This is a genomic window from Streptomyces sp. NPDC049627 (assembly GCF_044465645.1).
Lineage (GTDB): Bacteria > Actinomycetota > Actinomycetes > Streptomycetales > Streptomycetaceae > Streptomyces.
This window is the reverse complement of record NZ_JBITLW010000023.1, coordinates 1-107,366: the sequence shown is the minus strand read 5'-3', so window position 1 is coordinate 107,366 and position 107,366 is coordinate 1. Positions and strand designations below refer to the sequence as shown.

General features: G+C 71.5%; 135 protein-coding genes (1 of these 135 running past the window's edge). 42 read left to right on the top strand and 93 right to left on the bottom strand.

Going from position 1 to position 107,366, the window contains the following annotated elements; all coding sequences use genetic code 11:
* The 47 genes from ACIBU0_RS42785 to ACIBU0_RS42555 all read right to left on the bottom strand — a co-directional run.
* Window positions 1-1,163 carry the start of a hypothetical protein gene (locus ACIBU0_RS42785; RefSeq protein ID WP_398829911.1) on the bottom strand. 2,773 nt of this gene lie to the left of the window's left edge, so the window shows 1,163 of its 3,936 coding nt (coding positions 1-1,163); the start codon lies at window positions 1,161-1,163; its stop codon lies beyond the left edge, outside the window.
* 45 nt (window positions 1,164-1,208) lie between these two features.
* A complete protein-coding gene (locus tag ACIBU0_RS42780) occupies window positions 1,209-2,429 on the bottom strand; it encodes a hypothetical protein (RefSeq protein WP_398829908.1) in 1,221 nt (406 codons plus the stop codon).
* Between the two features lie 3 nt (window positions 2,430-2,432).
* Window positions 2,433-3,410 carry a hypothetical protein gene (locus ACIBU0_RS42775; protein ID WP_398829906.1) on the bottom strand — a complete coding sequence of 326 codons (978 nt, stop codon included), beginning with the start codon at window positions 3,408-3,410 and terminating at the stop codon, window positions 2,433-2,435.
* Between the two features lie 81 nt (window positions 3,411-3,491).
* The gene (locus tag ACIBU0_RS42770) at window positions 3,492-4,430 is read right to left on the bottom strand and encodes a hypothetical protein (RefSeq protein ID WP_398829904.1); all 939 of its coding nucleotides are present in this window, start codon (window positions 4,428-4,430) and stop codon (window positions 3,492-3,494) included.
* Entirely contained in the window at window positions 4,417-8,469 is a 4,053-nt protein-coding gene (locus ACIBU0_RS42765) for a hypothetical protein (RefSeq protein WP_398829901.1), read from the bottom strand. Before ACIBU0_RS42765 ends, ACIBU0_RS42770 begins: the two co-directional genes overlap by 14 nt.
* Before the next feature lie 297 nt (window positions 8,470-8,766).
* Window positions 8,767-9,297, bottom strand: coding sequence for a hypothetical protein (locus tag ACIBU0_RS42760; protein WP_398829898.1), 531 nt, complete (start codon window positions 9,295-9,297; stop codon window positions 8,767-8,769).
* A gap of 137 nt (window positions 9,298-9,434) precedes the next feature.
* Complete coding sequence (locus ACIBU0_RS42755; protein ID WP_398829896.1) at window positions 9,435-10,268, bottom strand: IPT/TIG domain-containing protein; 834 nt, start codon at window positions 10,266-10,268, stop codon at window positions 9,435-9,437.
* Between the two features lie 73 nt (window positions 10,269-10,341).
* A complete protein-coding gene (locus ACIBU0_RS42750; RefSeq protein WP_398829894.1) occupies window positions 10,342-10,767 on the bottom strand; it encodes a hypothetical protein in 426 nt (141 codons plus the stop codon).
* The gene (locus ACIBU0_RS42745; RefSeq protein ID WP_398829892.1) at window positions 10,767-11,036 is read right to left on the bottom strand and encodes a hypothetical protein; all 270 of its coding nucleotides are present in this window, start codon (window positions 11,034-11,036) and stop codon (window positions 10,767-10,769) included. The genes ACIBU0_RS42750 and ACIBU0_RS42745 overlap by 1 nt, the downstream gene beginning before the upstream one ends.
* 40 nt (window positions 11,037-11,076) lie before the next feature.
* On the bottom strand, window positions 11,077-11,613 hold the full coding sequence (locus ACIBU0_RS42740) for a hypothetical protein (RefSeq protein ID WP_398829889.1): 537 nt from the start codon (window positions 11,611-11,613) through the stop codon (window positions 11,077-11,079).
* Window positions 11,613-11,945, bottom strand: coding sequence for a hypothetical protein (locus ACIBU0_RS42735; RefSeq protein ID WP_398829887.1), 333 nt, complete (start codon window positions 11,943-11,945; stop codon window positions 11,613-11,615). Before ACIBU0_RS42735 ends, ACIBU0_RS42740 begins: the two co-directional genes overlap by 1 nt.
* A gap of 18 nt (window positions 11,946-11,963) precedes the next feature.
* On the bottom strand, window positions 11,964-12,818 hold the full coding sequence (locus tag ACIBU0_RS42730) for a hypothetical protein (RefSeq protein WP_398829885.1): 855 nt from the start codon (window positions 12,816-12,818) through the stop codon (window positions 11,964-11,966).
* A 10-nt stretch (window positions 12,819-12,828) separates the two neighbouring features.
* Window positions 12,829-13,398, bottom strand: a complete 570-nt coding sequence (locus tag ACIBU0_RS42725; protein ID WP_398829882.1) for a hypothetical protein — start codon at window positions 13,396-13,398, stop codon at window positions 12,829-12,831.
* A 146-nt stretch (window positions 13,399-13,544) separates the two neighbouring features.
* On the bottom strand, window positions 13,545-14,006 hold the full coding sequence (locus ACIBU0_RS42720) for an IPT/TIG domain-containing protein (protein WP_398829880.1): 462 nt from the start codon (window positions 14,004-14,006) through the stop codon (window positions 13,545-13,547).
* 193 nt (window positions 14,007-14,199) lie between these two features.
* Window positions 14,200-14,946, bottom strand: a complete 747-nt coding sequence (locus ACIBU0_RS42715) for a hypothetical protein (RefSeq protein ID WP_398829877.1) — start codon at window positions 14,944-14,946, stop codon at window positions 14,200-14,202.
* Between the two features lie 39 nt (window positions 14,947-14,985).
* Complete coding sequence (locus tag ACIBU0_RS42710; protein ID WP_398829875.1) at window positions 14,986-16,230, bottom strand: hypothetical protein; 1,245 nt, start codon at window positions 16,228-16,230, stop codon at window positions 14,986-14,988.
* Window positions 16,227-16,502 carry a hypothetical protein gene (locus ACIBU0_RS42705; protein WP_398829872.1) on the bottom strand — a complete coding sequence of 92 codons (276 nt, stop codon included), beginning with the start codon at window positions 16,500-16,502 and terminating at the stop codon, window positions 16,227-16,229. Before ACIBU0_RS42705 ends, ACIBU0_RS42710 begins: the two co-directional genes overlap by 4 nt.
* An 83-nt stretch (window positions 16,503-16,585) precedes the next feature.
* A complete protein-coding gene (locus tag ACIBU0_RS42700) occupies window positions 16,586-17,887 on the bottom strand; it encodes a phage major capsid protein (protein ID WP_398829870.1) in 1,302 nt (433 codons plus the stop codon).
* A 223-nt stretch (window positions 17,888-18,110) separates the two neighbouring features.
* Window positions 18,111-20,051, bottom strand: coding sequence for an NUDIX domain-containing protein (locus tag ACIBU0_RS42695; RefSeq protein WP_398829868.1), 1,941 nt, complete (start codon window positions 20,049-20,051; stop codon window positions 18,111-18,113).
* A 59-nt stretch (window positions 20,052-20,110) separates the two neighbouring features.
* A complete protein-coding gene (locus tag ACIBU0_RS42690; RefSeq protein WP_398829866.1) occupies window positions 20,111-20,329 on the bottom strand; it encodes a hypothetical protein in 219 nt (72 codons plus the stop codon).
* A 12-nt stretch (window positions 20,330-20,341) separates the two neighbouring features.
* A complete protein-coding gene (locus ACIBU0_RS42685) occupies window positions 20,342-21,004 on the bottom strand; it encodes a hypothetical protein (protein WP_398829864.1) in 663 nt (220 codons plus the stop codon).
* 98 nt (window positions 21,005-21,102) lie between these two features.
* The gene (locus ACIBU0_RS42680) at window positions 21,103-21,372 is read right to left on the bottom strand and encodes a hypothetical protein (RefSeq protein WP_398829861.1); all 270 of its coding nucleotides are present in this window, start codon (window positions 21,370-21,372) and stop codon (window positions 21,103-21,105) included.
* An 11-nt stretch (window positions 21,373-21,383) separates the two neighbouring features.
* On the bottom strand, window positions 21,384-33,791 hold the full coding sequence (locus tag ACIBU0_RS42675) for a hypothetical protein (RefSeq protein ID WP_398829859.1): 12,408 nt from the start codon (window positions 33,789-33,791) through the stop codon (window positions 21,384-21,386).
* Window positions 33,792-33,863: 72 nt separating this feature from the next.
* Complete coding sequence (locus ACIBU0_RS42670) at window positions 33,864-34,076, bottom strand: hypothetical protein (RefSeq protein ID WP_398829857.1); 213 nt, start codon at window positions 34,074-34,076, stop codon at window positions 33,864-33,866.
* Window positions 34,077-34,082: 6 nt separating this feature from the next.
* A complete protein-coding gene (locus ACIBU0_RS42665; RefSeq protein ID WP_398829855.1) occupies window positions 34,083-34,436 on the bottom strand; it encodes a thermonuclease family protein in 354 nt (117 codons plus the stop codon).
* Window position 34,437: 1 nt separating this feature from the next.
* The gene (locus ACIBU0_RS42660; RefSeq protein WP_398829852.1) at window positions 34,438-36,906 is read right to left on the bottom strand and encodes a phage portal protein; all 2,469 of its coding nucleotides are present in this window, start codon (window positions 36,904-36,906) and stop codon (window positions 34,438-34,440) included.
* Window positions 36,906-37,298: a hypothetical protein gene (locus ACIBU0_RS42655; protein WP_398829849.1), complete on the bottom strand. Its 393-nt coding sequence runs from the start codon at window positions 37,296-37,298 to the stop codon at window positions 36,906-36,908. The genes ACIBU0_RS42660 and ACIBU0_RS42655 overlap by 1 nt, the downstream gene beginning before the upstream one ends.
* Before the next feature lie 41 nt (window positions 37,299-37,339).
* Entirely contained in the window at window positions 37,340-37,876 is a 537-nt protein-coding gene (locus tag ACIBU0_RS42650; RefSeq protein WP_398829847.1) for a hypothetical protein, read from the bottom strand.
* Window positions 37,877-37,966: 90 nt separating this feature from the next.
* Window positions 37,967-38,383, bottom strand: a complete 417-nt coding sequence (locus ACIBU0_RS42645; RefSeq protein WP_398829953.1) for an NUDIX domain-containing protein — start codon at window positions 38,381-38,383, stop codon at window positions 37,967-37,969.
* Between the two features lie 85 nt (window positions 38,384-38,468).
* On the bottom strand, window positions 38,469-39,080 hold the full coding sequence (locus tag ACIBU0_RS42640; protein ID WP_398829846.1) for an AAA family ATPase: 612 nt from the start codon (window positions 39,078-39,080) through the stop codon (window positions 38,469-38,471).
* Entirely contained in the window at window positions 39,002-39,862 is an 861-nt protein-coding gene (locus tag ACIBU0_RS42635; RefSeq protein ID WP_398829844.1) for a hypothetical protein, read from the bottom strand. The genes ACIBU0_RS42640 and ACIBU0_RS42635 overlap by 79 nt, the downstream gene beginning before the upstream one ends.
* A 63-nt stretch (window positions 39,863-39,925) precedes the next feature.
* Window positions 39,926-40,723, bottom strand: coding sequence for a hypothetical protein (locus tag ACIBU0_RS42630; protein ID WP_398829842.1), 798 nt, complete (start codon window positions 40,721-40,723; stop codon window positions 39,926-39,928).
* A 2-nt stretch (window positions 40,724-40,725) separates the two neighbouring features.
* Window positions 40,726-41,721 carry a radical SAM/SPASM domain-containing protein gene (locus tag ACIBU0_RS42625; protein ID WP_398829840.1) on the bottom strand — a complete coding sequence of 332 codons (996 nt, stop codon included), beginning with the start codon at window positions 41,719-41,721 and terminating at the stop codon, window positions 40,726-40,728.
* 238 nt (window positions 41,722-41,959) lie between these two features.
* Window positions 41,960-42,568, bottom strand: a complete 609-nt coding sequence (locus ACIBU0_RS42620; protein ID WP_398829838.1) for a hypothetical protein — start codon at window positions 42,566-42,568, stop codon at window positions 41,960-41,962.
* Window positions 42,553-43,050, bottom strand: coding sequence for a hypothetical protein (locus ACIBU0_RS42615; RefSeq protein WP_398829836.1), 498 nt, complete (start codon window positions 43,048-43,050; stop codon window positions 42,553-42,555). Before ACIBU0_RS42615 ends, ACIBU0_RS42620 begins: the two co-directional genes overlap by 16 nt.
* Window positions 43,047-43,196: a hypothetical protein gene (locus tag ACIBU0_RS42610; protein ID WP_398829834.1), complete on the bottom strand. Its 150-nt coding sequence runs from the start codon at window positions 43,194-43,196 to the stop codon at window positions 43,047-43,049. The genes ACIBU0_RS42615 and ACIBU0_RS42610 overlap by 4 nt, the downstream gene beginning before the upstream one ends.
* 107 nt (window positions 43,197-43,303) lie before the next feature.
* On the bottom strand, window positions 43,304-43,843 hold the full coding sequence (locus tag ACIBU0_RS42605) for a hypothetical protein (RefSeq protein WP_398829831.1): 540 nt from the start codon (window positions 43,841-43,843) through the stop codon (window positions 43,304-43,306).
* Window positions 43,840-44,784, bottom strand: coding sequence for an ATP-binding protein (locus ACIBU0_RS42600; RefSeq protein ID WP_398829829.1), 945 nt, complete (start codon window positions 44,782-44,784; stop codon window positions 43,840-43,842). The genes ACIBU0_RS42605 and ACIBU0_RS42600 overlap by 4 nt, the downstream gene beginning before the upstream one ends.
* Window positions 44,785-44,887: 103 nt before the next feature.
* The gene (locus tag ACIBU0_RS42595) at window positions 44,888-46,078 is read right to left on the bottom strand and encodes a helix-turn-helix domain-containing protein (RefSeq protein ID WP_398829826.1); all 1,191 of its coding nucleotides are present in this window, start codon (window positions 46,076-46,078) and stop codon (window positions 44,888-44,890) included.
* A gap of 107 nt (window positions 46,079-46,185) precedes the next feature.
* Window positions 46,186-47,343 carry a tyrosine-type recombinase/integrase gene (locus ACIBU0_RS42590; RefSeq protein ID WP_398829824.1) on the bottom strand — a complete coding sequence of 386 codons (1,158 nt, stop codon included), beginning with the start codon at window positions 47,341-47,343 and terminating at the stop codon, window positions 46,186-46,188.
* Window positions 47,340-47,753, bottom strand: coding sequence for a hypothetical protein (locus ACIBU0_RS42585; protein ID WP_398829821.1), 414 nt, complete (start codon window positions 47,751-47,753; stop codon window positions 47,340-47,342). Before ACIBU0_RS42585 ends, ACIBU0_RS42590 begins: the two co-directional genes overlap by 4 nt.
* On the bottom strand, window positions 47,702-48,232 hold the full coding sequence (locus tag ACIBU0_RS42580) for a hypothetical protein (protein ID WP_398829819.1): 531 nt from the start codon (window positions 48,230-48,232) through the stop codon (window positions 47,702-47,704). Before ACIBU0_RS42580 ends, ACIBU0_RS42585 begins: the two co-directional genes overlap by 52 nt.
* Window positions 48,229-48,573 carry a hypothetical protein gene (locus tag ACIBU0_RS42575; RefSeq protein ID WP_398829817.1) on the bottom strand — a complete coding sequence of 115 codons (345 nt, stop codon included), beginning with the start codon at window positions 48,571-48,573 and terminating at the stop codon, window positions 48,229-48,231. Before ACIBU0_RS42575 ends, ACIBU0_RS42580 begins: the two co-directional genes overlap by 4 nt.
* Complete coding sequence (locus tag ACIBU0_RS42570) at window positions 48,570-48,827, bottom strand: hypothetical protein (protein ID WP_398829815.1); 258 nt, start codon at window positions 48,825-48,827, stop codon at window positions 48,570-48,572. The genes ACIBU0_RS42575 and ACIBU0_RS42570 overlap by 4 nt, the downstream gene beginning before the upstream one ends.
* Window positions 48,824-49,009 carry a hypothetical protein gene (locus tag ACIBU0_RS42565; protein WP_398829813.1) on the bottom strand — a complete coding sequence of 62 codons (186 nt, stop codon included), beginning with the start codon at window positions 49,007-49,009 and terminating at the stop codon, window positions 48,824-48,826. The genes ACIBU0_RS42570 and ACIBU0_RS42565 overlap by 4 nt, the downstream gene beginning before the upstream one ends.
* On the bottom strand, window positions 49,006-49,548 hold the full coding sequence (locus ACIBU0_RS42560; protein ID WP_398829811.1) for a hypothetical protein: 543 nt from the start codon (window positions 49,546-49,548) through the stop codon (window positions 49,006-49,008). Before ACIBU0_RS42560 ends, ACIBU0_RS42565 begins: the two co-directional genes overlap by 4 nt.
* Window positions 49,545-49,883 (bottom strand): hypothetical protein, encoded by a 339-nt coding sequence (locus tag ACIBU0_RS42555; RefSeq protein WP_398829809.1) that lies wholly within the window; start codon window positions 49,881-49,883, stop codon window positions 49,545-49,547. Before ACIBU0_RS42555 ends, ACIBU0_RS42560 begins: the two co-directional genes overlap by 4 nt.
* Before the next feature lie 146 nt (window positions 49,884-50,029).
* On the opposite strand from ACIBU0_RS42555, the gene ACIBU0_RS42550 reads away from it, so the two are divergent.
* The 19 genes from ACIBU0_RS42550 (at window position 50,030) to ACIBU0_RS42460 (ending at window position 60,236) form a co-directional block, all read left to right on the top strand.
* A complete protein-coding gene (locus ACIBU0_RS42550) occupies window positions 50,030-50,218 on the top strand; it encodes a hypothetical protein (protein ID WP_398829806.1) in 189 nt (62 codons plus the stop codon).
* Between the two features lie 2 nt (window positions 50,219-50,220).
* The gene (locus ACIBU0_RS42545) at window positions 50,221-50,496 is read left to right on the top strand and encodes a hypothetical protein (RefSeq protein ID WP_398829804.1); all 276 of its coding nucleotides are present in this window, start codon (window positions 50,221-50,223) and stop codon (window positions 50,494-50,496) included.
* A 76-nt stretch (window positions 50,497-50,572) separates the two neighbouring features.
* The gene (locus ACIBU0_RS42540) at window positions 50,573-51,160 is read left to right on the top strand and encodes a hypothetical protein (RefSeq protein WP_398829801.1); all 588 of its coding nucleotides are present in this window, start codon (window positions 50,573-50,575) and stop codon (window positions 51,158-51,160) included.
* An 86-nt stretch (window positions 51,161-51,246) separates the two neighbouring features.
* Window positions 51,247-52,167, top strand: coding sequence for a hypothetical protein (locus tag ACIBU0_RS42535; protein WP_398829799.1), 921 nt, complete (start codon window positions 51,247-51,249; stop codon window positions 52,165-52,167).
* A gap of 4 nt (window positions 52,168-52,171) precedes the next feature.
* On the top strand, window positions 52,172-52,786 hold the full coding sequence (locus tag ACIBU0_RS42530) for a hypothetical protein (protein ID WP_398829796.1): 615 nt from the start codon (window positions 52,172-52,174) through the stop codon (window positions 52,784-52,786).
* Between the two features lie 58 nt (window positions 52,787-52,844).
* A complete protein-coding gene (locus ACIBU0_RS42525; protein WP_398829794.1) occupies window positions 52,845-53,480 on the top strand; it encodes a hypothetical protein in 636 nt (211 codons plus the stop codon).
* Complete coding sequence (locus ACIBU0_RS42520) at window positions 53,480-53,755, top strand: hypothetical protein (RefSeq protein WP_398829791.1); 276 nt, start codon at window positions 53,480-53,482, stop codon at window positions 53,753-53,755. Before ACIBU0_RS42525 ends, ACIBU0_RS42520 begins: the two co-directional genes overlap by 1 nt.
* Complete coding sequence (locus ACIBU0_RS42515) at window positions 53,752-53,994, top strand: hypothetical protein (protein WP_398829788.1); 243 nt, start codon at window positions 53,752-53,754, stop codon at window positions 53,992-53,994. The genes ACIBU0_RS42520 and ACIBU0_RS42515 overlap by 4 nt, the downstream gene beginning before the upstream one ends.
* Entirely contained in the window at window positions 53,991-54,248 is a 258-nt protein-coding gene (locus ACIBU0_RS42510) for a hypothetical protein (RefSeq protein ID WP_398829785.1), read from the top strand. The genes ACIBU0_RS42515 and ACIBU0_RS42510 overlap by 4 nt, the downstream gene beginning before the upstream one ends.
* Window positions 54,245-54,907 (top strand): hypothetical protein, encoded by a 663-nt coding sequence (locus ACIBU0_RS42505; protein ID WP_398829783.1) that lies wholly within the window; start codon window positions 54,245-54,247, stop codon window positions 54,905-54,907. Before ACIBU0_RS42510 ends, ACIBU0_RS42505 begins: the two co-directional genes overlap by 4 nt.
* Entirely contained in the window at window positions 54,904-55,179 is a 276-nt protein-coding gene (locus ACIBU0_RS42500) for a hypothetical protein (RefSeq protein WP_398829781.1), read from the top strand. Before ACIBU0_RS42505 ends, ACIBU0_RS42500 begins: the two co-directional genes overlap by 4 nt.
* Window positions 55,176-55,637, top strand: coding sequence for a hypothetical protein (locus ACIBU0_RS42495; protein WP_398829779.1), 462 nt, complete (start codon window positions 55,176-55,178; stop codon window positions 55,635-55,637). Before ACIBU0_RS42500 ends, ACIBU0_RS42495 begins: the two co-directional genes overlap by 4 nt.
* Complete coding sequence (locus tag ACIBU0_RS42490; protein WP_398829777.1) at window positions 55,634-55,804, top strand: hypothetical protein; 171 nt, start codon at window positions 55,634-55,636, stop codon at window positions 55,802-55,804. The genes ACIBU0_RS42495 and ACIBU0_RS42490 overlap by 4 nt, the downstream gene beginning before the upstream one ends.
* Complete coding sequence (locus tag ACIBU0_RS42485) at window positions 55,801-56,469, top strand: hypothetical protein (RefSeq protein ID WP_398829775.1); 669 nt, start codon at window positions 55,801-55,803, stop codon at window positions 56,467-56,469. The genes ACIBU0_RS42490 and ACIBU0_RS42485 overlap by 4 nt, the downstream gene beginning before the upstream one ends.
* Window positions 56,466-56,753: a hypothetical protein gene (locus ACIBU0_RS42480; protein WP_398829772.1), complete on the top strand. Its 288-nt coding sequence runs from the start codon at window positions 56,466-56,468 to the stop codon at window positions 56,751-56,753. The genes ACIBU0_RS42485 and ACIBU0_RS42480 overlap by 4 nt, the downstream gene beginning before the upstream one ends.
* An 82-nt stretch (window positions 56,754-56,835) precedes the next feature.
* Entirely contained in the window at window positions 56,836-57,081 is a 246-nt protein-coding gene (locus ACIBU0_RS42475; protein ID WP_398829770.1) for a hypothetical protein, read from the top strand.
* A gap of 163 nt (window positions 57,082-57,244) precedes the next feature.
* The gene (locus ACIBU0_RS42470) at window positions 57,245-59,272 is read left to right on the top strand and encodes an FtsK/SpoIIIE domain-containing protein (RefSeq protein ID WP_398829767.1); all 2,028 of its coding nucleotides are present in this window, start codon (window positions 57,245-57,247) and stop codon (window positions 59,270-59,272) included.
* Complete coding sequence (locus ACIBU0_RS42465; RefSeq protein WP_398829765.1) at window positions 59,262-59,699, top strand: hypothetical protein; 438 nt, start codon at window positions 59,262-59,264, stop codon at window positions 59,697-59,699. The genes ACIBU0_RS42470 and ACIBU0_RS42465 overlap by 11 nt, the downstream gene beginning before the upstream one ends.
* Before the next feature lie 81 nt (window positions 59,700-59,780).
* Window positions 59,781-60,236: a hypothetical protein gene (locus ACIBU0_RS42460; RefSeq protein WP_398829763.1), complete on the top strand. Its 456-nt coding sequence runs from the start codon at window positions 59,781-59,783 to the stop codon at window positions 60,234-60,236.
* A gap of 53 nt (window positions 60,237-60,289) precedes the next feature.
* On the opposite strand, the gene ACIBU0_RS42455 is transcribed toward ACIBU0_RS42460, so the two are convergent.
* Window positions 60,290-60,532 carry a hypothetical protein gene (locus ACIBU0_RS42455; RefSeq protein WP_398829761.1) on the bottom strand — a complete coding sequence of 81 codons (243 nt, stop codon included), beginning with the start codon at window positions 60,530-60,532 and terminating at the stop codon, window positions 60,290-60,292.
* Entirely contained in the window at window positions 60,532-61,125 is a 594-nt protein-coding gene (locus tag ACIBU0_RS42450; RefSeq protein WP_398829758.1) for a hypothetical protein, read from the bottom strand. Before ACIBU0_RS42450 ends, ACIBU0_RS42455 begins: the two co-directional genes overlap by 1 nt.
* Before the next feature lie 232 nt (window positions 61,126-61,357).
* Between ACIBU0_RS42450 and ACIBU0_RS42445 the strand changes: the two genes are divergently transcribed.
* The 3 genes from ACIBU0_RS42445 to ACIBU0_RS42435 all read left to right on the top strand — a co-directional run bounded on the left by ACIBU0_RS42445 (window position 61,358) and on the right by ACIBU0_RS42435 (window position 63,446).
* The gene (locus ACIBU0_RS42445; protein WP_398829756.1) at window positions 61,358-61,561 is read left to right on the top strand and encodes a hypothetical protein; all 204 of its coding nucleotides are present in this window, start codon (window positions 61,358-61,360) and stop codon (window positions 61,559-61,561) included.
* 87 nt (window positions 61,562-61,648) lie between these two features.
* Window positions 61,649-62,068 carry a hypothetical protein gene (locus ACIBU0_RS42440; RefSeq protein WP_398829754.1) on the top strand — a complete coding sequence of 140 codons (420 nt, stop codon included), beginning with the start codon at window positions 61,649-61,651 and terminating at the stop codon, window positions 62,066-62,068.
* 211 nt (window positions 62,069-62,279) lie between these two features.
* Window positions 62,280-63,446 carry a hypothetical protein gene (locus ACIBU0_RS42435; protein WP_398829752.1) on the top strand — a complete coding sequence of 389 codons (1,167 nt, stop codon included), beginning with the start codon at window positions 62,280-62,282 and terminating at the stop codon, window positions 63,444-63,446.
* Between the two features lie 102 nt (window positions 63,447-63,548).
* On the opposite strand, the gene ACIBU0_RS42430 is transcribed toward ACIBU0_RS42435, so the two are convergent.
* The 17 genes from ACIBU0_RS42430 to ACIBU0_RS42350 all read right to left on the bottom strand — a co-directional run bounded on the left by ACIBU0_RS42430 (window position 63,549) and on the right by ACIBU0_RS42350 (window position 74,820).
* Window positions 63,549-63,767 carry a hypothetical protein gene (locus ACIBU0_RS42430; RefSeq protein ID WP_398829750.1) on the bottom strand — a complete coding sequence of 73 codons (219 nt, stop codon included), beginning with the start codon at window positions 63,765-63,767 and terminating at the stop codon, window positions 63,549-63,551.
* A gap of 41 nt (window positions 63,768-63,808) precedes the next feature.
* Window positions 63,809-64,825 carry a hypothetical protein gene (locus ACIBU0_RS42425; RefSeq protein WP_398829748.1) on the bottom strand — a complete coding sequence of 339 codons (1,017 nt, stop codon included), beginning with the start codon at window positions 64,823-64,825 and terminating at the stop codon, window positions 63,809-63,811.
* Between the two features lie 47 nt (window positions 64,826-64,872).
* Window positions 64,873-66,666 carry a hypothetical protein gene (locus ACIBU0_RS42420; protein ID WP_398829746.1) on the bottom strand — a complete coding sequence of 598 codons (1,794 nt, stop codon included), beginning with the start codon at window positions 66,664-66,666 and terminating at the stop codon, window positions 64,873-64,875.
* Between the two features lie 295 nt (window positions 66,667-66,961).
* Entirely contained in the window at window positions 66,962-67,603 is a 642-nt protein-coding gene (locus tag ACIBU0_RS42415) for a hypothetical protein (protein WP_398829743.1), read from the bottom strand.
* Window positions 67,604-67,938: 335 nt separating this feature from the next.
* On the bottom strand, window positions 67,939-68,559 hold the full coding sequence (locus ACIBU0_RS42410) for a hypothetical protein (protein WP_398829741.1): 621 nt from the start codon (window positions 68,557-68,559) through the stop codon (window positions 67,939-67,941).
* Window positions 68,560-68,669: 110 nt separating this feature from the next.
* Entirely contained in the window at window positions 68,670-68,927 is a 258-nt protein-coding gene (locus ACIBU0_RS42405; protein ID WP_398829739.1) for a hypothetical protein, read from the bottom strand.
* Complete coding sequence (locus ACIBU0_RS42400) at window positions 68,924-69,508, bottom strand: hypothetical protein (RefSeq protein ID WP_398829737.1); 585 nt, start codon at window positions 69,506-69,508, stop codon at window positions 68,924-68,926. Before ACIBU0_RS42400 ends, ACIBU0_RS42405 begins: the two co-directional genes overlap by 4 nt.
* Window positions 69,505-69,681: a hypothetical protein gene (locus ACIBU0_RS42395; RefSeq protein WP_398829734.1), complete on the bottom strand. Its 177-nt coding sequence runs from the start codon at window positions 69,679-69,681 to the stop codon at window positions 69,505-69,507. Before ACIBU0_RS42395 ends, ACIBU0_RS42400 begins: the two co-directional genes overlap by 4 nt.
* Window positions 69,678-70,109 (bottom strand): hypothetical protein, encoded by a 432-nt coding sequence (locus ACIBU0_RS42390; RefSeq protein ID WP_398829732.1) that lies wholly within the window; start codon window positions 70,107-70,109, stop codon window positions 69,678-69,680. Before ACIBU0_RS42390 ends, ACIBU0_RS42395 begins: the two co-directional genes overlap by 4 nt.
* Window positions 70,106-70,459 (bottom strand): HNH endonuclease, encoded by a 354-nt coding sequence (locus ACIBU0_RS42385; RefSeq protein WP_398829730.1) that lies wholly within the window; start codon window positions 70,457-70,459, stop codon window positions 70,106-70,108. The genes ACIBU0_RS42390 and ACIBU0_RS42385 overlap by 4 nt, the downstream gene beginning before the upstream one ends.
* A 133-nt stretch (window positions 70,460-70,592) precedes the next feature.
* Complete coding sequence (locus ACIBU0_RS42380; RefSeq protein ID WP_398829728.1) at window positions 70,593-71,186, bottom strand: hypothetical protein; 594 nt, start codon at window positions 71,184-71,186, stop codon at window positions 70,593-70,595.
* Window positions 71,187-71,324: 138 nt separating this feature from the next.
* Window positions 71,325-71,699, bottom strand: a complete 375-nt coding sequence (locus ACIBU0_RS42375) for a hypothetical protein (RefSeq protein ID WP_398829725.1) — start codon at window positions 71,697-71,699, stop codon at window positions 71,325-71,327.
* 83 nt (window positions 71,700-71,782) lie between these two features.
* Entirely contained in the window at window positions 71,783-72,313 is a 531-nt protein-coding gene (locus tag ACIBU0_RS42370) for a hypothetical protein (RefSeq protein ID WP_398829723.1), read from the bottom strand.
* Between the two features lie 76 nt (window positions 72,314-72,389).
* Window positions 72,390-72,863 (bottom strand): hypothetical protein, encoded by a 474-nt coding sequence (locus ACIBU0_RS42365; RefSeq protein WP_398829721.1) that lies wholly within the window; start codon window positions 72,861-72,863, stop codon window positions 72,390-72,392.
* A 118-nt stretch (window positions 72,864-72,981) separates the two neighbouring features.
* Window positions 72,982-73,815, bottom strand: a complete 834-nt coding sequence (locus tag ACIBU0_RS42360) for a hypothetical protein (RefSeq protein WP_398829718.1) — start codon at window positions 73,813-73,815, stop codon at window positions 72,982-72,984.
* 199 nt (window positions 73,816-74,014) lie between these two features.
* Complete coding sequence (locus ACIBU0_RS42355; protein ID WP_398829716.1) at window positions 74,015-74,374, bottom strand: hypothetical protein; 360 nt, start codon at window positions 74,372-74,374, stop codon at window positions 74,015-74,017.
* A 77-nt stretch (window positions 74,375-74,451) separates the two neighbouring features.
* Window positions 74,452-74,820: a hypothetical protein gene (locus ACIBU0_RS42350; RefSeq protein ID WP_398829713.1), complete on the bottom strand. Its 369-nt coding sequence runs from the start codon at window positions 74,818-74,820 to the stop codon at window positions 74,452-74,454.
* Between the two features lie 255 nt (window positions 74,821-75,075).
* Here ACIBU0_RS42350 and ACIBU0_RS42345 point away from each other — a divergent pair, with 255 nt between their 5' ends.
* Window positions 75,076-75,456, top strand: a complete 381-nt coding sequence (locus ACIBU0_RS42345; RefSeq protein ID WP_398829710.1) for a hypothetical protein — start codon at window positions 75,076-75,078, stop codon at window positions 75,454-75,456.
* On the opposite strand, the gene ACIBU0_RS42340 is transcribed toward ACIBU0_RS42345, so the two are convergent.
* The 17 genes from ACIBU0_RS42340 to ACIBU0_RS42260 form a co-directional block, all read right to left on the bottom strand.
* The gene (locus ACIBU0_RS42340) at window positions 75,443-75,640 is read right to left on the bottom strand and encodes a hypothetical protein (RefSeq protein WP_398829708.1); all 198 of its coding nucleotides are present in this window, start codon (window positions 75,638-75,640) and stop codon (window positions 75,443-75,445) included. The two genes, ACIBU0_RS42345 and ACIBU0_RS42340, sit on opposite strands and share 14 nt — an antisense overlap.
* A 101-nt stretch (window positions 75,641-75,741) precedes the next feature.
* A complete protein-coding gene (locus tag ACIBU0_RS42335) occupies window positions 75,742-76,173 on the bottom strand; it encodes a hypothetical protein (RefSeq protein WP_398829706.1) in 432 nt (143 codons plus the stop codon).
* On the bottom strand, window positions 76,170-76,532 hold the full coding sequence (locus ACIBU0_RS42330) for a hypothetical protein (protein WP_398829704.1): 363 nt from the start codon (window positions 76,530-76,532) through the stop codon (window positions 76,170-76,172). The genes ACIBU0_RS42335 and ACIBU0_RS42330 overlap by 4 nt, the downstream gene beginning before the upstream one ends.
* Window positions 76,529-76,777: a hypothetical protein gene (locus tag ACIBU0_RS42325; protein WP_398829702.1), complete on the bottom strand. Its 249-nt coding sequence runs from the start codon at window positions 76,775-76,777 to the stop codon at window positions 76,529-76,531. Before ACIBU0_RS42325 ends, ACIBU0_RS42330 begins: the two co-directional genes overlap by 4 nt.
* A gap of 87 nt (window positions 76,778-76,864) precedes the next feature.
* The gene (locus ACIBU0_RS42320) at window positions 76,865-78,190 is read right to left on the bottom strand and encodes a DNA cytosine methyltransferase (RefSeq protein WP_398829700.1); all 1,326 of its coding nucleotides are present in this window, start codon (window positions 78,188-78,190) and stop codon (window positions 76,865-76,867) included.
* A gap of 142 nt (window positions 78,191-78,332) precedes the next feature.
* On the bottom strand, window positions 78,333-78,716 hold the full coding sequence (locus tag ACIBU0_RS42315) for a hypothetical protein (protein WP_398829697.1): 384 nt from the start codon (window positions 78,714-78,716) through the stop codon (window positions 78,333-78,335).
* Window positions 78,717-78,782: 66 nt separating this feature from the next.
* Window positions 78,783-79,286, bottom strand: a complete 504-nt coding sequence (locus tag ACIBU0_RS42310; protein ID WP_398829696.1) for a hypothetical protein — start codon at window positions 79,284-79,286, stop codon at window positions 78,783-78,785.
* Between the two features lie 22 nt (window positions 79,287-79,308).
* Window positions 79,309-80,160 (bottom strand): hypothetical protein, encoded by an 852-nt coding sequence (locus ACIBU0_RS42305; protein ID WP_398829694.1) that lies wholly within the window; start codon window positions 80,158-80,160, stop codon window positions 79,309-79,311.
* A 68-nt stretch (window positions 80,161-80,228) separates the two neighbouring features.
* Entirely contained in the window at window positions 80,229-81,059 is an 831-nt protein-coding gene (locus ACIBU0_RS42300; RefSeq protein WP_398829691.1) for a hypothetical protein, read from the bottom strand.
* A 128-nt stretch (window positions 81,060-81,187) separates the two neighbouring features.
* Window positions 81,188-81,469 (bottom strand): hypothetical protein, encoded by a 282-nt coding sequence (locus ACIBU0_RS42295; protein WP_398829689.1) that lies wholly within the window; start codon window positions 81,467-81,469, stop codon window positions 81,188-81,190.
* Between the two features lie 98 nt (window positions 81,470-81,567).
* On the bottom strand, window positions 81,568-82,104 hold the full coding sequence (locus ACIBU0_RS42290) for a hypothetical protein (RefSeq protein WP_398829686.1): 537 nt from the start codon (window positions 82,102-82,104) through the stop codon (window positions 81,568-81,570).
* Window positions 82,105-82,184: 80 nt separating this feature from the next.
* Window positions 82,185-82,619: a hypothetical protein gene (locus ACIBU0_RS42285; RefSeq protein WP_398829685.1), complete on the bottom strand. Its 435-nt coding sequence runs from the start codon at window positions 82,617-82,619 to the stop codon at window positions 82,185-82,187.
* Window positions 82,620-82,806: 187 nt separating this feature from the next.
* Window positions 82,807-83,043, bottom strand: a complete 237-nt coding sequence (locus ACIBU0_RS42280; protein ID WP_398829682.1) for a hypothetical protein — start codon at window positions 83,041-83,043, stop codon at window positions 82,807-82,809.
* A 62-nt stretch (window positions 83,044-83,105) separates the two neighbouring features.
* The gene (locus ACIBU0_RS42275; RefSeq protein ID WP_398829680.1) at window positions 83,106-83,552 is read right to left on the bottom strand and encodes a hypothetical protein; all 447 of its coding nucleotides are present in this window, start codon (window positions 83,550-83,552) and stop codon (window positions 83,106-83,108) included.
* Between the two features lie 75 nt (window positions 83,553-83,627).
* On the bottom strand, window positions 83,628-84,233 hold the full coding sequence (locus tag ACIBU0_RS42270; RefSeq protein ID WP_398829677.1) for a hypothetical protein: 606 nt from the start codon (window positions 84,231-84,233) through the stop codon (window positions 83,628-83,630).
* A 92-nt stretch (window positions 84,234-84,325) separates the two neighbouring features.
* Window positions 84,326-84,835: a hypothetical protein gene (locus ACIBU0_RS42265; protein WP_398829675.1), complete on the bottom strand. Its 510-nt coding sequence runs from the start codon at window positions 84,833-84,835 to the stop codon at window positions 84,326-84,328.
* Window positions 84,836-84,982: 147 nt separating this feature from the next.
* Complete coding sequence (locus tag ACIBU0_RS42260) at window positions 84,983-85,267, bottom strand: hypothetical protein (protein WP_398829672.1); 285 nt, start codon at window positions 85,265-85,267, stop codon at window positions 84,983-84,985.
* Between the two features lie 264 nt (window positions 85,268-85,531).
* Between ACIBU0_RS42260 and ACIBU0_RS42255 the strand changes: the two genes are divergently transcribed.
* The 16 genes from ACIBU0_RS42255 to ACIBU0_RS42180 all read left to right on the top strand — a co-directional run bounded on the left by ACIBU0_RS42255 (window position 85,532) and on the right by ACIBU0_RS42180 (window position 97,707).
* Window positions 85,532-86,995 (top strand): hypothetical protein, encoded by a 1,464-nt coding sequence (locus ACIBU0_RS42255; RefSeq protein ID WP_398829670.1) that lies wholly within the window; start codon window positions 85,532-85,534, stop codon window positions 86,993-86,995.
* 202 nt (window positions 86,996-87,197) lie between these two features.
* Window positions 87,198-88,043: a hypothetical protein gene (locus ACIBU0_RS42250; protein WP_398829668.1), complete on the top strand. Its 846-nt coding sequence runs from the start codon at window positions 87,198-87,200 to the stop codon at window positions 88,041-88,043.
* 95 nt (window positions 88,044-88,138) lie between these two features.
* Window positions 88,139-88,501, top strand: coding sequence for a hypothetical protein (locus tag ACIBU0_RS42245; protein ID WP_398829666.1), 363 nt, complete (start codon window positions 88,139-88,141; stop codon window positions 88,499-88,501).
* A gap of 90 nt (window positions 88,502-88,591) precedes the next feature.
* A complete protein-coding gene (locus ACIBU0_RS42240; RefSeq protein WP_398829664.1) occupies window positions 88,592-89,617 on the top strand; it encodes a hypothetical protein in 1,026 nt (341 codons plus the stop codon).
* 175 nt (window positions 89,618-89,792) lie between these two features.
* Window positions 89,793-90,215: a hypothetical protein gene (locus ACIBU0_RS42235; protein WP_398829662.1), complete on the top strand. Its 423-nt coding sequence runs from the start codon at window positions 89,793-89,795 to the stop codon at window positions 90,213-90,215.
* Between the two features lie 95 nt (window positions 90,216-90,310).
* Window positions 90,311-91,270, top strand: a complete 960-nt coding sequence (locus ACIBU0_RS42230) for a hypothetical protein (protein WP_398829660.1) — start codon at window positions 90,311-90,313, stop codon at window positions 91,268-91,270.
* An 88-nt stretch (window positions 91,271-91,358) separates the two neighbouring features.
* Window positions 91,359-91,805: a hypothetical protein gene (locus ACIBU0_RS42225; protein ID WP_398829657.1), complete on the top strand. Its 447-nt coding sequence runs from the start codon at window positions 91,359-91,361 to the stop codon at window positions 91,803-91,805.
* Window positions 91,806-91,886: 81 nt separating this feature from the next.
* The gene (locus tag ACIBU0_RS42220) at window positions 91,887-92,993 is read left to right on the top strand and encodes a phosphoadenosine phosphosulfate reductase family protein (protein ID WP_398829655.1); all 1,107 of its coding nucleotides are present in this window, start codon (window positions 91,887-91,889) and stop codon (window positions 92,991-92,993) included.
* A gap of 143 nt (window positions 92,994-93,136) precedes the next feature.
* Complete coding sequence (locus tag ACIBU0_RS42215) at window positions 93,137-94,030, top strand: hypothetical protein (RefSeq protein ID WP_398829652.1); 894 nt, start codon at window positions 93,137-93,139, stop codon at window positions 94,028-94,030.
* An 89-nt stretch (window positions 94,031-94,119) separates the two neighbouring features.
* A complete protein-coding gene (locus ACIBU0_RS42210) occupies window positions 94,120-94,563 on the top strand; it encodes a hypothetical protein (RefSeq protein ID WP_398829650.1) in 444 nt (147 codons plus the stop codon).
* Between the two features lie 87 nt (window positions 94,564-94,650).
* Complete coding sequence (locus ACIBU0_RS42205) at window positions 94,651-94,929, top strand: hypothetical protein (protein ID WP_398829647.1); 279 nt, start codon at window positions 94,651-94,653, stop codon at window positions 94,927-94,929.
* 27 nt (window positions 94,930-94,956) lie between these two features.
* On the top strand, window positions 94,957-95,088 hold the full coding sequence (locus tag ACIBU0_RS42200; protein WP_398829645.1) for a hypothetical protein: 132 nt from the start codon (window positions 94,957-94,959) through the stop codon (window positions 95,086-95,088).
* A 55-nt stretch (window positions 95,089-95,143) separates the two neighbouring features.
* On the top strand, window positions 95,144-95,761 hold the full coding sequence (locus tag ACIBU0_RS42195) for a hypothetical protein (protein WP_398829643.1): 618 nt from the start codon (window positions 95,144-95,146) through the stop codon (window positions 95,759-95,761).
* Window positions 95,754-96,071 carry a hypothetical protein gene (locus tag ACIBU0_RS42190; RefSeq protein ID WP_398829641.1) on the top strand — a complete coding sequence of 106 codons (318 nt, stop codon included), beginning with the start codon at window positions 95,754-95,756 and terminating at the stop codon, window positions 96,069-96,071. Before ACIBU0_RS42195 ends, ACIBU0_RS42190 begins: the two co-directional genes overlap by 8 nt.
* Window positions 96,064-96,564 (top strand): hypothetical protein, encoded by a 501-nt coding sequence (locus ACIBU0_RS42185; protein WP_398829638.1) that lies wholly within the window; start codon window positions 96,064-96,066, stop codon window positions 96,562-96,564. The genes ACIBU0_RS42190 and ACIBU0_RS42185 overlap by 8 nt, the downstream gene beginning before the upstream one ends.
* Before the next feature lie 90 nt (window positions 96,565-96,654).
* Window positions 96,655-97,707, top strand: a complete 1,053-nt coding sequence (locus ACIBU0_RS42180) for a hypothetical protein (protein WP_398829635.1) — start codon at window positions 96,655-96,657, stop codon at window positions 97,705-97,707.
* A 112-nt stretch (window positions 97,708-97,819) separates the two neighbouring features.
* On the opposite strand, the gene ACIBU0_RS42175 is transcribed toward ACIBU0_RS42180, so the two are convergent.
* The 7 genes from ACIBU0_RS42175 to ACIBU0_RS42145 all read right to left on the bottom strand — a co-directional run bounded on the left by ACIBU0_RS42175 (window position 97,820) and on the right by ACIBU0_RS42145 (window position 103,522).
* Complete coding sequence (locus ACIBU0_RS42175) at window positions 97,820-98,755, bottom strand: hypothetical protein (protein WP_398829632.1); 936 nt, start codon at window positions 98,753-98,755, stop codon at window positions 97,820-97,822.
* The gene (locus ACIBU0_RS42170; protein WP_398829629.1) at window positions 98,752-99,594 is read right to left on the bottom strand and encodes a ParA family protein; all 843 of its coding nucleotides are present in this window, start codon (window positions 99,592-99,594) and stop codon (window positions 98,752-98,754) included. Before ACIBU0_RS42170 ends, ACIBU0_RS42175 begins: the two co-directional genes overlap by 4 nt.
* 140 nt (window positions 99,595-99,734) lie before the next feature.
* Window positions 99,735-100,454, bottom strand: coding sequence for a polyprenyl diphosphate synthase (uppS, locus tag ACIBU0_RS42165; RefSeq protein ID WP_398829626.1), 720 nt, complete (start codon window positions 100,452-100,454; stop codon window positions 99,735-99,737).
* A gap of 34 nt (window positions 100,455-100,488) precedes the next feature.
* Window positions 100,489-101,106, bottom strand: a complete 618-nt coding sequence (locus ACIBU0_RS42160; RefSeq protein WP_398829624.1) for a hypothetical protein — start codon at window positions 101,104-101,106, stop codon at window positions 100,489-100,491.
* Window positions 101,103-102,389, bottom strand: a complete 1,287-nt coding sequence (locus ACIBU0_RS42155; protein WP_398829622.1) for an MAB_1171c family putative transporter — start codon at window positions 102,387-102,389, stop codon at window positions 101,103-101,105. Before ACIBU0_RS42155 ends, ACIBU0_RS42160 begins: the two co-directional genes overlap by 4 nt.
* Before the next feature lie 33 nt (window positions 102,390-102,422).
* The gene (locus ACIBU0_RS42150) at window positions 102,423-102,962 is read right to left on the bottom strand and encodes a hypothetical protein (RefSeq protein ID WP_398829620.1); all 540 of its coding nucleotides are present in this window, start codon (window positions 102,960-102,962) and stop codon (window positions 102,423-102,425) included.
* Between the two features lie 23 nt (window positions 102,963-102,985).
* Complete coding sequence (locus ACIBU0_RS42145; protein WP_398829617.1) at window positions 102,986-103,522, bottom strand: hypothetical protein; 537 nt, start codon at window positions 103,520-103,522, stop codon at window positions 102,986-102,988.
* 346 nt (window positions 103,523-103,868) lie between these two features.
* On the opposite strand from ACIBU0_RS42145, the gene ACIBU0_RS42140 reads away from it, so the two are divergent.
* Window positions 103,869-104,333 carry a hypothetical protein gene (locus ACIBU0_RS42140; protein ID WP_398829615.1) on the top strand — a complete coding sequence of 155 codons (465 nt, stop codon included), beginning with the start codon at window positions 103,869-103,871 and terminating at the stop codon, window positions 104,331-104,333.
* A 51-nt stretch (window positions 104,334-104,384) separates the two neighbouring features.
* On the opposite strand, the gene ACIBU0_RS42135 is transcribed toward ACIBU0_RS42140, so the two are convergent.
* Window positions 104,385-104,702 (bottom strand): type II toxin-antitoxin system PemK/MazF family toxin, encoded by a 318-nt coding sequence (locus ACIBU0_RS42135; RefSeq protein ID WP_398829613.1) that lies wholly within the window; start codon window positions 104,700-104,702, stop codon window positions 104,385-104,387.
* On the bottom strand, window positions 104,699-104,938 hold the full coding sequence (locus ACIBU0_RS42130) for a hypothetical protein (protein WP_398829612.1): 240 nt from the start codon (window positions 104,936-104,938) through the stop codon (window positions 104,699-104,701). The genes ACIBU0_RS42135 and ACIBU0_RS42130 overlap by 4 nt, the downstream gene beginning before the upstream one ends.
* A 257-nt stretch (window positions 104,939-105,195) precedes the next feature.
* Here ACIBU0_RS42130 and ACIBU0_RS42125 point away from each other — a divergent pair, with 257 nt between their 5' ends.
* Together ACIBU0_RS42125 and ACIBU0_RS42120 are read left to right on the top strand one after the other, a co-directional pair.
* Entirely contained in the window at window positions 105,196-105,504 is a 309-nt protein-coding gene (locus ACIBU0_RS42125) for a helix-turn-helix domain-containing protein (RefSeq protein WP_398829610.1), read from the top strand.
* The gene (locus ACIBU0_RS42120; protein WP_398829608.1) at window positions 105,501-106,634 is read left to right on the top strand and encodes a helix-turn-helix domain-containing protein; all 1,134 of its coding nucleotides are present in this window, start codon (window positions 105,501-105,503) and stop codon (window positions 106,632-106,634) included. Before ACIBU0_RS42125 ends, ACIBU0_RS42120 begins: the two co-directional genes overlap by 4 nt.
* A 50-nt stretch (window positions 106,635-106,684) precedes the next feature.
* On the opposite strand, the gene ACIBU0_RS42115 is transcribed toward ACIBU0_RS42120, so the two are convergent.
* Window positions 106,685-107,206: a hypothetical protein gene (locus ACIBU0_RS42115; protein WP_398829605.1), complete on the bottom strand. Its 522-nt coding sequence runs from the start codon at window positions 107,204-107,206 to the stop codon at window positions 106,685-106,687.
* Window positions 107,207-107,366 lie beyond the last annotated feature (160 nt).

Genomic DNA, 107,366 nt, shown 5'->3' with positions numbered 1-107,366 from the left:
CCGGCCGCGGCCCGGCCCATGATGAAGCCGATGACCTGGACCCAGCCGTCGGCCTGAGTGATGGTCCGGCCCGACGCAGCGACGTAGTAGTGGGAGTTCCCGCTCCCGGCGGTGCCGTTGCGGTTGATGAGGGTCCGGCCGTCCGCGCCGATACCGGCGATGCCGACATAGAACGTCTCGCTGGTCCCGGCCTTGAGGCGCACCCGGGCGCTCAGCCGGTACAGCACACCCGGCTCGTACGGGATGACCGTGGTGCCCTGCAGCCGGTTGTAGCCCGTGGCCTGGCCCACGCGCTGGCTGGTCGGGGCGTCGGTGACGCCGGTGAGGTATTCCCAGGTGGCCCCGGTGCCCTTCTCCGTGATGGTCCAGGCGTTGGGGTCGTTCATCGTGTCGACGTAGCGCTGGGCCGCCGAGTCGGAGAGCGCGCCGCCCAGGGCGTTGATGGTGACGGCCCCGTTGGCGATCTTCCCGAGGGTGACCGCGGCCTTGGCGAGTTTGTCCTCGAGGACCGCTCCGTCGGCGAGCGCGGTGGTCCCGACGGCTCCCAGGGCGATCTTCGCCGCGGTCACCGCGCTCTGGGCGAGCTTGACCTCGGTGACCATCCCGTCGACCAGGTCCTGCTCGACGGCCTGGCGCGCCTTGCCCTGCACGGCCACGGATGGGGCGCTGAAAAGACCGGCGGTGTTCAGGGCGAGGAGCCGCACCCAGCAATCGGTGTAGGTGTTCAGCGCGATGGTGACGCTTCCGCCGGAGACGTCGGTGATGGCCGCGGCGAGGGTGGTGACGTCGGGGGTGAAGTCGGCGGCCTGGCCGACGTGCACCTGCATGGCGGCGAAGTCGGTGGGTGGGGTGTCGGCGTCGTCCCACCAGCCATCCCAGTTGACGACCACCCCTGACAGGGAGGACGTCACGGTGGGCGCGCCGGGCGTCGGGGGTGGGGTGGCGGCCGCGGGCTCCGGGACGAGTGCGATTCCGCCGTCCGGCTGCACACCGACCGATCCGGCGAGCTGCCCGTCCTCGGTGTAGATGTCGAGGGTGCCGCCCTCGATGCTGGTGTACGCGGCCTTGGAGGTGCGCTCGAGGTCCCGGAGGCGACGGTCGTAGTCCGCCAGGAGCGCGGCGAAGCGCTTGGCGTCCGACTGATCGTCCAGGAAGTTGACCATGGCGCGGGATGGTCAACGGCCCAGGTGGTTAGTGTCGCGTCGTGGCTAGTAGTGGAAGCTGTCGGACCGTTTCAGCGCGAGGGTGACGAACCCGTCAGCGCTGATCTCGTCACTGATGATGCGGTGCCAGACGTCGATGTCGCCGACCCACGGGACGTGCACCTGCACGCGGATGTCGTCGCCGAGGGACCAGGACCCGAACTTGGCGTTGGGGTGGTCGATGATCTGGATGGCGGGGATCTGCAGCGCGGCGGTACGCCCGGCGAGCTCCTGCTGCCCGCGCTTGCGGAGCGCGGACGCGGAGGACAGCGTCTTGTCCGTCACGGTCGCCACGCGGCGCAGTCGCCGGCCCGCCCAGCCGCGCGCGGAGAGGTCGGCTATCTGGGCGCGCTTCATCTTCTGACCCTCGCCCTTGCCCAGGACCATGACCTCGTTGGCGTACTCGTCGCCCATGCCCTCGGGCTTGGCTATGGCGACGATGTTCTCGCCCTGGGCGAACCGCAGGTCGCTGCGCTTGCGGCCGAGTCGGGGGGTGCCCAGTCTCAGCCGGTGGGTGATGGTGTTGCTCGTCGAGTCCTTCCAGGCGTGCGTCTCGATCCAGTCGAACATGAACTGATTGACCAGGGTGTCGAGGGTCTGGCCACAGTCGGGGTTGTCCCACCAGGCCAGTTCCCACGGGTCCTCGCCGTCGGCGGTCCCGAGCAGCTCCCCCTTGTCGTGGGTGTCGAGGACCAGGCCGATGTCACCGTTGGGCTTGCCCTGGACGTGCGCCCAGATTTTGCGGAAGGCGTCGTAGACGTCGATGCGGGGGCCGCCGTACGACTTGGGCGGCTTGGGCACCTTCACCTTGGGGTTCGACCCGTCGATGTACCCGTCGTGATTTTTGTCTTTGCCCGCGTATGGGTCCTTTGGCGTGATCTTCTTGCCGGAGATGATGTAGTCCTCGAACGGGATGCCGTGCGGGTACGTCGAGAACCCTTCACAGGAGACCGTAGCCTGCGCCCCGTCGTACGCGGTCTTGGTGACGATCCCGCCCCACCGGATCGCGCCGTCGATCTCGAGGTACAGCTTCGTGCCCCACTCCTGGAGGATCGGCTCGCCGTCGGCGCCGATCATCCGCGCGTACTCCGGCTCGAGGGTTCCAGCCATGGCGCCCGGACCCGACAGGTCCCGCTTCGGATTCGAGGACAGGGCGAACGGCACCTGCCAGTCGAGGATTTCCTCCGTGAGCGCGTGCTGCGCGATGAAGCGCCACCCGACCGGCACCGCTCACACCTCCTCTTCGTCCGGGCTCTCGACGAACTCGACGTCCGCGACGATGGAGGTGCCGGCGTCGACGGAGACGTCGCCGGTCTCGGACTTGTACATGTACGTCTGCACGGACAGGGTCTGCGTCGTGCCGCGGAACGCGCTGGGGAGGGCGTAGTTGTCCGCGAGGACGATCGTCGAGCGGCGGGTGCCGTTGCCGGAGTCGTCGTCGATGTAGGTGTCCTGGCCCAGGAGGGTGCTGCCCCACTTGGTTTGCATCCGGGCGTACACGTCGGATCTGGTCATGCGGAACCCGGCGAAGGTCATCACGACCTTGGCCCGGGTCGCCCAGGACGGCACGTCGATGTCCCAGGAGGCCGCCGAAGGCCAGTTGTGCCACTTGTTGTCGCTGTAGGCCAGCGTCGACAGGGAGCCAGGGAACGCCGTGTAGAGGACCCGTTCCCGGCGGGGGCTCACCATGTCCCGCAGGTCCTTGATCATCCCCTGGGTGATGGCCGAGGTGTTCGCTGGGATGTCGATCCGGGCCAGGGTGATCGCCGAGTCGTTCGGGCGGACCTGCCGGACATTCGTCACCGTCTTCGCCACGCCGGAGATGACCCGGGTGAAGATGTACGGCCCGACCACGGGGTCCGACGGGTTCGGCCACGTCTCCCCGTACGAGTACGGGTTCTCGACCCGGGCCACAATCAGATCCGACCGCGCGGTCGTGCCGGTCGCGGCGATGTTCACCGTGTCCGACGTCGGCAGCCGGCCCGCGTACGCCTGGTACGTCGACCCCGCGGCCCGGTTGATGATCGCGCACGCTCCCGGCCGCACCTGCACCTGGGCCGCCGGCGACGACAGCGCCTTCACCGCCAGGTCGCCGGAGCCGACGATGCCCTGCGCGCCGCCGAAAGCCGCGTACGCCAGGAGCCGCGCCACCTCACTGCTGTGCTCGGCGCCGCCCTCGGTGAACCACGGCACGCTGTCCCACGCCATCTCTGCTTCTCCTCCGCTGCTGGTCCTGGTGGACAGCGGAGGATCACGGGCCCAGGCCGCTAACGTCGCGTCCTGGCCCTCCTACAGGTAGGCGTAGGCGTCGCGCCAGGCCACGGTCATGAAGGCCGTGGCGGTCGCGTCGCTGCCGCGCAGCACGAAGTCCTGCCGGCCGGTCGGGATGAGGAGGTCCTCGAGCAGCGGTGAGGACCTGGTGACGAGTCCCGCCACGCTGCCGCTACCCCGCAGGACCGTGCGGACCCACGGGCGGGGGTCGATGGTGACCTTCTCGCCCGCTTTCAGCGTCAGGTTCAGGCCCAGCTTCCACTTCCCGACCAGCTCGCACACCGGTTGGGAGATCGGCCCGTTGATGGTGATGACGGGCCAGGCCGGGCGGTTGCCGCCCACGATGATCTGCCCGGGGACGCGCACCGTTCCCTCACCGACCATCGTCAGCGGGTCCTTGAGGGGGCCCTTGATGCCGCGGTGCGGGGGCGGGGCCATGTCGACGCGCACGCTCTGCTCGACGTCGTCGAAGCTGCCCGTGTGCACCGTGGCGAACGTGGCGACGACGGGCGTGTACCCCTGCCGCGTCAGCTTCGACGCGGCCTTTGCGCACTGCCGCGGCCGCCCGTACCAGCGCCGCGCCCGGCCGCCCTGCGTCGTGGACAGCACGGCGGGCGTGGCCATGCGGTCGCGGACCGCCTTCGCATCCCACGCCTGCTTCATGACCGACACCGCGTCCAGGTTCGCCCCGTGCCGCTCGAGCAGGGTGTCGCCGTCGTCGACGGTGTCGACACCGACCTCGAACGTGATCACGGAACCCGTGGTGTAGTCCTGGCCGTGCCGGATGCCGTCCTCCCGCGGGAGCGGCGTGTCGCCGGACGTGACGTCGGTGTCCTTCACCTCGAAGTCGTCGAGCAGGTAGTAGCCCGTCCGCACGGTCCCGAAGGTGAAGGACGCGCCCGGGTGCACCCCGTTCGCGCTGTACGTCAGCTTGAATTCGCCCTCAGCCAGAGGCATACGCACCTCCCAGTTTGATCCGCCGCAGCTCGAACATCGCGTCGCCCAGGGCCTGGCTCGGGCTGGTGGGAGCGCTGGTCATGTTCAGGTTCAGGTCACCGCCGACGAGCGGGGTGGCCGCCGGCGCCACGGTGGCGCGGGGCCTGGTGGAGCTCGAGCTCGAGCTGCGCACGCCGCCGGCCGCGTACTGGCGGAGGGCGCCCTGGGCGAAGTAGACGACCTGGCCGCCGAACATCTGCGCAACGCGCTGGAGGATGGCCTCGCTGCGCTTGCGCTTGGCGGGGGCGAGAGGGATGTAGGCCTCCCCCTTCGTCTCCGGCTCATTCCACACGCGGATCTCGCCCGGCCGTCCAATCTGCGCGATGTGCCGCTCGGCGCCGGCCGCGAAAGCCTTGATCCGGTTGGTGGCCGCCCGGATGCCGCCGTTGGCGTAGTGGACGATGCCGCCGTCCGCGTGCGTCCGGACCACGGACGGCTTCCCGGATTCGCTGTACTGCACCGTGACGTGCACGGTCTTGCCGGTGAGGCCGTTGATCGCGCCCTGGATGCGCTGCACGTTGGCCAGCGGCGACGCGGTCGGGGCGGTGATCCGAACCGTCTTGCCGTTCGTGCCGTCGACGGTCTTGATCTTGTATCCGAGGTCTTTGAGCGCCTGCTGCGCGGTCTTCGTGGGCGCCTTGACGTCGATGGACTTGCCCTTGGGCAGGCCCGCCACCTTCTCCTGGACGCTTTTCAGGTCGCCCGCGGCCTTCTGGATGATCGCCTGGACGGTGACCTTCTTCTTGTCCGGCGCGTTGGCGATGTCCTCGGCCAGGGCGGCGATGTTGACGCGGGCCCCGCCCGTCGGGGCGGTGACCGTGACCTTCTTGCTTCCGGGGACGCGCTGCACAGTGAAGCCGAGGGCCTCGAGCTGCTGCCGGGCCGCCGTGGTGGGGGCATTGATCGTGATCGACTTGCCCGGCTTGATGCTGTCCAACTTGGCGCGCAGGCCCAGGATCTCGGCCGTCGCCTCGGGGATGCCCTGGGCCGTCATCAGGGTGGTGACCGTCGAGGGGACCAGCCCCATCTGATCGGCCAGGGCCTTTGCCTGCTCCTTCGGAATGCCCATGTCCATGGCGAGGGCGATGGCCTTGGCGCGGGCCCCCTCCATGGCGGTCTGGCTCTTGTTCATCGCCTCAGACATGGGCATCAGGCCCTGTTCCGCGGCCTCCTGGGCGCGCGTAGCGACGCCGAGCATCGAGTCGCGCAACTCGGTGAGCTGACCGTTGAGGGTCTGACCGTTGCGGGTGGCGGTGTTCACCAGGCCGTCGTTGTCGATGAGCGACTTGCCCCAGCCGTCGGACCGCTCGATGGTCCCCTTCATCGTCTCGTCGATCTGCAGCATCACGGCGTTGAGCTGGGTCTGCGCGTCGTGGAACGACTGCGTGTTCCCGTTGAGAGCGTCGAGCGCGCGCTTGAGGGCGTCGACGCGGGTGTCCGCGGACTGCGTCTTGTCACTGAACCCCTGGACGGCTGCCTGCAGACGGCCGTACGCGCTGGTGCCGGTTGCACCGGCACCGTTCATGGCAGCCGCGGCCTCCTTGGCGTCGCGCTGAGACTTCTTCAACTCCCCGTTGAGGGAACCGAGCGCGTCCGCCGCGTCCTTGTACCTCTGGCCCTCGTCGGTGTACTCGAGCTTGGACGCCTTGTCGCCGGCGTAGTTCACGTACTCCCGATTGGCGTCAGCCAGCGCCTGGAGCTTCTTCTGGAGCACATCGACGCTGCCGCCCTGTTCGAGGTAGGCGTCGGTGAGCGTCGAGAGGCTGACGTCCGCCTCCCGCATGACGTCGACGAGCTTGCCCTTACCGTCGGCGAGCTCGGTGTCCTGGAGGAGCTGCACCGCGTGCGCGCGAACGTTCGCGTCGATCACGCCGTTGGAGTCGGCGAGGGCCCGTGAAAGGGACTCGATGCGCTCCTTGTGTGCTTCGGCGGCTCGAGCGCTCTCCTCCTGCTTGGAGGCGAGCAGGCCCAAGCCGATGGTGACGCCCGCGATGGCCAGACCGAGCGGCCCCCCGAGCGCGGAGGTCATGCCACCGATGGCACGAGATGCAACCCGGTTCGCGGCCCCGATTCCACGCAGGGTGCCGGACAGCCGGCCACCTTGTGCTGCGGCGCCCTGGTAGGCGAGCCCCATGCGCTGCCACATGGTGATCTGCGGCCCCATGACGCCCGCGCCCATGGTGCCGCGCATGGTGGTGCCGAGCGTGCGCACGGACGTGCCCGCGGCAGTGACGGAGGCCCCGAAGTTCCGCAGCATCCCAGCGACTCCGCTGACCACCTTGAGGGCGAGCATCGTGCCCAAGAACGTGGCCAGGACGGTGTTCGCCCCGGGGATGACGCCCATCAGCGTGTTGAAAATCTGCAGCAGGCCGTTGAAGGCCACGAGCAGTACGCCGAGCCCTGAACCGGCTGCAGACAGGTTGCCGATCGCGGTGGCGATGTTCGAGATCACCGAGATGACCGCGGGGCCGATCGTCTGCCCCATGGCGTTGAAGAACGTCCCCAGGGCGGGCATCAGTTCGGTACGGATCTGCCGCACCAAGTCGGTGATCCCGCCGTCCTTCATCGACCGGCCGAGCCCCCGCATGAGGTCCCCGAACAGGAGGTTGACCTCGTGGAAGGCAGGCGCCGCGTCGGAGAAGAACTGTTTCATGGCCTTCTGGCCAGCACCGGAATTCGCCCAGCGCTCGAAGCGGGTCATGCTGCCTTCGAGACCGTCGAGCATGGCGTTGCCGGTCTCCATGGCGGCCTTGCCGACGCCACCGAGGCCCTTGATCAGACTGCCGGTGGTCCGCCCGAGCTGTGCAGCCTTGTCCCCGGCGTGATCGAGGAACTTGGCGAGGCTGCCCGTCTCGCGTCCGGCCGCCACGGAGGACCGGACCCACTGGGTGAACTTCTCGCCTGCCTGGCCGACCCGCTCGACGAACGGACCGCTGGCCACCAGGAAGTCCATGGTGGCGTGGCCCATGTTGGCCAGGCCGTCCGTCAGGTTGCCGACAACGCGGGAGTTCGTGCCCGCGATGGTCTTAAAGTCCTTGCGGAAGACGCCGGTCTGCATGAACTTGGCGCCGCGCTGCGCCAGGTCGCCCATCTGGGCAGCGGAGTCGCCGAGGGCGTCCTGGAGGAGCGGGAACACCGACTTCGCGAGCGGCTTGATGTCGTCCGCGACCTTGGAGAAGAACCGCTCACTGACGGCCATGCGGACCTTGCCCCACGCCGCTTGCAGCGAGGAGACGGCCTTGACTGCGTCGCGAGCCGACGGTGAGAGCTTGTCCAGTGCCTCCTTGAGCTTCTTCTGCTGGGCCTCGGTGACCTTGCCGTCCGAGGCCATCATCTGCTGGGCCTTGACGGACTCCTTGAGGGCGTCGCCGAAGCCTTTGAACGCGACCTTCGTGCCGATCGCCGCGGTGCCTGCCGCGGCGATCAGGCCGGGTATCGCGCCGAGGACACCGACCGCGGGCGCGGCCGCGGAGACGAGCCCGGTCAGTCCTGCGCCGTATTGGCCGATGAGGGCGACCGCGGGCTGGAGCAGGGAGACGAGGGCGCCGATGCCGAGCATCCGCAGGCCGCGGCCGCCGCCCGGCATCCGCATGTTGACCGGCACGTTGACCGGGTTGCGGTCGGCCTCGCCCTGGGCTCCGGCGATGAGTCCGCGCAGTCGTGCGAGGAGGCCTCCGCCGCGGTCGTTGTCGCCGTCCCCGTCGGGCCGAACGGGGATGTTCAGGTCGGTGTCGTCGATGCGGCGCCGGATGCCGTCGAGGGTGGTGCGGAACCGCTCCTCGTCGATCTCGACGCGGATCTTCGCGGTGACGCCCTTGGACGCCTCCTTGACCGCCTCCTTGAGCCGTCGCTTCAAGCCCTTGGAGTCGACCTCGACCTTGATCTTGGCGGCCAGGCCCTCGGCGGCCGTCTCGACGGCCGTACGCAGCCGTTCAGCAAACCCCGAAAGGTCGGCGACGACCGGCACGTCGAGGCGGCCGGCCTGTAGGCCCTCAGCCACTTCGGACCATTCCTCTCTGCATGGCGGCGGCGAGCATCTGGCGGTGGCCGCTCATGCGGGGTGCCTGCGGTTCCGGGGCGGACTGCGACGGCCGGGGCGGTATGCCGGGGGCGGTCGGGGTCGCGGCGACGGAGCGCGGCGGGCGGATGATGGTGGTCGGCTCCTCGCGCCGCTTGTCTGCGGCCAGGAGCCCGATCTCCTCGACGGCGAGCGCCAGGAGCTCGAGGACCTTGGTCCAGCCGCCGAGAGGGGCTGAACGGACCCGGGAGTCGTCTGGCAGGCCGTCGACGTAAGAGATCAGCCGTCGGACTCCAAGGAATCCGGGTTGTCCGGGACGAAGCCAGATACGTCGGGCGTCGACTCCGTAGAAGCGGGAGAGGTCGGACTCGACGTCTGCGAATCGCTCGCGGACGAGTCGGCCGACCGAAAGAGCTTTCCCAGCTCAACCCCGTAGACCTTGACCAGGCCGATCGTCAGGCGCACGTAGTCGGGGACCGACGGACGCTTCTTCTTGAAGTCCTCGTGCTGGTCCTCCAGGAGGATCGCGTACGTCTCCCGGATCGCGGCGAGGAGCTGCCGGGGCAGCGTGGGGCGCCGGAACAGGGCGGTGACGACTTCGGCGACGCCGGCGTCGCCGTCGGCCGACTCGATGACCTCGCCGAGGAGTTCGACCAGGCCCAGCTCGTCCGACAGGATCGGGTCGAGGGCGTCGGCGGGCAGTTCCGCCGGGAAAAGGAACTGCTCTCCGCGGAACTTGACCGGGATGCCGTCGGGGAACTGGACCTCGCGGCGCGGGGCGTCCAGGTCGATGGCGAACGACGTGTCCATGTGCGTGACCTCTTCGGGGTGCGTAGCTGGGTTGCCGGGTGTGGCAGCGCGCGGACAGTGGCAGCGCTGCGCGGCTTGTGTCGCGCCGTACGGCCGCCCCCGCCTGAGCAGGGCGGAGGGGCGGCCGCAGGGCTGGGTCACGCGTAGGTGAAGCCGCCGGTCTTGGTGACGTTGCCGCCGGCGGACACGAGGACGACGTCCTTGGCGCCGGTCGTCCCGGCCGGGCTGATGACCGACAGCTCGGTGTCGCTCTCGATGACCAGACCGGTGCCGGCCGTGCTCCCGAAGTTCACGGCGGTGACGCTGCCGAGCTCGGTGCCGGTGATCGTCACGGTGGTACCGCCCGCGGCCGGACCGGTGGACGGGGTGACGGTGGCGATCGTCGGGGCCGGGGGCTGGAACGCCGGGTCGTCGGTGAGGACGTACCAGGCATCGGTGTCGTCGCCACCCTGGACGGCCAGACGGAGCGGCAGGACGCTCTCCTTGGTCTTGGCGAGCTCCTTGGAAACGCCCTCCATCTGCATGGTGCGAGGGATGACGTAGCGGTAGTGCTTGCCGCCGTCGATGACCTCCATGCACGCGGCGATCTCGGTCCGGCCGCCGATGCGGGGCGGGGCGAACCGGAAGTGCTTGCCGCCGCCTCCCTGCGGGGTCACGGCCGTGATGCTGCCGCCGCCGTACACCGCCCTGAAGTTCCGGCCGGACCACTGCTGCAGGTCGACCTCGATGGTCGCCGCGTCGGTGGTCTGGAAGGTGCGGGTCGGGTAGCTGGACTGCGCCGATCGGACCTGCTCGAAGTTCGGCTCAGAGTTGAACTTGAGGGAGTCCTCGGTGAACAGACCGACCGTGTACCAGCCTTCGGGCATGGCCACCGTGGCGTCGGCCGGGGCGACGGTCCCGACCGGGGCCAGCCACATGCGGCTGAGCTGAGGGATGAGAATCTCGTTGTTGTTCGTGGTCTCGCCAGCCATGGCGGGCTTCTCCTTGGTGTCCGGTGCTAGGGCGCGGACACCTTGGAGAGCCGGGGTGGTTAACGTCGCGTCGTCACGGATGCACGGTGACGGAGAGGTTCATGACCCACCTGGGTTGGCCGTCGACGAGCGGCGACCACACCAGCAGCCCGGACGGCTTGATGCCGCTCAGGACCGGCCGGCCGGGGACGTGGGGCGCCTCTCCGAGCTCCTGGGCGGCCTGGGCGCAGCGCAGCAGGATCCGCCGGAGTTCGGCCTTGCCCGGCCAACCGCCCGGGTCGCCGTACGCCTCGAGGGTGACCTCCGGAGAGATGGCCCAGTTCATGTCCCGCAGGTCGCCGCCGGGGCCGTGGTCGATGCGCAGGTGGGGCCAGGGCGCCTCTTGGATCCCGGACACGCGGCCGGGGCCGCCGAGTGCGTCGGCGACCGCCGGGTGTTCCTGCAGCCAGACCAGGAGAGCGGCGACCGGATCGGCGTCCGCCAGGGTGAGCTCGCTCATCAGGCCGGGGTGGCGTAGCCCTGGCCGCGCAGCCGCTGGGCGTAGTCCGGGGAGACGAGGAGCTTGGCGCCGGGCGGGTAGTCGGTGCCGTCGATGGTGTGGTGGTGCGCCAGGGTGACGGCGACCGGCTCGGCGCCGGCCGGGAGGGCGGGGCCGACGACGTCCGGGTCGGGGGCCGCCTTGCGGGCGGTGCGGGCCGGGGCGGCCTCGGTGGTTTCCTCCGCCGCGGCGTCCGCGGCGGGCTTCTTGGTGGTGGAGTTCGTAGCCATGGCGCGCACTGTGCGCGTGGGGCTGGCTTGTGTCGCGCGCTCAGCGGCGGGCGGCGACGATGGCGGCCGCGCGGGACATGAAGAAGGTGCCGTCGGCCCGCAGGTTGCCCGGGTAGACGGTGCCCACCTCGGCCTCGACGACCATGGGGGCCTGGACGGAGACGGTGACCGTGACCCGCTTCCCGGAGATGACCGGCTGACCGGTGTTGATGTGTCGGGCGATGCCCTCGGGGTCCTTGTGCGCGCGGCAGCGGCAGTTCTTGAGGTTGGCGACGGCCCGGGAGCTCTCGTCGAGCGGCTCGAGCATGTAGGTGGTGGGGCCGACGCCGCGGTGCTCCATGTCCCAGCGCATGGAGTCGATCGCGAACCGCAGGTTCCCGGGGACTTCCTGCCCGTTGGCGGTGACGTGGGTGGGGCGGACCTTGTTGTCGCCCATGGTCACCCAGCGCTTGGTGGGCGGGGCCAGGCGCTTCGCCTCGATCTCGACCTGGTGGGCGATGCGCTGCACTGCGGGGGCCAGCATGCGGGCGAGTTGCTGCTCGAGGCCCTGGGCGGGGGTGAACTTCGCTCCGGCCATCACGCCACCTCGGGCGGGTTGAGCGTGCCGGTGGCCTGTACGTAGTCGACATCCGGGACGCCGGGGACCGCGTGCTCGCGGGTGCTGGACAGGGTCCAGGAGCGGCCGGTCTCGTCGGAGATGGTGTCGCCCTCCTTGACGGGCCAGGCCCGCGGATCGAGGCGCACCGACCATGAGCCGTCGGGCTGCTCGAGGACCGACCCGGGCCAGGTGCCGCGCGGGGCCGGCTTCTGGTTCGGGTTCGGGGGCACGGGCACGCCGTTGGTGTCGCGCTCCCAGGGGTGGGCGAGCGCGTACACCGTGAGCATGGCGTTCGGCAGGACGACGGCCATGGTCGGCAGCTCCCTTCGTCAGCGGCGGCCGCGGGTGGAGGAGTACGGCCACGGCGGGCGGGCGGGCCGGTTGAGGGGCTGGAACAGGCGGCGCTTCCAGCGGGAGAGACTGGCGAGCTCGGGCAGGGCGCCGGCCTGGCCGGTGGTCGGGGCCGACTCGTAGGAGATCGACTGTCCCTCCGCGCTGACGGAGGAGACCCGGCGGCCCTGGGAGCCGACGCCGCCGGGGCGGAGCCGCTCGGACTCCGCGGCGTGCGTGGTCACGTACCGCACGATCGGGTCGATGGCGGCGCCGTCGAGACCGACGAGGAAGTCGACGTCGTAGGTGCCGCCCTCGCGGGCGCGGTAGGCCGAGACCTGGACCAGGTCGTCGACGTCGAACGGCCACGAGTCGGCGTCCTCGAGCCGGTCGTCCCGGCCGAGGTACGGCGTCAGGGCGGTGCGGGTGACGAGCTGGGGGATGACGGGCTGGCCCAGGTACCCGACGACGTCGGCCTGTGCCGTGCGGATGGCGGTGAGCAGGTCGTCGCGCTGCTCCGCAGTGATTGGGAGCGGTACGCCGAGTTCCTTGGCGACCGCTTCGGGGGAGGTGACGAGGCCCAGCCCGAGGGGCAAGTCCAGGCGTACGGACTCGTCCTTGACGGGCTGGGCTCCCTCGCTCGGGGTGAAGGAGACGGTGGCCCAGTAGCGGCCGGGGGGCACGTCGGGCAGGGCGAACCGGTAGACGCCGGCGCGCAGCCGGGTGGCCGGTCCGGCGCTCGCCACGGTGGTGGTGCGGGCCGGGCCGTCGTAGAGGGACACGCTGGTGACCTGTCCCCCTGCCGGTTCGGGGTCGTAGTGCGCCCCGCCGTACATGGGCCTGTAGTCGAACACCCCGGGCTCCCTACTTCTCGGCCTGGGCGGCGATCCGTGCGGCCTGGTCCCGCAGGCGCTCCCGGATGCGCGCGGCGACGCCCTCGGAGACGTGGGCGCCCGCGGGCTGCAGGAGCCGGTGGACGGCGTTGCGGTGCGGTCCGAGGAACGTCTTCTCGACCAGGCGCACGGTGCACACGAGGACGGAGCCGTACTCGGTGAGAGGGACGAACACGGAGTCGACGTCGGCCGGGGGCTCCTTCGTGGCGTCGTCGATGATGACCTCGGCGAGGTTCTCCTCGTCGGGGATGACCTCGGTGGGGGTGGCGTAGACGGGCGCCGCGGGTGCCGCCGGGGGTTCCTGGACGGCCGGGGGCTCGAGCGGTGCGGCCTCGGGTGCCTTCGCGACACTGTCGGCCGGGGCGGTCTCCTCGACGACGGGCGCCGTCTCCTCGGCGGCCGCCGCGGCGGTGGCCTCAGCGGTGGGCGCGGACTCGTCCGCCGCCGCGGTGCTGGCCGACTCCGCGGCCTCGGTGGTGGTGTCGGAGGCCTCCGCGGTCTTCGCGGCCGCGGTCTTACGGGTACGTGTGGTGCCTGCCATGGGTGGCTCCCTCTCGGGGGTTCTTGTCCGGACGGCGCGCACCCTGCACACCGGACGCTGCTTGTGTCGCCCCCTGCCTCGCGCGGCGGGAGCGGGTGACCCGGGCGGCCCTCGGATGGTGCGGAGGGGCGCCCGGGTCAGGTGGATCAGGAGTAGGTGAAGCCGCCGGTCTTCGTGACGTTGCCGGAGTCGGCCGCGACGACGACGTTGACGGCCCCCGCCGCGCCCGCGGGCGTCTTCACGCGCAGCTCCGTGTCGGAGATGCGCTTGAGCTCGGTGCCCGCGGTGGCGCCGAAGTTGACCGCGGTCACACCGGCGAGGCGGGTGCCCCTGATCGTGACGGTCGTCCCGCCCGCGGCCGGGCCGGTGGCCGGGCTCACGGTCGCGACGGTCGCCGCCGGAGCGAAGAGACGGTCGATCTCGGACTGGGGAACGATGGTTCCGGCCTGGTAGAGCAGGTGGAACCGGGAGCCTTCGGCGCGCCCGTCGCCGGGCCCGTAGGCCTTGGACTCGTACACGTCCTCGGTGATCCGCATGGGAACGTCCGGAACGGCGGACGCGGGGAATGCCGACTTCTTGATCAGCGTCCCGTCTTCCTTGTGGAGCATGGGGGTTGGTCCCTTCTGGGGTCGGTGGCCGGCGAAGGATGGAGCACGGGGCCGGCTTGGGTCGCGCGCTACCGGGAGAAGGGGGCACTTGCCCAATTGGGCAAGAATGATCTTGATGCCGTCCGGCACGGATCCGGTGCCGGGTGACGCTTGCCCAATTGGGCAAGAACGATCTTGGTGTGCCCCGTGGCGGCTACGGCCGTCCGCTCTGGAACTGCTTGCCAGGGCCGCGGCGGCGCTCGTCCTGGGCGCGCTGCAGGTCGCTCCAACGGTTGGGGCCCTGCTTCTTCTTGAGGTGCTTGATGTTGTTCGCGGCGATGCCGACCTTCTGCGGGCCGAGCACGGACACCAGGCACCCCTCCGGGGCCGTGCCGCGGGAGGTGTATCCGGCCTCGGCGAGGGACTCCTCGTCGGGGAAGATGTCGACGTGCCGCTCGATGGTCACGTCGACCAGGTGGTCCTCGCGGCCCCCGAGGGAGTACACCCACTTGAAGTTCGCGGGCGGGTCTGGTTCGACGACCTCACGGAACAGGGACACGCTCTTGGTGTACGCGTAGAAGCGGACGCCCGGCGCGGCCCGCATGATGCGCAGCCACGCCTCGGTGTACTCCCGGGAGAAGAAGTCGCCGGCGTCGTGGCATCGGACCCAGCGGTCTTGGTACCGCTTGTGCTGGAGCTCGGCGGTCATCTGCGCTTCCCAGCCGGGCAGATCGTCCAGCACCATCATCAGGTTCGCCTCATGCCGGGCTTTGACGTTCGGGAAGCGGTAGCTGCCCTGGCGCGCGTAACACATCTGAGCGCAGACGCCGGCCGAAGGACAGGTGTTGTAGTTCCGGCCGTCGGGCAGGGTCCCGGCCCACGCCGGGATCGACCAGTTGTAGATGCCCTGCCGCCGCATGTCGCTGTTCTGGGTGAGTAGCCACCTTGGTTTGTCAGTCATGCCCCGGACCGTGGGCTTCCGGGCTGGCTTGCGTCGCGCTCAGAGGATGCGCAGGTCGTCCCAGCCGTCGGGGCCGACGCTGAACACCAGGAGCCCAGACGTCGAGACCTCGCCGGAGCGGACGGCGTACCAGTCGCTGCCGTTGTCGAGGGTGGGCGCCTGGATCCAGAGCCTGCCGTTGCCCATCTGCTGGGCGCGGAAGTGGTGGAAGTGGCCCGTGATGAGGATGTCGGCGTCCGCCACGGGCTGGCGGCCGAAGGTCTGCCCGCGCCACCAGTCACCGGCCTTGTCGGGGCGCGGGTACTGGTGGCCGTGGCTCAGGCCCACGACTTTCCCGGCGACGTCGAGCGACACGGTGTCCCGCCACCGTTCCGGCATGACGAACGAGACGTGCCCATAGGCGTCTTCGTTGCGGGCGTAGGCGTCGGCGATCTGGGACATGACCTCGATGCCCCAGTCGTCGATGGGCGGGCCGACGGCGTCCTTTCCGCGGCGCACGCGGCCGTGGTTGCTGCCGCAGGTTGCGGCGACGACGCGGCCGAACTTCCCGGCGAGGCGGTCCAGGCCCTCGAAGGTGATGCGCCGGTGGACGCGGACCATCTCGGTCAGGGTCAGGTCGTTGGTGAACGCCTGCTGCGTCGTGTTCTCGAAGCCCTCGACACAGTCTCCGGCGTCGGCCCAGTAGGCGACGGACGGGGCGCGGCCGACGGCCTTGAGGTCGCGGATGTGGTCGTCGAGCCGGTCGAACCGATCGGCGACCCGGGCAATGAGCTCCGGGGTGCCGCCGTCGCGGCCCACCTTGCCGGCCTGGGCGTCGGCGTAGACCACGACCAGGGCGCGCTCAGCGGTGTCGACGGCCGCGCGGGGCTTGCGGCGGCGGCGCATCGCGTCGCGGACGAGGGCGTCGATGTCGCCGGTGGACTGCCAGGCGGGGGCGGCCGGTTCGATGACGTACCGGCAGCGCCACACGGCGCGGGTGACGGCGTCGTCGCCCTGGGCGTCGCGATGCCAGGCGGCGGGGTCGTGCTTGGCCTCGACGAGGCGGACCCGGAAGCCCTCGGGGATGGCGAGGCCCATCTCCTCGACGCGCTCGCGCCAGTCGTCCTCTCCTGCGGGCGGCTTGTCCGCGGGCGGGGCGGTGACGACCATCGTGCCGCCCTCGTAGCGCACGCCGGACTCCCAGCCGCGAGGCGCGGCCGGGTAGAGGCGCTCTGTCTGCGGGGCCTGACTCTGGCTGGGGGAGGCAGGCTCGAGGAGCGCCTGGAGCTCGTTGTTGAGGGTCATCGCTCGCACCGGCATCCGTTGGGCTTCCCGCGGCGCCGGTGCCGGTTGACGGTGTACGCGGTCACGGGGTCGCCGTAGCGGCTGAGCGTCTCGGCGATGGCCGTGGCGGAGACGCTGGTCGTGTCCAGCACCGCGCGGAGCGATGCGGCGACGTCGGCGTCTGCGGCTTCCAGGAGGGCACCGACGCTGCAGCGGGGGCCTCGGTGAGCGGCGGGGGCGCCGGTGAGGGCGTCCAGCTCCTGGGCGAGGCCTATGGGTTGTTTCTCGATCACCAGCGTCCTCCGTCGTCCTTGGTGGTGGTACGTGGGAGGGGGCGCACCCGTGTGCCGGGTGCACCCCCTCACCGCGGCACGGATCAGCCGGTCGGCTGGGTCCAGGTGCCGATGACGAAGGACTCCGGCCGCGGGACCTCGAGCGCCAGGCGCTCGTCCGCGCGGAACGTGATCAGGCCCTTCTCGTAGTTCTCCGCGTTCTCCGAGGAGACGGTGACGGAGACGTTCTCGCGGTCGTGGAGCTGCGCGCCGAGACCGAACGCACCGATGAGGAAGTCGGTGTCGGCCATGGCGGTCGTCTCGACGACGTTGAGGCGCCACACCTTCTTCTCGGCGCCGATGGCGACGGCGATGGCGACGCGGAAGGCGCCGTTCTTGTCCTCCTCGACCTCGACGTGCTCCCACATCGTGGGCGACAGGACGATGCCGGTCGGGTCGTACTCGGCGAGCAGGGCCTTCGTGATGCTGCGCCGGATCTGGACGCTGTACTGGTCGGTCGCGAGACCGGTGTACTGCTGGACGCCCGGCGTGTTGTAGATGCCGGTGAGGGACTGGCCGTCGCCGACGCTGTGCAGGAGGTCCCAGTCCTCCGCGTACTTGACGCCCTCCACCATGCGGGTGTTGATGAACGTCTTGAGGCGCGGCTCGTCGGACAGGATGTTCTTGTGCGCGTCGAGCAGGTGGGCGACCTCGGCGACGGGGTACATCACCGGGGTCAGCGTGAGCTTCGACCGCGGGGCGCGGCCCCAGGTGTCGGTGTCCGCGCCGGTGGCCGGCGACACGCCGTCCGCGGCGTACCGCTCCTTGACCTGGCGGGCGCTGTTCGTCCAGCCGGTCTCACGCGCGCCGTACAGGACGGCGTTCTTGGTGGTCGACTTCGGGAACAGGTCCCGGATGTGGAACTTCCTGAACGGGCGCTCCGCGATGCCCAGGTTCTGCGCGGAGCCGAGGACCTGGTGGGTCACGGTGCCCGCGGACAGGGAGAAGATGGACTTCCCCTCGATGTCGGCACGGATGTACGGCTTGTCACGGAACTGCTGGGCGGTGGCGCTCTGGAAGGAGCCGGACTCGACGAAGAGGTCACCGAGGGACTTCTCCTCGACCCCCATGGGACGCTGGCCGTAGTGGCTGGCCGCGGCCGGCGTGGACTCCGGGGCCTCGAGGTACTGCTTGATCTCGGTGAGGCCCTGCTCGGCGTCGATGAGGGCCTTGATCTCCTGCGCCTCGCTGGAGACCTTTCGGAAGGCCTTCGCCTGCTCGCTGGAGACGACGAACTGGCCGCCGTCCTCGACCTTGAAGGTCTGGCTGATCCGCTCGGCCTCGGCGGACTTCACCTGGAGTGCCTTCTGCAGCTCCTCGATACGGCTGGTGGTTGCGGTGGGCATTTGAGGTGCTCTCCCTGTGCTGGGTGCGGTTGACGTGCGTCGCTCGCCCGGCCAGCACCGGGACGCCTCAACGCGAGGCGTGATGAAAGAGAAGGAGAGGGGTTAACGTCGCGTGCTGCCCGCTCGGGACGTCAAGAGCGGGCAGCACATGGGGTTTGACCTGCTGTTTTGTTGTTGTGGCCGTACGGGGCCAGCGGGATGTGTGCAGGTTCGGGGATGTAACTCAGCTCCGCATCAGGGCAAGTGCCGCCTTCACCTCGTCGGGGTCCATGCGGACGGTGTCCTCCGGCTCGGCGGCTGGTTCGGTCTCCTCGTCCTCCTCCTCGTCGCCGTCCTCGGGGTCGGCACCTTCGCCGTCGCCGAAGGTGCTGTCGTCCCAGAGGTCGAGTCCGGCGGTGCCGCCGGTCGGCCGGCCCGCGGCCGCAGGCTCCTCCTCGTCGACGTCGAGACCCTTCGCGGACAGGGCGGCGATCAGCTCCTGGACCTTGTCGCGGACGTCCTCGAGTTGCTCCGGGCTGGCCGTGCTGCTGCTGACCCGGGCGGTGGCGTCGACGAGCGCTCCGACGGTGGGCTGTACGACCCGGGCATCGACGTCCTCGTCCGCGGTGGCGGTGCGGGCCGCGCTGGTGCCCTCCGGCACGACGATGGTGGCGAGCTCCACGGGCTGCGGCTTGTCGAGCGTGATCTCGCCGGCCGTGACCGTGTAGGGGATGGCGTAGTGGCTGCTGCGCCGCTCGTCCTCGGTGTGCACGGAGACGATGACGCGGTCGGGGTAGGTGCCCTCGATGCACGTCCATGTGCCGCCGTCCTGGTCGAGGAGTTCGCGGACGGCGTCGGCAAGGCGGGCGCGGAACTGTTCCTGCGACTCGGGCAGCGGCTTGGGCGACATCGTGGAAACCTCCAGCGGGACGGGGATGCTCTTGGCCTCGGCGACCATGGAGCGGGCGGACTTGTGCTGCATGCGCGACACCGCGCGGACCGGTATGCGGGCGGCCTTCACCGCGGCGTGCGCAGTCTTCTTCTTGCCGCCGAGGACCTGGAAGCGGGCCATGACTCCCTCGGCAAACTCCTTCGCCTGGGGCGTGGTCTTCGGGGCGGGGGCGTGCGGGAGGGCGGCGCCTGCCAGGAGCGCCCACGGGGTCTCGCGGCACTCCGGCCGCAAGAGGGGCATGTCAGGGAGGGCGGGGATCGGCCACCAGGCGGTGACCTCGGTGGCGTCGCCCTTGGGGTCGTCCGGGTTGTCGACGCGGCGTTCGTCGTGGGGCGCGTTGATCGGTACAGAGGCCTCGGTGGGGACCACAGCCACGAAGCCGCGGTAGATGCCGTTCGGGGCGGTCCAGGAGCCGACGACGCTGGCCGTTCCGGGCAGGGTCGAGCCGGTCTCCTCCGCCCACTCCCGCAGGGCGGCCGCGAGGGGGTCCTCACCGTCCTCGAGGTGCCCGCCGGGGATTTCCCAGGTTCCCGCCGCAGGGTCGTCCTCGTCGAGGGCGCGCTGAATCATCAGCACGCGGCCGGTGTCGGCGGCCTTCACCGCCAGTCCCGCGACCTTGATGCCGTCGCCCTTCGGGGTGGCGATGACATCGATCTCGACGTGGGATGGGGTCGTCTTGTACTCGAGGCCTTCGTGCCCGCTGGCGCCGCCGGTCGCGGACTTCACCTCGAGGCTGCGGGTCAGGGGGTGCGCGCCGTGCAGGACCGGTGAGACCTCGAACAGGTCCAGGTCGTGGATGATGCGGACGCCGTCGCCGCGCTTGCTTGCGCCGGTGTCAGGGACGCGGTAGCCGATGGAGAACGCGGCCTGCTTGTGCTCGTGCCACTGCTTGACCTGTTCGTAGGCGTCGCGGCCCTGGCGGGTGCGCAGGTTGTAGACCACGGTCGCCACGAGGGCGCCGGCTTCGGCGGGCCAGTCGCCGGGGACGTCCCGGAACCGGGGATCGCCCGGCAGCCACTCCTCGCACTCGACGACGACACCGACGGGGTCTTTCCACCCGTGGTGCCACACCGTCTTGACGGGGCGTGTGGCCAGGGTGCGGGCGAACGCGCCGGGCACGATGAGGTCCGCGACCTCGTCGACCACGCCGGTGACGGCGTAGATAGCCCGGCTGGTGCCTCGCTGGAAGGTGGTGGGTACGGCGGATCTGGACGGTGGAGCAGCGGTCGGCACGGCGGGGAACCTCCGGCGGTGGACAGTGGGCCGCCGGGCACCGTGCCGTTCGCGTAGAGCTACTGTCCTGCGCTGGCCTTTGCAGGCTGTCGGGGCTGTGCCTCAGCCTCGGAGCGGGCCATGGACCACCCGCGGTTCCAATACCGGTATCCGAACTGCTCCTCAGCGTTGCCGTACATGTTGTACGGGCAGGCGTCGGAGGGGTCTCCGGCCGCGTATGCGGCCTTGCCCTCGTTGAGCCGGTCCTGGAAGGTCTGACGGTCGAGCTGGATTGCCACGGTCGGATCTCCTTACTGGCCCGCGAACATCGAGTCCTGGACGCCGCGGTCGCCGGCCGGGGGCTGTCCGCTCGGGGCGGCTCCTCCGTCTGCGTTCGCTCGGTCCTCGCCGTTGTGGTGCGTCTGCGTCATCTGCGCGCCGTCAACGTCGGTCGCCCAGGCGTCGGGGTCGGTGTAGCGCCACACCTGGCCGTCGCCGTCCCGCACCCACCCGGTCAGTGTGCCGTCCGGGGCCTTGTCGAGCCAAGCCTGTTCGCCGCCGCTGCCGGTGTAGGCGCACCAGGCATCGGGGCCGTCGGGGTCGGTCTCGTCGCCCTCGTTGTACTCGTCCCCGGCCCACGGGCGGGAGTCGTCGTCGGGCTGCTCCGGGAAGGCGTTGGGATCGCCGCCGCCTTCGCCCTCCGGCGGGGCGTCCGGGGCCGCAGGCGCTGCGGGGTCCTCCTCGAAGGGCTCCGCGGGCGCGGCGGGATCCTCTTCGGGTGCGGCCGGGGCCGCCGTGGGGTCCTGGGGCAGCTCCTCGTCCAGGTCCTCGGTCAGCTCGTCGGAGACGCCGGGGCCGGCCTTGTCGAGCGGAGCCTCCTCGGTGCCCGCGGTCTCCTCGTTCTCGTCGTCTTCCTCCCCGAAAGGCTTGCCGCCCTGGGGGAGAGCCTTGATGGCGAATCCGTATCTGGTCACGGGCGGAGGATGCGCACGCGGGGCGGCTTGTGTCGCCGCCACCGCTGCACTCCAGCCCGACCAAGATCATTCTTGCCCAATTGGGCAAGCGCCCCGGATCAGCTTTCGGGCACGCGCGGCCGTCGTGGGACAGGCCCGCTCTCCTCGACGACGTTGGTGTACTCGCGCAGTACCGCGAGGACGGACGCGTCGTCGCCCCCGGCAACTGTCGCCAGGGGGCCGGTCGGTGACAGGGCGATGGTCTCGCCCTGGTGGAGCTCCACGAGGGCCGCGGCCCGGTACGACCCGATCACCGGGCGGTCTTCCCGCCCGGTGATCTGCACGGTGTAGGTCGCACCGTCGTCGAACGAGCCGGTGACGGTGAACACTGCCTGCCTCCTTACCTGGTGGCCATCAGGCCCAGGAGGAACGCGCGCAAGTCGTCGTCCTGGTACCAATCGCCGCTGAACATCGCCTGTACGGACCGCGCGAGGGTGTCACCGGTCTCCGGTTGCGTCTGCTGCCGCCGCAGGAGTCGGTCCAGGGCGCTCCGCCGCATCCGGCGGGCGCCGGGCCTACCGGTGTGCGTCCTGCCGAACCAGAACGCCCTCTGCGCGGCGTCCAGGTCGCCGAGGTGACGGGCGAAGTGCTGCGCCAGGGCGTGCCCGGCAGTCCCCAGCCCCTCGTCGGCGAGGTCGGCGACCGTGATCCGCTGACCCTCGGGCTCGTAGCGGCCCTGGTCGCCGTCCACGGCCGTCAGGCGGCGCGCCTCGGGGGTGTTGAACCACGCGCGCGGGATGAGCCGCTGTACGCCCCGTACGGCGCGTTCGGCGTCCGGGTCGGTGTCCGGGCCGAAGACAAGCGCGTTGGCGCCGTCCGGGCCCATGTCGCGGACATCGGCCAGGGCGGCGGCTACGGCGTTGGGCACCGCAGCGGCGTACCGGGCCCGCAGGTCGGCGTACTCCCGGCGCGCGGCCGCGAGCTCACTGCGGGCCGCGGTGATCTCGATCTCGAGGTCCTCGTCGTCCGGGATGGTTGCACCGCTACGGGCCGCCTGCAGATTGACCAGACGCCGCTCGCTCGAGGCCATGTAGTCGTCGGCGTGCTGCAGCGTGGCGTGCGGGTCATCGCCGAAGTCGTCGCCCAGAGCGGCAGACAGACGACGCGTCACGTCCTGGTCGACGTCGTTGCCGGCCGCCCGCAGCGCCGCCATGTGGCGGAGCGTCGTCAGGCCGGGGCCACCATCGGCCGCCCGATCCGGCGCCCACTGGATGCGGTCCGACCGATCCGGGAGACGGCCCGCGGCGAGCTGCCCCCAGGTCGTCGGGCGCCAGAAGGTGACACGGCGCTGTGACTGCCCGAACCGGCCCGGCTCCGGCATGAGTCCGGCCCAGTGGGAGATCCGCGCGGCCAGCGAGTCGCCGTCCGCGTCGGGCAGGTTCACCGCACGGTGCAGGCGTGCCAGGCGTCGCGACTCCGGCCACTCACGGACCCGGCGGACCATGCGGCCCAGGAACGCCCGCAGGCGGCGCAGGCGTTCGCGCGAGCTCCGGTACTTCTCGGCGATCTTCCGGGCCCCTGCCTTCACCAGCTCCGCGAGGCGCTTGGCCATGCGGACCAGGAGAGCGACGATCCGGGCCATGAGGCCCGGCTGCCGTCCGGCGTCCGGGTTCGCCGCGGCGACCCGGGCCGCGATCCGGCGGGCGGTCGCCTGCCGGGATCCGGACATCTGCTGGGTGAGGATGCGGGCGAGGCGTTCGGCGTCGCCCGGGTCCACGCCTGCGGCCTGGAGCTGCTGCAGGAGTGCGTTCACCGCGTCGTCCGCGTGGCCCGTCACGGCGTTGGTGACGTCGGGGTCGGCGTCCGGGTCGTTCGTCGACAGGCGGCCGGCGACCTGGTCCGGGATGAGGCGGAGCAGGTCCCGGGCGCGTGCTGCCAGGTCCTCGTCGCTCTCGCCGTCCAGGGGCTCGAGGTCGTTGATGGTGCGCAGGGCCGCCCGCACGGTGTCCGCGTGGGCCTGGTCGCGGGCGTCGCGGAGGCGGCGCTGGGCTGCTGCCCGGTCCCGGCCGGTGAGGCCCGCGGCGTCGAGCGCGGCGGATCCGTCACGGCGGACGCTCTGGCGGGCGTCGCGCAGGGCCTCAGCGGTGAGGCGCTGGGCGATCTGCTCGCGCAGGGCGTGGATGTCTCCGGGCGGCTCCGTGCCCGCGACGGCCTCGTCGATGATGCGCGCGGCGATCGTCCGGCCGTGGTCGCTGACGATCCGGTCGACGTCTCCCTGTGCGACCTGGTTGGGGTCGCGGGGTGTGCCGGCCGGGGGCAGGGCCGGGGTGGGCCGGTTGCGGTCGTAGACGTTCACGGCGCGGCCGTTGTGCAGACCGAAGTCGTGCACGTTGCCGTCCTCGTCGACGCCGGTGAGCTGCATCCACCAGCCGTTGCGCTGCGGCTCGCTGATGATGGTCAGCCTCCGGTGTCCGTTGAACTGGTAGCCGGTGCGGCTGACGGGCGCGTCGATGACGTCGCCGCCCCGCAGGCTTCCCGGGCGGACCCGGGCAACGGGCGCCGTGGGCTCGTCCGGTGTGCTCGAGGTGTCCGGCGTAGACGGTGTGGTCGAGGCATCCGGGGCGCCGCCCGCGGGGTTCGGGGCGGTCACGTCGGGAGCGTCAACGTCGTCGACGTCCGGCGCGGTGACGGAGTCCGGCTCGGCCTCGGGGAGCTGCCACACGGGCATAGCCCCGTGGACGACTCGGCGGCGCCACTGCTGGTCTTCCTGGTCCTCCAGGAGGAAGCTGCGCACGCCTCCGGGGCCGTCCTCGGCGTCGATGACGCGGAAGACACGCACCTGGTCGCCATGGCGCTCGTCCGGCATGGCTACCAGGTCCCCCTCGCCGATCTGCGCGGCGTTCGACGGGCGGGGCCGGTCGAGGCCTGCCGGAGGGGTCCGGCCGGCAGCGCGGTCGAGGTGGTCCGCGGCCCGCAGCGCGGCCCGGCCCTCGAACGTCGTTGGGTCCGCGGCCGCACGCAGTTGCGCGGCCAGGGCCGCGGCCTGCTCCGGAGTGACGGGCAGGTCCGCGGTGATCCGTACAGCGGCCTGGTGGGCGTCGGGGTCGTCCTCCGGGCCGTCGGCGTGGTCACCGATGACGTTCCGGTCGCTCGAGTCGAGGTCCGGGTCGACGGTGGGGCCGGTCACCGGGTCCACGGGGTGCGGGGTGGGGTGCACGGTCAGGTCGTCGTCCGGCTCGGGGGCGTCGTCCGGGCCGAGGTCCGGGGCGCCTCCGTCCGGGCCCTGGGCGCGCGGGAGGACCGCGCGGGCGTCGACGTCGATCTCGCCCATTTCGCCGGTGGTGGTGTCGGCGTACTGCAGGGTGACGCGGTCTCCGTCCCGGCTGGGCGGGCTGGTGATCGCGACGGTGGCGAGGTGGCCGTCGAGGTCCAGGAGGACGACGTCGCCGTCCTTGAGGTCCGCGGCCGCGGGCTCGTCGATGCCGGTCACCGGTGCGGTGTCGGGGGCGTCGTCGCGTACCTCGCCGGTGACGCGGAGGTCCCCGGCGCTGCGGGTGATCGTGCCGTCGGTCGTGGTGATGGTGACGTTGTCGCCGTCGACGTCGTCGACGGGGCCGAGGAGTCCTCCGTCCGTGTCGCTGACGACGTTCTGGGTCGTCACGCGGTGTCCGTCGGCGGTCCAGCCGTCCGGGCGCTGGCCGTCGGTGACGGACAGCGTGGTGGGCGAGATTGCGGCGTCGTCGTTGCCGTCGGACCAGTGCACCGACACGGTGGTGTCGGTGGCGCCCGTGACGGTGCCCTCGCGGTCGCCGGTGCCGGTGACGGTGCTGCCGGGGAACAGGCCGCGGCCGTCGCGGTCTGCCGGGATCTGGTTGGGCAGGTCACCGGAGCGAAGCGCGGCCTGGGCGCCGCTGGCCGGGGAGCCGGGCACGACGTCGTCCGGTGCTTGCGCGCGCGCCGCGGTGGCGTTGGCGGACGTGTAGACGTTGCCGCTCGCGCCGGTGCCGTCCGGGTTCTCCGTGACCCAGGTACGCCACATCTGATCCGTGCGGCCGCGGCGGGTGACATCGACCAGCACGGGCGCGGTGTGGACGTATCCAGCACGCTGGACCGGTCGGCCGTTCTTGGTGGTGCCGTTCATGCGGACCATGTCGCCGGGCACCAGGTCCTCGACGCGGGCCCAGTGCGCGGGCTGGCCGTTGATCGGCTCCGGGTCCGGCTCCGGCTCGGGCTCGGCCGGCGGACGTGGGGTGTCCTCCGGGGTGTTCACGGGCCCGTCCGACGCCGGTACGGCGGGGGAAGGCGCGTCGGAGTCACCCGGCGGCTCGTCCTCGGCGCGCGGCCGCTCGAGGTCGCTGTCTGATCCGCCCAGGCCCTCGAGGATGTGGCCCGCCCAGAAGGCTCGGGTGTCCAGGTCGGACAGCTCCTCGCGCTGCTGGTTGTTCCGCTTGGGATCGTCCAGGGCGCCGCGCAGCCATGCGAAGTCGTCGCGGGCCTGCGCCAGGTCATCGCGCAGGTTCCCGCTGGGCGAGCGCTGGTCACGGAAGGCGTCGACCATGCCGGTCAGCCGCTCGTACCGGGCGCGGGCCTCCGGGTTGTTGCGGAGGGACTCGGGGAGCTCCGGCAGCTCCCGCGTCATGCCCGCCAACTTCAGCGTCACGGTGTCCCACACGTCGTCGCTGGGGTTCGCCGGGTCCGCGGGCCCGTCCTGCAGCGCGCGGACGACGAGGTTGGCGACGGCCGTGTCGCGGCTCTGGGAGCGGCTGTTCCGGTCGCGGTCCAGGCCGAAGAAGGGCCGGGCGTCCCACACCGGTTCCCGGTCCGGGGTGGACCGGTACAGGTTGGAGATGGTGCCGATCTGCTGGCCGTTCAGCCACACACTCTCGGAGTCCCCGGTCGGGCGCAGCTCGGCACGGTCGGCGAGCTCCTTCATCCGGTCGTGACCGCCGAAGCGGAACGCGGCGTCCTCCTCGCTCTCGACGTCCGCCGGGTTGAACGGGGGCGGCGGGGTGACGTCGTCGACGGTGGCCGGCGTCGGCTCCTCGGCCGCGCGGTTCTGCTCCTCCTCGTGCTGGTGCCGCTCGGCGCGGTCGTTGTCTCGGCGCGACCGCTTGAAGTCGGCGAACGTTTGGCGGCCGCCGTGGGTGTCGAGCCACTCCTCCAGTTCCTCGCTGGCGTACTGCCTCCACCGGTCATTGGCCGACAGGCTGCCGCCGGAGAACAGCTCTCGCTCGTCGAAGGTGGTGCCGCCGAACTTGTACTCGCGCTTGAAGAAGTAGCCGTTCGTGAAGTCAACGGCCTGCCGGTAGCGGGCCTCGTCCCAGTCGGCGAACTCGGCGCGCAGGGCACGGTCGTTCTCCCGCTGCCGGTACTGCGGGTACGTGAGCCGGCCATTGCCGGGGGTCTCTTCGTCGCCATCGAACCAGTGGTTCAGCTCCGGCGAGGCCAGTTCCTTCGCGCGCTTGTTGCTGTACTTGCCGCCGGAGAACACCGCCCGCGGGTCGATGCCCTGGGCTTCGGCCTCCGGGCTGAGCATGCGGCCGCCGGTGGCCTGCATGGCTGCCTGGAAACGCTCCTCGTCGAGGGCGTCGAACTCGCGGCGCAGGCGTCCAGGGGTGGCCGGGGCGGGCTGCGTGATGTCCGTGTCGCCGAAGCCGAGGGCCTCGTCCATGGCGCGGCCGCGGCGCTCCGCCTCGTCGGCGTTCGCCGGGGGCGTGTCCGGCACTGCGGCACGGATCCGCTCGTCGACGTAGCCGTCGCGGGCATCCATCTCCGCCATGACGCGGAGCATGTCCTCCGGGCCCAGGCCCGACAGGGCTGCGGCCTCGAGCTCGGGGTCGCTCAGGGTGGTGAGGTCCTCGGGCAGGGTGAAGGCGCCGGCCCGCTCCTGCTCGTAGTCCTCCTGGACGGCGCGGAGCGCCTGGGGAAGGTTGCGGCCTTCGCCGTCGCGCCAGGCGGCGACGCTGGCTGTGCGGCCTCCCTCCATGTCCCAGTCGAAGGGGTCGCCGTTGCGGTCGGTGATCTCCTCGAACCGTCCGGCGAGCGCCCGCGCCTCCTCGGGGTCGTCGGAGGTCAGGGTGATGCCGGGCAGGTTCGTGCCGTTGCGGGCCTGGGCGAAGCGCCACACGGTGCTGCCGTCGTCCTGCGGCTCCGGGTACGTCGCCAGGCCGCCGTCGGGCGACAGGGCGAGGCCTTCCCTGTCCGCCAGGGCGGACAGGAGGGCGCGGCGCTCCGGGGTGTCCTCGGCCGGGGTGAGGCCTTCGCCTGTACGCCACGCGTTGCGCAGGGAGTCCACGTCGCGGTGCCGGGCACGGGGGCGCCGGGAGCGGCCACGGCCGTCTACATCACCGTCTCCGCCGTCTCCCTCGCCACCGTCTCCGGCGCCGTTCGGGACGTCGAAGTCGGGCAGGCGCAAGTGAGGCAGGCCAGGTCCGCCGGGTCCGCCCCCGCCGGGTCCGCCGTTGCCGCCGCGCCGGTTGCGGCGGCGCCGACGCCGGCGGCGCCGCTTCTCCTCGTCGTCCTCGTCGTCCGGGACGTCCTCGTCGTCGTCCTCGTTCTCCGGGCCGTCGGCGTCGCCGTCGCCCCCGTCGTTCGAGTCACCGCCGTCGCCCGGGTCACCGGGCGCGCCCGCGTCTCCGCCGTCGGGCTCACCGTCGGGATCGGCGGCGCCTCCGTCCGGGTCGGCGTCACGGCGCTGACGACGGCTCTCCTCGTCGTCGTCCTGGCGCTGGGCGTCCTCGTCCTGGTTGTCCTCGTCCTGGCCGTCCTGCTGCTCGCCGTCCTCGTTGTCCGGGGTGCTGGTCGTGTCGTTCTGGCCGTCGCTGGACTCGCCGTCGGCACCGTTGCCGTCGTCGGCCTGGTCCTCGTCGCCGCGGCGTTCGTCGCGGTCGTCCTGCTCACCGCGGGCGATACGGGCAGCGCGACGGAACCGGTCGGCTGCGAGCTCGCCCTGCGGTCCGGCGAGCTCGTACTGCTCGGCGAGCGAGTCCATGCGGTCGGCGATGTCGCGGAGCTCCGCGTCCCGGTCGTCTGCCGAGTCGGCGCGACCCAGGCGGTCGTCGAGCTCGCGCATCTCAGGCAGCGAGTCGCCGCCGACGGCGTTCATGCCCTCGCCGAACGTGCTCCTCGCCCTACTGGCGCGGCCGTCAGCTTCCGGGGCGTTGTCCGGGCCGTCCACCTTCGGCGCGCCGTTCTCAGGCGCATCGGCACCATCAGGGATGGCCACAATGTCGCTGGTGCGGAAGCTCAACGGCTGGCCCTTGACGCGCCAGTACCCGTCTCGCTCGGCCGGACGTTCCACCGTGACGTTCATGTGCTCTTTACCCGCGTGGGGGCCCGAGCCGCCGCCCCTGCGAGCGACGATCCGGAAGCGGTCACCAGGGCGGGGCTGGATCTGGGAGCCGTCAACGGCCTGCCAGCCCTCCGGCACAGGCACCTTGGCCGCATGATGCCGGTCGAAATCGCTCTCGATCCGGCGCGCCAAGTCGGAGGTGTCCTCTCGCCCTGGATTGCCTTCCGGGAGACGCTCCACCAGGTCCGTGCCGCGGATCATGGCGAACTCGGTCCGAACGGTGTCCTTGCCCTTGAGCTTCAGGTGGGACTCGACCTCGATACGGACCTGTCCGTTGCTGAGCACCGGTGTGACGTTGATGACGCGCCCCACCATGTGCATCGGCTCGTTGTAGACGGGATCTGCCGAGACGGTGTGCACCCAGTCGCCGAGCTTGACCTCGGACGCGGGGACCATGTCGCCCTCGTAGCGCTGCCGCACCGCCGCGAACTCGTCGTCCAGTTCCGGGGCCGTGCCCGGCGTTTCCGGGGCTCCGTCCCCGGGCGCGTTCCCGTCGGCCGTCCCGGTGTTCTGGAAGTCGGGATACCGGAGGTCGCGCTCGGCCTTCATGCGGGCTGCGGTGGCCCACGACTTGGACCTGCGCGTCTCGTACGGCAGCTCGAGGTCCGGGTCGTCGAACTGGCTCTCCAGCCATGCGGCCTCGTCGCGGATCTGTCGGAGGTCGCCCTGCAGATCGTCCGTCTCGCCCCGGCTGACGCGCTGGATGAGGTCCTGCAGACGCTGGATGCGCTCCGGGTCCTGGAGGCCTTCCCTGTTCTGGAGGGTGGCGATGTCGTCGCCGATATCGGCCATGCGGGCACGGAGCTCGTGGCGCCATGCCGGGGTCGGCTCCGGTCGTGTGCGGTCGTTCGCCCAGGCGAACGTGTCGTCGGGGTGGCTCAGGAAGACGGGGCTGATGTCCGAGCGGGAGCCGTCGAGGTTGGAGACGGACAGGACCATCGTCCCGTTGTCGTTCCGGCTCACGCTGTTCACACGGACCGGCTGCCTCCAGCCCACGGGGTACGGGCGGCCGTTGCCGTCCTGCCGGGTGATGGGCACGCGGATGATGTCGTTCTCGGCGACGTCCCCGCGGTCGCCCAGGGTCCACCCCTCGGGGGCCTCGCTGCGGGCCTGCTCCCGGCGCGCGTCTTCGTCGGCATTCTCACGGCGGGTGTCGCGGTTACGGACGAGCGCGGCCACGGCCTCCGCGCGGCTCGGGTAGAAGTCGGGGGACTCCTGCCCGTCCGCGTTGGTGTACCGCCACTTGCGGGCGAGTTGGCGGACGGTGCCGGCGTCCTCGCCGTCGACGGTCACCGGGTACGAGCCGTCATCGTTCCTCTTGCCGATCTCGGCCCGTGCGAGTGCTTCGGCTCGCTCCTGCTTCTGCTTCTCCCTCTTCTCCCGGTCCCGACGGGCAATGTCGCGCTTGCGCTGCTCCTCGTTCAGCTCACCGCGGCGGCTGGCGACAGGGGAGAGCGCGACCATGGCACTGCCCTGAATGCGCGGGCCTTCCCCGTCACGCGAGACGTGCCGGTTCTGCCACGCCTGCAGTTCCTCGAGCTCGGCCTTGATGTCGTCGTCGGTCATGTCCGCCGGCGACGTCTCCCGGATGGGGGCGGCGGGCGCCGCGGCGTTGCTGGCCGTGTCCCGGTCCTCGCCCTGTCCCGGGCGCTGCCAGGCGTCCCACTGCTCGGGGGTGAACCGCTCGACGAGACCACCGGTCGGCATGGTGACGGTGTGCTGGCCCCCGCCCCAATCGTTCTCCCACCGCTGCCGGTCGTCGTTCCAGCGCAGGCTCTCGTAGGTGACCAGGGTGCGGCCCTGGTCACCGGACGCTGGGGACGCGCCCCGGAAGGTGCCGTAGTACGGCGCCAGTGCCCGGCTCCGGTCGGCGGGGTTCTCCGCGTCGAACCGCACCAGGTCGCCGTCGCGGACGTCCCAGGGGTGGAAGAGGGTACCGCCGTTGGGGCCGTCGCCCTGGGGCTCGGGGGCCCGCTCAGGCAGCGCAGCAAGCGCGCGGTCCAGCTCCTGGCCCAGCTCGAACATGCCGGCCCGTGCGGACTGTGCCGCGTCGGCGTCGGGCAGGTGGTCGCCGCTCAGCCGGCCGGCGACGTAGTCGAGCTGTTCGCGGACGCGCCGCAGGTCCTCGCGGGCGTCGCCGGTCGGCGGATCCCCGGCGAGGATGCCGTCGAGGGACTCCCGGATCTTGGCGTAGTCGCCGCGGATCCGGCGGATGTCGTCCTTGTTCTGTCGGGACAGGCCGGTGAGGTTCGGCAGGGGCGGGAGGTCCGGCAGTCGGTCGAGGATCGCGCGGGCGGCCTCCGTCTCGTCGCCGGGGGCGTCGGCCGGCTCCGGTGCGCCCTCGTCCTCGGGAGCATCGGCGTCCGGCTCCGGTGCGTCTGCCTCCGGGCTCTCGGAGTCCGGGGTGCCTGCGGCCGGGGTGTCGGCCTCCGGCGCGTCCGCGGCCGGGGCATCCGGCTGCTCGGGCGCGGGCGGGGCGTCCTCGTCCGGGTGCAATACCCGCAGTTCCCTGTCAGGGGCGAGGAGGAGCTCCTGGCCCTCTTCGTCGACAACGCGGACGCGGCCGCGCGGGGTGCGTAGCGGCTCCTCCGCCACGGTGTGCGTACGTCCGTCGGAGTCGACGAACCGGTCCCCGACCGCGAAGTCGGCAGGCTTGCGGGACTGCGGGGGCCGCAGTCGGCTCGTGTCGCGCCCCTCCGCCGCGGCGAACATGTCCGGGGTGCCGAAGGGGTCGTCGGCCTGGTCGTCCGGATTGTTCGGGTCGGCTACGAACCGCTGCTGCTCGTCCGGGGCGACGTCGAACAGGCCGCCCGGCTCCTCCGCGGGTGTCTGGGGCTTGGGCTTCGGCTCCTCCTTCGGCTTCCGGCCGGCTCGGCGGGCTTCCTCCGCCTCGAGGACCCGCAGGCGGGTGCGGTCGGGGCCCGTCAGTTCCCCGCCGTTCGCCATCTCCCGCTCCATCAGGGAGACGACCTCGTCCCGGATTTCGGCGTCGTCCATTGCGGACGGGGCCTTGGCCGCGTGGGCGGCGGCCGCGGGCGCGTTCACCTCGTCGGGGGTGAGGGTGACCTGGTCCGAGGCGTCGGGCGACGTGCTGCCCGTGTCCGGGCCGTGCTGCTCGCCGCTGTCGGCGTCAGGGGCGTTCGCGTTCGGTGCGTCGCCGTGCCGCTCCTCACGGGCGCGCTGCAGCTTGGCCGCGGCCTCGTCGACGCGCTTGGTGTAGTTGTTGTAGGCCCGGACTTCCTTCGGGTCGGATTCGAGTCCTTCGCCGCCTGCGAGGGTCCACGCCCACTCGAGGAGTGCGCGGTGGGTCTCGATGGGCGCGGTCACCCTGAGCGTGCCGTTACGGCCTCTCGTGGCCTCGGTGAGGGCCTTCCGCGTGTCCGGGTCCTCCATGGCCGCGGTCTCTTCGACGTTCAGGAAGTCGGCGAGAGCCTCCGGCATGGTGAGGGTGACGAGTCCCTCGGGGTCATCCCAGTTGTGCCTCAGCGGCTCATCGGACGGTCCCTGGTCCGCGGGGGCGTTCGCGTCCGGGGCGTCGGGCTGCGGGACGTTGGCGGCCTCCCGCTTCCGCTTGTTCTCCGCAATCGCCCGGGAGTCGGCCTCGAACCGGTCGGCGTTGTCGTCCAGGCGGCCCTCGAGCTGCTGGAGCGCCCGCTGCATGCCGTCGTCCAGGCTCTCAGTGTCGAGCTCGTCGAGGGCGGCCAGGGCGCCGTGCATCGCCTCGGCGTTCTGGTGGTAGCCGTCGGCGCCCTTGGGGGAGTCCGTGACGTTCTGCATGTGCTGGGCCAGGGTGCGGAATTCCTCGGGCGCACCGTCCGGCCACTGCCTGCCGGCGCGCTCCTCGACGTCGGCCCAGTCCTTGAGGATCGCCGCGGCCGCGCGCTTGGCGTCGGCGCTGTTGGGGTGCTGCTGGGTACGGCTCAGGCCGTTGCGCTGCACGTCTTCCGGGCGGCGGCGGGCCCGCGGGATGACGTTCATCGTGTCGCCGGAGTCGGCACCGAACTGGTGCACTTCACCGCGGCCGCCGAGGTTGCGGGTGGTGAAGGTGCGGCCGCCCGGGTAACGCCGGATGTCCGTGACGACGTGCCCGAACTCACCGCCGGCGACGATGTCGCCGACACGGACACGGTCGGCGCGGACCTTCTCGGGGTCGAAACCTTCGGCGTGCCCCGTCACCGCGTACTGCTCCGGGGCCTGCCGGATGCGCACGCTGTCGCCGGAGGCCAACACCGTGCCGCGTGGGCTGGTCAGGGTGACGTCGAGCAGCGGCGCCCACCTGGAGGAGTCAGCGTCATAGGTGGGGGCGACAGTGCCCTCGACGGTGACCGTCCCCGGCTTCTGCTGGTCTCGGGTGCTGGCCGGCCACTCGATGTCGCTGGCGCGCAGGGTGACCTTCACCCGGTCGCCCGGCTTGAGGTCGCGGGGACTGACCATCTGCGGCGCGGTGCTGGCAGACGGCGTCTCGCCCGTGTTGGCGGCCGGGGCGTCGGGGGCGGCGGGCCGGGAGCTGTCGAACTCCTGCCGGGTCCGCTTGATGGTGGCCTGGATGTTCTCGCCCTGGGGGGAGCGCCAGGTACCGGCGGCCTGGTCGAGATTCGGGTCGGAGAAGTCGAATCCGCCGTTGGTCCTGGCGGAGCCGCCGGTGTTGGTGTTGAGCTGCCGGGCGAACTCGCGGGCCTCGTTGGGGGTTGCGAAGTCGCCGGCCGCGTCCATGCGCTGCCCGGTGCCGGTGGCGGTCAGGTACCAGCGGCCGGTGGAATCGTCGCGAAGGGCGACCAGGCGCCCGTCGTGCGTGGTCTCGAGGTGGTCGTCGTCGCCCGCGACGGACCGCAGGAACTGCGCCATCTCCGGCTTCGTGTCCGGCCGGTCGGCAAGGTCGAGGAAGTGCTGACGGACGGCCGCGGTGTCTCGGAACCGAGAGGGCCCATGCGCTCGGTTGGGCAGGGCGTGCACGTTGACGGGGAGCTTGCCGTCGGCGGGCTCGTCCTGGTCGTCATTCTCACGGGGCCCGACGGGGTCGTCGTCCTCCCCGATGGGGCGGCCGCGGTCGTCCGTGTCATGGGGGTCGTTCGGAGTGTCCGGGTCGCCGTCGTCGTCCCGGACGACGCCGTTGCCTCGCCGCGGGTCCTGGGCCCGCTTCTCGTCCTCCTCCTGGACCTTGTTCTCGTTGTCGGTCGGCGCGGAGCCGTCCGGCCGGGCCACCATGGACACCCACTTGGCGCTGGTGGTGTGTCGACGGCCGTTGAACTCGTTCGGGCCGGTCTGGTCCTGGACGAGAATGCGGTCGTTGGGCAGGGCCCGGACGACGCGCGCGAGCTTGCCGCCCCAGAGCCTGACGGTGCCGCCCGTCTCGATAAAACGCCCCTTGCTGTCGCGTGGATGCAGGGCGGGGTTCCACCTACGGCGGGCGGCCTTGACCTCGAACTCAGCGTGCTCAGCGGCGGGGCGATTCTGCATGGCGCGGACGATGCACACCGGTGGTGGTTAACGTCGCGCCCTGCCGCGCGGACGCGACGCGGTGGCCGGCGGCTACATGGTCTCGGTGAGTATGTGGATGGCGAACCAGCCGGAGAATCCGAACCATCCGACGGCGAAGACTGCTCTGCCGACCTTGCTGGTGCGGGTGCGGAACAGGCGCCGGAAGTTCTCGGAGAGGGTGTCGTTCTCCCGCTTGTTGGCCAGGGCGATGCCCTCGGCGATGGCGAAGATGAGGGTCCAGACGATCCAGATGGCGGGCCACATAGCGGGCTACTCCTTCGGTTCGGGGAGGGGGCGGGGGCCGGTCCCGTCGTACGGTGCGGCTTGTCCGGCCTCGAGCAGGTCGGTGTTCAGGCAGGCGCCATCGGCCGCTGTGACGGTGGCGAGCCAGCGCCCGTACTTCTCCTTGCGGTGGGTCTGCACGACCAGGTCGGGGCCGTGCTGGGCGAACCATTCGGTGGCCCAGGCGTTGGCGGCCTTGCCCTCGGCGGTGTTCTTCTCGGGGGTGTTCAGTCCCTCGAGGCGGACACGCTGCACGATCCGGACGTTGAACCCGAGGTCGATGTCGAGGTCGTAGGTGTCGGCGTCGACGAGGTGACGCAACGCGGCCGGGTAGGTGTTCACGTCACCTCACCTCCTCGTCCGTGGCGTAGTGGAGGCGGCATCGGCAGTTGATCGTGAGGGCGAGCGGCGCGAACGGATCGCCGGGGTAACGGAGCTGGGCGCCGTCGATCTCGTACGGAGTGCCGACGGGGAGGGTCTTGCCGTGCAGCGCCTTGTGCGCGGGCCGTACGCGGTCGTCCTGGCGCGTGATCCACGTCCGGACGACTCCGGGCCCGGCGCTCTCCGCCGCGGCGTCTGCGGCACCGTTGACGGTTGACACGGCGCACGTCTCCGCGACGCGTGCGACCAGCGCGGGCGCGGCCGCCTCGTAGAACCGGACGACGGCTCGCTCCAGGTCCTCGATCGTCAGCTCTGCCCCTGTGGTGGTCTGGAGGCTGCGCAGCTCCTCGGCCAGGTCCCCGAGCAGCGTGGTCACGGCCTCGCCGGCGTACATCGCAGTGACGAGGGCCGCAGCGACAGCGGCCGGCGGCACGACGTCGGTACCGGCGACGGCCTGGCCCAGCTTGCGGGCGGTGGCGGTCGCGGCCTGCTGGAGGATCGGGGCGAGGGTGTTCGTCGTCTCCTCTGCCCAGCGGGCAGCGCTGACGACGCGGTCCTCGTCGATGTTCGCGTCGCCGCCGCGGGTGTCGTGCTCGTTCTCCGGCTCCCAGAACCGCGTGTGCTTGCGGGTCTTTGGGGCGCGGAGCCGGGCGACGATGACGCCCTGCTGGCGAGCGAGCAGCGCGGTGAGGGCCGCCTGAATGGCCAGGGCCAGGGCGTCGAAGTCGGCGTCGGTGACCTCGAAGCCCTCCGCGGTCAGGGCCTTGGTCTCGAGCTGGGCACGCGCCGCGGCGACGTCCTCGGCCGCGGGCCCGTCCTCCGTCTGCGCGACGGTGGCGCGGGCGGCTGCAACGTCGTCGGCGGCGGCACCCGGGCCGGTCTCCATGCTCTGCGCGCGGGCCGCGGCGACCTCGTCGGCAGCACTGCCGGCCGTGCCGGTGGGTAGTTCGAGGGGTGCCTCCCCCCGGGCCAGGGCAACATCAGCGGCGGCGGTCGGGCCCGCCTCGAGCTCGCGGGCCTGGGCGACCGCCGCGGCGGCGGACTGGTCCCCTTCGGCGGCCGGGAGCGCGGCGTTCGGATCGGTGGCCGGTACTCCGCCGGCACCCGGTTCGGGTGCCAGGCCCAGCGCGGCCGCGTCCTGGTCGTTGGCAGGGACGGGGGCCTTCTGCGGGCTGATCCACAGGGCCCGGGACTGCGGCGTGTTGAACGGCTTCCGGTTGGCGATCTTCCGGTACTCGTCGATCGTGATCAGGCCCGCCTCGAACTCCTTGCGTGCCTCTTCGCGGGCCTGGCGGCGGGGGAACTCGAGCGCCTGGACGCGGGAGGTGTCGAACCGGATGACCCAGTCGTCGGACAGGTCCGGGTCGAACGCCGACGCGATCAGGTTGAGGTGGGGGAGCTCTGTGTGGGACCAGAAGTTCCACTCTTCTCGGTCGGCGTTGTTGAACGTCCGCTCCGAGGCGTTGCCGATGACGGACTCGTAGACGCCGAACGCGGAGAGGATCTCGTTCTTCGCGGTGCTGGAGAGGGTCTCGTAGGCCATCTCCCGCGGGCGGGCGGAGGTGTCAACGTAGGTGACACCGCCGGGGCCGGTGCCGACGAGGGTGAGCTGTCCGGCATTGTGCGCGCCCGGGGCGAGGCGCTTCTGGATCCGGTCGACCTCGTTGGCGTCGATGCCGTCCAGGTCGATGCCGACGATGCCGCCGGGGCGGCCGTCGTTGTCGATGAACGAGATGTTGTAGGTGCGCGCCTTCACGTCCAGGTCGACCGACAGGCCGGCGGCCTCGAGCGGTGTCACGCCGCAGAAGGGGTCCGTGGGGTGGGGGTCGCGCAGCCAGATGACGTACTTCGGCTTGAGCTCGCGGATGTGCCCGGCGTAGTCGGTGAACTCGAAGTGCTTGACGTAGCTCGCGTTCTCGTCGTCCGGGATGATCCGGACGCGGTCTGGGGGCAGCAGGTCGAGCCTGGTCAGGACTCCGCCGCGGCTGTACGTCTTCTCGATGAACACGCCCTTCTTGCTGAGCAGCAACTGGGCGCTCAGGCGCTTCTTGAAGACGTCGCCGGTCTCGAGCGGGTTGGCCTGCTTGTTCAGCAGCCGCAGGAGCGGGTGGTCCTCGAGGACCTCGGCGAACTCTCGCTCGTCGCCGCCGCGGCCGATCTGCACCGGGAGGGTGGAGGCGTGCTTGCTGATGGCCTCGACGCTCTTGAAGGTCCAGATGCTGCGCTCGTAGCCCTCGACGATGACGCGCTCGAGGTCCCAGCCGTCCGCGTTGCCTGGCGTGCCCCACACGTTCGTGACGCCGGCGAGCGTCACCGACGTGTAGACGCCGCCCGCGAGGAGGTCCTTCGTCTCGGTGGGCGGGGGCGGTGGTTCCGCGGCGCCTCTGGGAACGAGGAGACCCCGGAGCGCGGGGAAAAGTTGGCGGGCCATCAGGCCCCCTCAGTGCTGGAGAGCCACAGGCCGGCGGTGGCCACGAGGGCGCTGACGGCCAGCCATCCCAGCGGGGGCAGGAGGTAGAACAGGACGGCGGTCTGTCCCGCGTATCCGGCGAAGGCCGCGATGGCTCCGGCGTCCTGCTGCCATCGGGGCTTGGAGTTGCGGCGGACGAGAACCCCGCTCGCGCACAGGCCGATGAGGGCGGCGGACAGGCCTGCGGTCCAGTGCAGGGCGCCCAGCGCACCGAGTCCGCCGAGCACGCCGAACGAGAGCAGGAGCAGCCCGAAGGCCTCCCGTCCGACCTTGTCGGAGACCACCGGCCCAGTGATGTCGCTGGTGGCGACAATGGGGTCGTCGTTCGACGGCTGAGTTCGCTGAGTAGTCACGCCGCGCACCATGGACAGCGGGCGGCGTTAACGTCGCGTGCTCAGCGCGGGGGCCGAGAGACTCCCGACATGTAGGCGCCGATGCCGCGCCGGTTGATGGTCCCGCCGGAGATGAGCCGGGCGTTCGCGGGCGGGGTGGGAACCTTGCGTTTGGCCCGCTTGGTCTGGTCGCCGCCGATCAGGTGCGTGTTGTCGATCTTGGCGGCGCAGTCGTCGCCCTTGACCTCGTCGTACGGGCGTCGGCACCCGTCGCAGTAGACGTCCAGGGCCTCGATCCGCTGCCCCTCGGTGGCCTTGAAGCTGCCTCGGTAGTCGGCGACGCTTGCGATCTTCGGGGTGACCTCGATCGTGGCGGCCACGACCCAGACGTGGGAGAGGTCGGGCTTCGTCTCCGGCTCGGGCGGGGCCGGGGGGACCTCGGGGGGCGCGACGGACGCCGCCTCGGGGGCGGGCTCGGGTGTCGGCCGGGCGGCCTTGGCAGGCGTGGGCGGGGCTTCGGGCTCGAGCCAGGCGAACAGGCTCTCCTGCAAGTGGGAGCGGCCGGTCTCGGGCGAGAGGGGGGCTGTCGCGGTCGTCACCGTTCCTCCGGATCACTGCGGGGTTGACGTAAAGCGCAACCCCCTTCACGTCCGGAACGTCAACCGCCGTGATCTGTTACACCTTGGGCTCTACGCGGACCTCTCCCAGCCGTGCACGGAGAACGGTTCGCCCTTGCGCCAGTGCATGAGCCCGAGCGCGTTGTACGGGACTGTGTTGTCGGGAAGGTGGTCCGGGGCGTGCCAGGACAGGCCTGCGCACTTCTTCGGCTCCATGTTCCGAGGCTCGCCGTCCCAGTGCTGGGCGACGAAGAACCAGCCGACTCGCGGTTCCCCCTCGGGGTTGCGGAAGTGCATGACGTGCACGAGCCGCAGGGCGTCCCGCGGGACGACGATGCCGACCTCCTCGAACGCCTCGCGGATCACGGCGTCGAACACGTCCTCGTCAGGGTCGAGCTTCCCGGAGGGGAGGTTCAGCATGCCGTCGGCGTAGCCGGTGCCCTGCCGCTCGGCAAGGCACACGGCTCCGTCCCGCTCGAGAATGAGCATCACGTCGTTCACGGGGAGCTGAGGGGCCACTGTGCTTCGTCCTCCGACCGGTGGGCGTCTTGCCGGTAGGGGACTCTAGCCGGGATCAGACCGCGATCAGTCCCATGTCTCCAACGCGCTTCACGGCCCACTGGACACGCTCGGAGACCGTCAGGCCCGTGGGCATCTCCAGCATCGGTACGCCCGTGGCGCGGCACGCCTCGTAAATGGCGGAGTCGGACTCGTCCTGGATGTTGAGGACCCTCTCGCGCATGCGGTCGCCGCCGGCCTTCTGGTCGTAGCGGTCCCGGCAGTAGATGACCGCGTCGTAGGCGGTGGGCATCCAGGCCCGGCACAGTGCTTCGGCCGCGGCGAGGACGGGTGCGGTGCCCGGTTCGGTGGGGTCGAGGACCAGACCGGCCAGGGCCAGGACGTTCGCGGGGGTCTTGTCGGTGATGAGGACCTGGTGGTGGCGGGCGGCGCGCATCGGCACCGTGAAGTGCTGGGCGAACAGGTCGAGCTCCGCGACCAGGTCGAAGTTCCCTTCACCGTGCAGGACGATGTCCTCCATGAAGGGGCTGGTCCGCGCGGGCTCGCCGGTGCACGCGACGCCGATGCTCTGCTCTCGCAGGTAGGCGGTCAGCGCGTGGACGAACGTCGTTTTGCCGGCGGCCTGGGTGCCTTCGACGGCGATAACGCGGCACTCTCGGATGGGCACGGGTCCTCCAGGAGGTCGGTGAAGGTGGGGTTCTCGAGCCAGCCCCAGGCGCCTTTTGCGCCCTCGGCGATGAGGCGGTTCACGTTCAGGCCCTCGTCGGCCCAGCGGCCGAGTCCGGCGGCGTGGGCGGCGACGTAGGCGGTAGAGAGGGAGTGCCGGAGGTTCAGGACGCTGACGCGCTCCCGGCCCTCCTCCTGGCCGTCCTCGACCCACCGGCGGTGCCAGGCGGGCATGGTGACCTTGAGGAGCTCGGGCTGGGTGACGTCGAGGCCGAGCTCGTTGCACACGTCGACCAGGCGGCGCGACTTCCCCGTGAGGAGGTGGCCGGCGTCGAATCGGGTGTCGACGTAGTGGGATTCGTCCGGGTCGGCGTCGCGCCTGCCCTTCCACTGAGCTCGAGCCGCCTGCAGTTGGGGGACGGCGTCCGCGGGGGCATTCGCCTCCAGGACAGCCAGGTCGCTGCAGAACTGGTGCCCGGTGATGATCCGGGACGTCTCCGCGGCCGCGGTCACGGTCGCCGCGGCTGTGCGGATCAGCTCGTCCATCTCGCCGGGTTCCTCGACGTACACGCTCGTCCACTCGAACGGCACGTCCGCAAGGTCCGGGGTGCGGTCGGCGGGCAGGTCGAGCCACGCGACGCTGTAGCAGAAGGGGCGTTGCCCGTTCGTAATCCGGTAGTTCTTCGTCCACTCGACGTCGATGGACGCGATCCGTACGAGTCCCGTGCGCAGCGGCGGGGGCTGTAGGTGGCGGGCGGTGGGCAGACTGCTCTTGATGATCATGTGACGGTGTTTCCTGCCGTAGGACGGGGCCGCGCGCCGGGTGCGCGCGGCCCCGTCGGGACGCTACTCGCTGAGGGACGGCGCCACGCCAGAGAACAGGGGCGGCGCCACCTCCCAGGCGACGGCTCCGACGAAGTCGGCGATGCTCAGGCGCTCCCGCCATGCCAGGCGCTCGGTGTACTTGCCGCCGAGCAGGGCGGTGGAGACGGCGGAGGTGAGGACGCTCGCCGCGAGGACGCCGGGGGAGTAGTCCCCGGGCCGCTCGTCGACGAGTGCGTCGCAGGCGAGTTGTGCTCCTTCCTGCTGGGCGCGGTCGGCGAACTCCTTCATCGGTTCCAGGTTGTGCGCGAGGGCCGTTTCGCTGACGTAGGAGGCCGCGGGGCCGAGGTCGTGGCTGGTGTCCACGCACAGGGCGGTCGACCGTTCCTGTGCGGCACGGTCGCCCCAGGCCTCGGCCACGGCCGTGATGCCCGCGTGCCGGGGTGCCCCCTCGGGGCGGGGGAGCTGCTGCAGGACGTGCAGGTCATCGGCCGCGTTGTGCCAGGCGATCACCTCCGCCTCGCGGCGGCCCTGCACAAGGGCGTCGTCGACGACCTTGATGATCTGGTCGTTGTCGCCGATCGACTCCGGAACGACGACGCGGTACCCGAACTGGGCCAGTGGTGCGGAGACCGTGCGGGGCCGGGTGCGGTGCACGGACATCACCACGAGGCCAGCGGCCATGATGACGGGCGGCTCGTCTCCGCCGGCCTCGCCCCACAGCAGCGACATTGCGGCGAGCCACTTCGTCGGCCGTCGCCACGGGTCGGTGACGGATCCGAACGGGGTGTCCGGGCGCAGGAGGTTGGAGTAGGCCCGCATGGTCACTTCTTCCCGGTGAGCGCGCCCTGGGCGGTGGTGTGGATCGACGTGCCGACGTACTTGGAGAGGTGGTTCCGCTTGAAGCGGTACCGCTTCCAGATTTCGGTGATCGGCTCCTCGAGGACGTTGCCCAGGTCCTCCCACAGGTCCTTCGCGTCGTACACGGGCCATGCGCGCGCGGTGCCGTTCGGCTCGATGACGATCATGTGGCCCTCGTTCTCGGGGGTCCACGTCGTCATCCGTAGCGCGGGCGACCACTGCAGTTCCGCGGCCTTCTCCTCGAGGCGCGAGAACGCCGCCAAGGCCTCGTCCTGAGTGATGAACTCGTGCTCCGGCAGGCCCAGAGCGTTGCCCTTGCGCAGGGGCAGAATCAGCTTCACCTTGCTGGCGCCGATGACGTCGCCAATCTGGGCGGTGAACGGGAGAGCGGTCAGGCTCGACCGGTAGACGACGGCCGACATGGCGAGGGGGATGCCGTGCTCCTGGAAGACCCGCACGCCCGCCATGATGTCGTCGTAGTCGCCGCGCATACGGGTGGTGATCGCGCGGGGTCCCTCGAGTCCGACGTTGGCGTACGCGACCTTGCCAGCGATGCGGGCGGCGTGGAGCTTGGCGTACACGGCGTTCGTGGGGACGGCCACGATGTGCCCGCCGTCGTGGTAGATGTCGACGATGTCGCCGAAGTCCTTGCGGAACAGCGGTTCGCCGCCGGACAGGAACACGCGGTTCACGCCGTCGAGGTTCCGCTGCATGTTGGCGAGTTGCTCGAGCGTGGGGTCCGGCATCTGCAGGGTCTCGGAGCAGAACCCACAGTCCATGTTGCAGCGCTTGGTGACCTGAACGATCACCGAGAGTGGGTGGTGGAGCGTCGCGGCGACCTGGTCGAGGTCGGCGCTCGGGTCGATCGTGAAGTGCTGTCCGTTGAATGCGTAGCCGACGCCTCCGCCGATGTCCCTGTGCTGCTGCTGGGGGACGGTCGGGATACCGAGGTCGGTCATGTCCTCTGCCTCCTGGTCGTGGATCCGGAAGTGGTGCGGGCCCGGCGCGGGCCTTGCAGGGAGACGGGTTCGGGCACTACCCGCGCCGGGTGTTTCTGGGCCGGCTGGCGCTGGAGTCTCCGAGGGGAACGTGACCCCAGCGCCGCCTTCCGCCCGCGCCGAATGCCGTTGTCGACGGGCGGAGCTTGCTACCTGTCCGATGGCCCAGGACGTACGGCACCGGGTCACCGGACAGGGGTCAGGGGAGGGCCGCGGCGAAGGCGACCACAGTGGTGCGGCGCAGCTCTCGCACGGCCTGGCGGGCGACAACGAACGGCAGGTCGGGCGAGTCGTAGAGGACCAGGACGTCCTCCTGCGGCTCTCCCGGCTCGCCGGGGCGGGGGTAGAGCGTCCCGCGTACGCCGATCGGCTCGGCCTCACGCACGCGGAGCTTCACGTGGCCCTCGCGCAGCACTGGGCACAGGAGCGGAGCCCGGTCCGCGCATACCGCGCACATGGGCGGGATCGCGGCCTGTATGCCTTCCCAGTTCGATTCCTCGGCGTCATCCAGGAGAGGGAGAACCCACAGCATGCCGTCGCCGTTGCGGTCGGCCGGCTTGTTGCAGCCCGCGCAGAGGAGCCCGTCCATGGTGGACTTCTGCCGCTCGGGGTGGAGTTCGGCCGCGTACTCGGGCTTACCGCTTGCCTCTCCTTGGCACAGCGTCCACAGCGCACCGTCCAGGTCGCGAGCCAGGGCGTCCTTGATGGGGTCGACGTACGTGGCCCCGGACGCGGTGACCGTTACGTCCGCGGCCGACGTGCCCTCCCCCGTCCATCGCGTCACGTAGGGCGTTACTGATCTGTCCACGCTGTTCCCCCGATGTTCGGCTGTAAGAAGGCGACGAAGGCGTTGTGGCGGTGCAGCCAGCGCAGGTACGCCTCGTACGCCTCGTCAGTGCTGGGCATTGCGGCCCTGTCGGTCGTGAGCACGCCGTCGACGAAGCCGGATCCGGCGCGACGGCACGCGATGTTGAACTGGGGTCGGGCCGGGATTGGGCCGTCCATCGGCTCGTCTGTGAAGTGCTCCCGGTGAACGGCCCACCCGCGGTCGCGCGCGTGCCGCTCCAGAAGGGTGTGCGTGGCGTCGGCGTCCACTCCGGGGCCTGCGAAGACGTAGGTGGTTACCTTGATGGGACGGCCGGGCTTCACCGCGGCCACGGCGTCGTCGAAGACGGTGCGGCGCAGGGAGCTCAACCGGGCGTCCAGAGTCGGCCGCCATCGGGGTTCAGCGGGCCTCCACCAAAGCCACGGCTCGTCGAGCTCGTCGGCCGGAACAGGCTGGAGTCTCATGACGCCCCCCTGCACAACTCGGCGAAGCGCCGGTTCTCCTCGGTCTGCAGGCGCGCCATGGGGGCCGGGCCAGGTACGGGACGCGCGGCATGCAGGAGAGCGACGCCGGCGGCACCGAAGGCGGTGAGGAGGAGCAGCTTCGTCATGGGCGCTCGATTCGGAATGAGGGCCTGCGGCCGGGGCCGGATCCTCCCCGGCCGCAGGGGCTTGACCGTGCTCGCCGATGACCGTCACAGCGTCGGCGAGCACGGAGTCAGGTGGTGATGCCGAGCTGGGCCGCGAGCGCGGCGTGCGGCGTCGGCTCGGGCCGGAGCTGCGCCAAGGCCTGGCGGAGCGGTTCCACGGGGACAAGCCGGTCACTTGCCGACGGCCGGAACCAGTACGGGAGCGGCGGGGCGGTCCTGTTCAGGGACGGCAGCGTGATCGTGTGCGGTGCGCCCAGGCACACGGCGTGGGTGTGCGGTGCCCAGCGGGCAGAGGATCCGGGCGGGACGAGCCAGTAGAACCATCCGCTCTCGGGGTCCTCGATCACGGGCCCGCATCCCCCTTGGATTTCGTCCATGAGGGCAACGGCGCCGCGGGCCTGGAAGCCGGAGCTCGTGATGACGACGTCGAAGAGATTGCCGCCGAGACGTACGCGGGTGTCGCGGCGGGCCTCGACTGCCAGGAGGGTGCGGATTACCTCGGCAAGGTCGGCCATGTCGGTGGCCGGCTGATGGGCCGCGCCCGCGGACTCGACCAGGTGCTGCATTACCTCGGCACCGGTCGGCAGCTCCTCCACCTGGGCGGTCACAGGTCCACCGCCCCGGCGGGGCGCAGGACCGCGCGCACGGTCTTGGCGTCGAACTCGGCACCAACGACGAACCAGGAGAGGTCCGCGCCCTTCCGCGCGATCTCCCAGAGCCCACGGCCGGACTCGCCAGCGACGGCCTGGTCGAACTCGGGGAACAGGGGGACGGGGTCCGTGACGTCGATGATCAGCTCGTCTGCCTCGGTGATGCTGAGGCAGGCGCCGAACCGCTGGTTGACTTCTCCGGGGATCAGCGCGTGCTTCACGGCGTTGTCGACGAGGGCGTGCAGCACGTCGATTGCGTGGTGCTGGTTCCCGGGCCAGGCCGTCACCGTGAGGAGGGTCCGAGCCTGAATGCGGGCTAAGCCCGGGGCGCTGCGGTCTCCGGGAAGCTCCATCGGGATCTCGCGCAGGACCGGCGCGGTCGCCGCGGCGGGTTGCATTTCTTCGGGTCCTTTGGTCAGGGGGAGGGTGCACCAGGTGGTGGTGCCGTCGAGGCTGACTCCCCAGTCCTTGGCCAGGGCGTCGACGAGGAAGAGGCCGCGGCCGCCCTCGTCGTCGTGCTCGGCGTTGCGCAGTTCAGGGAGTGCGGAGGATCCGTCGTTCACCTCGATCTTGAGGTGGTCGTCCTGCATGGAGATGCGCACTCCGACGTCGAGGCCGCTTCCGTGACGGAGGGCGTTGGTGGCCAGCTCGGTGAGCAGCAGGTCCACGGTCTCGATCAGGTCGGCGCGGCCCCAGTGGGAGAGGCTGGCGCGGGCGATGCGGCGAAGTCGCCGCGGCCAGGCTGCGTCCGCCGCAGAGAGGGCGGCGCTATCTGGATCAGGGCGGCGTTCGATCGACACCTCGAGGGCGCGCAAGGCGCCGGTATGGCTTCTCAGTTCATGGGCGGCAACAGGGGCGCTTCGACAGGTGCGCTCCTGGCCCGCGAGGTGCGTCGTCATGGTCGGCTCCATGTCGAAATGGCCAGTGACGACATGGTGGTGGCACAACTAGGCCCCAACTAGCCTGAGTTCAGGCTAGTTGGGGCCAGAGGTTGACGGAGCGTTACACCTGCGAGGCCAGCCAGCTCCCGTACGAGAGGAAGCTGTCCGGGAGGCGCCGGTGTGCAGCCTCCAGGCTCGCGTACGTGTCCCGCACCATGGGGTGGTACTTCGCCTGTTGGGGCGCAGTCTTGCGCGCCTTGAGCAGACTGGCGAACGAGGCCTCGAGCTTCCCCGTCCACATCTGCGCGCGAGCCACCTCCGCCCAGTGGTGGCTCGTCCGTGACTTCGGCCAGTCGGACGGGATGACGAGATTGTCCGCCGCTTCAACGGCCTTGTCGTACTTGTCGAGCTCAGCGAGAACCGACACCCGGTGGACGCTGACGTTGGTCCCGCCGAAGGCCATCCACAGCACCTTCGGCGACTCACCGGTGCGGCGGGCGATGGCCTCGGCCTCCGCGAGATGGCCCATGGCCTGCGCTTCGTCGTGGGCGCGGCCGGCCATCACCGAGCCGCCGAGGTGGAGCTGCCCAGTGACGACGTCCCGCTCCCGCGACGCTTCGGCCTGCCCGATCGTCCGCAGGCCCAAGTCGACGAGCCGCTGTCCAGTCCGGAACTTGCCCTCCCGGAGGTACGTAAGGGCGCGGAAGTATTGGTACGCGCCTCCGAATACCGCGTCGCTCGCGCGCTGGGCCGCCCAGTCCAACCGCGCGAGAGAAAGCTGCGCCAGGTCCGCGTACCCCAGCTTCGTGGCCACGTCGTACGACGTCCGGTAGAGCGACGCGAGGATCAGCCACCCGTCGCTGCTGCCGTGCGTGTGCGCGGCCGTGGTCGTCTCCTCGATCAGCCCAGCGACCTCACTGGCCGCTCGCTTGATCTCTCCGCCACGGACAGCCGCGCACAGGCTTTCGGAGTCCTCCCGCAGGTTGGAAAGCGGACGGGCGGAGATGTCGGGGTCGGCGCCCAGGTCGTAGACGTCCAGCGCTTCCCGAATCGGAGCTATCAACACGTCCAGTTCGTCAGCGCGCAGTTCAGCCTTGTACGGCTGCCCAACGATGGTGGCGACCTCCACCCGCATGGCGCGAGAGAGGCAGGCAACGGCGTGCGGGGTAGCGGCAAGCCTGCCCTGCTCGATCTTGGTGAGCGTGTGGTACGGAACTCCGGAGAGCTCGGACAGGGCCTTTTGGCTGAGGTGGCGTTCCCGGCGAAGACGCGCGATTCGCACGCCGGTGTGGTCTTGAGGAAGAGCGTGCATACTTAGCTCCTGTTCTGCTTCGACACCAGAACGGTACCCCTCGATCGGCTTCGGGGGGCACGGACGGACCCCGCTCCCCGGAGCGGGGTCTTTCGCTTGACGGCTCGTCAGGCTGCTTTGGGTGCATGCACGGGGACCCTGACGAAGGGGTCGTTCCTCTCGGCCTGGGCGGGACGCACGTACACGGTGCGGGGCACGCGTGAGCCGGGCCTCCATCGGCCAGCGCGCTCCAGCTCCTCATCCGTCGCGCCGTTCTGGGCCAGGTCGGTCGCGGCGCCGGCGCGAACGCCCTGCGAGGAGACATGACGGCCGTCCGTGACCAGCCCGGCCGCGTCGAACCAGTGCTTCACTCGCTCGTTGATCGTCTGCCCGCGCAAGTGCAGACCGCGGCTGGTCGCCGTCTTCAACCGGGTCTCCGCGGACGCCACTTTGCCGCTGCGGAGGACGTGGCGGAAGACCGGCCCCGAGGTGATGCCCTGATCGGCCATGTAGTCGAGCCACAGGGTGAGCCGGGGGACGAGCTGGATGTCCGGGCGGTCCATGAGGACGAGGTTCTGTTCCTCGTCGTGGGTCTTGTCCTCGGGGAGCCAGACCAGCAGACCGTTGTCGATGAACGTCAGGTCCTCGATCTCGAGGTTGGCGTCCTCGACGCTGCGGCCCAGGAAGCGGTACCCGAAGGCAAACATGGCCGCGTCGCGGATACCAATCGGCCGGCCGCTGGCCTCCGCCTTCTCCATCATGGGGACCAGGTACGGCAGGGTGATCGGGAACGCCCTGCGGGTACGCAAGGCCCGCTTGTTGTTCTTCCGGTAGTTCTCCAGAAGTCGCAGGTAGAGGCTGTTATCAGGCTTCTTCCCGGGCGGCATCGCTGTCCGGATCAGGGACATGTAGTTCTTGATCGTGGACACCTTGAGGCTCCGGGCCATCAAGTGCCGGGCGTACTCGGTGTACGTCGCGGTGGTGCACGGGATGGCCACGCGGCCGTGTTGCGCGCACCACGCCTTGAAGGCCACCATCGGGCCCGTTTCCGTCGGGTCCGTCTCCTCGAGGAGCGCGGCGGTCTCCTCGCTGACGTACAGGTCCCGCTCGCTGTACTGCGGGCCATCCTCCGCGGTGGGCAGCTCCTGGCCCGGGAACAGCACGGTGTTGAAGTCGACGAGCGGGGGCGGTTCGTCGACGAGGGCCAGGACGCCGCCGCCCTCGTCGTCGACGAGCTCGGCATCGACGATCTCGGCATCGACGATCTCGTCGTCATGGATGCTCACGCCGCAGGCTCCCGCACCTCGGCGATGGTTTGGCCATCGGTGACCCGGAAGGCGTGCCCGCACGGCTTCACCGTGATGAGCGCAGCGATGGTCCGGTGCCCCGGCCACATGACCGGCGGGGCCGTCACGGTGATGGGGGAGACGGCGACGATGTCGTCTCGGTCGGCCCCCGTGATGGCCTCCTGGCACTGCGGGCACCAGGCCTCGGTCACCGGTCCGCCCGCCGTGCCGACGGCCTGGATTGGGCCGGGAAGGTCCGGCGCCTCCTCGTACCGCGAGACGACAGCGGAGTCCGCCTCGAGCTCCGCCCCGGGCCACAGCTTCGGCCCCAGGTCGCTCTCGCGCCGCTCGTAGAGCATCAGCTCCTCCACTTCCAGCAGCCGGGCGTGCACTCCTCGGGCAGGTGCCACGGTGTGGGCTGCCCGGAAAGGAGCATGCTCGGGTCGTAGTGGGCGCCGCGGGCCTCGAGTTCGGCAACCTCGGGGGCCTGCCAGAAGTGCCCGCCGCCGTGCCCCTCGGCCGCGGCCCAGCCGTTAGGGATCCGCTTCACGCAGGGGTGCCCAGTCTCTGGGGCCCGGACGGGGCACGGCATGGTGCCGTCGGAGATCGGCTCGGGGTAGTCGGGGTGCGCCTTCCACTGTGAGGCCTGGTTCCTGAGTCCCCAGAGCAGGTCCGCCGCCTGCTCCTGGTCGCCGCGGTGCAGCGCGTCGACCAGGTCGTCGTGCTCCTTCTTAGCGGCGAGGTACTTCTCCCTGTACTCCTCGACGGCCGGAGTGCTGTCCGCCGTCGGGTACTTGGTGCGCAGTTCCTCGTCGAGGCGGGCGTCGATGAACTCGTAGAACGCGTGCCCCGCCTGTTCGAGCTCGGCCCGCTCGTCGACGGCCGTCACGGTGCGCTCCCCGCGGTCGCCCAGGCCACCGGCTGCACGCGGGCGTACAGGTCGGGGGCCGGCGTCGCAGCGACCCACCCGCCCGCCGTGGCGTACTCCATGTTCGCCGTGACGTGGCGGCGCGACGGCCGCTCCTCGCCGTCGAACTGCACCATGAGGTAGTGGCCGGACGTGTCGACGATCGCGCCCTCCTGCCCGTGGCTGCGTACCCGTCCGCCGATCTCCACGCGGATGCCGTGGCGCTGCTCGAGCGCGTAGTAGCGACGGATGTAGTCCAAGTCAGCCGCCTGCCGCTGCCGTTCCCGGTACTCGGCCATGCCGTCTTCGTCGTCGTAGTTCATGCGTGCACTCCTGGGTCTACGGGTGAGCGGCCTTCGGCGACTTGCTGGAGGTAGAGGCTCAGCCACTGGCGGGCCTGGTCCTTACCCATGGGCGGTCCGCCCAGGCTGAACTCGGCGAGCGCGTGGAGGATGACAGCCTCGACGGCGTACGGCTCTCGGTTGCGAATGTCCTCGAGGACGTCGCCGGTCTGGATGACGCCGGAGGGGATCTTGCCTGCCGTGATGGCGCCCGGCGGTATCGGTTCGGAGGTCACGCGATCCCCTCGGTGTCGTACGCGAAGCGGAAGCCGGCCGCGCGCAACTCCGGCGGCAGCAGGGCCTCCGTCAGGTCCTCGGCGATGGCGTCGAGTTCACCCAAGATCCGGGCCTGGTGAGCCTCTCGGTCTGCGCGGGCCGCGGCGTACACGGCATCGAGCGCCTGGTCGACGGCGCTCACGGGCGCCACTCCACGGGGTACTCGTCCGGGGTGCCGCCGAACCGCGCCCACAGCAGGGACTCAAGGGACCAGCGCATCCCCTCGACGTGCCCGGTGTGGTCGTCGAGGGAGTGGGACAGGGCTGCGCTCTCGTACCGGATCTCGTAGTCGTCGAGGATCCGCTTTATGCCGCTGAGGAGTTGGCGTTCCCCGCTGTCCATCGGCAGGTTCCGCGCCGCGGTGGTCAGCTTCTCCCGGGCGAAGGCGATGAACGCCCGGCCGTCGGCGATCGTCTCGAGCGCGCCCTCGGGGAAGTGGGTGCCGGCGTTCGCCGGGACCTCGTACGTCCAGCGCTTCCCCTCGACCGGCGAGAGGAGCCGGGGGAACTTCTTGGCAGCCATCTCGAGGTTCGTTCGGGCGCGCTGGAGCGTGCAGTCGAATCCGTTGGCTGTGTAGAAGGCGTGGGTGCGCTTCCCGTCCCAGACTCCGCCCTCGAGCCGGATCCGGGTGCAGAGCTGCATAAGTCGGTCCGTGGGTGCGGCCGTTGAGGTTGTTGTCACGCCTGTGCTCCCGTCGGCAGAGCCTGGATGGAGCCGGTCTTGCGTAGATGGCCGATGACCCGGGCCGCCAGGCCGTCACCGTTGTCGCGGTCGTATCCCCACGGGTCGAACGTGTCGTCGCCGATGTTCACCTTCAAGAGCCGGTCCTCGAGGTAGTCGAACCCGGGCCCGTCGCGGAGGATGAGCTCCGCCGCCTCGGCGGCCGTCATCGCGAAGTTCCGCGGGTTGGGGTTGATGTGTGGCGGAGGCGGTGCCGCGTTGTTCCAGAGCGCGGCGAGGACCTTGGCCTTGTTCAGGCCGCTGATGTCGATGCCGTCCGGCGTGCCGGCCGTCATGGGTACCCCCTGGGTTTCAGTTCTGGCGTCGGGCCCAACATTACCGACAACAATTGGAGTTATTGTCGGCTACTCACGGGTAACCCCGTAGAGTCTTTCTTGACGGCGGAGAGCACCGCCGGAACCGACGAACGAGGAGCACCCCGATGGCGGGCTTCATCAACCGCGCCCAGCAGGCGCGTGACCACAACGGCCAGCGGAACATCTGCGCGGCCGACGGGCACCCGGGCACCGAAGAGGACCCGTTGGTGAAAACGACGGACGGGTGGCGCGTCCACCTCTCCGACACCACCAACCCGAGCAGCGGCTTCTACGGCCAGCAGCAGGGGAGTTGAAGATGCGCGCCAAGCTGCGACTCCTCGCCTGGGCCCTCGGTCTCCTGGCCCTCGCCCACCCCGCCTTCGGCTCCTTCGCTCTCGACCTGCTCGGCATCGCCGTCGCCATGGCGGCCGCCGCGGTGGTCGGCGTCATCGGCTGGGCCCTGGCGAACATCTCACTGACCCTCACGGCCGTGTCCGTGCTTCTCCTGCTTCGCGCCTTCCCGGGCGTTCCGCGCTGGTTCCGCCATTCGTGGGTCGCTTCGGTCGCTGCTGTCGCCCCCGAGAAGGCGTAACAACCCCAGCGTTCGAGCCGTTCGATTCTTCGCTCAGAACGATTCTCCGCTCAGCCCTGCCGAGGAGCAGATCCGCATGCCCGACTTCACGCCCGCTGTCGAAACCCTTCTGCGCACCATCGCGGAGGCCGGCGACAAGGGCGCCCAGTTCCAGGTGGCGCCCCGGCGCCGCTACCGACTCGCCGGCACCGACTACGTCGTCAATCAGAGCTCGTTCTACCCGCTGACCGGCGGCGAGTACGTGACGGACGGGGGCGACGACCAGGCCCCCGTGAGGCTCACCGACCGCGGCCGCGAGTGGATCCGGCAGCACCCCGTACCGCGCGGCGGTTCCCGCGGGCCCTACCGCCCGCGCCGCACGCGGTCCACACGCCAGGCCGCGCCGCGCGCGACACGGTTCGGGTACGCCGGAGGCTTCACCGCCGAGCTCACGGAGCGGGTGATCGTCATCACCTGCCCCGACAACGGAACCGGCGGCGCCACCCTCCCGGCCGACGGCTGGGAACAGCGCGCCATCGACAGGCACCCCACGCTCCACGCCGTCGAGGGGCCGACGATCGCCGGGTCCTACGCGCTGCACTGGCGCGAGGACTCGCGGACCGACGCCGACTTGCTGGTGCAGTCCCTCGCCATCGTCCGGGCCGAACCCGCACGCAGTTCCTGACCTCACCGTACGAGCCCCCCGGGCGCCCGCCGCGGCGCCACACGGCGGAGAGCACCGCCGTAACCCGAAGAGAGGAACACCCCTCGATGTCCCGTCGCATCGTCGTGACCGCCCTGCTTCCGCAACCCGACCCCGAGCCGACGTACCCGGAGTACGAAGACGTCCGAAGGGAGGCCCGGGGGAGGGACGCCGGGCCGATCGGCGGCCACAACATCGCCCGCATGGAGGACGTGATCCAGCGCCGCGGCGGCGACTGGTGCACGGCCGTCCTGGGCCGTCACTTCCCCGGCCTGCGTCACGTCCCCTCCGTGGACGGGTTCACGCTCCTGGTCGCCGACGAGCGCGGCCTCGAGCCGGATCTCCCGGAGCGCATCGTCCAGGCCCGCGCCGCCGAGGAGGCGCGGCGCAAGGAACGTGAGGCGCAGGCCTCCGCCAAGTTGGAGGCGGAGAAGCGGCGTTGGGCCCTGGTCACCGCGTCGGCGCCGGTCACGTTCAGCGTGCAGGAGAACACCCGGCACACGGGTGTCCGGGGCCCGCTGCGGCACGTCACGGCGGCCGTCGACCTGGTCTCTGGGCGGTCCCGGAAGCACAAGGCCGGCAGCGCTCTGTGCGAGACGCCGGGCCGTACGAACCCGCTGCACCTGGGCGCCCCGCTCGAGGATGTGCCGCCGACCTGCAAGCGCTGCATCGAGTACGCGGGCCAAGTGCGCACTCTGGATGCACCGGCCCCGCCCACGCCCGGAGAGGCCGCCACGCTGCGGCTGATCCAGTCCGGTGCGGTGTTCACCATGCGTCCCGGCCGCGGGCAGCCCACCATCCGGGACACCAGCCAGCGCAGCCACGGCACGGCCTGGGGGCAGCTCGGACGGAAGGTCGACGCCGCGGTGAAGCGAGTGGAGAAGAAGGGGTGGGCGACGGTCGAGCCCGCGCACAGCGCGACGCTACTGGGGAACCTGGGCAACCGTTGGCGGCTGACCGAAGCCGGTACCGCCGCCCTGGAGGGCTGATCCCTTGGTTGCCAGACTGACCGCGGCGCAGTATCTCGCGTGGCAGGAACGTCGCCGCGGCGGCCAGGCTCCCCCGCCGGCCGCCGCGGCGCCGAAGAAGAAGGCCCGGAAGAAGGCACCGCCCGCGCACCCGGGCCCGCCGTCCACCCCGCCCGCGCCCGCGGTCGAACCGCTGCTCGCCATGCTGTCCGCCCCGGGCCGCCACTGGACGCTGCTCATGCCGTACGCCGAGGAGCTGCTGACGAGCAACCAGCGGCTCCACCACATGGCCGTGCACCGGATCCGGCAACAGCTCCGCAAGGACGCCGCCGGCATGGCCATGGCCCGACGCCTGCCGCGCCTCGAGCGGGCCGCGATCTTCTACGTCCTGCACCCGCGGCCGCTCTCCCGGAAGCGCGACCCGGGCAACTGGGCGCCCACCGCCAAGCACTACGTCGACGGCCTGGTCACCGACGCAGGCCTCCTACCCGACGACAACCACGAGTTCCTCATGGGCCCGATCCCCGTCATGGGTGAGTCGGTCACCACGGGATTCGCCCGCATGTCCCTCGTCATCGTCGAACTTTCCGAGCCGCTGACCAGCGGAAACGCGGAAACCGTAACAGGAACCGCCGGTTAGACGTACTGGAACTGAGGGCTGGCCCGCCCTCCCGTACCTCGCTAGGAGATGCCCCTCCGTGAGCACCACGCAGAATCTGTCCATCCAGGTCTACGCCCCGGACGGCACCCCCATCCCGTCGACCGTGAGCCGGGAGCACCTGCTCGACCTGGCCCGCGGCGCCTACGAGCGCGGCGGCACCCACCTCACCCGCGGCGACATCGACATCGAACTCGCCGAAGCCGCCGACAAGGCGGCGTGTTCCCTCCTGCGCGACCGCTGGAACGACGACTTCCCCATCGCCGCCTACGTCGAGTTGCTCACCACCGTCGCGGCACTCCGGGCTGTCCTCGGGTTCGACCCGACGCCCACCGCCCGCGAGGTCACCGACTGGGCCGAGAAGCTGGGGGAGCGCCTGGGCGGTGAGATCGACGGCCCGGCGTCCCTCTCCTTCATCAAGTTCGCGAACGGCCCGTACAAGGGCGCCGTTCTGCGCGTCCCCGGCGCAGCCGACCAGGGCCCGGCGGCCGCCCTCACCCTCCCGATCGCCTGGGGCGACACCGCAGAACCCGGCCACGGAGAAGCCCGGTACGAGCGGGACGCCGAGGCGACGGACGAGGGCCTGTGGCTGTACCGGCTGGACGACGAGACTGTCCGGGAGGACGCCCGCCCGCACATCACTCTCACCGCCGAGTCCGACCAGGTCGGTGCGTGATGGCCAGGAACATCAAGGCAGATCACGGAGCCGTCTACCGGGCCGTCATCAACTGGACCGAGGTCCCGGAGAAGGGCGGCACGCCCCACACGGAGTACGAGGGGCCGTACGGGGAGCCGGGCGCCGCGCAGGGCCGGGTCACCTTCTGGGAGAACTACCTCCGCGACCCCGACACGGGCGAGACCCGGGCCTCGGGGCACGTCGAGGAGGGCACGATCACCTGGCAGCCCTACACGCCCCCGAGGAAGGCCAGCCGGAAGGGGGGCCGCGCGTGATAGCCCTGCTCTCCGCTCTCATCCCCTCACCGGCAGCGGACGCCGCGCACGACGCTGCGCACGAGACCGCGGCCCGGTTCCGGCAGGGCGCCTACTCCGTGACGTGCCCGACCTGCCACGTCCCGGCCGGCATGCTCTGCCTCGCCCGGCGCAGCATCCACGCCGCCCGCAGGGACCTGTACCGGCAGAACCCGAAGTCCGACGGCCTGGTGCCGCTCCTCGTGGGGCGTGGCCGATGACCACCACGGCGGCCGCGGCCGCGCGTCATGCCGCCGTCTGGGCCGGCCGCGCGGAGACCGCCCACGAGACGGCAGTGACCCGCCGGGCGAAGGGCCGCGAGTTGGAGTCCCAGCGCCTCAGCGCCGGGGCCCGCGACTGGTACGAGCGTGCCGAGGGCGCGGAGAAGCAGCGGGGCACCGCCGTGACCATGGCGAACATGTGGGCCAACGTCGCCGGCGTCCTGCACCTGGCCGAGGAAGGTGAACCGTCGTGACCGCTCTCGCCGTCGAGGCCCCGGCCGCACCCGAGTGGTCCGGCCGCCTCGTCGTACGCGCCGCTGGCCGTCCCCTGCTGCACATCGCCGAGGAGGGCGTCACAGCCCCCGCGGTGCCGGTCTTCACCGTGCCGTTGGAGTGCGTCCCTGACGCCGAGCAGGCACCAGGCGTACGGCCGTGGGACGGTCCGGTCACGGAGTCGGCCATCTGCCCGGCCTGCCTGCGCGCCCTACGCGGTGAGCCGGAGCCGGAGAAGCCCCGGATCGTCCCCGCGGGCGTCGCCGAGGAGCTGCCGGTTCCCGCCCCTGCGCCGGATCCGCGCGGCCGCCACCTGCGCGCCGTCCCGGACCCGGTGACGTACGCCGAGGCGCCCCTGCCCGCCGAGCACGCGGGCCGCCCGATCACCTGGTCCAGGTGGACCAAGGCCCCCGTCATCACCCACCACGACCCGTCGTGCGAGTGGTGCGGCGACGCGGGCCCCGGCGAGATGGCCGGCGGCCGCCAGGGACACCCGGCGTCCACGACCGTCCCCTTCCGCCGGTTCATCGCCTACCGGTGCACCGCCTGCCAGGAGATGACTGCCTACGAGCAGGTCGGGAGCGACCTCCAGACCATCGCCCACCACAAGTCGCGCGCCCCGAAGGACTGCAACCGATGACTGCCACCGTCGCCGAAGCCCCCACCCTGCCCGAGCTCGAGCAGCGCCTGGCCCTGGTCGCGTGCGGGGAGAACACCCGACCCGGGAAGACCCGGGCCTGCGACTCCTGCCGCAGGAAGGGCCAGACCCTGCTCCGCATCACCTCCACCGGCGCCGTCGACGCCCTCGCCGCGGCGATATGCGGCACCGGCGACCGCCGAGTCAAGACGTGCGAACCGTGCAGGCAGAAGGCCGTGCGGATGATCCGCATCTACAACGGGGAGACCGAGTGACCACCGCCATCGCCGCCCCCTCGAAGACCGCCGCGGCCATCTTCGACCTCGAGGGCGGGCTCATCGACGTCTCCGCAATCCACGGCCTGGCGAAAGACGCCTCCCGGTTCCACTCCGCGATGCTCGAGTGCCCGCCCAACCTCGAGGTCGTGGCCGACGCCCGAATCGCCCACCAGGCCGGGAAGACCGTGCTCGTCATGACGGGCGGAGACCGGCGCCTGGAGCAGCTCGTCATCACCTGGCTCAACCTGCACGGCGTGCCCGCGGCCCTGCTCCTGATGCGGAGCCGCCACGACTACCGGCCGAGCGCCGTGGTGAAGCGGGAGCGGCTGCGCGCCGCCCACCGCCAGTTCGAGGGCCTCACCGTGTGGAGCGCCGACCCGAGCGTCGCCCGCCTGTCCGAGCAGGACGGCATCAACGTTGTGCCCCTGCCCGGCTACTGGGGGGACACCCAGTGACCCGGGTCTCCGTGTTCCTGGCGCCCGTCGGCACCTCACCCACCGTGGCCGACGCCTGGACGCACGTCGGATACGCCGAGGACGTCGTGCTCGAGGTCTCCGAGGCGCGGCCGCACCCGACGACCGACCAGTGCCCGCGGACCGAAGCCATTGAGGAGCCGCGGTGACGCGCCCAGGGAACCACGAGATCGCCCCCGAGGAGCTGTCCGAGCTGCTCGGGGGCGAGCTGCCGTCCACGCTGCCGCTCGAGGGCTGGCGCACGATGACACTGCACTGCCAGGTCGACGCGATCGGCCGGTCCGACCGGCACGAGGACCTGGTGCAGCTCGAGGTGTCGTTCCCGCCTCCGAAGCCGCCTGCCCCACCGTGCCGCCGCTGCCGCGGCCGCGGCGTGATCCCGGACTTCTCCCAGTGGGACAGTTATCACGGGGAGCCGAAGCCCGTACCGTGCCCGGAGTGCACGGGCGAGGTGACCACCTGCAGCGCGACCATGCTGCACGCCGTGGCGGGCCGGGTCTCCTGCGGGCGGCCGGTCGGTCACTACGAGCCGCAGGTCATGCCGGTACGAGAGCACCCCGGGGGCTGGCATCAGTCGGAACCGGACCGGGACGGCACGCGGTACATCTGGAACGACATGTACGACGCGGCGACCCCGCACGGGGCGGACCCGCTCGCGCCGGCCGTGCCGCGGCCGTTGCAGCGCGTCAGGCTCACATGCCCGACGTGCGGGCCGACGATCCTGGAGGACCACCCCCGTCGCCCGGGGACCTTGCGGTGCGCGAACTGCAAGGAGCACCTGGCGCGCGGACGCCTCGAGGAGGATGCCTCGTGAAGGGCATTTACCACCTGGTCTCGTCCGGCGCGCTCGACGACCCCAGACCGTGGCGCGTCCTGAGTTGGAGCGAGTCCCAGGCGATGCGCACGGACGAGACCGCGTGGCTCGAGGCGTGGAAGCGGGTGCACCAGGTGCGTCCCGTCATCGCGTGGCAGTCGTGGCCGCAGGAGCTGGCCCGGGACTGGCTCGGTCTGGACTGCCCGCCGCTCCCTCCCCCTCTGCCGGAGAACGTGCGCGCTCTCCTGGAACAGGCAAGGCCGCTCCTGGTTTCGGGTCACTGAACCCGTTTTTCTCACCGAGAACTTCCACTCTCACCGAAAGATCAGGCACAATGAGGGCTGTATCTGATCTAGAGGGGGGACGATGGCGGAGCGAGACGCCCCGCGGAAGCTACGAGTGACCTTCGAGTTCACGATTCCGCCCGGCACCCCGACCAACGTGCGCACCAACAGGCGCAATGCGGCCGTGGACGCCATGAAGACGGCCGTCACGGCAATCGCCGCGCGCGAACTGCCGCCGGAGACGTCGATGACTGTCCGGGACGAGTGGGCGTACGTCTGGAAGGACACGACCACCGAACCGGTCACGCTCGGACCCGAAGCACCGTAGGACCCCTGCCGGCCCCGGCCCCGCACAACAACCGAAGACCTGGCGTCATGGCCAGACCCGGCGGAGAGCAACCGCCGAAACCAACGAACGAAGGAACGCCCCGATGCCCTCGCGCACAGCCGTCTGCCGTCCCGTCACCTCCCCCGTCTCGAGGTGACGTGACGTGTTTTCGACCAAGGACAAGTCCGATCACGTCACCTCGGCCGCAGAAGCCGCCTACGAGGCCTTCGCCGCTACCAGGACCTCACGTCGTGCCCGGATGCTGCGCGCCGCCTGCTCGGTGCTGCAGCGCCGCGCCCCGTACTTCGCCCCCGGCGCCGGTGCCGTCGCGTGGGGCGGCTGGATCTACACGGAGGCCTGGCTCACGGACCCGAGTTGGCAGGAGCCGGTGGCCTACGGCGCGACCGGCATCCTCGTCGGCGTCGTTACCGGCGGCGCTGCCGTCCTCGGTATCCGGCAGCCCGCCGCGTTCCCCGCGTTGTACGGCGGCACGGTGGCCACGGGCACGCTGCTGTGGTCGTCGTGGCAGGTCATAGCCCCCTCGCTGCCCGGCGCCGCCATCGGCCTCGTCGGGGCCGCCGCGGCGAGCTTCCCGTTCTGGGGGTGGCTGGCCAAGCACCGCCTGGACCGGGACAAGCTCGAGGCCAAGGCCGCGAAGAACGCGCCGCCGAAGGTGGACCTGGTCCTGGCGCCCGACGACGTCGCCGGCGCGCTGGAGGCCACGGGGACGCCGGGCGCGGCCCTGGAGCAGATGCTCCGGCACCCGGACGGGTCCTGGACCGCGATCCTGTCCCTGCCCGTCGGCGTCAGCCCGCGGGACATCGCGAGCAGCGCCCTGCGCGTCTCGCGCCTGGAGGCTGCGCTCCGTCTGGCGCCCGGATGGACGCTCGAGGTCGTCGACGGCGGCGCCTCGCACCACCTGATCGTCACCGCTCGACCGCCCGCCCCCGAGGTCGTCGTCGAGCTCCCCACGCACCACCCGCTCCTGGACGAGCTGGAGGAGTGGGATCCGTGGCAGCCGCTCCTCGCCGCGATCGACCGCGAGACGGGGGAGGAGGTCTACCTGCATCTCCTCGCCCGCGCGGGCATCCTGGTCGCCGGTCTGCAGCGCATGGGCAAGTCCGTGCTGCTGTCGGTGATCGTCGCCCACCTGGCCCTGACCCGGGCCCGGTTGATCCTCGTCGACGGCAAGCTGGTCGAGTTGTCCATGTGGGCGCCGCTGTGCCAGTACGAAGACGACTTCGTCGGCCGCGACCCGCTCGCGTTCCTCGCCAAGCTGCTCGAGGTCCAGCGGGAGATTGACCGGCGGTACGCCAAGCTGGTTCGGGAGAACCGGACGAAGGCGGAGCCGGACGATGGCTGGGAGCCGATCGCCCTCATCGTCGACGAGCTCGCCACGTTCATCGACATCCCGGACCGAAAGCTGCGAGCACAGATCATCTCGGTGCTCCGAGACGTGCTCTCTCGCGGCCCGGCCTGCCTGGTGCCGGTGGTCGTCGCGACGCAGAAGCCCCAGGACAACGTCATCCCGTCGCAGATCCGCGACGTGTGCGGCCAGAAGGTCGCGCTCGCCACCACCACGCCGGAGATGACCGAGACCATCCTGGGCCGCGGCTGGGTCAAGAAGGGCGCCGACGCTCACGACTACGGCGAGAAGGACAAAGGTCGGGCGGTCCTTCTGGAGGACGGCTCGCGGCCCCGGCGGGTGCAGACGTTCCCGTTCGAGCCGCCGGAGCGTCACCAGGTCATCGACCGCGCGCTCGAGCTGTGGCCCGAGCGCCCCGGCGCCCGGGTGCCGCTGCCCGATATCGACGACGACGCGGACCCGCGGCCGGAGCCGCCCACCCCCCGAGGCCCCGGCGGAGGAGGGGGCGGAGGCGGAGGCCGGCCCGTGCTGCGCGCCGTGCCCACCTACCCGGACGGCTCCCGGATCGAGGAGAACCGGCTGGAGATGTGGCAGGCCCTGGAGAAGGCCGGGCCCGAGGGCCTGACCAAGGGCGAAGCGGTCCGCATGGGGATCTGCAATCACCACTCGACCATCACCCCCTGGCTGAACCAGTGGCTCGCCCAGGGCTGGGTGGAGGAGTCCGGCAAGCGCGACCGCTCCGTCGTGTTCGTCCTCTCGGCCCCCCAGTACACCCCCGTCGCCGAAGCCCCCGTCGACAGCAAGGAGAACGCCCGTGTCCAGTAAGCATGTGATCCCGGCGGGCGCCCAGCAGCCGATCGCGGGCTTCGTCGAGCTCGGCGACGAGCACGACCCGATCGTGCACGTCCAGGACCCGTACGACCCCAACAAGTCCGTCGCGGTGCGCCGCTCGGCCCTGCAACCGACCGCGCCGACCCCGGCCCGGGACCTGACCCCGCAGCCGCTCATCGACCCGCTCGCCGCGCGGATGTTCGGCGGCGGCGTCGGTGGTGGCGTCCTGGGGTGGGGCGCCGGACAGTTCCTCGCCGGGGCGAGCCAGCTCGTCAGCGCGATGACGGGCGTGGGCAGCGCGGCCGCGGCGATAGCGCTGCTGCTCCTCGCGTGGAAGATGGCTCCCTCGAGCCAGGCCGGGAAGTCGGTGCACATCACGAACATCAACCGGTGGGGCGGGCGTTCCTCCACGCGCGCGTGACCTGCCGGATCCAAGGGCCCTGGCCGCCGGCCGGGGCCCTTGTCGTGTCCGTGTCGGCACGGCGTGCGATGATCCCGCGTCATGGGGAGACACATCTGGGGGAAGACGGTCGGCGCGCTGGTCCTGGGCGCGACCGTGGCGGCCGCGAGCGGCTGCAGCAGCTCGAGTGACGACGCGAAGCCGGCGGCCGCCTCGTCGCCGAAGACGGTGAGCGTCGCGGACGCGACCACCGAATTCCAGGACATGGTCACGAAGTTCGACGAGGACGGCGGCTGCCTCGAGAAGGAGCCCGGCACCTGTTGGGAACAGATGCAGGCGCTCGTCCAGCCTGCCCGCGGCCTGCGCAAGGCCATGCGCGCGGAGAAGTCCGTGGGGCCCGAGTTCTGGACGGAGGCGTACGCGCTGATCGACAAGATGGAGGCCGGAATCGCCGTCGGCCGCGACCGCGGCGCCACGGCCATCGACACCAACCGGCCCGACGTGCTCGGCAGCGCCCACGATCTGTCGGACTGGCTGGACGAGAACCCAATCTCGTAGGCGAGAACCCACAGCAGGGGCCCCGTACGGCGCGTACGGGGCCCCTGTGGCGTCTACGAGCGGGGAAGCCCCCTGCGGCCCGAGTCGGGCCTGTCGGTGCGCTCCACGGTCACCTGGGGACCTTGACGGTCAGCGAGGAGCAGTTCGAACACGACGCGTTCTCCGGGGCCGCGCTTGCTCAGTTCTCGGGTGCCGCTCACCACGAAAGCGGGGTGTGCCCGGAGCAGGGGCATCAGCGCCTCCAGGAGGGCAGTCACCTCTCCGTCGTCGTCGCTCATCACGCGGACCTGCGCCATCAGCCGCTCACCTCGACGAGCTCGCCGAGGACGATCCGCATGCGGTCGGCGGTGCAGCCGCAGGGGAGCCGCAGGTAGACGACCTCGACGGGCTCGCCCTGGTCGTCGGAGAGCATGCCCTGCATGTAGTTGAACTCCCGGCCCGCGCACGAGGGGCACGGGGGTTCCTCGTCGTAGTCGTCCTCGTCGTACAGGCCGTCATCCATGTCCGGGTCCGTGTGCGGCCACCCGCAGCCTTCCGGGTCGTGCTCGGCCCGCCCGCAGCCCTCGCAGACGGAGCACACCACCTCGATCAGGAGCGGGGGCCGGCCGCCGTCGGACGGCTGGGCGAAGGTGCGCCCCTCGGCGTCGAGGCCTGATCCCTCGCAGGAGTCGCAGGGGCGGGCGTCGCCCAGGTCGGGCGCGGGGAACGGCACGTACAGGTACTCGGGGAGCAGGAACCGGCTGGGGTTGTCCGCCGCGGTGTCCGTCGGCTGATCGGCCGGCTTGCGGGAGCTGCGGAGCCGGGCGAGAGCGGCGCTGTACGGGATGCCCTCCTGGGCGGCCAGTTCGCGGGCGCGGCGCTTGAGGTCGTTGCTGACGTGCCGTGACATGTGAGTCTCCGAGGCAGGCCCCACGCCGCCCGCCGCAGGTGTCAGGGCAAGGGCGATCCGTCACGGGCCCTCGCCGGGGTGCGCCCGGGTGCCGGTAGCCATGTCCGGCGAGCCTTCGACCGTGGTGCCGTCGCTGCGTGGGAAGCGGATCGGCGGTCTGTGCGGCGTGTCTCCACACTTTGGTGCGGGGCCAGCGTAGCCGCATACCAATACATACCGCTAGATTCCTGGCATGGCTGAACTGCAGCAACTCCAGTACGTGGGCGGTCCGTTCGACGGCGGGAAGGCGCCGGACGACTTCATCGACCGCATCGACATGCGCTCCCCGGCCGGTAGCGGGGCGTACGTCCTGACCCGGGACGAGGAGACCGACACCCAGGTCTACGTCTGGGAGCCAGAGAAGTCGGAAACCGCAGGTCAGCAGGCCTCTTCGTGAGGCCGCGACACTAGCGTCGACCATCGCGCACTCTTCGCCGGCTGCCTCACCCGGGGCAGCGTTTTCGAGAGCACGAAGGAAGTGCGCATGGCTGCAACCTCTTGGACCCCGAAGCTCACCAACGTCGCCGGCACTGACGGGACGACCAGCTCGGGCAAGTACGTCGAGGCGAACGGCGTCTGCACGTTCACCGCGCAGATCAACGCGAAGAAGGAGACGGCCGCGGCCTCCAGCGCGGGGTTCGGTCTGACCCTGCCGGTACCGGCCGCGGCTGGTATTCGCTACGCGTTCCAGGTCAGCCTCGACGGCCGCGACGCCGACAACGGCGTCTGGACCGGTGAGGCCGTCATCTACGCCGGATCGGACGGCACGAAGATCGACCGCCTGCGCGTCACCAGCGGCGCGAACGGGGCCGCGGTGCTGCCCATCGAGCATCTCTACGGCGACGCCGAGGGCGCCGTCAACGCGGAGATCATCACCGTCACCGGCTCGTACCCGACCGCCTGACGCAGGGGCACCCCAAGAACTCGAGGGGGCCGACGGACACATTCCGTCGGCCCCCTCGGGCGTTCCCGGGATTGATTCGATCCCATCTCATCCCATCTCATCTCGTCTCTGTGATGAGTTGAGATGGGATGAGATGGGATCGGTTAGGGACGGGTGGAGACCGTGGTAGAACGGGCCCTCGTACGTCCGCAGCGGACCAGGAGCGAAGTCCATGAGCGAGCCCACCGCCGATGCCCCGGCCGGGGAGAGCGCAGACCAAGAGACCTGCATCTTTCCGGGGTGTGGAGCGCCGCGAGAGCCGAAGAAGGACCCGAAGGCCCCCGGCCCGGCGCCGAAGTTCTGCGAACGCGAGGACCACAACGGGGGCGCGAAGTGGCGGTATGAGCGGAGCCTCGCCGCGAGGCAGGCAAGGGAGACAGGCGCCCCAGAGGAGCCGGTGCCCGACAAGCCCGTGACCGACTCCGCGGCCGACGCGGTCAACGTGCGGGAGGACATCGTCCGTCTCCTCACGCAGCTCCCCGCGTCCCTCGAGCGCTACGTCGGTCTGCTGCAGACGGTCACGGACCCGGAGGCCGCTGAGGCTCAGGTCCTGGCCGTGGAGAGCCAGGCCAACACCCGGATCGCGGCGGCCGACGCCCGCGCCGACGCGGAGCGCAACACGAGGATCGCCGCGGTGAAGGCGAAGGAGGCGGCCGAGGAGGAGAGGGCGGCCGCCGATCAGGCCGCGGAGCAGATGCAGCAGGAGCTCGAGGCAGCCCGCGCCCAGTTCCAGGCGGACGTCGAGCGGATCACCGCGGAGGCCAACGCCCAGGTCGAGGCGGCGCAGGCCTCCGTGGAGGAAGCACGCGCGGAGGCCAAGCGCCTGGTCGAGGAGGCGCGACAGCTCACCGAGACCCACGTCAACGCCGCCCGCCAGGGCGCGGCCGACGAGATTGCCGCGATCCGGAAGCAGACCGCGGAGGAGGTCCGCGTCGCGGAGAACGCCGCGGGGGAGGCCCGGGTCGAGGCCGAGCGCCAGGTCGCGGAGATGACCACGACGCTCGAGCAGGCGCAGGCCGCCGCGGCGGCGCAGGTCGAGGAAGCCAACACCAAGGCCGCGGCCGCGGAGGCGCGCGCCAACGAGGCCGAGGAGAACGGCCGGCAGGCCCTGCGGAGCGCGGAGGCCATGGTGCAGGCGGCGAAGGAGGCGGCCGAGACGGTCCAGGCCGGGTTGCGGGCCGAGCTCGAGCGGGCGAACACCGCCCTGGACAGGAAGGACCGCCGGGTCGACGAGCTGCGCAACGAGCTGGACGGGTTGAAGGACCAGCTCCGCGCCGCGGAGGACCGTGCACGCGTGGCCGAGGAAGCGCTGCGCGCACGGGACGACGCGACGGAGTAGTTGGCCGGAACACCGACTTCCCCCACCTCTGGGGCGTACGGTGGTCGCAGAGGAGCCCGGTACCGCATCCCCCGTCGGTACCGGGCTCCTCTGTGTGCTGGGTCAGTCGGTGGCGTAGTCGTGCCGGATCTCGTCGCCGCGGCCGGCGATGGTGTCGGCGGCCCGCTCGAGCGCGGTGGCGAACGGGTCGTCTGCCGTGGCGATCCCGTCCCGTAGGTACTCGTCGACGGTCTTGCCCGCGGCGGCCGCGGCGAGCTGCACCTGATGCCGCTCGGCGGCCGTGAGCGGCGCTGTAAGGGCCTGGGCCTGGTCGACGTCCATGCCGGGACCGTATCAGCGCCCTGGGGGCCGCCAGGGGCCGTCTACGCAGTGATCTCCGCGGCCTGGTGCTGCGCGAGGAGGGTGCGGCGCATCGTCTCCCACCTGGTCGGCACCAGGTTCTCCTCCGGCACTCCGGCGGCGTCTTGTTTCACCTGCACGGCGTCGGCGACCTTCTTGTACCACTTGCTGATGCCGCGGCGGTGGATCGGGACGCCGGCGTCGGGGTTCGGCGGGGCGGACAGCCACAGGTGCCGGGGCACGCCGCCCTGCAGGCGGGTGATCAGCCTGGAGCGGCGGTCGAGCCAGTCGTCCAGGCGGCGGCGGGTGTCCTCGCTGAGCTCCCAGGTCTCCGGCTCGGGCATCTTGCCGCGGAGGCCTCCCTGGGGCTGGCGGATGAGCGTGAGCGTGCGCGGGGTGTCGGCGATGACGGTGAGGTCCTCGAGGAGCATGGACTCCAGCTCGCCCAGACGCGGCAGGACGTCACACATGACGCCCCACATGGCCAGGCCGCGGACGATGACGTCGGGCCGGTCAGCCTCCGTCCAGTGGCTGGCCTCGTCCTCGAGGTGGTCGGTGATCAGCTTCGCCATGTTCGGGCAGACGGTTGGCCGCAGACGCCACGGGGGCAGGTCAGGCGCCTCGAAGGGGAGACGGGCCTGTTCGGCGATCCGCTCGAGGCAGAAGATCCGGATCCGCTCCGAGGTGTCGTAGCTGGTGGGATCCGTGGCCACTATCGGCGCGCTGCGCAGGTAGCCGCCGCGGCCGTACAGCAGGTACGCGTGCACGGCGTCCGGGGCCAGGAGGTCGGCGAGGGAGTCGCCGGCGCTCTCGGTCAGGCCCAGGGGGAGCGCCAGGGCGAGCTCGCGCGCGACCCACTCCAGTTGCTGCATGCGGGAGTCCGAGACGACGTCCTTGTTGCCGCGGTTGACGGTTCGGAACGTGTCGAGGATCCGCTCGAGCTGGTGGAGAGCGGGGGCCGGGCTGGGCACGGCTTGGAGGGCGACCGCGGGCGTCACGGGGTCGCCGCTGGCGCTGAGGTGGCGGGCGGTCGAGTTCATGGCACTAGATATTGCCCTGTACCCGCGGTAGCGGATGCAGTGAACGCCTAGTTGAGCAGGCCGCGGCGGCGCGGAGGGTTGATCGGCTCCGGCTCGTACACGGTCAGCAACGCCGCATCGGCACGGTCCGGGGACTTCATGCCGCGCTGCTTCATCGCCTTCTTCGACTCGACAACGCTGTATCCGGCGCTGTTGGAGCCCAGGCGGGGGGTGGAGAGCTGGATGCCGGTCTGCCGATCGACGCGGAGGCGGAGTCGGCCCAGGCCGGTCGACGGGTCCGGCTGCAGCAAGCCGCGGGTGGCGAGCCACATCTCGTCGCGCTTGCGGTACGGCCGCATCTGCGCGCCCGGGTCGTCCTGCTCGGGGGACTCGGACACCATGACGCCGACGATCTGCGCCTGGTGGCGGCCGGTGTCGGCCCAGCGCTTGAGCATGGACACCACGCCGTGGCCGATGCCGTTCTGGTCGACTTTGACGCGCACGGCGTGCGGGGAGCCAATGGCGTCGGCCAGGAGCTGCGCGGCCTTGATCTCCTCGAGGACCTTCTCGGCGAGGAGGACCTGGTCGTCGTTGATGGTGCCGGAGGAGCAGTAGCGGGTCTCGATGACATCGCCGACGATGCGCGCGATGACGAACTCATCGCCGCCGTCCGCGGCAACGTCAACGCCGAGGCGGACCCAGGCGCCGTCCTTCACGGTGTGGGTGGCGGTCTCCTTCTCGATGCCGAGGTCGCACAGCCGGCGCCATCCGGGCCCGGTCGGGTCGTCGCTGGTCTGGGCTGCCTCGACCCAGGTCACGGGGATGGTGAGGCCACCTCCGCCCTTCGGGAACTTCGCGTGCACCTTCGCGATGACGTACGGGTGATCGGGCCCGTACTCGCGGATCGTGCGGTCGATCCACTCCTGGTCGGGGAGGTGGATGGCAAGGGAGTGCGGGGGCACGCCGTCCGGGCAGTCGTTGCAGTACGGGACGCGCTCCTTGGTGATGGCCGGGGAGGCGAACGTGGCGATGGGGATGGTGACGGTGGACGGCTCCTCGGGGTCCTCGCCCTCCTCGCACAGGCCCTCGAACCAGCTTCTGGGGTCGTCCATGGCGGGGTTGCCGATGGCCAGCATCCTCGCGTCACCGGTGAGCAGGTTGTTCGTGCCGTTGCCGATCGTGCGGGCGATACCGCCGGCCTCGTCGACGACGATGAGGAGCTTGGGCGTTCCGTGGATGCCCTGCATGGCCGCTTCGTCGTTCTCGGGCGCGGTGAAGCCGTACGCCACGATGACGTCGTTGCCCCACTGATCAGGGATTTTCCACTGGGTCGTGTCGCAGTAGCCGGGCAGGCCCGCGCGGGCGACGGTCTTGCGGATGTGCGGCCACAACTGATTTCGGACCTGCCGGAAGCGGGTCGCGGTGGTGACGATGACCATGGTGCCGGGGGCGTTGACGGACCCGGCCCAGGCGACCAACCTGCCCGCGATCCAGGTCTTGCCGACGCCGAACCCGGCGGGCACCGCGACGCGCTTGTGGAAGGGGACCGCGTCGACGATCTCGCGCTGGCGCGACCAGATCGACTCTCCGAGGACGTCCTCGATGAAGCCGGAGGGCGTGTCGTGCCACAGGCCGTACATGGAGCCGGTGGCCCGCTCGACTTCCCGCATGACGTACGGCCGCTCGCGGGCGCTGATGTCGTGCTTGAAGGCGTGGCGGCGGGTGGCGGCGGGGGCGCGCAGCAGGATGTCGGCGACGTTGGAGGCGTCTCGGGAGACGACTCCTGGCCGGCGCGCCCTTTGCAGCTCCTCGCGGTCGGGGGCGACGCGGGAGCTCGAGGGCGGGTTCTGCGTGCGGGACATGGGCGGGAAGGTGCCGCCCGGGGGGATCTAGTGTCGCGGCCTGGCCGATCGGTCCATGCCCAGACCGTCGGCCAGGCCGCGAGGTTCCGGCAGCCGCATGAACAACGTGTCGCCCGCTGCCTGTCAGGGGTGACGCCCGTGCCGGAAGTCTGTGCCGGGGGCGGCCCCGCTCCGGGGAGGTGGAGCAGGGGCGCCCCCGGTCTTCGGGGGGGTGTGGCCGGAGTGCCTTCCCCGGGGGGATCTCGGGGTCGGAGGGCCAGCCGCACCCTGTAGTACGTCGGGGGGCCGGATCTTGTTACAGGTCGCGGAGGAAGGCCCGCGGGGCGGCCGCCTGAGCGCGGAAGATCCAGCGCTCCAGGTCCGACCAGGTCGGGCCGAGACCGTACAGGCCGCCCCTGCGAGGGGCCGGGACCAGCCCGGTCATCTTCAAGGGCTTGCCCTTGGCCACCCATTCGGCGATGGCCTCCTTGGCGCGCTTCTCCAGGTCGGCACGCTCCTGGGGCGTGAGGGAGACGGGCTTGAAGGCGTACACGGCGGCGCCCTGGCCCTTGCTGTTGACGTCCCAGCCGAGGGCGACCTCGAGGCGCTGGGCCTGCCGGACGAGTTCGTCCAGGGCTCGGATGGTGGAGCAGCCGGGGCATTCGCAGTCGACCGCGGGCGCGGCGGCCTCCGTGGACTCGGCGGCCGGTGCGTCCTTGGCTGCGGGGGCGTTGAAGTTCGCGACGAGGTCCTGCTCCTCCTCGGCGCGGAGTATGGCCCGCCGGAACAGCTCGACCTCTCGTTCCTCGGCCAGCTTCTGCTCGACGGTGAGCTGGTACCAGTGCGGCAGCTCCCGGCCTTCCCCTTCGGCGATGAGGCGCCTCACCTCGTAGTAGTTGCGGGTGAGGTTCGGCGGGAGCATGGTGCGCCGGGGCTTCGGGGCATGCGAGGTCGTCATGCAGGGGGGAACGCCGGGCCGCAGGATTCTGTGACACCCCTCCCCCTGCTGCCGCTGCTGCGCCTGTCGGCGCTCGAGCGCTAACAGGCCCCGATACGCGCCGATGCCTGAGCGAAGCGAAGGCATCGGAACTTACTTGATGGTGGTACTTGATCTTCTTACTAAAGGGGCCCAAGTCTCCGGCACCCGGTTCTGCGGCGCCCCAGAAACCGGCGACCGGAAAACGGTCTCCGGTGACCGGGGACCAAAAACCGGTCCCCGGTGTGACCAGCGCTGACGCAACAAGAAGACCGGCCCCCGTGTTGCTGGGGCCGGTCTCGGTGGAACGGGCGGTGCTACAGGCCTCGGCGCCGGCGGGCCGCGGCCCGCTGCTTGTAGACCAGGTTCCGGTCGACGCCGGCGTGCTCGGCGATCTGCTCGGGCTTCCAGTTGTAGGGCTTCTCCGAGAGGGCGAACACCGCCTCCTGCATGAAGCGCACAGCGACGTCCCGGCGGGCCCGCGCGGCGTAGACGAGCGGCGCGGTCTTGAGGAGCTTCTCCTCGGCGCCCTCGACCCGCTCGATGCCCGCAGCCTCGGCGGCCTGGGCGAGCTCCTCGCCCGAGCCGGTCGGCAGCTCGTGGACGTGCTTCTTGTTGCCGAACATCATCGTGGCGAGCGCCTGCCGGTAGCCCATGTTCCCCAGGCCGGCGGTCTTGGCCAGGCCGAGACGCTGCTCGTAGAACCACAGGTGCGCGAGCGCCTGGTCCCGCTCGTCGAGGTGGAGCGCGACCTCGGCGTCGACCTGCTCGAGGATGCGGGCCGCCTTCACGACCAGGTCCTCCGGGCGGGCGTGGACTGCGTCCTCGGGACGCTCGAGACCGAGATCCTTGAGGACCTGCCGCTCGGCGTCCTTGCTGATCTGGTCGTAGTTCGGGGCCGGGATGCGCGGGCCGTATTCCTTATTGGCCTTGGGCATGGTGGCTGTTCTCCGTCCAACTTCGGCGCGAGTCGTGCGCCGTAGCGGCGACTGGGGCAACCCCATGCCGCCGCATCGACGGGAATAGTACACCAAGGGAAATCCCCTTGTCAGGGATGCTGCTCCGGCACAGGCACCGACCTGCAGCGGAGCGCGGCGAACGCAATGCCGCCCAGGACCAGGACGTAACCGGCTCCGTCGTTCACGACCGTCTGCCCGGGAGCTGGGTTCCCCGGGGTGTCGGTCGTCGCGATCCGCCCGAAGCCCAGGTTCGGGCCCTGCGGGATCCGGGCGGCCCACAGCCGGACCGGGCCCAGGCGCAGGGAGCGCGGCGAGCGAATACGGCGCTGCAGCGTGACGCGGGTCATGAACGGCTCTCCTTCTGCAGGGCCTTGAAGGCGGCTTGCGAGCGCTTGTACGCAGGCCACTCGCTACGCGGCACGAGGGAGAACGCCCCGACGACGACGGGCCCGAGGACGACCTCGAGGCCTGCGATCTTCGCGTTCCGTCCCTCGCCATGGGTCGCCCAGGCGATGCCGAAGATCAGGGGCGGCGCCGCGGGCGTGACCGGCCAAACCCCGGCGGTGAACCGGCCGAGGTCGACGAACCGCGGCCGGCGGACGCTCGTCACCAGCTCCAGGGCAACGAACACGACCGCCGTGGCCGGGGACACGTACAGCCACAGCAGAAGGGCGATCGGCCCGTGCAGGAGTGCCCACGGCGCGAGGAGCCGGGCGATCTTCTTGAGCCGCGCCCGCTCCGGCCGGTGGAACCACACGGTGCCAGGGAGCACCGTGATGCCGTTCGGGTCCTCGTCGGTCCAGGACCAATGCCGGTCGTACGTAGGGGTCGGGGAAGCCTCGTGCGGGCCGTCGTGCTTGGCCAGGCGTTGGCACTGGACGCCGACGGCGAAGCACGACCAGGTGGTGCACTGGCGTCGGCGTCTCATCGCCGCCCCCAGGAGAACAGGAAGTCCAGCAGGCCCTCGAGGCCGCCCTCGAAGACGTCGGCGATCCACCCCGGCCCGGATCCCTTCGGCGCGCGGCCGCGGCGGGCGCGCTTGCTGGACTTGAGCGGGACGTACGCCTCTCGGCCTCGAGCGGCCCACAGCCGGCGCCTCATCGGGCAGCCTCCCCGTGGTGCGCCCGATGCGCGCGCACCTGGGCGCGTGTGGCGAGCTTGGCGAATATCAGCGTGCGGGAGGCGACCGTGACGGTGAAGCCGATGCGGGTGCGGTTGCCGCTGAACGCCCAGCCGGTCGACACAGGCACGCGCCGGACGGTTCGCCAGCCTCCGATCGTGTACCGGCCGAACCGGTGGCCGAAGTCGCGATACCAGCCGCCCGTGGCGTGACACGGCTTGTCCGGGCCGCAGAACACGCCAAGAGCGGCGGTGAACCCCAGGAGCGTCGCGGCGAAGCCGATGATCCTTTCGCGGCCGTCGACCTGGTAGCGGATGGCCTTCGCGTGCAGGCGGTACTTGCTGCGCCACCCGGCGAGGTACCACTGAGCGGTCAGGGGGAAGACGCGGGCGGGGCTGGGGGCGGTCATCGGGCGGCCGCCACGGTCGTGGAGCGCACGCCGTCCGGGGTGAGCCGATACTCGCGGCCGTCGGCGTACATCACCAGGACCTCGCTGGGGAGCTGCGGCCGGCGCACCTTCCACCCGCGCTCGTAGGACTCCCTGGGGTTGTCCTCGAACCAGCCGTTGCAGACGGTGCACACGAGGAGCAAGTTGTGGGCCTGGTTGATCCACTCCTCCCGGGCGCCGCCCATGCCGCGGTTCACGCGGTGGTGGATCGTGAGGTGGTCCCGCGTTCCGCAGCGCACGCAGGCGCCGCCGTCGCGGTCGTGGACGAGCGCCTTCACCACATCGGTGGGGCCGGTTCGTCGTCGTGCCACAGCACTGGTCTCCTCGCCTGCCCCGGGCGCCGGACCGAGTCGTTCACGGTCCTGGTGGGCGCGCTCCGGAGCGAGGCGGGGAGAGTGGACGGGGGCCGCGGCTTACGTCGCGTGCATCGTCTGGCCCGCGGCTTCACCCGTGCGCGGCGCGCCCCAGGTGGTGGAGGACCGGCCCGGCCGGAGCCTCCAGGTACTCGGCGAGGTACTCGGCCCGCTCGCGGCTGATGACGGCCGCGGGCAGGGTGTCCGGGGCGGCGCCGGCGGAGAGCTCGGGGAGGCCCGTGGCGAAGAACCCCATGTGCCGGTAGTCCAGGCCCCGCACGCGGCTGAGGAGGAGCTCGGCCGCGGCGCCGTTCCACGGGCCGACGGTGTGCAGCGGTGACATGGCGCGGTACGAGAAGTGCATGCGGCTGGACACGGCGTCGAGGCTGGTCCGCGCGACCAGGGGCCGGGTGTCGCGGATACGGCCAGGGGTCAACGGCAGGGCCGGGTCGTCGGCGGCATGCTCCACGAAGTCGGCCACGAAGTCCCGCACGGGCTCCAGGTCGCGGATGGTTCCGCCGTACAGCGGGGCGGCGACACCGCGGAGTCGGCGGGGCCGCTCGTCGACGGTTCGGGTCAGGCCCCGCATCCAGACGCGGATCCCGCTGTCGAAGGCGTGGGCGAAGACGAGCTCACCACCCTCCGAGACGGGCGCGGCGAGGACGTACGTAGGGGTGGACGGCATCGAGGGGATCTCCTCATGGGCGGCGGACGAGCGCGGCCGCGGACCCGGGCGCGCACGATCAGCCCGGTCGGAACGGGCTGTATCCCCGCCGCTGCGGGGCCCAAGAGGGGGAGTCCGACGAGGTCTCCGCCCGGAAGCCTACCGAGGGCGTGGGGCGGTGCGCAGGTGCTGCGGACCGAAGAACTCGAGCTCCCGGCCGGCCGCCGCGGCGTCGAGGCCGCGGAGAACGTCCTGGGCGAACCCGCCGGGGGTGTCGGCCCACAGCCGATAGGGGGTGCCGTGTCGCAGGTACGACAGGACCAGCAGGTCGACCACGACGGCGTCGTCGTAGCGGGCGAGGGTGGCCCGGCGCACCGGCGCGGGGGCCGCGGCCAGGCGCTCGTGCTGCTCCGAGCGGATGAGCCACTCAGGGATTCCCGTCGTCCGGGTGCACAGGCCGGAGTCGACGATGTTCCGGGCGCGGACGGCAAGCGAGGCGATCCGGGTACGGGGCGGCGCAACGGTCGTGACCATGGCCGCGGACCGTAGGCACGGGCCCGCTTAGCGTCGCGCTGTGAGGTGACGTGACGTGAAACGGCAGCTCAGGCCGCGTCACGTCACCTCGCGAGGCGGGCGAACAGGCTGCGCCCGGCCGGGCGGCGCAGCCCGAAGTGCCGTTCGGACTCGGCGTCGAGGTACTCCCGGCACGCACGCAGGAACGGCATCGACAGGCCGCGGACGGACTCGTCGACGGGGCCGGGCGGGGCGTGCAGGTCCAGGCCGCGGACGAGCCGCTCGCACTCGTCGCGGAGCTGCTGCGCGGCGGCCTGGACGTGCGGGCCGCCGTCGAGGAGCACCGCACCGTGGCGGTGCCCGAGGGTCTGGAGGTGCTCGTACGCCGCCACGCGCTGGGGCTGTCGGGCCGCCGGGGGCAGGGCGGGCCACGTCTCGAGGATGTGGCTGATCTGGTCGGCGGGCTCGGCGAACTCGGCGTAGGTCGCTGCCCGCCGCTGGTGGGTCTGACGCCAGGCCGACCCATCCGGCACGGGCTGGGCCGGGGCCGCGCCGGCGCGCACCAGGAAGCGGGCGGCGACTCCGCCCGCGGCGGTGACGGCGAACGCGGCGACGAAGGCGGTGGTGGCGTCCATGCCGCCAATTCTGCCGGGCAGGTGAGGTGACGCGATACGGATCCGGGGCACCACGTCACCTCTCCTCCTGCCGGGGTCAGGCCGCGCGGTGCTCGGCGAGCGCCTGCTCGAGCTCGTCGAGGATCGTCACGATGTCGTCGATCTTCACGTAGGCGATCCCGAAGGTGACGGTCCCGTCCTCGTGGACCTCGAACTCGTACTCCGCGTACGTCTGCTCGTCCTCGTAGTGGTAGGTGCCTGGCTCAGCCTCGGCGAACCCGCCGGGGCCCTCGTCGAACCAGTCGGCGCCCCACGTCTCCTTCATGGCCTTGCCCACTGCGGCCTTGGGGACACGCTCGAACTCGATCGTGGCGCGCCCGTGGTCGTCGAGGCACACCTTCCCCTCGCCCTCCCCGTCCTTCTGCCAGCGCAGGGTGGGGCCGAAGCACTGGCACTTCTGGGCTGGGGTCAGGGCGGGGAACGCCGCGGTGAACGCCTCCTGCGCGGCGAGCTGCTGGTCGCCCCACGACATTTGCCAGTCGTGCATGGCCTTCATGACGTGCGGTTGCACGCTGCTCCCTTCCGCCCGGGGCGCGGGGCCACCCGGCGGCGGCCGCGGGGCGCGCCCAGGGCGGGGCGCACCCTGCACGGTGTGGAGGTTTTGTGTCCGCTCCTGGGTTACCGGGCAGTCACTGGGCGCCGGCCGGGGAGGTCACGCCGTCGCACGACTCGTACAGCGAGAACCACTCCTCCGGCTCGTCGGTCGTGCCGCCCAGGGCGACCAGGCGGCTCGGGCCGTACGCGCTATCGGCGAGCCACGTCAACGCTCCGCGCATGTCCGGGTCGGCGATCCGGTCCGCGTCGGCGACGACGGCGACGTACTGGTGAAGTCCGCCCATGCCGTCCGCCGTGGTGTTCCACACGGCGAACGCCATGATGCGCTGCGGGCCCTCGAGGTCGTCGGCCCACCACGCGCCCCGCCGCAGGTCGAGGCGGCCGGGCAGGCTGGCGTTGTCGATGAACCGGGCCAGGATGCGCCACACGCTCGCCGACGTCGCCCGGTAGGGGGTGACCGAGACGGCGAGCCGGGGCCCGTCGCCGAACGGGCGGGGGCAGGACACCAGGGCCGTCCACGCCAGGAGGACCGCGGCCGCCGTGTGGTTGTCGATGCCCGGGATGCGGGCGGCGATCCGGCGGGCGTCCGGGTCGGCGACGGCGTCCAGGGCGGCGCGCAGCTCCTCGTCGAGGGTCAGGCCGAGGACGTCGACGGCGAACCCGCTGGGGGTGTCCCGCCACAGCTCGTACGCGCTGCCGGTGTGCCGGTCGAGGGCGACCATCACGTCCAGGAGGACGGCGTCGTCCAGGGCGGCGACGTGGGTGAGCCGCTCGTCGACCGGCAGGTTGAGCAGCCGGTGGGCGAGCTCCGCCGACTCCACGGCCGGCTGCACGATCCGGTGCGGGCGGTTGGCGGTCCGGGCCTGGGAGGCGAGCGCGGCGCAGCGCGTGAGCGGGATGTACGTCATGGGCGCGCACCGTAGAGAGCGCGGGTGCTTGCGTCGCGCCCCAGCGGGGCCCCGGGCCTGCCATGACGAGGGGCCCCGCGCGCGGTGTCCACGGGGAGGCGGTCACGCGTCACCGGGCCCAACGAACCGGGGTGGTCCCGGGATACGGCTGCGCCCCGGCCGGGGAGTCGTCCGGCCGGGGCGCACCGTGGGGGATGGGTCAGGCCTCGGTGCCGCCGGATGTGCCGCCGGTGCTCGAGCACTCGGGGTCGAAGATGTTGCAGCCGCCGGTGGGCGGGTCCGACGGCATGGGCGCGGTCGGCGACGGGGTCGGCCGCGGCGGTTCGCTGGTCGGCGGGGCGCTGGGCGACGGGTCCGCGGGCGCCTGGGTCGACGGGGCGGGCTCGGGGTCGCTCGAGGAGCCGCGGTTCTGCACGACGACGGACGCCAGGATGGCGACGACCATGACCAGGATGAGGCCCCAGCAGACGACCATGACGCGCAGGAAGCGTGCGCAGCGCGGGCAGGGAGTCTCTCGGGAGCAGGGGGCGGGCTTCGGGCAGGAGACAGGGTCGGACACGGGTGTTCCTCCGGTACGGGGACTGGGCGACCGGACGGTGTCGGCCCGGGGCGCCTTGCGTCGCGTGCTGCGGAGCGTCACTTGATGCGGACCGGCGGAGCGGGGACCTTCACGGCGGGCGCGGCCGGAGCCTTCGGCGCGGCCGGGGCCTTGGGGGCGGGCGCCTTCGGCGGGGCGGCGGGCTTGCGCGTGGTGCTCGAGCTCCCGGAATGGTTGGTACCAGCGGGCGGCGCGCCTGCGGAGCCGTACGGCAGGCAGGTCAGCGGGTCGACGGTGCCCGCGACGGCCGGGGCGCAGCGGCCGGACGAGCCGTCGTGGTCGCTGTCGTCGTCGACGTCGGCGGTCAGGAGCGCGACCAGGACCACCAGGCCGAACACGAGGATGCCGACGGCGACGGCGATGACCAGGCGGGACGTGCGGTCGTCCGGCGCGGGGAGCTTGGTCATGGGGAGCTTGGTCACGGCGTGGCCTTCCGGAGCGGAGTGATGAGGCCGCGGATCGTGGAGGCCGGGGACGTCTTGCGTCGCGCGGTGCCGAATCGGGTTGCCCGCCAGGGCCGCGGCCGGCCAGGCTGTGCCGGGCACGGCGCCGCGCACCACCTGGAGTGAGGCGGGGCGAGCCTGCGGGCCGCCACGATCACCGCCTCCGGTGCCACCGAGGGGTTCGAGTCCCCTGCGCGCGCCGTGCCTACAGTCGAGGGCATGAGCACGATCCCGGAGCCTGAGCCTGCCCGCCCGTGGCGCCCGTCGGACGGGCCCGAACCCGAGGTGTCGACGTGGCCACCCGGCGACCGTCCGGCGCTCGAGGTGTGGTCCGCGGGCAAGTGGCGGTACGCGGCCGTCACGGCGCGCCAGGACTGGGCCGACGGCACGATCCGCTATCAGGTCCTGGTGGACCTCCTCGGAGACACGACGGTCACGTCTCGCACGTACCAGTGGCCGCAGCCTGGACTCCGCAGGTGCCACGGGAGCGGCTCGCAGCCGTCCAGGACGGCCGACGAGCAGCGCCAGGGTGGAATGCCGCAGGCGCCGCCCCGTCGGCCGCGTACGGGGCCGCAGGGCCGTTCGGCTACAGGTAGGTGATCTGGAGCTCGGCGGCCAGGACGTCGCCGACGAGCGGGGTGTCCGTGAGCAGCGCGCGGACGGGGCGGCCGTCGACCTCGAGCGAGACGACGGAACCGGCCGGGGCCCGGCTGGTGAAGGTGATGCGGCGGTCGCCGAACAGCGGGCCGGGGTTGATCACCAGGTAGGTGCGGACGGAGCGCATGGGCGCAGCCTCTCGAGCGGGGGCGCGCCCCGTGTGGGCCGCCCTGTGCCCCTTAGCTGGTCTCGGGCCGCGGGGGACAGGAACGGCCGCGTACGGGCCTCTCAGGCGGTCTGCTCGACGTCCTCGCGGGACAGCGGCACGGCGCCCTTCGCAGTCTTGAGGGCCTGGCGGGCGGCGACCAGGTCCGGGCCCTGGATGCCGTTGTCCCGGCAGGTCTTCCACCAGGGGTGTGTCTGCACGTAGCCCGTCACCTCGCGCAGCTCCTCCCACAGCTTGTCGTAGGCCGCGGCCTCCGCCGCGGGCCAGCCGGGCGACGGCTCGCGGCCCTCTCGCTCCCGGCCGTGGTCGGTCACCTCGGGCCATCCCTCGTGAGGCTCACGGGACCAGGGGAGGCGTTCCTGGGTCGCGCGGATCTCGGCGTACAGCTCGGCCGCCCGGCGCTGCGCGTCGCGGAGCTTCTGGGGGAAGTCGTGGGGGTTGAACTTCTCCTCCTCGGCGGGGACCTGCTCGGGGGAAGGGGTGGTGGCGCTCATGCTTCGGAGCCTAGTTCGAGCGACCGACAGTGCTCCGGCTCCGGCTCGTTCCGCATGGCGGCGTCGGCGCGCGCCAGGGCATCGGACACCGCTTCGCCCAGGTGCGCCGGCTCGAGCACGGTGATGGTCGGCTCGAGCCGGTCCACCAGGGCGGCGGCGAGGTCGTAGCGGATGGTCCGCTCGTAGGTGGCGCGCATCTGCGGGTCACGGTCGATGTGCTGCCAGGCGGCAAGGTCGATCTGCCGCTGGACGGTGACCTCCTCGCCGTCCACGGCGACCGCGGCGGTCAGGATGACGGACGGCCCGAACGGGTTGAAGGCGGCGCCGTACACGGGGCCTGATGGCTCGAGGGTGCTCATGTTCGGCGGGCCGTCGAGTGGCGGCGGGCCGCGCCGAACGTTGGGCGGTGACGGCGGGGCGCCTGAGCCACCCAGTACGGCGCGCGCTGGCCTTCCTCAAGTCGCGCGGCGAGGAGACGGAACGCGGCGGCGGCCTCCCGGAACTGGTCGCCCGGGATGTATGCGCGGAAGCGCTGGAACGAGGTGATGGTCTCCCGGAGTTGGCGGCCTATGTCGAGGCGCGGGGGGAGCGTCTGGTTACTCATGCCGGGGGGAACGTCGGGCGGCCCCGGGCCGTGACAGGCCCGGGAACGGCGGCGGCCCCCGCCGGGAGGGGCGGGGGCCGGGCGGGGTCACGTGGCTAGCTCGTAGTCGTCCGGGGCGAGCATGTCGTCCATCTCGTAGAGCTGGGCGAGGTAGTCGCGCGCCAGGGCCTCGCCGAGGACGCCGAACATGCCGGACAGGACGATCGCGGCCATGACCGGGGAGACGACGTCGGCGGCCTGCTGGAAGGCCGAGGTGCGGCTGCCCTTCCACGGGTAGGAGCGGCGGAACCCGACGAGGAGACCGGCCTCCGACTCCGTGAGCCGCAGGCCGTCGCTCTCGCGCTTCCAGGTCCGGGACTTGCCGGTGAGGCACCAGGAGGGGCCGTCGGCGGAGAAGCAGTTCCCGCCCTTGGCGCGGCCGGTCTTCGGGTCGACGGGCCGGGTGCCGCGCGTGTTGACGCGCTCGCCGGGCTGCCAGCCCAGGGCCTGCGCCATGGACGTTGCGGGGAGCGGGCGGATGCGGGCGGTGGTCGTGCCGCTGCACCAGCGGGAGGCGATCATGTAAACGCGCTTGCGGCGGGACGGCAGGCCGTAGTCGGCGGCCTCCATCACCTCGCGGTTCGCGTACATCCACTCGGACGAGTAGAACTCCATGGCCAGGTCGTCGAGGATCTCCTCCGGGAGGTTGCTGGACTGCTCCATGGCCATCCAGCGGATCGGCGCCCCGGCGGCCTGGAGGGCGAGCGGCCAGATGACGACCTCGAGCATGAGCGCGATCCGGGGGTCGCTCACGGCGGCGGCCTCCGCGCGGACCTCGTCCCAGGTGGCGCCGGACCGCTCGCGGTAGCCGACGTGGTAGCCGTGCTCCGCGCACATCGGGCACTCGTCCAGGTCGGGGTACAGGTCGTCACAGTCGACGTCGGTGATGGGCATGGTCCCGGCGGCCTCGCTGACGTACCCGATGGCCTCGCACAGGATGGCGATGTTCTGCGCGTCGAGGCCGGACAGCTTGCCCGCGGGGGAGAACGTGGGGCACGGCGGGCTGATGATGACGGCGCCGGTGTGGCGCAGCGCGATGTGCTCGGGGTCCAGGGTGGTGATGTCGGCGCAGATGCGGCGGTGTCCGGCGGCGCGGGCGGTGGCGCAGGCGTCTTCGGAGATGTCCACGCCGACGGCGTCGACCTTGACGCCGAGGACGGCGGCGATGCCCTCGGACCAGCCGCCGGGGCCCGCGAACAGCTCCACAACGCGGATCGGGTCGCCGGGCAGCGGGGCGAGCAGCCATTCGGCGGGCCACGGGTTCGCGGCGGCCTCGAGGACGGCGTACACCTTCGGCGGGATCGGCATCCCGGCCTTGCGGGCGAGGGTGGCGACGTGAACGGCGGTTGCGACCGCAGGGGGCAGGATCCGCATCTGGTGTTCCTCTTCTTCGCTGGTTCGCGTCGGCGGTGCTCTCCACCAACACAGCGAATACTACACCCAGGGAAATCTAGCGGGGGTCGAACAGGGAAAATGCACAGCCCGTTGCCCTGGGCTGTGCATTCCGGCGGGCGGGTCAGGCGAACGTGGCGGCGTGCGCCTTGCCCTCGAGCACCGCGGCGGCGGCCTTGACGTCGTCGCCCAGGTCGACCCCGGCGCGCCGGAGATCCTCGAGCAGCTCCAGGCCGGTCGGGTCGTCGCCCTGGTCGTACGCGGCGATGTGCCCGGCGACCTTCTCGCGCATCGTCAGGAGCGCGGTCTCGACGGCCAACAGCCGGCGCAGCAGCGGCGGCAGCGCGGTGCGCGAGTAGTTGCCCAGGGCCTCGCTCGTCCGGCGTCCGGCGACCGTGTCGGCGTGGATCTCGGCGACGTCCAGGAGGACGGGGAACGAGGGCGGGGTGCCGGGGCGCAGCATGCCGTCCAGCTCGGCGAGTTGCTCAGGTGTGGCGGGGATCAGCACGGGGTGGCTCCAGTTCGGGGAGGGGTGCGCCCGGGGCCGCGGCGGGCCCCGGGCGCGGCGGACGGGTCAGGGGCGGGGGCAGATCCGCCCGGCGTGCTCCTCGAGCGTCACCAGGCACACCGCGCACCGCTTCGGCTCCGGCTCGGCGAGCGAGAGGCCCAGCGGGGTGCGGTCGGCGTTGGCCTCGCCCTTGTGCATCGCGGCGGGGTCCAGGAACGGGATGCTGGTGAAGCGGTCGATGCGCTGGACCAGGTCGAGGACGGGCGCGGGGTTCTGCGGGTCGTCTTCGCCCCACAGCTCGGCGAGCTCGGCGGGCACGGGCTTGGGGAACGGGTGGAAGCCGGTGTGGTCCCACGGGAACGACCACAGGGTCTTGCCGTCCGCGGTGCGCACGGTGTCGAGGACGAGCTCGTCCTCGTCGTACTCGCGGGTGAGGACGAGGAACGCTCCGTCCGGGAACTGGTGGCGCACCGTCGCGGCGACGAGCGGGAGCAGCGCGCGGGCGGCGCGGGCCGCGGCGGTCTCCGCGGTCGTGAGAGTGGCGACGGGGCGCAGGTCGGCGGTGTTCACGAGGGGTGGTCCTTCCGGGCGTTCAGCGGGCGAGGAGCGGGGCGAGGGAGACGAGGAAGTCGACGCCGACGCCGTGCAGGTCGACAGAGGCCGGGGTGGTGTCCCGGACCCGGGCGGCCGGGTCGGCGGCGGGCGCGGCGTACCCGTACACGCCCGGCCGGGAGCCGAACGCGATACCTCCGGCGTCGGTCTGCTCGACGTCCACGCGCTGCGCGAGGAACGCGGCCAGACGGCGCGCCAGACGCCCCCGGACGTCCCGCATCGGCCACGTCTTCGGCTCGAGGGGCCTGCCCGGCAGGAACCGGGCCACGGCCCGCTCGACGGCCCGCACCGGGCCCTCGATCTGGACGCCGCACAGCGGGTTGGAGCCGTGCAGGGTGGCCGAGTAGCGCAGGCCGGACGAGGACCAGGTGACGGTGGACGTGTTCACCAGGAGGCCGCCCCGCTCGTACGTCGCTGCGCCCTGGGCGCGCATCGCTGCGCCGATCTCGTAGAGCAGCTCCAGGCGGGCGCGGGAGACGTCCTCGCGGGCGGCGGCGGCCTCGTCGTCGAGGACGGGCAGCACCAGGCGCAGGATCTCGCGGGCGACGACGTCCGGGCGGGCGGTGCGGAACGTGAAGTCCGGCCGGTACGGCTCACGGCCGGGGAGCTGCCACCCGACCTCGGTGGTCCACTGGGTGGCGTTGGCGACCAGGACCAGGGCGCGGGTGCCCTGGACCAGGCGGACGCCGGGGTGCCGGGCGGTCCACCAGGGGGAGTACGGCTCGACGGTCCAGGGAACGCCGGCTCGCGCGGGCAGCAGTGCGGCGACGTGCTCGGCGAGAGTGCGGGCGGGGCAGACGGTGGGCGCCGGGGCGGTCACGGACGCGGTCATGTCGTGGGGCCTTTCGAGGGGGCCGCGCCCCAGCACGAGGGGCGGGGGCGCGGCCGGGCGGGTGAGGGTCAGACCAGGTACGCGGCGGCGGCGAGCAGGAAGTCGATGCCGACCGGGCCGACCTGGGCGCAGACCCGGGTGCCGTCGTGGACGGGGTCGCCGAGCTCGGCGCGGGACGGGAGCGCGATCCAGCCGTGCAGGTCGCGGTAGCCGCCGAACTCGACCTCGTCGGCGTCGACCGGGCGGAGCTGCGGGAAGCGGTCCGTCAGGTGGCGCGTGAACGGGCTACCGGCGTCCGTGGAGGTGTGGCCGTCCAGTGCGGGCAGCAGGACCGGCAGCGCGCCGTACAGGCCGCTCACGGGGCCCTCGTAGGTCAGGGAGTAGTTCGGGCCCAGGCCGTACGACCACACGGCCCACTCGGCGCCGCTCGCGGCCGTCCACTCGATGCCGGGACCGTCGGCGCGCTCCGTGGTCTCCGGGACGACGCCCTGGTCGACCAGGTGGAACCCGAACTCCGTGAGCGCGGTCCCCTTGGCGTGCAGGACCTGGCGCCATCCCCGCTCGGCCTCGGTCGCCTTGAGCATCTCGGCGTCCATGTCGGCGAGGAGCCAGCGCATCGCGCGGGTGGCGAGCGTGGCGACGGAGGCCGGGTCGGTGGAGTCGACGACGACGTCCGGCGTGAACGGGGCCAGGCCGGGCCGCTCGGCGTACAGCTCGACGCGGTTGCCCTCCTCGACGACGAGCAGGGAGCGGCGGCCGTCGGTGATCCGGGAGGTGGCGGCGTTGTTGCGCGGGCCGTAGATCGGGGCGGCGGTGACCTTCCACGCCTTGCCCCGGCGGGCGGGCAGGAGGGCGGCGAGCGGCGCGGCGGTGGTCGCCTGGGTGACGGCAGAGATCACGGGGTGTTCCTCGCTTCGGTGGTTCGGTCCGGCGCGGTGCTCTCCGGCCGGGGTATTGGGCGGTGCGGGTGGGGCTTGCGTCGCGCCCCGGGGCGGCTCGTACGTCCGGGCCCCGGGGCACGACCGCTCTAGAGCCAGCGGCGGGCGGCGCGCTCCCAGGACGGCGGGAGCCCGTCCAGGGCGCGGGAGACGTCGTCGGGGCGCTCGGCGCTGTGGTGCATCTCGGCGCGCTCCAGGACGGACTCGGCGCCGCCGGGGACGTCCTCGTCGGCGAGGTGCAGCAGGTCGGCGATCACGTCCTCCAGCGAGGCGAACGGGTGCTCGGCGCTGTAGCGGTCCCAGATGGCGCGGCCGCGTGCCACGCGCTCCGCCGGGGTGCTGCTGCTGGGGTCCTGGGCGATGTCGTCCACGGGGGTGTTCCTCCGGTTCGCGGTTGGGCCCGGCGTGCTCTCGCCGGGTAGTACGCCGGGCGGGGGGTTCCTGTGACGCCCCCGCCCGGCCGGGCAGGTCAGCGGCGGTTGTCGGGGCGGGCGTTGTCCACGGCGATCTCGGCCTCAAGGCGGAGGTGCTTCTCCCAGACCTTGAAGACCTGGCGCAGCCAGTCGTCCGTGCGCTCCCACTGGTGGGGGCCGTCGTTGTGCAGGAGGTGCAGCGCGTGCGCCTGCTCGGCCTCGCGCTGGGCGAACTGCGCGAACTCGGGGTTGACCGGGTTCAGGCGGCGGGGGAACGGGAGCTCGCGGTCGACGAGCGGCACCAGGACGTACTCCCCGAGCTCGGCGGGGAACCGGGCGGCCGGGTTCTCCACGGCGATCTGCTCGGCCATGAACAGCTCCTCCGTGGCCTCCGTCGGCAGCTCCGTGTACGCGCCGGGCGGGACGGCGGCGAACTCACGGGCGGCGGCGTCGAGGCGCTCCGCGATGGCCAGCAGGGCGGCGCGGATGCGGGGGTCGGTGGTGAACCGGTCGCGGGCGATCTCGGCGACGGTGCGGGCGCGCTGGGCGGCCTGCTCGTACTGGCCGACGAACGGGGCGGCGGTGGTGGACATGGGTGTCTCCGTCTCTGGGGTGTCGAGGGGGGCCGGGGCGCGGCGGGGGGAGGCCGCGCCCCGGCGGTTCGGGGGAGGGATCAGGCGGCGGCGCGGGCGGCGGCCGGGCGGCCGAGGCGGAGCGCGGCGAGGAAGTCGGCCACCTGGTCGTTCTTCGGGGTGAAGCCGGAGAGGGCGACGGCGCGGATGTCCTCGCGGGTCCACAGCGCGACCGGGACGACGCGGTGACGCTTCATGCGGGCGAGGTCCCCGGTGCGGGAGACGGTCAGGCCCTTCTTGCCCTTGCGCTTCTTCGCGGTGGTCCCCTCGCCCGGGACGCGGTCGCAGCCCTTGGCCTTCTTCGTGATGGTGGCCGCGTAGTTGTGGGCGACGAGCGGGGCAACGCCACCGGCCATCAGGTGGGCGGAGGCGGGGGCGGGACCGGCGGCAACGGCCTTGACGGCGTTGCGGATCTCGCGCTGGGCGCGGATGCGGGTCCGGAGGGCGGAAGCGCGACGGGTGCGGGCACTGGCCATGGGGTGTTCCTCTGTTCGTTCGTTGGTTCGTCGGCGGTGCTCTCCGCCAACAAGAGGAATACTACACCAAGGGAAATCTCGGGGGGAACACATGATCCGCAGGAACTTGGATTTCCGCAGATGAGAACGCGTCTGACTCCGTCGCGCGGGGTCGGACGCGTTGCCCTGGGCTTAGCGTTCTCGAGGGTCAGAACAGGGCGTCGTCCTGGGGCGTGGCCGAGACAGCCGGCCTACGGGCGCGGGTGGCGCGCGGCGGGGTCGGCGCGTCCCCGAACAGGGCGTCGGTGCCGTTCGCGTGCGGCGCGGCCTCCACGCGGCGGGTGACGGCCCGCTTGTCGACCAGGGCGAGCGGGGCGGCCGGGTCGAAGTCGGCGCGCTGCATGGTGGACCAGTCGATGCCCTGGGGGCCGGTGGCAGTGCTCACGGGGTCTCTCCTGTCTCGAGCGGTGCCGGGGCGCGGGGTGCGCCCCGGCGGGCGGGGAGCTGTCAGGCGGCGGTGGTGAGGCGGGCGCGGGGGTTGGCGGCCTCCTCGCGCATCTCGCGGGCGGTGTCGCGCACCGTGGCCATGACCTCCTCGGCCTGGGCCGGGGTGAGCCGCTCGGCGCCCTCGCGCGGGCCCTCCTCGGCCTCGACGACGGCGAACACGGCGGCGAATATCTCGGCGGCCAGGAGGCGCGTCCCCTTCACGCGCTGGGCGACGGAGCCGGGCCGGGCGGCGTCGAACTCCTCGCGGGCCGCTGCGACCTTCTGCCCGTAGTACAGGGCGGAGCCCCACCCGTTCTCGACGTACTCGCGGCGAACGGTCGTCTCCGCGATGTGCAGTCCGTCGCGGATCGCGCGGTTGGCCTGCCCGCGCTCCATCAGGCCGTCGCGGACGTACTTGTTGACGACGTCGCGGGCGGCTCGCTCGGTGGCGCTCATCTTCCGGGCCATGGGGTGTCGGTCCTCTCGTGTGCTGTACGGGGGCCGGGGCGCGGTGCTGCGCCCCGGCGGGGGCGGTCGGGTGTGTCAGGCGGTGCGGGCGGCCTGGGCGGCGGCCAGGCGCGCCTCGGCCCACGCGTCGATGAGCGCGCGTCCGGCCTTCCCGGCGGCGTCGCCGGGCGTCGCGCCCTGCTCGAGCGCGGCCAGGTAGAGCCGGGCGGTCCCCTCGGTGGCCACGGGCCGGGTGAACGTCTCGACGAGCCGCTCGAGGTCGAGGTGCGGCCACTCCTCGCACAGCGCGCGGGCGGCGTAGACGGCGATCCGGCCGGTGGCGTCGCCGAGCTGTTCGACCTGGGCGGGGGTGAGGGGGGCGCGCTCCTGGTCCGCCATCATGCGGAGCTGCCGGGTGTGGTCGCAGGTGTCGCACTCCGTGCGCCGCATCCCGGAGTTGGTGCAGTAGGTGAGGGCCCGCTCGGCAACGTGGGTGGCGCGGTTCAGGGCGCTGTGGAGCATGCGGACGGTCGCGCGTCCGTCCCGCTCCGCTGCGGCCACGGCCTCGCGCAGCTCCTCCACGCGGGCCTGACGCTCGTTCACGGTCTCGGAGTCGACGATGGCCCACTGTTCGCGGGTGAAGTGGCCCGCGCCGTTCGTGCGGGTCTGCGGCGTCCAGGTGGGGAACGGCGTGCGGCTCATGGGGTGGTGGTTCCTCTCGTGCGGTGCGGGAGCCGGGGCGCGGTCGGCGCGCCCCGGCGGGGAGCTGCGGGGTCAGTGGCGCGGCAGCCGGCTCACGGCTGGTTGTGCTCGAACCACAGGGCGTCGAGGGCCCAGAGGGCGGCGGCGAACTCCTCCGTGCCCGGGGCGGCGTCGATGCGGGCCAGCAGCTTGCGACCGGCGGCGACGGTGTGCGGGGTGCCGTCGTCGTCCGTCCAGGCGTACGCGGGGCGCCCGGCTACGGTCGCGCACAGGTCGGCGAACTCGGACTCGCCCCGGCACTGCGCGGAGGTGTCGGTGCCGCACTCGCGGTTGCCCATCGTGGCGCAGTCCCACCCTGACTCGTCCTCGTCGACGCGGCCGTCTCGGTTGTCGTCGCCCATCAGGTCGGCGCGCCCGTCGATCCAGCCGTCGTTGTACGCGGCGACGGTGTCGCCCTTCGGGGCGAAGTCGGCCGGGGTGGCGTCGGATGCGGTGATGGTGCCCAGGCCGCCCAGGATGATCACGGCGGTACCGGCGGCGAGCAGGGACGCCGGGCGGGGGCGGCGGGCCAGGATGCGGCCGAGACGCGGGAAGCGCTGCATGGGGTGTTCCTTCGCTGGTTGGTCCGGCCCCGGTTGCTCTCCGGGACCGTGGGCGGTGCGCCCTGCGCCCGTTCCGACTGTGAGCCGGCCCAGGGGCGGGGCGCACCGCCCGCCGGGGGGTGGCGGCGGGCGGTGCTGTCTGGGGGGTCAGACCGGAAGGGCGCCCACTCCGAAGAACGGGTCGATCAGCGCGTTGGGGCTCTCACCGTTGCGCGCCTCACGGAACCCGGCGGAGCGGTCACCGGCGACGACGAGACACACGGCGGAACCCGGGACGGCGTACTTCACATCCCACGCCCGGTTCACCTGGTCGTCGTAGTAGACGGCATCGGTGATGCCCAGGTGGTGCACGACGGCGCGGTCGGTGCCCGCGTCGGTGACGACCGCGACGAAGAGGTGGAGCTGGGGCTTCTTGTCCAGGGAAACGGCCATGGTGTGTTCCTCGCTTCGTTGGTTGGCCCCGGTGCTCTCCGGGGCGACGAGAAGAACAGTACACCTAGGGAAATGCAGCGCAACACCCCTGACGTCAGATTCCGTAAGAACCGCAGGTGAGGCGCTGGAAAGTCGTGCAGCGCAGCACCCCTAGATTTCCCTGGGTTGACTATTCTCGGGGGTGGGGGGTACGTTCAGGGCACGCCACTAAGGCGGGGCCGGGGCGAGCATCCCCGGCCGAACCAACGAACCGAGGAGCACCCGATGGCTGAGACCCAGACGACCGGCATCAAGAACGCGGACGAACTCATCACCCTTGCGGCCGCGTTCGGCCTGACCGTGACGGTCGAGACGACCGACCGCGAGACGCTCACCTCCTACGTGGTGCGCTTCGCGATCCCCGTTCCCGCCGCGTACGCCGGTACCGAGCTGGGCCGCACCATCGCGGGCGACACCATCACGCTCCTGTGGACCAAGGCGAAGAAGAAGGGCGCGCGTGGCTGCCTGGTCGACGCCACCGTCTGGAGCGTCGCCGACCACCGCAAGGTGCGCACCCTGCGGGAGGTCGACGCCGCCGTGCGCACCCTGGGCCACAGCTCCGCCAAGTACGCCCGCGACGCTGCGCCCCTCCCCGAAGACGTCGTCGACGCCCCGCACGCCCTCTACATCAACGGGGAGCTGCGCAAGGAGGGCATCCCCGCCGAACGCGTCCGCACCTTCGTGAAGAACCGCCGGTTCAACGGCCTGGTCACCGACCAGGACGACGACGGCGGCATCGTGTGCGACAACCGCCGCTATGTGCCCGTGACCACTGAGCCGGCCCCGGCCGAGGAGGCGCCCGCCGCGGCCGAGGAGCGCATGCACGTCCGCATCGCCAACGGCCGCACCCCCGAACTCGTCGACAGCCGCGACGCCCTCGAGGAGATCAACCACGCGATGATGGACGGCAAGCGCGACGTCCGCGAGATGTCCGAGGGCCGGGGCAACGCCCGCATCGTCTACCGCGACCAGCGCGGCACCGTGGAGCTGCGCCGCGCCACCGCCGAGGACATCGCCGCCTACGCCCCCGCCCCGGCGCCCGCCGCCCCGGTCGAGACCCCGCCGCTGTTCGCCGCCCTCGCCGCGTACGAGGCCACCGTGCTCTGCACCAGCCCGCGCGACCTCGACGACCTGGCGCGCCACCTGCACGCCGTCGGCAAGGTCGCGCCCACGGCGCACCACCGCGAGATCCTCGAGGCGCAGGCGGACGTCATCGAGGGCGCGTGGGAGGCCCTGCGCGCCGCCGGGAACCTGCGGGCCCGCAACGCCGCCCACGACCAGGCGCGCGCCGCCGTCGAGCGGGCCCGCGAGGTGATCCTGGCCGTCGCCCCGCACGCCCACCGCATGCACGGCACCGACATGCCCAGCACGGCCGAGGAGATCCGGGCCGCCGCCGTGGCGTACAACGCCGTCGGCAGCACGGCCGAGGAGCTGTCCGCCGTCGAGACCGGCACGCCCCTGGTGCGCGTCCGCTGCTCGAGCGACTCCGGCACCGGCTGGAAGGTCACCGCCACGATCACGGCCGGTGTCGACACGCCCCAGGGGTTCCTCCCCGCTCACCCGGCGATCGTCGAGACGTTCCGCAAGCGCGACGGCCGCGAGGACGCCGCCGCCAACGCCCGCCGGGTGATCGGCGCCATGTTCCGCGTCGCCGTCCCCGTCGAGTACGTCCGCAGCTCCCGCGGCTGACTCGCCCCGGCGCCGCCCGGCCGGATCGGGTCGGGCGGCGCCCTCGAGGCCCCATACGCGCCCGCGCGCGTGTGGACGGTCCAGAAAGTCCAGAAACCCGCGTCACCTGCCCCGTTCCCCTTGGGGCGACGCAAGCCGTGTCCGCGCGGCCCACTGCCCGGCGAGAGCACGCCGGACCGAACCACGAAGCGAGGAACCCCCGATGTCGACCCCCACGGAGCGCGCCGACGAGATGGCCCGTCTGGTCATCGCTGCGGCGCAGCAGGACAACGCCTGTGTCGTGACCAGCGCCCTGGTGGACACCGTGATGAAGCTGCACGCCGACACGGAGGCCGGGACCGCGAACGAGGCGTCCGTGCGCCGGCTGATCCGGAAGCACGCGGCACCGGCCGGTGTGCGCGTCGTCCTGACCGACGATGAGCGGTACTGGGCGATCCGGGAGCAGCTCCACCACATGGACGGCGACCAGGTGCACGCGCTGCACGACAGCATCGCCGACGGTGGCGACGACGACCCGCGCGGGAATGACCGTGTGCTGGTCGACGCGATCTCCGTGCGCCTGTCGAACCGTCTCTCCCCTGCCCGCCTGTGGAACTGCAAGCCGGTCTCCGTGCGCCTGTGGGACGAGCCGGAGCCGGACGCCGTGGGAGCCATGCCGGAGTACGCCGGGCACGGGCCGGTGGTCGAGGCCCTGGAGATCCTGCGGGCCGCTGAGGTGCGCGTGGCGACGGTTCCCAGCCGCAAGGTGCTGTACCGGGACTGGCACGGCCCCCAGGGACCGCAGGGCGCGTTCATCTGGCCCGGGGCCGGTCGGACGTTGGAAGTCTCCTGGTTCATCGACGGGGCGCACGACGAGCGCGGCATGCGGTCGAGGGACACGCGCACCGTGCGGGCCGCCCGTAACCAGGCCCTCGACGACGTCGCCGCCGCGTTCCGTGGGGCGGGGTGGACGGTGTGGCGGGTGCTGAGCCGCAAGACGGCCACGCGACGGGATCTCCGCGTGGACGTGACGCCCCCGGCCGCCGGACAGTCCCCGGCCGTCTCCTGACGCCCTCAGTCCCGTTCTCCCGCCCTGTCGCCGTCGTCCTGGTCGCCGAGTGCGTCCAGGCGCGGCGGGGCGCTCCCAGGAAGGCTCAGCCCGTCATGCCCTTGCCCCCGTGGCTCCGCTCCCAACTCCCGTCCGAGCCCACCCGTGCGTTCGTCGCGTTCACCGACACCGTCGCCCAGCTCCTGGAGCTGCCGCCCGCGCCCCCGGCCGAGGTCTACGTGCGCCGGTACGACACAGACCGCGTCTGGATGGTCTGGCGGTACAAGGACGGCGGCGCGTCCCTGTTCCTCGAGCGCCCGTACGGGGAGCTGCGCGACGGGGTGTGGGTTCGCCTGCACTGGCACGAGTCGCCGAACCCGGAGGTGGTGGCCGCGATGATCCGGGCGTACATGCGCCGAGGACGTCGTGAGCAGCGCCGCCGCCCGTGCTGGCTGGTCCGTGTGCTGTTCGGCCGCTGACCCCGGCCCCGTGATCCCCGGCCCGCATCCCGTGGGCCGGTCCTCGCGGCGGAGAGCTACCGCCGCAACCCGAAGGAGAGGAACAAGCGCGTGAGCGCGTACGTAGAGATCCCCCGCCCGCACGAGTCGGCCCCCGGCCGGTTCACCGCCGAGCTCGAGTTCCCCGCCCAGTCGAAGCGCCGGGCGCAGCAGCACCACGACATCGCGTGGGCCCTGGCCGACGTCCACGGTCTCGAGATGTCGACGCCGTACAAGGTGAACCCCCGGTGGTCGGTCTACGAGGAGAAGTGGGGCAACGGGGAGCGGCACGGGTGGTCGGACATGCGCCGGCTGCGCGTCGACGGCCCCGCGCACGCCCTGGCTCGCTACCTGGTCGCCCTCGAGCGGGTCCTGGACGAGGTGGAGGCCCTGGCGACCCGGGCGGTCCGTGTGTTCGGCGCGTGGAAGCGGTCCATCGCCGCGGAGCCGTTCCTGGAGTACGAGGACGCGTCCACCATGCGCGTGCGGGCCCGGGAGTTCCGCGCGGACGTCCTGCACGCCCTGGCGCAGCGTCTGGGCGCCCGTACGCGGCCCGTGGGGGAGCGGGACAGCTCCCGGCCACTGTGGGAGCAGTACGGGGCCGTCGCCGAGGAGGTGTGGGACGCCGCGGGCGGAGTCGACCTCGAGCGGGCCGACGACAGCGCGGTGACGGCCCAGATGACGCGGATGGTGCCCGCGGTCGTCGTCGAGGCGGAGCGCCTGGCCGTCCTCGAGGCCGCCCGGGTCGAGGAGGAGCGCCAGGAGGCGGAGCGGGTGGAGCTGTTCCAGCAGGTCGACGCGGCGTGCGCGCGGGAGGCCGACGAGGCGGACGCCGAACGGTACGCGCGGGACGGACAGGAGAGCCTGTTCCCCGTGTCCGCCGCCCGGCCGCCGCTGGTGGTGCCCCCGCCCATGCCGGTCAAGCCGCGCCGGGCGCCAAGTCATCGCGGTCGACTCCGGCCGGAGACCCGGGCGGCGCTCAGCGGAGCCGTGCGCGTGATCCCCGCCGAGGCGGTAGAGCGGCTGTATGGGCCACAGGCGACGTTCTCGGCGCCGGAGGTGAGCCCGGACCGCCGGCGGTACGCCCCCGCGGCCTGACAGCTCCCCAGGGCCGCCGCCCCGAGATTCCCCCGGAACAGTAAGCCCGGGGGAATTTCTTGGTGCCTATTCACGGTTTTACCAGGGGTGCCCCTTCCAGAGATTGCCATGGGTGTACTATTCTTCGTGTTGGCGGGAGAGCAACCCGCCAAAACCACGAAGGAGGAACACCCCTATGAACGTTGCCCTCGCAGTGAGGCCCCTGGAGGAGCTCGCCGAGCAGTACGGGCCGATGCGCACCGTCCTGCACAGCACGGCGCCGACGGCCGTTCCCGAGCAGCAGCACCCCACCTACGTCTTCAACATCCTGGGCGGGGAGACGCTGCGGGAGTCGGTCATCAACGGCACCGACGGCACCCCGGACCTGTTCGTGCGGCTCGTGAAGTACATCGACCCCGTCTCCCTGTGGGAGCGGTACGCCGTCGACTACTGGTCCGTCAACGGGTTCTGGGCCACGGACCACGTGCACCGCGCGGTCGCCGAGTCCGCGTACGAGGACGCCGTGCGCGCCGAGTTCGCCGAGCCCACGCTGACGCTCGCCCTGGAGCGGTTCACGCGCGGCCTGGCCAGCTTCTACGACGTCACCGACGTGATCTGACCGGTCCGGTCCCTCTCTCGCCGGGGCGCGACCGTATGCGCCGCGCCCCGGCACCCTCCCCCAGCTCGCCCGACTTCACCGAGGAGAACTCCGTCATGGCCACGAAGACCGGCATCAACACCGTCCCCACCAGGCCGCAGGCCGATTTGCTGATCGTCGCCCTGGGCGCCCCGAACCACCGCATCCCCTCCACGGCCACCGGCCGCACGCTCGACATCATGCTCCGTCGCCAGTGGATCAGGGAGTACACCAGTGATGGGCGCCTGGCTTCGACCGTGCGGGACTACCCGGGCTTCACCCACTTCCGTCTCACCCACCACGGCGTCAACGCGGCGAAGAAGGCGCGCGCCGCCCGTACCGCCGCGGCCGAGCGGGGCCCGCGGACCCTGGACGTCGAGGGCATCGGCTGGACGTGCGTGGAGGCGGGCCGGAAGTGGGCCACGGAGTACGAGGGCGTGAAGTTTGAGCTCGAGCGCCGCACCGCCAACGTGCTGGACGGATGCCCGGACACCGGCTGGTACCTGTACGGCGGTAGCCACTTCGGCGAGTACATGGGCGCGCGCTTCAAGGCGGCCGCCGTGGAGGCGTTCCCGTACGTCTGCCCGAAGAACGGCCACCCCCAGCCGGCCGACGAGGTGGAGGCCGAGGCCGCCGGGCGCGTCGACTGGTGGGCCGTCAAGGACCGCGAGGGGAACCTCATCACGCAGGTGGAGGCGACGAGCTACAACCACGCCGTCCAGGTGGCCGACCAGGACCCGAAGGTGCGCGCCGCACGTCCCGGCTCGGGCGGCCTGGTGTTCATGCGGCTGGAATCCATCGAGAAGCCCGCCCCCGCCGCGGCGCAGCCCCGGAAGACCATCCCGGCCGCCGCCCCGGCCCGCCGCACGGCCACGGTCCGCACCGAGTACATCGGCCGGTCCATCCCCTCCCGGCTCGAGGCGGCCGGAGCCCCCGGCGGGATGCAGTACAGCAAGCGGGCCGGTGCCCTGCGCTGGGTCCTCCCCGACGGCGAGGAGCTCACCCCGGGCCAGGCCGAGGAGCGGTTCCTGGGCTGACCGCCCCTCCGCCCGGGGCACGGCTCCCACGCTGCGCCCCGGGCCTCCGCCCCGTCTCCGCCCGCCTCACGTCCTGGAGGACCTCCCCATGCAGACCATCACCCTGTTCGACATCGCCCCCGCCGCCCCGGCCCCCGTGAAGCTCCGTCGGCCGCTCGCCCTGGGAGAGCTGCCCGTCTCGAGCGTCCCGGCCGCGTACGACCGTGAGCACCTCTACAGCCCGCAGGCGGACACGGCCGCAGTCGTCGACCACCGCCCCGGCGACCGGTTCGCGCCGCTCCCGAGGTCCCCGCACCAGCCGAAGGCGTGGGGCGCCTGGTGGCGGGAGCAGGCCAGCACGCCGACCCCGGACTTCCTGGGCCTGGAGACCGGCGACGTGATCACCCTTCACGACGGCGACACGGCGACCGTCGTATCCACCTGCCGGTTCGGTGCGGTCGTCCGCTACGCGCTGCCCCCGAGCGAGTGGCGCGACGAGGAGCACGCCGAGATGTACGTGACCCGCCGCAACCAGTTCGGCCACTGGTACCGCTGACGGCCCCCTTGGGGCGCGGCCCGCGCTGCGCCCCACCCCAGTGCCGCTCTCCGCCCGCTCCACGCCCTCGAGGACCCCGCCATGCAGACCGCGACCCTGTTCGACCTCCACGACATCCAGAGCCTCCAGGAAGCCCCCGCGGCCGCCACGCCGGCGAAGCCCCGGCCGAAGCCCAAGAAGACGCGGACCGTCCACGCGTCGGTGCCGCTCGCCCCCTGGACGACCGTGCCGGACGAGCTGATCCGGGACGCCGACTGGGTCGTCATATCGAGCAGCGGCGGCAAGGACAGTCAGGCGATGCTCTCGTACGTCGTCCAGCGCGCGCGGGCCCTGGGCATGCTGGACAAGGTCGTCGTCGTCCACGCGGACCTGGGCCGGGTCGAGTGGGCGGGAACCCGCGAGCTCGCCGAGCTCCAGGCGCGCCTTGCCGGGGTCCGCCGGTTCGAGGTGGTCCAGGCGCAGGGCGCCGATCTCCTCGACCGCGTCGAGATCCGGTACGGCAAGCTCAAGGCGAAGGCGGAGCGGGAGGCCCTCGAGCGGGGCGAGGACCCGGCCACGGCGAAGGTCCCGCCGGCCTGGCCGTCGAGTGCTGCACGCTGGTGCACCCCGGACGTGAAGCGAGGCCCGATCCGGACCCTCTACACGCGGCTCGTCGCGGAGCTCGCGCACCTGAACCTTGGCCGCCCGGTGCGGATCCTGGAGTGCATCGGGCAGCGCGCCGCGGAGAGCAACCAGCGGGCGAAGCTCGCCGAGGTGGAGATCAACCGCGGGGCGAGCAACGGCAAGCGGCACGTCACCACCTGGCGGCCCATCCACGCATGGAGCGACCGGAAGGTGTGGCGCGAGATCGCCCGTTCCCGCCTGCCGTACCACCCGGCTTATGACTGGGGAAACCGGCGCCTGAGCTGCGTTTTCTGTGTCCTCGGGTGCAACAGCGACCTTGTGAACGGCGCGCGGCGCGTGCCGGAGCTCGCCGCGGCGTACGCCCGGACCGAAGTCGTGGTCGGCGCCGACTTCAAGAAGGGGCTGAGCATGGCGGAGATCATCCGGCGCGCCCAGGCCCTGGAGGCGGCCGAGGGGCCCGCCGCGCGGCCGCCGGTCGGTACGGCGATGGCCGAGCACGTCGGGCGGGCCGTGACGAGCAAGTACCGCAACCGTCAGGCGACGTTGTACGGCTTGGCCGCCTGAGCCGGCCCGCACCGCGGGGGTCGTCCTGGTGGACGGCCCCCGCTTCTTTCTGCGGATCCCTACCCTCACAGATTTCCCTTGGTGTACTATTCCTGGTGTTGGTGGAGAGCAACCACCGGCGAACCAACGAAGCGAGGAAAACCATGTCCGCTGCCGTTCTTTTCGACGTCCCCGCCGCTACGGCGAATGCTAAGCCCAAGGAAAAGCGTCCCGCTCCGGTGCACGCCGAGCGTCGGTGGTTCGCCGACCTCGACCGGGTGACGTACCTGGGCACGCATCAGCCGTCTTGGCTGGCCCGCGAGGAGTTCGGCAACGACTGCATCCCGCTGTGCGTCGCCCACCAGCGGCTCGACGGCCGCAAGACCCTGCCGCGCGCCGTGACCCCGTGGATGCTCGACTCCGGCGGTTTCACGGAGCTGTCGAAGTACGGCGAGTGGACGGTGTCCCCGTACTACTACGCGGAGGCGGCGCGCCGGTACTACGACGAGACCGGCCTGATGGACGCGTGCGCGATTCAGGACTGGATGTGTGAGGACGAGATCCTCGCGAAGACCGGCCTGACGATCGCCGACCACCAGATCAAGACGGTCGCGTCGTTCCTCAACCTGATGACGCTGGACGCCGACCTGCCGTGGATGCCCGTGATCCAGGGCCGCACCCTCGACGACTACCTGCGGTGCATCGACCTGTACGACCAGGTCGGCGTGGACCTCACGCTCGAACCGGTCGTCGGCATCGGCTCCGTGTGCCGCCTGCAGCAGACCGACGAGGCCGCCCGGATCATCGAAACGATCTGGGGGATGGGGATCCGTCTGCACGGGTTCGGCTTCAAGAAGACCGGCCTGCGGCGCGTCGCCCACCAGCTCTACAGCAGCGACTCCATGGCCTGGTCGTTCAACGCCACCAACCGGGCCCCGATGCCGGAGTGCGTGGGCAAGCACGTCCACTGCGGCAACTGCCCGCGGTACGCCATCGCCTGGCGTAACCAGCTCCTCAACTCCCTGCCGGACGACCCGCAGCTCCTGCTCGCCGCCTGATCCGAGCAGCTCCCCGGGGCGCCCCGCGCGGGCGCCCCACCCCTGGGCCGGAGAGCACCGGCCCCAACCACGAAGCGAGGAACACCACCATGGCTCGAGTCACGCGCTCCGGGACAATCAGCCGCCACCTGTCCGAGGGCGGACTTCACGACCTGCATCTGCACGAGGCCACGCAGAAGGCCGGCCCCGACGGGCACGAAGTCGACGGCTTCTCCACCCGGCAGTACCGCCGCGGTGACGTCTTGCTGGTCGTCGCAGGGGCGTTCGGCCCGAACTGGCTGCGCACCCTCGCCGAGATCACCAGCCGACTCGAGAGCCCGCACGTCAAGTGCACCGTCGTCGACGCCCCCGAGCTCGGTGACCACGAGGTCCTCGTGCGCTGGGCAACGTCCGAGGAGCTCCAGGCCCGGAAGGCGGCCGCCGCCAAGCAGCAGGCCGCGCTCACGGCAGAACTCGCCCGCCAGGAAGCGCAGAAGCGGGCCGAGGAGGAGCGCCAGGCGCTCGAGGCCGCCGGACAGTCCGGCCTGTTCTGACACAGCCCGACCGGCCGTGACGTTCCCCCAGGCGTTACGGCCGCCCGGCCCCGTCACTACCCCGCACGACCCGGCAGGAGATGCGAGATGACGCCGTCCGAGTACGAGCGCCTCATGGCCGAACAGTGGCCCACCGGCAGGTTCGGCCGCCCCGGCGTCGACCAGCCCCGCACGGCGACGTCCTCGACGGACACGCCGGAGCAGCAGGCCGCGCGCCGCGCCGCCCTGAGCGAGGCCCAACACGGTTGGCGCCTGCCGGACCAGCGCTCGCAGAGGAACCGAGAGCGCACCGCCGAGCGCAAGCGGGCCGCCCGCCCGCGTCACCTCCGCATCGTGCCCAACCCTGCCGACACCGAAGCCGCTTGACCACTACACGCCTAGAGAGGCACCGCCATGCGCTGGACCGTCACGCCCCGCCGTCGCAAGCCGAACTCCGGCCGCTGGAGGGCCGACCGCACCGAGTACGCCCGCCGCCGGCCGTGGCCGCTCGAGCTCCCCAACCTGTCCATCCCCCGCCCCGCCTGACCCCCGCTCACCGCCGCGGTGCACACCCGGCGGCCCAACGAGAACGGAGTACCCCGTGACCAAGCAGCTCACCTACCCGTACACCTACACCGACGGCCAGAACCACCGTCTGATCCTGCGCACCGCGGTCGACGGGAACGGAGCTCCGTACGTGTGGGTCGAGGCCGAGAACCTCGCCCTCGGCGGGGACGTCGTCAGCATGTGGCTGACGACCGAGCAGGTCGCCGAGCTCGACGCCGCACTCGACACCGGCAGCGAGTACCGCGCCACCGACCACACGGGCGACGGTCTCAGCGTGACGCCGGGCGCCACCTGGACCACGTTCACCGTGACCCGGCAGGCGAACGACGACGAGGAATCCGCCACGGTGCCGGTCGTCGTCCTCACGGGCCGACTGCCGGAGCTGCGTGACGCGCTCACCACGACCGCGCAGTTCGCGCAGCAGCGCATAGCCGCAGGCGCGCGGAAGCCGTACGTCCTCACCCCGGCCGAGCACGACCGGGCGTGGCACGCGATCGAGGGCGCCGCCGGCGAGCCGGGGGCCGACCCGGGCACGATCCTGCGGGCCGTCCTCGGCGCGCTGCAGATCCTGCCGCCCAGCGCCGAGGCCTGGCAGGCCGCCCGCGAGGAGCTGCACGGCCGTGTGGGTAGGAAGCTGTCCCGTGGTGAGTGAGCCGGCCGCGGGCCGTGCGCTGGTCTGCCACTGGTGGGAGGACGAGCACGGCGGCCGCTACCTCATCCCGGGGTGTCACGCGCGCGTGGAGAACCCCGACCTCGAGGTCTGCCACTGCCCCACGATCGAGCAGCAGCTCCAGGCCGCGCGCCGCAAGGACGCCGCGACGGGCCGTGTGCTGCGCGGTCAACAGGCGTGGCACGACGCGATCGTGCGGGCCGTCTACGACCACCCCGACGGGATCGCCATCATGAAGGCCGCCGCCGACCTGGCCGAGCGCGGGTACGGCAGAACGGCGCGCCGTGGGTAGCGCGTACCTGGACCGTGGGCTCGCCGAGCGCCGGGCCCGGCTCGAGGAGCAGCAGTTCGACGGCGACTTCGAGATCCTCCGCGGCCGCCGGCAGCCCGTGGACCACTGGACGGACCTACTGTTTCAGTCGACGTGGTGGCAGGACGCCGAGCGGGACATCTGGCGCCTGGACGAGCTCGACGAGATGCGGTGCAGCCGGATCTACGGGTTCGTTGCCCGGCGTGAGGACGAGACCGGCACGCTCCTGGCGTGGGAGGCCACCCGGGGACCGGTGCCCAGCGGGGACGTGGCGTTCGACGCGTACGACCGCGGACAGGGGCAGCTCCTGGAGATGGTCAGCGAGCGCGGGTGGATCCATCGCACTGACCTGATGGTCGCCCTGCAGCGCCGCATGCGAGGCCTACCCGCGGAAGAGGGGACGTGCTTCTGCGGCTACCCCGTCGTGGAGGGCTGGGACCACTCGGCGTGCCGTGCCGGGATGGAGATTGCCTGATCAGCCGCGCGTGTCAGTGCGGTGCGGAAGAGTGAGCGGGGCGGAACCGGTGGTAGCGGCTCCGCCCCGCATCAGTATCGAGGAGAGTCTGTGAGTGACCGCGAGTACCCCCCGGAGACCACGCACGAACTGTGGTTGCCCACGCTGGACTTCACCAGGGGCAATGCGGCTGTCGCCTGGGCCCACATGATGTACCAGGGCGTTCGGTTCGTGATGCCGCCGCAGGTGGCAGCTCTGCCGAGTGTGGAGGAGCGCGCCGCGGCGCTAGCCGACGCCGAGCGGGAGCGTCTGACGACGGCGGAACTGTTCTACCTCGACGCGGCGGCCTGTGAGGTGGCGGAGACGGTGGAGCTCCGGCACCAGGCCGTCGAACAGCTCCTGCCGTCGGCGGCCGGCTTCCTGGTGTGGGAGAGGCCCCCGATGTACCTGCGCAGCGGGATCCCGATCCGGGCGGCGACGTGGGGTGTGGCGTTCGACGGCGGGACGTGGGTGTCGTGGTGGAGCGACACCCAGGCCGCGGTCCGTCTGGGCCTGTGCAGCTATGAGGCGTTGCTGGGGTCGGGGCCGCTGACCTTCCACGAGGAGGTGCATCTGCCGCCGCAGGCCTGGCCCGTCCAGGCCAGCACCCCGAGCGATCCGACGTACGGCATGTTCCGCGGCCTGTTCGGGGCGTGGACGGCGATCGACACCGGGGCCGTGGAGGAACGGCAGATGCCGCCGCTTCCGCGGGTCCGGAAGACTGCGCGGCGACAGCTCCAGGTCGAGGCCCCGCCGGTGCGGTGCTTCACCCCGTCGGCGTCGGGCGGCACGGCGACGTCCCCGCAGACGATCGTGCGGCGCACGCTGGCCGGCCTCCTCCTCGATCGCCCGTACCCGGGGGAGCTGCCCGCCGAGGTGGCACCCTGGCACTGCTACGTGAAGGACAGCGGGCATTGCCTCCTGGTCGTGCTGGACCCCGTCGAGGAAGGCTCCAAGCCGTCAGCGGGCGGCCCGGCCCGGGTCGAGGAGGCATGTGTGCCGGTGCCGGTGAAGGCCGTCCTGCGGGCGGGCTGGACGATCGGCGAGGGCGGGTACGTCCACACGCCCGTGCGCTACGACCACGTCCTCGGTGTGGTCACGGACCCGGAGGACGACGAGTTCTGACGCCCCGCCCGGAGGGCCCATCGTCTGGCCTATGCTGCGGAGGAGCTCCAAACGCGCGGAGGCCCGGCCACTACCTTTGGCCGGGCCTCCGTGTTGTGTGGGCGCTGGACGTCTACTCGAGCGCCTTACGGGCGGTGCCCCGAGCTTCCTTCTCCGCCGCCTTCATGCGCTCGAGGACGGCGTCGTAGACCGTGGAGTCCTCCGGGTCGGCGAACGCTTCCATGAGCCGGAGAGTGACCTCCGAGCGGGGGATACGGGGCCGGTTGAGAGCGTCCGCGATCTTGATGGCGGTCTTGTCGACGGCCCGAGTAACCGCGGGCGGGATCGCCCGGGAGACCGGCGGCTGGATCTCCTCGACGAGTACGCCCTTGATGGTCTTGGCCAGGGCGTCGACGTCCTCGTCCTCGTCGAGCTCGAGGTCACCCGGCAGCATCTTGACGGTGCCGCGGAGCCGCTCGGCGGTGACCTGGTCCGCGCCCCAGGTGTCGGCGACCAGGACGTACACCGCGACGGCCGCGTTCAGGTTGAAGGCGTTTTTGACCGGCACGATCTCCCGGACCTGGCCCGGGTTGACGTCGTAGCCGCGGGCGGCGAGGACCTCCCCGATCGCCCAGCCGGCACGCAGCTTGCTGCACTTGCCGACCGAGATGCCTTTCTCCAGCGGCGCCCACTCCTCGATCGTGCGGTAGGTCCGCTCCGGCTCGAGCTTGTGCGGGGTGTCCCGGAACAGTCGGCCGGTGGCGATGGTGTCGAGGGCCTTGCCCTGGATGAACCAGGCCTGATTGCCCAGGTCGACGCCCTCGAGGCACTCCTCGTACCGCTTGCGCTCCTCGTCGGTGAGCGCGCCCTCCCCGGCGGGCTCGACCGGGTCGGGGATCTTGTGCAGTCCCGGCTTGGCCTCCTCGACGGCGACCGCGACGGCTTCGCTTATGGCCGCCTGGCGCTCCGCGTCGGCGACTCGGCCGTTCCTCGCAAGCTTCGTGGTGCCGCTCCGCTTGGTGGTGGCGTCCCAGCTCGTCGCCTCGTCCCAGTTCTTGCTCCTGTTCACGCGGCCTCCACCAGTCCGCCCTTGACGGCGATGTCGCGGAAGCACTGCGCCGTGTCGGTCTTCGGCCGGTACATCTGGACGGGCTTGCCCTCCACTCCGGCCTCGCCCAGGTCGGCGCCGCGGAAGGGAATCTCAACAAGCGGCGCGAGCTGGGGGTGGCTGCGCAGGGAGTTCAGGACGGCCTTGTTGAAGTCGCCACCGCCGAAGAGGGCCAGGCTGATCACGAGGCCGATCTCGACGAAGTCGGTCCGGCCGAGTTCTTCCATGATGGTCTCGTGCTGGTCGAGCTGGGCACCGATGGCCTTCATCGCCCACCGGTGCGTGTTGGCCATCATGATGGCGCCGTGCGCGGCCGCGGTCATCGAGTTGGTGTCCGTGTCGATGGCCGGGCGAGTGTCGAGCAGGATGTAGTCGTACTCCCCCTCGAACCGGGCGAGCATCTTCCGGTGGGCGTGCAGCGCGTTGCCGCGCTCGCGGAGCCGTGCGGGCAGGAAGACCATGTCGGGGCTGGCCGGCAGGACGTGGAGGTTCTCGAACGGCCGGGCCACCAGCGGGTGCGGGTCGGCACCCTTGAGCAGGCAGTCGACTTGCGTGTCGCCCTCTTCCTCGTCGAGGCCCTCGAGCCGGAACCCGTCGGTGAGGTTGCCGGAGGGGTCGCCGTCGACGACCAGGACGCGCTTGCCGTAGGAGGAGAGCGCGCCGGCGAGGTTGATGGTGGTGGTCGTCTTACCGACGCCGCCCTTCTGGTTGCACATCACGATGATGCGCGTCTCGTCAGGGCGCGCGAGGCCGAGGGGCCCGTAGCGGAGCCGCTCGATGGCGTCTGTTGGTGTCGTCATGGGAGGGACGATAGTCAGACCGTCGCCTCGTTTCGGGCAGTGAGCCCGTATCGGTACCGGCCGCGGCGCGTGATAGGGCCCCGCACGTCACCCGTACGGGGCCCTGGGGGAGCTGCCCAATTGGGCAAGAATGATCTTGGTCAGCGGCCGAAGGTGCGGCGCTGCTCGGCGTGTACGGCCACGGCCTCGTCGACGGCTGCGGGGCCGTAGTCGGGCCAGTACCGGTCCTCGAAGTGCAGCGTGGCGTCCGCGGCCTGGTAGAGCAGGAAGCCGGACAGGCGGCGCTCTCCGCTGGTGCGGATGATCAGGTCGGGGTCGGGCAGGCCCCAGGTAGACAGGAAGTAGTCCACGGGCAGGGCCCGGCGCCCGTCGTAGTGGGGAGCTGCCAGGGAGCGGGCGACAGCCTGGCGGATGTCTGCGCGGCCGTCGTAGCCGATGCCGAGGCAGACGGTCATCCCCGACCGTTTGCGCGTGATGCCCTCCGCCCGGTCCATGGCGGCTAGGAGCCGGGCGGGCACCGGGTAGTTGCCGGAGAAGTGGGACAGGATGCGGATTGGGCCGGTGGCCGCGGCCGCCGCGGTGTCGAGGAGGTCGACCAGGACGTCGGCGAGGATCTCGACCTCCTCGGGGGAGCGGCCGAAGTTCCGGTCGGACATCAGGAACACGGAGGCGGTCTCGACGCCCAGGGCGCGGCAGTGCTCGAGGACCTGGTGGACGACGACCGCGCCCTGCCGGAAGCCCTGTTCGACGGTGGTGCCGTGGGCGGCTGCCCAGCGGCGGTTGCCGTCGGCTATGAAGCCGATGTGGCGGGGGACGTCGAGACGGTCAGCGGCGGGCGCGGTAACGGGAGGCGTCTGCATGGCCGGGAGGAGTACAGACACGGCGGCCCTTACGTCATGCGGTGAGCGCGGCGAAGACCAGACCGGCGGTGACGGTGCCCGCGATGGCGCCGGCGATGGTCTGGGCGAGGGTGTGGTCGCGCAGGGAGATGCGGGACCAGGCGATGACGGCGACGAGCGGGTAGGCGAGCCAGACGAGCGGGCCCCAGGTGAGGGCGAGCATCGCCAGGGCGCCGCCGGCGACCGCGGTGTGCACGCTGATCTTCCAGAACGCGGTGACGGGCAGGAGGACGGCGAGGGTGGCGAGCATCGCGACGACCAGGGCGACCATGTCGGTCGGGGCGTCGAACCAGAGCATGCCGCCGATGCCGAGACCGACCAACGCCATGATCACGGGGATGAGGATCATTCGGCGCTGTCGCTGCCCGATGTGCCGGTCGGCCCACATGCCCTTGCGCATGCCGTACTTGATGAACGCCATGGGCAGCACCGCGGCGAACAGGATGGCCTCGAGCGCCCAGAGGACTCCGGTCACTGGGTTGTTCTGGGCCAGGCCGACGCCGAGGCTCACCGCGACGATGACGTTGCGCGGCTCCATCCCGTCGGTGATCAGCCGGGCCGCGCGGTTCTCCTCGCGGGCCGGGGCGGGGGTGGGGGTCATGGTGCTGGTCATGCGGTGACTTTCTCGGGGAGCGGCTGGCCGGCGAGCTTGGCGGCGGCTTCGGCCAGGCTGGGCGAGTTGTAGTGGTGGGCGACCCGGGCCAGCCATGCGGCGTTGGCGAGCAGGTCGTTGTGCATCGGCATCTGGGAGCCCGCGGGCCGCTCGGCGACGTCTTCGGCGTCGACGGCCTTCATGCGGGCGACGCGCAGGGTGATCGCTTCGCGGGCCGCGCGGGCTTCGGCTCCGTGGAGGCCTTGCTGGTGTGCGATCTCGAGGGCTTGCCCGGGGACGTCCTCGCTGATCCAGGGCAGGAGCGTGAACCAGGCGTCGGAGATGTCGACGAGCCGTTCGTCCAGGCGGCTGTAAAGGTCGCGGATGCGGCGGCGTTCCTGCCGGGCCGAGTCGACCTCCTGGAGGCGGCGCAGGATGACGTCCGGCGGGAGGACCGAGACGAGCTCCTCCCATAGGGGGCGCAGCTCAAGCAGGCCACGGCGCATGCGGATCGCGCGAATGAGCAGCTCCACGGCGCGCACGGAGCTGCCGGTGATGACCAGGAGGATGGTCACCATCTGGATCAGGGAGCCGCCGCGGTGGAACGCGCCCTCGCTGAGGGGGAACGTCCAGTCGGTGAAGCCGCAGACCAGGAACGAGATGCGGTACACGGGGTAGAACGCGCCGACTCCGGCGCCCGCGGCCATCAGGCGCATGCACAGCCGGAGCAGCCGGTCGTCGGTACGGCGGGCGACGGTGAGGCACAGCATCGCGGAGGGGACCAGGGCGGTGCCCATGCCCAGGAGATAGAGCGCCAGGTGCGCGGTGCCGGCGACGTCTCCGTACTGGCCGGAGGCGAAGTCGCGGGATCCGTCGGGTGCGAGGACGGAGGGAGCCGAGAAGGGGAAGAACGCCGAGGCGGAGACGCCGGCCGCGATGAGGATGGCCAGGCGGGGCTTGAGGGAGATCCAGCGGCGCCACATCGGTTCCTTGTCGCGCGGTGGCACGACGGACTCGACCCACCCGACCAGAAGGGTGCAGGCGACCATCACGGCCAGGTGCTTGGGGAGAACCGCGGCGTCCTTCATGCCGGTCAGGTCGGCGAGGGCGTCCTCGATGGCCGACAGGCGGAGCGTCGCGCCGACGGCCAGGGCCGCGAAGGTGGCAAGGATCGCCCGCTTCCCGCTGGTCTTGGCCGGGTCGCCGGGGGTGTTGCGGTCGCGGAACTCCTGGTAGGAGCGGACGGCGACCACCACCCACAGGGGGATGGTGGTGCACAGGTCAATCAAGTCGTCGGTAGGCACGGGCATCCTGCGGCAGGGGCGGGCGGGGGAGGGTCACAGGCTGTGGTGCAGCCGGTCGACCAGGGGGTCGTGGTGGCGGGTGTCGCGGGCCTGCTCGGCGGCCTTTCGGCGCAGCAGGTAGGCGAAGCCCTCGGCCTCGTTCTCGATGCGGACGTACTCGGGATCCTGGGGGCCCTCGTGCGAGCGGGCCCGGCCGAAGAGGCAGCCGCCAAGGAAGTCGGGGCTGAGGAACTCGTACGGCTCGGGCTTCGGCTTGACGGGGAGGAGGAGCGGCTGGTGGCCCATCTCCTGGTGGCCCCACTCGTGGCCGAGGTTGTGCACCGCGGCTGAGCCGGTGAGCTCCCCAGCGACCCAGACGCCGTCCGGGCCGTCGTCGGGGCGTTGAAACCACAGGGCGTTCGCGTGCAGGCCAGGGATGGGTGACGGGCCGCGCAGCAGCTCCAGAAGGCGTCCGTAGCGGAGCTGGTAGCGCTCCTGCATCACCGCGAACAGCGTGTCGACCGTCAGCGGGGTCGGGATGGAGACAGCGGCGAGGGCCTGGCGGATCTTTCGGTCATGGGCGGACTGGATCACCGGAGTTGAACACCTGTGGGGGGCTAGTCGGTGGACGGGACTACTGGGAAGGATCCGGTCTCGCTCTCCATCGCCTCGAGCTGCGCGAGCTGCTCCGCGTACCGGGCGACCCGGGCCTGTCCGGCAGGGGACAGTCTGCGGGTTGTCCGGGCCAGGACACGGACCGTCGGAGGCTCTGGTTCTTCACTCTGCGTTGGACGCCTGGACTCCAGAAACCGTTGCACTTCCTCCACAACCTTCTGGGAGGTTTCGCTACCGGTGGCCTTGAAGACGTCCAGGGGCAGGCCGAAGAAGTCCGCGAGGATGGAAGCCACCTCGAGCCCCGGGTTCTTGACGGTGCCGTTGCGGAGCCGGCGGATGTGCTCGTTCGTGATGGTGCCGGCCCCGAACCGGGCGTTGATGGCATCAGCGACCTCGGTGTTGGTCGGCTCGATGAACTCGCCGGGCTTGTGCGGGTCCTCCTTGGCCTGCGCCTTGAGGAGGAGTCTTAGCACCTCTTGGAACGTGCGGACCTGCGCCTTGGGCTCGGCAGGTTCCTGGGCATGGGGGTCTGCGGTCACTGTGGGGTGGTCTTCCTTGGCGGGATGGTGAGGGTCTCACCATAACTGGCTTCCACAGATCATTTGATGGCCGGTAGGTTTCAAACACAGATCGTTTGACGATTGACCCTTCGACCATCTTTGATGGGTCGCGGAACAACACGCTCCGGGCACGCATGGTTACCGGAAGTGCGTTCCAATGACCACGTCCGCCCAGGTCAACCCCAGAAAGGCCTTTCATGCCACCCCATCCCCCGTGTCGCTCCGTGCGCATCCGTAAGCGCATGGTTCCACCGCTTTGACCCCTGCACGCTAGCCGCTTTCGAACTAGCATTCGAGAACGTGCCACCTGACGGAACGGACCACAGTGACGATTTCCGACGCCGCACCACACAACTGGCCTCCGCACGCCATCACGGGGGAGGGAGGTGTCGCCCTCCTGCTCGGCGTCGAGAACTCTGTCGACTTCACCATCGACGACCCCGACGTCCCCCCCGCTGAGGCCATGGAACGGGCCACCGCGGCGGCGACCCTCGCCCTGCCTCGGCTGCTCGAGGGCGCGACCCACGCCACCCGAACGAGCGACGACGTGCGGGCCGTGCTGCAGGAGCTGGTGGACGTCACCGCCCGCCACAGCACGGGGGCCGGCCTGGTTGCGCGGATCGCGTACGACGGTGCGCACGTCACGGTGTCGGTGGGAGACATGGCGGGCACGTTGCCCGCACCCGAGGAGGAACCGGGCCTGTACCTGGTGTACCGCCTCGCCTCCGAGGTGGGGCAGTACGACGGCGACCACGGCGGCCGAGTCACCTGGGCCGCGCTTCCGGCATGACGACGCCCCCGGCCGGAGTCCAGCAGGGGGCGAACGGAAGACGACGAAGACCTACAGGTCGAGAGCTGCGCGGACTGCCTGCGAGACGCGGTCCATCTCCTCATCCGAGAGGAAGCCCAGGAACTTGCCCTGCTCGAACCGCACGGGCCGAAACTGGGTGACGTCCGAGGCCATGACGACGCCACGCACCGGCTGTTCGATCGGGATCGTCAGCAGGGTGTCGGGGGCGTTCTCGACTTCCTGGATGATCACGCAGGCGATGCCGCCCGGGTGATGGGCGATCACTGCGTTGTGCTGGATGACCAGGACGGTCCGGTCCCGGCCTACGGTGGGCACGCGCCACACCGCCCCCCGGAGGATCTCGGTCACGCGGCGGCCTCGGCGTCAGCCTCGGCGGCCTCGAGCACGTCGTCCATGGGGTCGGCAGCCTTGATGCGTGCCACCTCGATCATGGAGTCGTTGATCAGGCTCTGGCGTACTGCCTTCTCGACGTAGGCGGAGAGGTTGCCGCCGCCGGCCAGCTTGGCGCGGCGCATGAGGTCCTTCTCCATGGTGATGCTGGTGCGCTCCCGGGTGGCCCCACCCGACGTGTTCGGTGTCGTCATACGATCCATCCTACCGTTCAGCACACTCAGGTGTAAGGTGTGATCGCCAACACCGAAAGTAGCGGCAGACATGCAGAAGGGGCGCCAACCTGGCCCGGTCGACGCCCCGACTTCCTACCCGGTCCTCGCCAAAGGGGGTAGGGACTGCTTTAGCACCGAGCATACAGGCTGCTCGGCGCGGACCACTCGCTTCCGCGCCCGCCTGTGATATTCGCGATGCGCAGTTCCTCCTCTCTGACCAGACAGAGAGAACACACATGAGCACTACCCACATCGGCGCCGCACTCGACGCCCCCGCCGATATCAGCCCCACCGAGCGCCTGGTCCTCGTCCTGCTCGCCCGGGACGCCGGCCCCGAGGGCATCGCCTTCCCGGCCCTCAACCACCTCGCCACGGCGGCGAACATCAGCCCCTCGACTGCCTCGCGCTCGTTGCGCCGACTGGAGGCCCTCGGCCTCGTCGAGCGCACCCGTTCCTTCACCACGACCGGCGCGTCCGCGGCCACGCAGTACCGCGTGGTCGTCGACGTCCAGGCGGGCGACGGCACTGAGGAGGGCCTGGCGTGACCATCAAGCACATCTCGATGGTGCTTGAGGCCGAAGGCCTGGACGGGCCGGAGAAGCTGCTCCTGATCGCCTACTGCAACCGGACAGATGATCACGGGTACTGCTGGCCCGGCCAGGAGCGCCTCGCCGCCGACTGCGGTACGTCCGTGGCCACCGTCAAGCGCGTCAAGAAGAAGCTGATCGAGAAGAAGCTGATCGCCTCCCAGCGGCGCCTCGACCCGCAGACGAACGAGCCGATCACCAACCTCACGCGCGTGAACCTCCCGCTCCTGGCCGCCATGAAGCGCAAGCCGACGGACTACGACGACAACGTCATCGAGCGGCTCACCTTCGACGCGGACGCCCCCCTGCCGCAGAAGAAGCGGAAGGCCCCGAAGGGGTCCGGGCAGGACGCTGACCAGGTGACAGCTCAAGATGAGCCCGACCCTGTGGACAACTCCGACACCCCCTCTGACCTGCTGATGGGTCAAGATGAGCCCGACCCTGAGCTCAAGATGAGCCCGACCTCGGATCAAGATGAGCCCGACCTCCCCCCCAAGTTGAGCCCTGGGTCGGGTCAGGTTGAACCCCTAACCGTCAGTGATCCACCACAGAACCATCAGGGAACCGTCCGTCCCTCCGTAGGTTCCACGGACTCCTCCCCGACGGAGGGAGGGACGGACGGGACCAAGCACGCCCAGGAGGAAATCGAGCTCACCGAGGGAGTGCGGCTGTTGCAGGCCCTCGGACAGGAGCGGCCGGAGCTGATGCTGGCGGGCAAGGTGCTGGCCGATCAGGGCATGGTCGTCGACGAGCTGTTCCGCCTGGGGTGGGACGTCACGACCCTGTGGCCCTGGCTGGTCCGGCCGCTGCCCAGCCCGTTGAAGAAGTCGGTGGGCGCTGTGATTGCGGGCCGGTTGAAGGAGCTGCTCGTCACGCCCGTGCCGGGTGCACGGCGGGCCTGGGGCGATGGCAGCGCCGACTACCCGGACCGGGAGACCCCGATGCCCCGGCAGTACACAGCGGGCAGCCAGGCCGTGGTCCGGCGGCACTACGAGTGCGACGGGGACGACGGGCTGTGCGGCCGCCCTGTGGAGGCCGAGGGCGACCGGTGCCCGCAGCACGCACGCGAGCCGCAACCGGCGTGGTGACCGTGTCCGGGTGCAGTGCCGCCCGCCTCGGAGGCTTCCGGGGCGGGCGGTCAGCCGGTGCGGCGCAGCCGGTTGGCCACCCCGGCGATCAGCTCGGCGTCGCCGCGGCTTCGGTACCAGGACACCGGCAGGCCTTGCTCATCGGCGTCGACGATGGCGAACGGCTGCAGGCGCCCGTCGAGGACCACGTTGTCCTGCGGGCGGTACTCGACGCCGAAGCGTTCGGCCGGTTCCTCGTCGCGGCCGCCGAGGTGCGCCAGGCGCTCGGCGATGCGGGTCACGTCGACCCCGGCCGGGGGAGTGGGGGCCGGGCGCCGGCGGCCCGGGGGTTCCGGCAGGGCGTCGGGCTTGACGTCCAGGTCCTGCAGCACCTGGGGGAGGTAGCCCAGGTGCCGGGCGACGATGTAGTCGTTCTGCTCCTGGAGGGTGCCGAGCTCCCGGTTGCCCAGGCGCACGTACAGGGCGAGCAGCTCCTCGAGGACCGCCTCCGCGGTGAACACGTCGCCTCTGGCGCGGGCCGTACGAATCTGCTCGATCAGCGGGCCGGTGACAGCGGCGAACGAGTCAGACACGAGGTGGCTCCTACCCACGTCGGACGGCTGGGACGTGCCACGCTACTACCCATCCCGATGGTCCCGGATAACGGGCCAGGGCGCCCCCCTCTCCTAGGTGCTTTTCGCGCGCGCAGCCCACGCGCCTCGCGGCGCGGCTGGCAAGGAGGGAGGGGCGCCC

Bases quoted from the DNA above. Each gene is read 5' to 3' on its own strand.
- ACIBU0_RS42415 (WP_398829743.1), bottom strand. From the start codon at position 67,603: ATGACGACCTCGCATGCCCCGAAGCCCCGGCGCACCATGCTCCCGCCG.
- ACIBU0_RS42735 (WP_398829887.1), bottom strand. From the start codon at position 11,945: ATGGCCGTCGTCCTGCCGAACGCCATGCTCACGGTGTACGCGCTCGCC.
- ACIBU0_RS42610 (WP_398829834.1), bottom strand. From the start codon at position 43,196: ATGACGAAGCTGCTCCTCCTCACCGCCTTCGGTGCCGCCGGCGTCGCT.
- ACIBU0_RS42210 (WP_398829650.1), top strand. From the start codon at position 94,120: ATGGCTCGAGTCACGCGCTCCGGGACAATCAGCCGCCACCTGTCCGAG.
- uppS (WP_398829626.1), bottom strand. From the start codon at position 100,454: ATGCAGACGCCTCCCGTTACCGCGCCCGCCGCTGACCGTCTCGACGTC.
- ACIBU0_RS42200 (WP_398829645.1), top strand. From the start codon at position 94,957: ATGCGCTGGACCGTCACGCCCCGCCGTCGCAAGCCGAACTCCGGCCGC.
- ACIBU0_RS42630 (WP_398829842.1), bottom strand. From the start codon at position 40,723: ATGCGGGCCTACTCCAACCTCCTGCGCCCGGACACCCCGTTCGGATCC.
- ACIBU0_RS42360 (WP_398829718.1), bottom strand. From the start codon at position 73,815: ATGACGTACATCCCGCTCACGCGCTGCGCCGCGCTCGCCTCCCAGGCC.
- ACIBU0_RS42235 (WP_398829662.1), top strand. From the start codon at position 89,793: ATGAACGTTGCCCTCGCAGTGAGGCCCCTGGAGGAGCTCGCCGAGCAG.
- ACIBU0_RS42440 (WP_398829754.1), top strand. From the start codon at position 61,649: ATGGCTGCAACCTCTTGGACCCCGAAGCTCACCAACGTCGCCGGCACT.
- ACIBU0_RS42410 (WP_398829741.1), bottom strand. From the start codon at position 68,559: ATGCCCAAGGCCAATAAGGAATACGGCCCGCGCATCCCGGCCCCGAAC.
- ACIBU0_RS42275 (WP_398829680.1), bottom strand. From the start codon at position 83,552: ATGGCCCGGAAGATGAGCGCCACCGAGCGAGCCGCCCGCGACGTCGTC.
- ACIBU0_RS42475 (WP_398829770.1), top strand. From the start codon at position 56,836: ATGGCGGAGCGAGACGCCCCGCGGAAGCTACGAGTGACCTTCGAGTTC.
- ACIBU0_RS42710 (WP_398829875.1), bottom strand. From the start codon at position 16,230: ATGACCCTCAACAACGAGCTCCAGGCGCTCCTCGAGCCTGCCTCCCCC.
- ACIBU0_RS42450 (WP_398829758.1), bottom strand. From the start codon at position 61,125: ATGTCACGGCACGTCAGCAACGACCTCAAGCGCCGCGCCCGCGAACTG.
- ACIBU0_RS42540 (WP_398829801.1), top strand. From the start codon at position 50,573: ATGCCCGACTTCACGCCCGCTGTCGAAACCCTTCTGCGCACCATCGCG.
- ACIBU0_RS42260 (WP_398829672.1), bottom strand. From the start codon at position 85,267: ATGGCCGTTTCCCTGGACAAGAAGCCCCAGCTCCACCTCTTCGTCGCG.
- ACIBU0_RS42455 (WP_398829761.1), bottom strand. From the start codon at position 60,532: ATGGCGCAGGTCCGCGTGATGAGCGACGACGACGGAGAGGTGACTGCC.
- ACIBU0_RS42255 (WP_398829670.1), top strand. From the start codon at position 85,532: ATGGCTGAGACCCAGACGACCGGCATCAAGAACGCGGACGAACTCATC.
- ACIBU0_RS42380 (WP_398829728.1), bottom strand. From the start codon at position 71,186: ATGCCGTCCACCCCTACGTACGTCCTCGCCGCGCCCGTCTCGGAGGGT.
- ACIBU0_RS42395 (WP_398829734.1), bottom strand. From the start codon at position 69,681: ATGAGGCGCCGGCTGTGGGCCGCTCGAGGCCGAGAGGCGTACGTCCCG.
- ACIBU0_RS42755 (WP_398829896.1), bottom strand. From the start codon at position 10,268: ATGGCTGGCGAGACCACGAACAACAACGAGATTCTCATCCCTCAGCTC.
- ACIBU0_RS42375 (WP_398829725.1), bottom strand. From the start codon at position 71,699: ATGGTCACGACCGTTGCGCCGCCCCGTACCCGGATCGCCTCGCTTGCC.
- ACIBU0_RS42125 (WP_398829610.1), top strand. From the start codon at position 105,196: ATGAGCACTACCCACATCGGCGCCGCACTCGACGCCCCCGCCGATATC.
- ACIBU0_RS42750 (WP_398829894.1), bottom strand. From the start codon at position 10,767: ATGAGCGAGCTCACCCTGGCGGACGCCGATCCGGTCGCCGCTCTCCTG.
- ACIBU0_RS42160 (WP_398829624.1), bottom strand. From the start codon at position 101,106: ATGACCAGCACCATGACCCCCACCCCCGCCCCGGCCCGCGAGGAGAAC.
- ACIBU0_RS42325 (WP_398829702.1), bottom strand. From the start codon at position 76,777: ATGAGTAACCAGACGCTCCCCCCGCGCCTCGACATAGGCCGCCAACTC.
- ACIBU0_RS42720 (WP_398829880.1), bottom strand. From the start codon at position 14,006: ATGCTCCACAAGGAAGACGGGACGCTGATCAAGAAGTCGGCATTCCCC.
- ACIBU0_RS42675 (WP_398829859.1), bottom strand. From the start codon at position 33,791: ATGCAGAATCGCCCCGCCGCTGAGCACGCTGAGTTCGAGGTCAAGGCC.
- ACIBU0_RS42600 (WP_398829829.1), bottom strand. From the start codon at position 44,784: ATGACGACGCACCTCGCGGGCCAGGAGCGCACCTGTCGAAGCGCCCCT.
- ACIBU0_RS42775 (WP_398829906.1), bottom strand. From the start codon at position 3,410: ATGGCGTGGGACAGCGTGCCGTGGTTCACCGAGGGCGGCGCCGAGCAC.
- ACIBU0_RS42290 (WP_398829686.1), bottom strand. From the start codon at position 82,104: ATGTCCACCACCGCCGCCCCGTTCGTCGGCCAGTACGAGCAGGCCGCC.
- ACIBU0_RS42350 (WP_398829713.1), bottom strand. From the start codon at position 74,820: ATGACCAAGCTCCCCGCGCCGGACGACCGCACGTCCCGCCTGGTCATC.
- ACIBU0_RS42265 (WP_398829675.1), bottom strand. From the start codon at position 84,835: ATGCAGCGCTTCCCGCGTCTCGGCCGCATCCTGGCCCGCCGCCCCCGC.
- ACIBU0_RS42575 (WP_398829817.1), bottom strand. From the start codon at position 48,573: ATGAACTACGACGACGAAGACGGCATGGCCGAGTACCGGGAACGGCAG.
- ACIBU0_RS42305 (WP_398829694.1), bottom strand. From the start codon at position 80,160: ATGACCGCGTCCGTGACCGCCCCGGCGCCCACCGTCTGCCCCGCCCGC.
- ACIBU0_RS42760 (WP_398829898.1), bottom strand. From the start codon at position 9,297: ATGGACACGTCGTTCGCCATCGACCTGGACGCCCCGCGCCGCGAGGTC.
- ACIBU0_RS42205 (WP_398829647.1), top strand. From the start codon at position 94,651: ATGACGCCGTCCGAGTACGAGCGCCTCATGGCCGAACAGTGGCCCACC.
- ACIBU0_RS42660 (WP_398829852.1), bottom strand. From the start codon at position 36,906: ATGGCCCGCCAACTTTTCCCCGCGCTCCGGGGTCTCCTCGTTCCCAGA.
- ACIBU0_RS42545 (WP_398829804.1), top strand. From the start codon at position 50,221: ATGCGCGCCAAGCTGCGACTCCTCGCCTGGGCCCTCGGTCTCCTGGCC.
- ACIBU0_RS42285 (WP_398829685.1), bottom strand. From the start codon at position 82,619: ATGGCCAGTGCCCGCACCCGTCGCGCTTCCGCCCTCCGGACCCGCATC.
- ACIBU0_RS42595 (WP_398829826.1), bottom strand. From the start codon at position 46,078: ATGCACGCTCTTCCTCAAGACCACACCGGCGTGCGAATCGCGCGTCTT.
- ACIBU0_RS42390 (WP_398829732.1), bottom strand. From the start codon at position 70,109: ATGACCGCCCCCAGCCCCGCCCGCGTCTTCCCCCTGACCGCTCAGTGG.
- ACIBU0_RS42645 (WP_398829953.1), bottom strand. From the start codon at position 38,383: ATGCTCATTCTCGAGCGGGACGGAGCCGTGTGCCTTGCCGAGCGGCAG.
- ACIBU0_RS42345 (WP_398829710.1), top strand. From the start codon at position 75,076: ATGAGCACGATCCCGGAGCCTGAGCCTGCCCGCCCGTGGCGCCCGTCG.
- ACIBU0_RS42700 (WP_398829870.1), bottom strand. From the start codon at position 17,887: ATGCCCACCGCAACCACCAGCCGTATCGAGGAGCTGCAGAAGGCACTC.
- ACIBU0_RS42405 (WP_398829739.1), bottom strand. From the start codon at position 68,927: ATGACCCGCGTCACGCTGCAGCGCCGTATTCGCTCGCCGCGCTCCCTG.
- ACIBU0_RS42615 (WP_398829836.1), bottom strand. From the start codon at position 43,050: ATGAGACTCCAGCCTGTTCCGGCCGACGAGCTCGACGAGCCGTGGCTT.
- ACIBU0_RS42535 (WP_398829799.1), top strand. From the start codon at position 51,247: ATGTCCCGTCGCATCGTCGTGACCGCCCTGCTTCCGCAACCCGACCCC.
- ACIBU0_RS42400 (WP_398829737.1), bottom strand. From the start codon at position 69,508: ATGAGACGCCGACGCCAGTGCACCACCTGGTCGTGCTTCGCCGTCGGC.
- ACIBU0_RS42445 (WP_398829756.1), top strand. From the start codon at position 61,358: ATGGCTGAACTGCAGCAACTCCAGTACGTGGGCGGTCCGTTCGACGGC.
- ACIBU0_RS42225 (WP_398829657.1), top strand. From the start codon at position 91,359: ATGCAGACCATCACCCTGTTCGACATCGCCCCCGCCGCCCCGGCCCCC.
- ACIBU0_RS42430 (WP_398829750.1), bottom strand. From the start codon at position 63,767: ATGGACGTCGACCAGGCCCAGGCCCTTACAGCGCCGCTCACGGCCGCC.
- ACIBU0_RS42420 (WP_398829746.1), bottom strand. From the start codon at position 66,666: ATGTCCCGCACGCAGAACCCGCCCTCGAGCTCCCGCGTCGCCCCCGAC.
- ACIBU0_RS42625 (WP_398829840.1), bottom strand. From the start codon at position 41,721: ATGACCGACCTCGGTATCCCGACCGTCCCCCAGCAGCAGCACAGGGAC.
- ACIBU0_RS42435 (WP_398829752.1), top strand. From the start codon at position 62,280: ATGAGCGAGCCCACCGCCGATGCCCCGGCCGGGGAGAGCGCAGACCAA.
- ACIBU0_RS42245 (WP_398829666.1), top strand. From the start codon at position 88,139: ATGCCCTTGCCCCCGTGGCTCCGCTCCCAACTCCCGTCCGAGCCCACC.
- ACIBU0_RS42340 (WP_398829708.1), bottom strand. From the start codon at position 75,640: ATGCGCTCCGTCCGCACCTACCTGGTGATCAACCCCGGCCCGCTGTTC.
- ACIBU0_RS42500 (WP_398829781.1), top strand. From the start codon at position 54,904: ATGACTGCCACCGTCGCCGAAGCCCCCACCCTGCCCGAGCTCGAGCAG.
- ACIBU0_RS42670 (WP_398829857.1), bottom strand. From the start codon at position 34,076: ATGTGGCCCGCCATCTGGATCGTCTGGACCCTCATCTTCGCCATCGCC.
- ACIBU0_RS42330 (WP_398829704.1), bottom strand. From the start codon at position 76,532: ATGAGCACCCTCGAGCCATCAGGCCCCGTGTACGGCGCCGCCTTCAAC.
- ACIBU0_RS42370 (WP_398829723.1), bottom strand. From the start codon at position 72,313: ATGGACGCCACCACCGCCTTCGTCGCCGCGTTCGCCGTCACCGCCGCG.
- ACIBU0_RS42215 (WP_398829652.1), top strand. From the start codon at position 93,137: ATGTCCGCTGCCGTTCTTTTCGACGTCCCCGCCGCTACGGCGAATGCT.
- ACIBU0_RS42510 (WP_398829785.1), top strand. From the start codon at position 53,991: ATGACCACCACGGCGGCCGCGGCCGCGCGTCATGCCGCCGTCTGGGCC.
- ACIBU0_RS42460 (WP_398829763.1), top strand. From the start codon at position 59,781: ATGGGGAGACACATCTGGGGGAAGACGGTCGGCGCGCTGGTCCTGGGC.
- ACIBU0_RS42550 (WP_398829806.1), top strand. From the start codon at position 50,030: ATGGCGGGCTTCATCAACCGCGCCCAGCAGGCGCGTGACCACAACGGC.
- ACIBU0_RS42320 (WP_398829700.1), bottom strand. From the start codon at position 78,190: ATGCGGATCCTGCCCCCTGCGGTCGCAACCGCCGTTCACGTCGCCACC.
- ACIBU0_RS42715 (WP_398829877.1), bottom strand. From the start codon at position 14,946: ATGACTGACAAACCAAGGTGGCTACTCACCCAGAACAGCGACATGCGG.
- ACIBU0_RS42250 (WP_398829668.1), top strand. From the start codon at position 87,198: ATGTCGACCCCCACGGAGCGCGCCGACGAGATGGCCCGTCTGGTCATC.
- ACIBU0_RS42745 (WP_398829892.1), bottom strand. From the start codon at position 11,036: ATGGCTACGAACTCCACCACCAAGAAGCCCGCCGCGGACGCCGCGGCG.
- ACIBU0_RS42725 (WP_398829882.1), bottom strand. From the start codon at position 13,398: ATGGCAGGCACCACACGTACCCGTAAGACCGCGGCCGCGAAGACCGCG.
- ACIBU0_RS42335 (WP_398829706.1), bottom strand. From the start codon at position 76,173: ATGAGCGCCACCACCCCTTCCCCCGAGCAGGTCCCCGCCGAGGAGGAG.
- ACIBU0_RS42425 (WP_398829748.1), bottom strand. From the start codon at position 64,825: ATGAACTCGACCGCCCGCCACCTCAGCGCCAGCGGCGACCCCGTGACG.
- ACIBU0_RS42230 (WP_398829660.1), top strand. From the start codon at position 90,311: ATGGCCACGAAGACCGGCATCAACACCGTCCCCACCAGGCCGCAGGCC.
- ACIBU0_RS42555 (WP_398829809.1), bottom strand. From the start codon at position 49,883: ATGACGGCCGGCACGCCGGACGGCATCGACATCAGCGGCCTGAACAAG.
- ACIBU0_RS42770 (WP_398829904.1), bottom strand. From the start codon at position 4,430: ATGCCTCTGGCTGAGGGCGAATTCAAGCTGACGTACAGCGCGAACGGG.
- ACIBU0_RS42740 (WP_398829889.1), bottom strand. From the start codon at position 11,613: ATGGCCGGAGCGAAGTTCACCCCCGCCCAGGGCCTCGAGCAGCAACTC.
- ACIBU0_RS42635 (WP_398829844.1), bottom strand. From the start codon at position 39,862: ATGATCATCAAGAGCAGTCTGCCCACCGCCCGCCACCTACAGCCCCCG.
- ACIBU0_RS42220 (WP_398829655.1), top strand. From the start codon at position 91,887: ATGCAGACCGCGACCCTGTTCGACCTCCACGACATCCAGAGCCTCCAG.
- ACIBU0_RS42130 (WP_398829612.1), bottom strand. From the start codon at position 104,938: ATGACGACACCGAACACGTCGGGTGGGGCCACCCGGGAGCGCACCAGC.
- ACIBU0_RS42170 (WP_398829629.1), bottom strand. From the start codon at position 99,594: ATGACGACACCAACAGACGCCATCGAGCGGCTCCGCTACGGGCCCCTC.
- ACIBU0_RS42270 (WP_398829677.1), bottom strand. From the start codon at position 84,233: ATGAGCCGCACGCCGTTCCCCACCTGGACGCCGCAGACCCGCACGAAC.
- ACIBU0_RS42520 (WP_398829791.1), top strand. From the start codon at position 53,480: ATGGCCAGGAACATCAAGGCAGATCACGGAGCCGTCTACCGGGCCGTC.